The following is a 113326-nucleotide window of genomic DNA, read 5'->3' as shown; positions in this document are numbered from 1 at the left end:
CAAAATCTGCCTCATGATTTGGTAGCCTCTTTCCGGGCCACTTTGGAGGAGGCCAATGAGGCCCATCTCATTTTACATGTCGTGGACGCCTCTTCAGACATGCGTGACGAACAAATGAAAGTTGTAGAGTCAATCCTGCAACAGCTTGGGGCTGCGGACAAGCCTCAGATTGTACTGTTTAACAAAAAAGATGCTTGCACTCCTGAGCAATTGGAAATGCTTCCTTCCGGGGAAGGCTATTTGAAAATCAGTGCATTTGATGAAGCGGATTTGCTACGCATTCGCGAACTGGTTCAGGAGCATCTGAGCGGTGACACACTGAGATTCCGCATTCCTGCGGAACGTGGGGATTTAACATCTGTGCTTTATCGAATTGGAGATGTACTGCTGACAGAGTATGATGGCAATGATGTCATTTATGAGGTAGAAATTCAAAGAGGCGAATACGAAAAGTATGGTCATGCTCTCAGTGAGTTCACAGAAAGTTAACATCTAATGACGTTATTGGGTCAATAAGATGATAATGCTTATCGTTCAAAATTGAACAACAATATAACATGATTAGCCTAAGGCTGCGGAAGAGAGAGGGTCAAGAAGGTAAATGGTAGTTTTTAGTCCGGAAATTCAGCAAATTCAGGAAACGGTAGAACATAAGATACAAGAACGTATACAGCACATAGATCATATTGTAGATGCAAATCAGTGGAAGGTCATTCAGGCCTTCCAGCGCAAGCAAGTGAGCGATTTTCATTTTGCAGGTTCAACGGGATATGCTTACAATGACCGGGGGCGTGAAGTGCTGGAAGAAGTCTATGCAGATGTGTTCGGTGCGGAGGCAGCGTTGGTGCGTCCGCATTTTGCCTCGGGAACGCATACCATCGCCACGGCTTTATTTGGTGTGCTGCGACCAGGGGATGAGTTGTTATACATTACAGGGCGACCATATGATACCTTACACAAAGTGATTGGTAAGCCCGGCGACGGAACAGGATCATTGCAGGACTTTGGTGTAACTTATGGAGAGACAGCGCTGACAGCAGAAGGTAAAGTGGACTGGAAAGCGGTAGAGTCCGCAATCCATGACAATACCAAAGTGATTGGTATCCAGCGCTCACGCGGCTATGATTGGAGAGCTTCCTTTAGTGTGGCAGATATTGAAGAAATGACGGCACGAGTGAAAAAGATAAAGCCTGACGTTATTGTCTTTGTAGACAATTGCTACGGGGAATTTACTGAGAAGCTGGAACCTACTCAGGTCGGTGTTGATTTGGTGGCAGGTTCGTTGATTAAAAATCCCGGTGGTGGCATTGCAGAAACGGGTGGATATATCTGCGGAAAGCATCAATATGTAGAGCTGGCATCCTACCGATTAACAGCACCCGGTATTGGGGGAGAAGTAGGAGCGATGCTAGGTACTACACGAGGCATATACCAGGGACTATTCCTTGCTCCTACATTGGTGGGGCAAGCGGTTAAAGGAAGCATATTCGCAGCTGCGGTCTTTGAGGAAATAGGTTTTGAGACTAAACCTGCCTGGCATGAAGAGCGTACGGATTTGATTCAGGCCATTTCTTTTAGCGGAGCAGAACATCTAATTGCTTTTGTACAGGGCATTCAGCGCGCAGCCGCCGTGGATAGCCATGTGGTGCCAGAGCCGTGGGATATGCCGGGTTATGAGCATCCGGTTATTATGGCAGCAGGTACGTTCATACAAGGTGGAAGTTTGGAATTATCCGCAGATGCTCCGATTCGGGAGCCTTATATTGGTTACATGCAAGGGGGCTTAACCTACTCTCATGTCAAATATGGAGTACTTATGGCTTTGCAAACGATGAAAGAACGTAAATTATTGTGAGTTTTTCTAACATATCATTGACACTTTGCATCAGCTAAATGTACAATAAGGTGAATAATAGATCACTGGAAGGTTGATGACAAATGGGCGACGAAATTCGCAGAAATATGGCCTTGTTTCCAATAGGTATTGTCATGAAGCTAACGGACTTGTCAGCACGTCAGATTCGTTATTATGAGCAGCATAATTTGATAGTTCCTGCCCGTACATCAGGTAACCAACGTCTTTTTTCATTTAATGACGTAGAGCGTCTGCTCGAAATTAAGGCGTTGATCGAGAAGGGTGTAAACATTGCAGGAATTAAACAAGTCATGAATCCGGTTACCAAGGAATCGGAGGAAGCTACAGTTATTACTGCAGATACGGAAGTCAAACGCCGTGAAATGTCCGACACTCAGCTTCATCGTTTGTTGAAGCAACAACTTGTTGCAGGCAAAAGACCAGGACAGGTATCTTTGATCCAAGGCGAATTATCACGGTTTTTCAACAAAAGATAATGCTGTGGCTTACCTTTTGGCATAAGTTTATTCTACTTAAAAACGGTCTCATCATTTAAGTCATTTATGATACAGCCGATTTGCATATAGTCGTTACAGAAAGGGAGAGGTTAGTGTGAGTTATACCAGAGAAGATATCATTAGGATTGCGAAAGAAGAAAATGTTCGTTTTATTCGTTTGCAGTTTACCGATTTGCTGGGCACCATTAAGAACGTTGAAATTCCTGTTAGCCAGCTGGAAAAAGCATTGGATAACAAAATGATGTTTGACGGTTCTTCCATAGAAGGCTATGTACGTATCGAAGAATCTGACATGTACTTATATCCAGATTTGGACACTTGGGTTGTATTCCCATGGGTAACCTCAGATCGTGTAGCTCGTTTGATCTGCGATATTTACAAGCCAGACGGCTCCCCATTTGCAGGTGACCCGCGGGGGATCTTGAAACGTGTACTTAAGGAAGCCGAAGAAATGGGATACACTTCGATGAATGTCGGACCAGAACCTGAATTCTTCTTGTTCAAAACCGATGAGAAAGGCGATCCAACCACAGAACTGAATGACCAAGGCGGATATTTTGACCTGGCTCCAATGGATCTGGGTGAGAACTGCCGTCGTGAAATTGTTCTTAAGCTTGAAGAGATGGGCTTCGAAATTGAAGCATCCCACCATGAGGTTGCACCTGGTCAGCATGAGATTGACTTTAAATATGCAGATGCAGTTAAAGCTGCCGATCAGATTCAAACGTTCAAGCTCGTTGTTAAGACCATTGCTCGTCAGCATGGTTTGCATGCAACCTTTATGCCAAAACCTTTGTTCGGCGTGAATGGTTCCGGTATGCACTGCAACCAATCGTTGTTTAAGGACAATGAAAACGTATTTTATGATGAGACGGATGAACTCGGATTAAGCCAGACAGCTCGCCACTATATGGCAGGTATTCTTAAACATGCACGTGCAATGGCAGCGATCACGAATCCAACAGTAAATTCCTACAAACGTCTCGTACCAGGTTATGAAGCGCCTTGTTATGTTGCTTGGTCTGCAAGCAATCGGAGTCCGATGATTCGGATCCCCGCATCTCGTGGCCTGAGCACTCGCGTCGAAGTTCGGAACCCTGACCCGGCAGCGAATCCTTATCTAGCCTTGGCTGTAATGCTGAGAGCAGGTTTGGATGGTATTAAACGTCAGATGGCTTTGCCAGCCCCAATCGATCGCAACATCTACGTGATGTCCGAGGAAGAGCGAATTGAAGAAGGCATTCCTAGTCTGCCTGCAGACCTGAAAGAAGCTCTGTCTGAGCTTATTCGGAGCGAGGTGATCTCTGACGCACTGGGTGATCATGCGCTGGCTTACTTCTATGAGCTTAAGGAAATTGAATGGGATATGTATCGCACCCAAGTACATCAATGGGAACGTGATCAATATCTGACGCTTTATTAATAGATAAAAACCTGTGAGTATGCGGTTTTTTTGGGAGTTGTAATGGGGGACGGTTCAGAGGAGTTTATTAATTCTTCTGGGGTGTCCCCCAAACGTCCCCCGACTTAAAATTGTTTGAGCCGAGAATTTTGCTTGTGTATTCCTCATATCTGTCTATGTTACGTTTCTCTAACTTTTTAGAAATGTGTGCGTATACATCAGATGTAATCTGCACACTACCATGACCAAGCTGCTCCTGGACAAACTTTATATCGGCTCCAGCTTCAAGCATGAGCACTGCGTAAGTGTGACGAAGAGAATGGATACGTAAAACTCCATCGAGACTAGCGCGCTTCAAGATACGCTTAAATGCGTTAAATAGTGTTGACTTCGGCATAGGACGTCCGTCATTTCTACATAGAACGAGATTTAAATCATGTCGGTACATTGTTTCTCCGAGATTAATTTTATTCTGGTTCTGCCAACTAGCATGATACTTTAGATCGTTGATTAGAGATGTACTTACACTGATTGTTCGTTTTGATTTGAAGGTTTTTGTTTCCCCGAATAGCTCGTCCTCGTTATCAGGTTGGAAATCCAAAGTTTCATTAATGTGAATTTTTTTCTCCTTAAAATTAATATCAGACCACTTTAAAGCAGCGGCTTCACCTTTACGCATGCCAGTCTCCAACAGCACCTTGAAAAATATCCAGTATATATAACCATATCCTCTTGCTGTATAAAGAAAACGAGGAATATCCTCAGAATCAATGAAATCAATAGTTTTTTGTTTCCTCTCTCCCTTAATAATTGATCCTATGCAAGGATTACGTTCTAACTTTCCTTGAATTACTGCGAGTTCTAAAGCACTGTAAACTGTTGAGTTAATTATTTCGACTGTTCTTCGGCTTAAGCCTTTTTCTAAACAAGCATCTAAAAATTTTTGGTACATATCTGGTTTTAAATCTTTTATCATTAATTGTTTAAAATAAGGCTTAATGTGTGTTTTTAGATTGTTCATATGTTGTTTAAGTGTGTTTTTTCTAACATCTCCTTTTTTATAGTTGATGATCCAACTTTCTATATAATCGACGAGAGGCATGTCAATCTGTTCGTAACCTTGTTTTATTCTCTTTAAAAATTCTGCTGCAGCTAACTCTGCTTCCGGTTTTGTACGGAATCCCCGTTCTGACTTCTCCTTTTGTTGCTGCGTAAATGGATCGGTGTACTTTAACCGATACCGCCAACCACTCTTTAATCTTTTAAAGTTTGCCATGATTATTCCTCCAATAGAACAAATGTTCCGTTTTTTGTGTATGTGAAACCGCCTCGCAGCGGTGAAAGCGCAAAGTGAATATTTAGGAAAGCTATTTCATTCAAAACAATTAATCTTTTTTGTTCTTTTTAGCATCCCAGAACATAGCTTCCATGACCCGTTTAATTTTTTCTTTGTCGTCTTCTGAGATTGGTACGCCATCGAACATTACCGGCGCATCTTCTTCAAGTATTGTTTTAAAATCCCGAATGTCCTTTGACGTGGCCCACTCTGGATATTGGCGATCATCTTTTTCGGCTTCTGTACGGCCAAGAAGGTAATCTACGGTTACATCAAAATACTCGGCTAATTTTGAAGCCACCTCAGTATTTAAAGTTCGGCTTCCTTTTTCGATATTGTATAGAAATTGAGGGGTAATTCCTAAAAATTCAGCTACTTGTACTCCTGATTTCTTTTGTGATTTTCTAATCTCTCTTATCCGGTTAGGATAACTAGACATGTCCTGTGACCGCTCCTTTTAAACTAATTGATGAATTAATGATATCAACAAATAGATTAAAATACAAACAGCAAATAGATTAAAAAGAAGCAAATAGGCGAAAAATTGAGCATATATATTAAACTATATGGATAATAATCTAAAATGCTTCTATTTGAATCTATTTGATTAATTTTACATTTGATTTAATTAATCAAATAGATTAATATTATTTCAACGGAGGTGATGAAATGAAGGTTTCTGAACAAATGAGGCCACTTATAAATGAAAAAGGATTAAATCCTTCTGATTTAGCTCATTTAGTTGGATGTTCCCCGCAGTACATGCACAATTTGCTAAATGGAAGTCGTCGGTGGAACGAAACCACGCTTAGAAAAGCCTGCGATGCTTTGGGATTAGAGATCAAGCTGGTTCCTAAGAAATTAAAAGAAAACAACAATTAAGGAGGGATAAACATGTTGTCAGTCAGCGTTGACGAAAAAGAAGCCTTTCAACTGGTCAAATCGAAGATAGCGGAGGTTTTAAAAGAAGCTGATGTGGAGTACGTATTTTGGGATGCGGCTGAATTAAAGCGTCGTACATGTATGAGTTGGAACTTTATACAAGAACAATTTTTCTATCATCCAGGATTTCCGAAACGGAAAGTAGGGAGCAAATGGTATTTTCCTGCGAGAGAAACGCGTGAGTTCTTGGAAAATTGGTTATTGGAACAATCTTATTAAAGAAAGGAGAACAAAACTAAATGACTACACCCAATATTGAACAACTGGATAACTGACTGCATGATTTAAAGAATGTAAGCATTCTACTCTATTAAAAAATAGCGAGAGTATCTTTACAAGATAGCATCTCTTTTCTTTGATGAATTGATAAAGCTACAACAACTTACATTTTATCACAGAGGGGATGTAAAGAAAGGAGAATCAACTTGCAAATTGGTATCAGCAAAATCAAAGTCAGTGATCGTATTCGTAAGGACTTCGGTGGCATCGAAGAACTGGCACAGGATATAGAACAAAACGGACTTATTAACCCTATTGTAGTAACACCAGATTATCAGTTAATTGCTGGAGAGCGGCGCTTGAGAGCGCATCAGTTTCTAGGTTGGAAAGAAGTGACGGTAAGAGTTATGGAAATAAAGGATTTTGAACATCAACTACAGCTTGAGATCAGCGAAAACGAACATCGCAAGGAATTCACGTTTAGCGAGCGAGTCGAGTGGGCGCGGAGATTGGAGGAGGTTGAACGTCTAAAGGCCAGAGAACGGATGGTTGGCGGCAAGGAAAATTTACCTGACCAACCAACCGGACAAGTACGGGACATTGTAGCGGATCAAGCAGGCTTTGGTTCCGGTAGGCAGTATGACAAAGCGAAGTTTATTGCGGAAAATGCTACTCCTGAAATCATTCAACAGCTTGATGAAGGTTTGATCAGCACTCATAAGGCATTTGTAGAAACCAAAGCTCGGCTCGAAGCTGCTGTGCGTGAGGCAGAGGAAAGAGCAGAGCAGGCAGAGCGGGACAAGCTTGAGTTACAAAGACAGTACAAAGATGCCATTCCTGCTGATCAACTTGAAGATGCAGTATCTGCGGCTGTAGAGCGTCATGAGGAAGAAACAGGCATTTTCATTCGCCAAAAGGAAAAAGAGGCGGAAGCGCAGCTCAAACAACGCGATGAATATTGGAAAAACAAACTCAATGATGATTTGGAAAAAGAACGTTTAAAAGTTGAACAATTGAAGAGTGGCTACCAAAGAGCTAAAGAAGAACTTGAGAGTATCAAACTTCAGCAGCCAGACGACTTCAACGAACAGGGGGCCGCTGCTCAAATGAAGAAGCTTCGCTTTGAAGCGGACAGCAACACGATCCAAGTGAGTATCCATGTGAAACAGTTTCTGCAAAAGGTTGGAATTACTTCGTTCATGTTGGGGGCAATAGGCAGTGCAAGTAGTCCTGAAAAGAAACGGTTGTCTGAAAGTTTGGACATGTTGGAAGCCTTTATTGAACAGATTCGTCCAGCTGTAAACAGCAGAAAGGTGGTAGAAAAATGACACTAATTAATCCTAATCAACAGCCAGATTTCTTATCTGTAGTTGAAAAGCAAATGCAACTAACAGAGGCTCAAGGCATGGCGATTCGCGGTCTTGTAGACGGTATTAAGCAAATGCATTTGGATGTAACTGAAAAAGTGGAAGAAGTTCAGATGATGGTTCAAGAGGTTCGAGACAGTGTAACGCTGACGGATGCTGAATGCTATCAGTTACAGGATGCAGTAAGAATTAGGTCCATTACTCTCACAAGAGATCGTTACAAGGAGACAGATGGAAAATATAACGAAACGGTCGGAAAATATCGCCGCATGATTTGGAGTAAGTTGAAAGTTTTGTTCTCAGTCGCGAAGTACAGTCACATCCGGCGCATTGATTTTGATGATTCCATTTACTTCGTTAAAGACTTTCGTCCAGAAGACTATATCTAAGGGGTGAATGATTATGACTCTACCGGAATTGGCTCGTATCTGGTTCGAAAACGAATTACAGCATGCCATTATCGTTCGTAATATCCGGCGTAAGGAAAAGTCAAATGAATAGCAAAATGCAAACCATTTACTCTATTCCAATTGTGGATGATGAAGGCTTCAAATTTACATTGGATCAACCAGCAGACTCACTTATAGCCGCTGTATTACTTATGCATCGCTGGTTGAATTGTCAACATGCAGTAGATATTGAGATGTTACAGCTTACAGAGCGGGATAAGAAAAAGCTTTCTCTTCAAAAGGAAAAAGAATTAAATGAACAAAAGCTTCAGGCCATTTATAAAACTCAATATGCTATTACAGATAGTCCATGGCCTAATCACGTATGTATTCAGAAGATGAAACCTTTGAAGGAACAAGAAAGGCAATTGAAGGCTAAAATATCCGAACTTGAGGCGGAGATATGGAGCTGAGAGAGTTGGACGATCATAAACAATCTAGGGTGCTTAGAGCGCAATTACGTGAGTTATATGAGGACAGCATTGACGCTGTGAAATTTGGGCTACCTAATGACGAAATTCATGCCCAAATAGATGTACTAACTGCTCAATTAAGTAAGCTGGAGAAATTTAAAAATGAAGAATATGAAGGCCTTGAAGCTCCTGAACCATCGGGATACAAAATATCCGGTAAGGGGATAGGTATCTGCAAGCATTGTGAAAAAGAAGTCTTTGAAGGACAAAAAATTCCTAATCCAAAAGAAGAAGGACTTTTCTGTAATTACTATTGCCGTAAGTTATACCGCAAAAGAAAAGACAGAGAAGTCCAGAAAAACAATCGTGCTACCAACACGATCATTTAAGAAACAATTCAACGGAAGTATAACACAGGATTTTGAAAATGAAAACAGGGGGCCTGTCTTGTGAGAGGAGACAAGGATTTTAGCATCTGGAATACAAGCATAGCTGTAAGAGGAGATAAAGATATATCTCATCCTACCTTTTTACGGATGTTAGACATGATGAGAAAAAGAGGTTTTGTTGTTGGATCTGATCCACGAATTGACCGTGATTATTATATCCTTTCTAAGGATCACTTTGCTGGCAACAAGGGAGAACTTCTGTTTGTTGGTGAAAAATATAATTGTGGTGCAAAACTTGAGTTCTATCAAGAAATCAATGTAGAGAACCCAAACGGCGGTAGATATGACTTTAACAAATTTGAAAAGATGCCTTATCTACTCAAAAAGCGGTTTCTAGTTGAAGTCAGATATATGGAACAATTTTTACTGAAGGAAGGATTTACTTGTGACTCTGAACCAGTACTAAAAACGTCATACGATAAGGTATTTCATAAGATTAATTCGCCAAGCAGACACTGGAGTTCAGAAAATCTTCCTGATTATAACGCTCTGGACAAAGATGGGATACGGATTAATAACGGTGAAGTGAAGTATTTCAGAGGCAGAAAAGGCACGTTGATGCGTGGAACTGTCTACCACAATATCAATAACATGTGGTGGGTCATAGTTAATAAAGATTACTATACCAACTTAGCAAGTTTCGAATTGTTTGACCTTACTACAAAACCCGAAAACAGACTTAGAAAACTGACGAAGAGATCAGGTCATCACAACCAAAAATCCAGATTCATTCCTAGTGAGGCTAATTTAAAGGAATGGAGTACAACGGCTAAAAAAGTTGGGAAAGACGGAAGGATTAAGCTAGCGAATAGCGTGCTGGATTACTTATATGAAATCAACTGGACCTCTCGTAAATTCCAGTTTTTTAAAAAAGATAATGGCCGACTCGGTTTGATGGAAACCGAAGGGAACCCATATTTCTTTGGCCAAAGACTAGGTGAGAAAAAGTATGATCCACCACGGATTATGTCTCTCTACACTCGTTCACTGGATATGTCGGGTACAGAATCATCCTGGGTTAAAGGCTTACGGGATTATGTCACAGGTGGCAAGCCAACTATCTCAAAATGGTTCTGCCAGGATGGAAATGGAGAAGGTGGACAAGCATATCTTTGGCCTGAGGTTAGAGAACGATTACTCCACATAGGAGCACATGTTTAAAAAAAGGAGTGGCTGCATTGTCTCTACAAAAACAATATACGCTCGGAGAGCTTTATAGTCTTGCGGATCAATGCAGCCATGATTACCCTGCTACACTGGCACGTAAGATTGAATTGCTGACCGAAGTCCAGATTCTCCTGGGGCGTAAGGCAGCTGAGGCAGTAAGAGAATATAAGCGGATCTATGCCAAGAGGAAACGCGTTTATGCCGAAGCATATATAGCGGCAGAGAATCTGAGGGAGCAGCGAGCGGAATTAGCGGTAATTGAACTTCGCCTCCAAGAAGCAGACGCAGAAGCTGATAAGGTCCGCTGGAGTAATGCTGTAGAAAGTAATGACCAGGTAATAAACTCTTTAAAATACAGCCTTAAGGTGTTACTGGCGGAGTTTGGAAACAACGCTAGCGCAAACAGGTAGGTTTATGATTCAAAAGCTGAGAAGAGGTTGAAACATGACAGAAATAAAATGGATCAAGCTCAGTACTGGCATGTTTGACGACGAAAAAATTAAAATCATCGAAGATATGCCCGAAGCTGACACGATCATTGTTATATGGCTGAAGCTAATGACTATGACTGGCAGATCAAACATGGGCGGTTACATCATGCTGACCGAAACTATTCCATATACAGAGGATATGTTAATTTCAGTGATCAAGAGGCCGCTACCAGTTATAAAAATGGCTCTATCCATCTTTGAAAGATTCGGGATGCTGGAAGTTTCTGAGCAAGGAGCTTTCTTTCTATCTAACTGGGAGAAGCATCAAAATGTAGATGGAATGGATAAGGTCAGGGAACAAACAAAAAAGAGGGTTCGAAATTACCGGAACAAACAAAAACAACTTGCTTCAGGTGAAAATGATCCTCCTGTTACAGGAAACGCTACTGGTAACGTTACAGTAACGGTCGGTAACGAAACAGATAAAGAATTAGATTTAGAACTAGAAAAAGAAAGTAGTTGTTGTTTAACGCCCGAGACTGAAATCAAATCCGAAGATGAGGGGATACCGTTCACCCGACAGGATGCCGTTCCTGTCACTCCTGAAACAGATGCCGACTCTGGACAGGATGAAATATCATCTTCGGATATTGACTATCGCAACGCCATTGCCAACAAGTACTTACAGCGCAGGGGAAAAGGACTACACATTACAGCAGCCGACGAAACGAGCATTGATGAATTGCTAGCTGCTGGTGTACCGCTTCAAACCGCCTTGGACGGAATTGATCAATCCTTTGACAAATTTAAACCTAAGCATAAGCGCGATGGGATACGGAGTCTGAGTTATTGTGCGACTATTATTTTCTCCTTGCATGCATTGCGAGAAGTTGATAGCAAGAGCAAAGAGGATGAAACACCACTGGATGAGGTGGAACCGGAAATAGAAGTCCCAACAAGCGAATATACCCAAGTGGACATTCAGAACATGCTTGTAAAATTGAGAGCTAAACAGGGAGGTTGATGCCACATGGAGAGCTTCGGAAAAGAACTAAAGGCATTAATACCCGCTGGTTTTGCCAAGAGACAGGCTGCGGTGCTGGAACGTCTAGCAAACCATCCTGAGGTTCATCGGCTGAAAGCTGAGTTTCCAGACAGAACGGACGATTTGACAGAACCCAAACGATATAGAGATCTATCACAGCATATATCCTATTGCGATAATTGCAGCGAGTGTCCGGGTTTACTGGATTGCCAGAACGAACAGAAGGGGCATACAAGCGTTGCAGAACCTAGCCCGACCAAAGGTGATGAACTGGTCTTTCGACTTCGAAAATGCCCATTGTTGGCTGCTTACGAACGGGAACAAGGGATAGGTCAGAGGATCAAGAGCCACTACATCCCGGCTCACATCCTGAATGCCACCTTTGAAGACATTGAACCTGACCCGCAGCGGATATCTGCAATTGCGGCGGCAATAAACTTTTGTGATGAATTTGTACCAGGTGAAACAACAAAAGGTTTGTACTTTTACGGTCAAATGGGTGTAGGCAAAAGTCGGATTGTTGGAGCCATTGCCCAAGAGTTGGCTAAGCGTGACGTAAGTGTGCTGATGGTCTATGTTCCTGATTTCTTACTGGAGGTCAAGGATGCGATTGGCTCAAAGACAGAGACTGTTGAAAGCAAACTTGATGCTTTGAGAACAGTTCCTGTGTTGATATTGGATGATATTGGGGCCGAGTCATTGACGACTTGGACAAGGGATGAAGTCCTGGGGCCGATACTTCAGCGACGTATGGAACGTTTAACAACGATCTACACATCGAATTTAACCATGAGTGAGCTGAAACAGCATTTGGCGAATCCAAAAGACAGCAAGCCTAGTGAGCAGAAACAGAATGACAAAAAAGCGGCCCGGATCTTTGAGCGAATAGAACCATTTGTAAAAATACTGCCGGTGGGTGGTAGAAATAGACGGAGGGATTAAGGGTATGTGTAGAACTTGCAGCGGCAGTATGGTGGCATATCAGTTCAAAGGCTCCATCGTAATACTGGGACCTTGCCCAGAGTGCAATCCTAATACGAAAAAGGAGATCAAACCTTATGAATATAGTAGTGAACAGTTCTCTATTAGTTGAGGCTTTAGAAGATGCCAGTAAGGCGATTTCAACAAAAGTAATAATTCCTATATTGAGTTGCTTTTTGATCGAAGCAACGGAGGACAGGCTTACCGTTACTGGTACCGATGACCGAGCAACTATCCAATCCTTTGTCGAGGAAAACATAGACATCAAAGAGACTGGTTCAGCGGCGCTGCCCAAAGTTATTTTGGATATTCTCCAAAAGATCAATGGGAAAATAGAACTGCAAGTTAAAAATGGGAATCAAGTCACCATAAAGTCACGGAATAAGGAGATTGAGATTACTGGAATGCCTCCAGAAGAATATCCTGCTCCTCCAGAGATAAATGAAAATGAGTATGTTGAAATTAAGGGAAAAGACTTAAAAAATCTGATCAAAAAGACAGTTTTCGCGGCAGATATAGACGGAAAGTCATTGCCTATCATTACAGGGGTAAACGTTATCCTTCAGACCGGGAAAATTCAAATGGTGGCAACGAACCGACACCGACTGGCCCGTGCTGAGAGAGAATTTGATATTGGAAATATCGGCACGGCTGTTATTGAAGCTAGAGGAATAATTGAGTTACAGAAGATCGTAAATGACAACGATGAAGTAGAATTCGGTTTTTCCAAGTCTTCTGGCGGAGAAGTAATATATGCGTTCGCACGAACAGAAAGATTTATATTTTATTCTCGTGTTCTAGAAGGGATTTACCCTGATACAACCCATGCTATGGCTATTAAAGCAGTTACCGAAATACAAGTGAATCGGAAAGAACTGATTGAATCATTAGAGCTTATTTTTACATTGGCGAAAGAAGAAAAAAACAACGCTGTTACATTCTCAGTTACAGAAAAAGAAATTAACATTCGAGGTAAGGGAAAGGAAACGGGTAAGGCAACAGAAAGCATAACACCAATCAGTTTCAACGGAGAAAATTTCAACCTGACGTTGAATGCAAAATATGTGCTGGATGCATTGAAGGTCTTAGAAAACGATGTAATTACACTCGGGTACACTGGTTCTTTAAAGCCTCTCACTCTTCAGAGTGACGAGTCCAGTTTCTACATTGTTCTTCCTTATAGGGTGGCTGGATAAGATGAGTAAATATAATGCCAAAAAGGTCATTGTCACGGAGGACGGAACGTTATTTGAGGAATGGATTGTAAAAAGGTATGAACTAGATGTGATAGGTACTCTCTTTGATAGCAAAGCAGAGGGAGAGTATTGCCAAGAACTCCTTCATCAGCGCAAGTATGGAGAAATCAAAGACTTCAAGTGCCACCCTGTATTTATACTACAGGAGAAACCAAAAGTGACCTACATTGCTGATTTTCTGGTCACTAATTTGGACAATACTCAGCGAGTAATAGATATCAAGGGTGTAGAGACATCGACATTCCGTGTCAAATTGAAATTATTCCAAGCAAAATATCCGACTTTACCTATATATATACTCACTAAAAAACGAGGAGAATTCATTCCGATCAAGCAGTTCAAGAAAGAAAAAGCGGATCGGAAACGAGCTATCAATAAACTTTTAAAACAAGCAGAAGGAGAGAGGAAAAATGTCAGGACTAGCCGGAATGCAAGTGAAATTCACCGTATTAAAAAATGAGGATATCAATAAATACCTTGATGAGCGTGAGAAAAGTGATCTATCTCGTATTTTGTGGAAGGTTCAGGAGCTGCGGCTTCTGGATGGAAAGCCTCCACTTAATACGTATCTGGTAGTTAACACAGACGAACCATATGCCACTGATATTGTTCGTATCATGCAAACCAATAACCATTGGGGTCCGGTGAGTGATCCTAATCAGGCAGAGATGGAGTATTACGGTGGTACGCTTATTCTACCGAGAACGGAGGAGAAAATTAAATGAAGCGCTCTCAAAATGAAGTTAAACGTCCGGAAGTAACACAGCGGATCATAGAATTGCTGGACAAGCAAAATGAGAAAGGTCTTAAGAAATACGGAACAACTATAGACCAGGTATCAGATATGGCCTATGACTGGAAGCTTATGGCGCTGGAGGAGGCAATTGATCTTATTCAGTACCAGCAGAAAGAAATCATGCGGCTCGAAAGGCTTCTTAATCCGATCTAAGCGGGAAACAAAAAGGAGCATAGAGGTTATTTCTCCTCTTGCTCCGTCCTTAACTCTATTAATTGATTTGCATCCGTTAAACCGAAAGCATCTGCTATCTTCTCTAAGTGGTCACGATTTATAGAACGCCTCATATTATTGCATATTTCACTTATAGCAGCAGTTCGTAGATTTGTTTTCTCTGCTAAATATTTTTGAGTCCAACCACGTTCATCGAGTAACTCTTGGACTTTGATATAAATAGTAGACACTCGCACAGCACCTCCAATTAAGCCGATTTTAACATAAAGTGATAAATTACGCAATTTCGTATTTTGTATTGACATTACGAAGAAACGTAATTATAATCAGGATATAAAATAACGAAAAAGCGAAATAACGTAATTTATTTAAGACCGCCTGACGATTAGGGATAGCTACCCCCTAAGGAGGACATTCCACCTCGGCGGTGTGTATAGCGGTAACCGCATAATAAAAAATGGAGGTAATTATTTATGAGAAAGACGTTCAAACGATTGATGATTTGGGTGGATGGATGGTGTGTTTTTGAATTTTTGTTCATGCTTCTAACGGTATGGGTCAAAGAGTTAAAAACTCGTCTGAGCGAGTATAAACAGGTCATTAAGCTCAGAGCGTTCACCGGGATATCATCTGGTGAGGTTGGCACAAGCCAAGATCAGTTCAGGAAACTTTTCCTACGCTGAATGATTCGATTACGCAACACTGTACCCAAAAGAGAAACATTGTACTGGAACCAAAAACGTAATGGAGGCGTGGTGTATGACAGAACAAGAAATGGATGAGTTCACTACAGCATTGGTGGAACGTTACGTGGATATACAAAAGTTTGCTTCATGTAACAGTGAATTATTGAACATATGGGATGAGGTAATTGATACCTTACCGCCTAAAATAAAGGGTGATTTTCAAGAGAAATATAATCGCCGCATAAGGGAGGGGAGATTGTGAAAAGGCTCGACTTAAACAAGCTCGAAGATGAGCCGATTGAGGTTCAGCAGGCTGTAGCCTTCTACGCATCACATACGATAAATGAAGTGCGTGTAACAACGAAAGAAAGATATAAGTATTATTCCATTTTAGAGGAAGCTGGCTTGCTTGAACCTCTAAAATCCGTAGTGGAGCCGTAGTAGTTTAGGCTCAAAATATAAGCATAAGCAAAGGAGAAACGAATTTAAATTGTCGGAAAGGTGGCGAGGGGAATGTCCCATCAAACATTTTGGAAGCCGGAGAAAAAGCCAAAGCAAAAGAAGACTTACAGCAGCCTTGGACAACGGAAAAAGGATAAAAAAACTGTTCCTGAATGGAAGAAAGACATTCTCTCTCATCATCAGTCACGACCTAATACCAAGGAGCGCGGCGAATTCTCAAAGGATGTAATCGCGGAGTTGATTGCCGATTCAAATGGAATCTGCGAATGCTGTAAAACCGCCGAGGCTACGACCACCCATCATGTATATCCGCGCGGGAGAAAAGGACGAGGAGTCAAGACAAACGGACTGCGGCTCTGCTGGCCTTGCCATGATCGAATACAAATAAATGAAGAACTACTTCAATTTTGGATATCGGCATTCCGTGATAAATACGGCGATTACTTTTGGTTCGACGAACAGGATTGGGAAGAGCACAATCGTAAACTGGCGGCGCGGCAGCATGTGGAATTCGAGAAAAAAGAACGCTTGGAAAGCATAAAACCAGTCATGGAACTGATTACTTCAGCGGCAGACCGAACTTTGAAAGCCAGGGAAGTACGTTTGCTGGAAGCGATGGACGATAAAGAAATGCTTGTTTTTACAAATATGATATCCGATGCCTTAAACAATTTTAGCAAACCAGCTCCTTCATATGGTTATGGAGAACGATTTGAGGATTAAACAGCATGCCCCATAGGGGATAAGAAGGAGGGAACAGCCCTCCATAAGGGGGAGAGACATATGCGTAAATTAAGCCTGTTCAGCGGTATAGGCGGAATTGATTTGGCGGCTGAGTGGGCGCAAATGGAGACGGTAGCATTTTGCGAACGTGAGCCGTTTCCGCAGCAAGTGCTTCGCAAGCACTGGCCTGACGTACCAATCTACGACGATGTATGTACGCTGACAGCAGATAGATTAAGGGAGGATGGAATAATTGGAGACGGTAGAGCAATTGACCTTGTTTCCGCCGGATATCCTTGCCAAGGTGAAAGTTATGCCGGGGAGCGAAGAGGCGCGGCGGATGACCGATGGCTCTGGCCGGAAACTGCACGCCTCTTGGATGAACTCGAGCCCCCTTGGTTTGTTGGTGAAAACGTTAGTGGGCACATCACAATGGGGATCGACACGGTTTTTAATGACCTGGACCACTTGCAATACACCGCAAGGGCGTTCCATATACCAGCTCTCGCCGTTGATGCGGACCATGAACGATATAGGGTATTGGTTGTGGCCCACTCCAACAAAAAGTCAGGACTACAAGAGAATAAGACCGTTAGCACCATCAGAGCGAACTGGGAAGCATGGCAAGATGCTCGTCGGCGTAGTTGGCGACCGATACCCCGAGTTGATTGGGGCATATCTGGACCCCCGGTTTCAAGAAAGTCTAATGGGATTCCCAATAGGGTGGACAGATGTTACGCGCTCGGCAACGCAGTGAGTCCCTATCAGGTATACCCCATCTTAGCAGCTATAAAAGCCATAAATGACAGTCTATAAGGGGGATACACCATGCAAGGAGTACGCAGCCCATTAATCTGGTTTGGCGGTAAGAGTAAATATGCGAAGCACATCATAAGTCACTTCCCCAGCCATAGGAAATATGTTGAACCCTTTGGCGGCGCAGTTCATGTACTTGCTCAAAAGCCGAGAAAAACCCACGAGGTATACAACGATATTGACGGACTGGTTGTTAATTTTCTATTGGTTAACAGAACGGATCCAGAACGCCTTCGACAAGCTTGTGAATCTCTACCGTATAGCCGGCAGTTGTATGAACGTTGGAAGCGTGAAGCGATGCCGGAGGATGAATTTGAAAGAGCTGTACGTTTCTTTTATCTAAATCGGTCAGCCATAGGCAAAGGGAATGCGGAAGAGGTTCCGCAAACAGGCTGGCGGCACAGTACAGTTTCTGGCCAAAGCCCGGCGAACGGATACCTTAGCGCCTGTAAACTGCTGCCGGACTTCGCGGAGCGGATGAAAGGTGTGATGATTGAGCATACAGACTTTCGGACGATTATTGAGAAATACGATGATCCTCATACCCTGTTCTACGTGGATCCGCCTTACGTGGGCAGGGAGAAATATTACGCTGGAAACTTCACAGAGCGTGACCATCGCGACCTAGCGGACCTGCTGCACAATGTACGTGGAAAAGTCGTCTTGTCATACTACGACGATCCGCTTATAAAAGGGCTTTACCCCGACTTCACTCGAGATCCATTTGACGCACATAAACAGGTGGTAGGCGGCTCTGGTGCGGATATCGACACTGAGGAAATGCTGCTTATGAACTTCGATAATCGTCAATTAACCCTATTTTAAGGGGGATACACCCCCTACTACCTATACCAAAGGAGAGATATCAGATGGCAAATGATAAATTAGAAATTTTGAACAGTATTGTTGTAGAAGATTGGTCCTCTATGGGGGATACAATCGAATATATCTATGTTGGAAGTACCGAGGAAAACGTTAATAAGCTACTGCAAATTGGAGCAACCATGAATGATATTGAGCATAACACGGATTTTGAAAACCAACAGATTGATATTTCACCCTTTGCCTTCCGCTTGGTGGATGCTGACTGGTTTGATGATGATCATAGGTTCTGGAAAAAGCTCAGCTCCACAACGATAGAAAAGCACTTGCCCATAGCTATTAGCGAATTGGTACAAGCAGCTCATTCAAATGCGATGTCAAAAGGCTGGTGGGACGAAGAACGGAGTTTCGGGGAAATCATAGCCCTGATTCACAGCGAGGTGTCTGAGGCGCTGGAGGATTACCGAAATGGCCGTGATATTACGGAAGTTTGGTACGAGAATAAAGAATTAAAAACACGGCTTACTACTCCTATTACGCCAAACTGCAAGCCGTGTGGCATCCCTAGCGAGCTGGCTGACATCGTGATCCGGGTATTCGATGCAGCAGGCCGATACGGTATTGATTTGGAAGGGGCGATCACCGAAAAGATGGCTTACAATGCAACGCGGCCCCAGCGTCACGGCGGAAAGGTTCTGTAAATCACTAGCTCGTGGGGAGAGGCATAACAGCCTCTTACCCTATACCCCTAAAAGGAGACGATTATAAATGGAATTAGCAGTACAGTCATGGGCGTTTAACCCCAATTTACGTTGGATGCTGGCGCGTGTTACCGGGCACGACGAGGGCGGTGATGAAATAGATGAAACCGGAATTATAACTGACATCAAAGGAGAATATTTAGAGTTCAAGTTTATTCGTGAAGATAAAATAGTACGGACTCATTTTTATTTGGAGTACTTCCGCAACGGAGAATTGACCCTGGCTGTGTATGATCGACCGCCTGTAAGGGTTGAACTTCCTGACGCCTATCAAAGTAGTTCTGCTTCCCAAGGAGGCGGTAATGCACGGTTGCTATGAGACCCGTAAGGAGAAGTACAAGGATAAGGTATGGACAGTAGAATCAGAGTCTTGGGACTTGTGTGTTCAGAGGTTATGCGGCTTGAAGGGTACATCGGAGGATTTGCTACGGAATATTTGTGAGGAGGGTTGAGGCATAGCAGCTTGTACCCCCGTACTCTAAATCCCTTCAGATTTATAAAACTACTTGCAACTACCAATTCAATTATAACTGAGAGAGGTATTCTATACCTTCTGTAAATATAAAAAATCCGGTTAAAAGCTCGCCTCCAAGATGTTTATACAGTCTAGAAGGGCAGCGGAATATAAGCGATTCAGTAGGGCGTGACTCATGAATTACGCTTATACCTCTATACTAAGTGTTGCTCCAGTTATATGTTGTCCGTTTGCTTGGCTAAATATAACGTAAACTTCTATAATAAAGAGTGTTAACTTATCTTTATTCCACAAAAGGAAGATGAACTATGACATTGTCAAATGGACAAATTGAACGCTTAGCAGTAGGAGCTATCACGAACGTCGCAAATCAACCAGGGTGTTTTTTAGTTCCCAATATTCCTGTAGGCGACAAGGGAATATCCTTTGATGGCAACATTTCTGTTTTTATCGACGGTTCAGAGAAAAAAGAATCATTGCTTGGAATTGTTCCGGTACAAGTTAAAGGGACAGAAGTGGCTCATTTTCACAAAGGGGTAAGATCGTTTTCGTTGGATATGGGCCACTATAGAAATTACTTGAACAGTGATGGGGTGTTATTGCTAGTTGTGGAAGTAAAGTCAGATGGAGATAGCAAAATATTTTACAAGTCGCTATTAGGAATGGAACTCAATCAACTTATTCGTATCTATGGTCACCAAAAGACAAAGTCAGTTGAACTGCGGCCACTAGAAGAAACCAATCTCTATACGGTCTGTTATAAATTTCTGAGGGAGCAGAAACGTCAACCGAGAATGCTTGTCGAGAAACAAATTTTCTCCCCGGAAGCATTCCAAGAATACAGATTATCTAGTATGACTTTTGATACATCGAACCCAAAAACAAGTTCGATCTTCGAACACGATTTTAATATATATGGTGTTATAAATGAAACTCATTTTCCCTATAATGTTGGAAGAATTGAATCCATGGGTGCATCTAGTTTAACAAGATTAAATATTAATGGGGATTTATATTCTTTAACATCGAAAATATCCTTTGAACAGAATAAAATAACAGTTGTTATTGAAGAAGTAATTACCATTAATATTTATGAAAGGGAACAAAAATACAATCTCCATTTTATGGGATTTAGGTCTCTTACAACGCAATTGAAAGTTATTCCTTTAGTAATTGATTTATTGGCCGGTCATCCTGTAGAGTTTGAGGATTATGGATTTGTACTCAAACTAAATGTACAGAAGATATCAGGCGATCTTCAAGAGGTGCAGGTATACCAACAGAATCTCCTTGATATGACTGTTGCATTTGAACGTTTAGGCATCCCTGAAAATACATTTTTTGGTGGTTCCAATATTAGTGATGTTTACCCGCAATTACTAGCAATCACAAAGACTTTGAGCCAAAATTCATTGAATGGGATAAAAATAGAGAAGCCTGACAATACATCATTACTCAATATTAAGTTGGGAGATAAGTCGATTGTTGTGCTCCACAATCCAAAGGACGATAGACTGTTAATTAATGGCTTCTCCGAGGAGGTTCTGAAGATAGACTGTGTTATCCATACAAATCAAGAAGGAGAAGGTTTTCCTCATAGTGTCTACACTATACTTAGTGAAGAGGCTTTGGGGAAATCTATAAATTTTGACTATGATATTATTAGGAGATCTTTTGATAAGTTCGATCCATTTATCAACTTGGAAACTTTCAATTGGACGAATCAATTTTGCTTAAAATGCATACAAGCTTATGATCTGGGTAATAATTCGCAATTACTAGATTTAGCCAACTATATTTATGATAAATACCCAACTGACTTTGATGAGGGAGATTGTTCAGAGCAGGTAATATTCATAAATCGGCTCCAGATTCATAAACGGTTAAATAGAACATTAGAAGAAACTATGATTGAGAAATTGATCGAATTAAAACATGAGGCAATATCTCGTAGTGACAAAGATCTCCTATTTTGCATTAACGTTTTATTAGAAAATAAAATTGAAGCAAACATCGGGTTCAGACAATTTAAATTTGAAACACAGGAGTTTTACAGAGACCTACCCATCTACAAATTATATCTTGAATTATAATTTGAATGTCCCTGTTATTACCGAGGCTTTGTTCGTTCTTCGATCATTTTTTCTACGTCTGAGTTAGGTTGGAGTGCGCATCAGCATAGCGACTAAGGTTTGAATTTACATTTGAGAAATAGGAGAACACTCAAGCTCCTACATATATTTTACTTATCTTTTTTGAAAAATAATTCCCGTTTTTTGTTCTAAGATTTTTGGTTGCAGATTTAATCACTCTTAGATAGTTATACTTATTTTGGAGAAAATATAAAAAAATAATTTTCTTTCGAAAGGATACATGTTTATGGAACTAACTCAGTCTGTAGAATTAAGCGCTCAGTATAATGAAGATCCTTCTGGAACACAGAAAATAGTCCAAGTAAACTTCTTTGATGATGTAGATGCAGTAGATAGAAGAAAAACAAAATGGCTGCTAAACAAATATACTGATTTAATTGATGTAATCAAAAACTATGAACATTCACTTGAGCAGATTGAAAACGGAATGTCGGCGTATGACTTGCTTTCAGCCGAAGGCTCTGTAGCAAAAAGGGTAACAGGTCAAGAACTGAAGGCAGACGTGACGGCAAATGCTGTTTTGCTCAAGGATCAGCGACACATAAATTACAGGTTTTATCTCCTCATTACAAACAATATCCGTTTTGCAATCTCTAACATTAGAGATGCGCATGAAAGGCTTGCTGCGAAACTCTTGTTCCTAGATGGGATGAAGTATCTAAAAGCTCAACAGTATATGAACAGAGAGTATAAAAAAGGAATTCATGGTATATCAGCCACAACATTCGCTGACAAAAGACGCAAGGCCATAGAAAATTTATCAAAAAGTCTTAAAGTCAACCGAACATTGGATTTTGTGATCATCGACTATGGTCGGGGCCGTAACAAAGAAGGTGAAATTGGACTGAGGATGCCAGAAGTAAATTAGACCGTAAGGGCTTAAGCCTTTGCGGTCTTTGCTTGTTGTTAGAATCAAGGGAAATCCGTAGTAGGCCCGAAGTAGAAAGGATTTACACTTTATTCAGGAACAAATTAAATCCATTCTAGGAGGCAACAAACATGGCACAAAGTTATGCATTTTTAGACAACACGGGGATTTTACACCTTCATTCCTTGGAAAGTGAAGCAGCCAAGCATGGCAAGTATGTAGGTACAAATCTGGATTACGACGAAAGCGGCTTTCCGGTTATCGGCGGCGAAGGTGTAGTCTATTATGTAGACAAAGACACAGCTTATGTAAACGGAAATAAACATGATGGTAAACAAATTGCTGTACCAAGTGGCCTTAAAGCACTAGCTGGTCAACTTCTGTAATTTTTCCAAAACTAAAACTAAATCGGAGACAGGACTCAGAGGGTAATATAAACCCGGAGCAAGAAGGATGTCCATTTAAGGCCTATTCCAGGCATGGCGGATTAGCGGTAACCGCATGTTATAAATTACCGATCACTACAATAGGAGCAGCGTAAAATCGCTGCTCTTTTTAATTTTGGATTAAAGGCTGTATTGTTGTATAAAATTCTGCATCCTTAATGTCGATACAATCGTATGGAACAATATAGGAGATGAATTTGAGTGAATAAAAAATTTAAAGACTTTATAATTGTTTTTGTAATCATACCGCTATCATTATCATCACTCATTTGGGTACACTTTCTTACAAATTATATGGATTGGAAACATATTAAAGAAGAATACCATACTCAAGAGGGCTACTGGGAATTCTTTGGACGAAATTGGTATAAAAAAGGTTTCCAAATTGAAGTGGAATATCTAAGAGAATACGAAGAAAAACAAGAGAAAGCTGCTGAATAGTGGCTTTTTTATTTGTTCAGGAAACTTTTCCTTAGCTTCAGATACATTATCAAAAGGGGTGAATAATAAGATATGGGACGAAAGAGAGATCCGAAACGGGACGAAGCATTTGATTTATACAAAGCCAGTTCCGGCAACATACGTCTCACAGATATAGCCTCTCAACTTAGTGTATCTGAAGGTACGGTAAGAGGATGGAAGGCTAAAGATAAGTGGGAGAGTTTGATTGCTGGAGAAGCGGAACATACGGAACGTTCTGATGAAGATGAAACTGATCAAAAAAATGAACCTGCAAAGAAAGATGAAGATATAACATCATATCCTGACGATCTTTTTCTAAAAGCTGTCCAAATTGTAGCCGAGGCCAAACAAGCCTCGGTTTCTTTATTGCAGCGAAGAATGAGGATAGGTTATAGCAGAGCAGCCCGACTGATTGATGAAATGGAGCGGCGTAAATTCATTGGTACATATCAAGGTGATAAGCCAAGAGAGGTATATGCTACCCTGCTAACAGTTGATGCGCTCTCTAAAGAACTAAAAGTCGCTGCTCCAGAAATACGGAACGTTCCGAAAAAAATACCGGAACGCTCTAATGATATGGAGCGTTCCAAAACAAAAAAGAACGTTCCAGTAATTGAGGAGAAACCGGAGCCGGAAATTCCAGACGAAGAGGGGTTAACGCCGAAACAGCGGATATTCATAATGGAATACCTCAGAGATTTCAACGCGACAAGGGCGGCAATGGCTGCTGGATATAGTAAGAAAACAGCATATTCAATTGGATGGGAATTATTGAGGAAACCTGAAATTAAGGCTGCGATACAGAATTACAACGAATCCCTAATGGATGGGGTTGGTTTAAATGCTCAGCGCGTTCTTATGGAGTACATGAAAATTGCCTTTGCAGACATAACGGACTACGTGGAATTCGGTCAAAAGGAAGAGGATGTTCTTGGCTTAGAAGGAGATCCCGTGTTTGATCCTGACACTGGAGAAACGAAAAAGTACAGATACAATTATGTTTCTTTTAAAAATAGTGATGAAATTGATGGAACTCTGGTTTCAGAAGTCAAGCAGGGCAAGGATGGCGTAAGTGTTAAACTACACGATAAAACTAAGGCATTGGACGTGCTGACTAAATACATGGATCTGCTTCCAGACAAACATAAACGGATGCTTGAGGACGAAAAACTTAAGATGCAGCGTGAGAAACTTGAACTCGAAAGGGCAAAGGTCACGGGTGAAGGCAATACAGAAGACGATTTAATTGACGACTGGGTAGAGGCGGTGGTAGGTGATGAGGCAGAAGGACTCGCCGGAGACGAAACGGAGGCTTCAAGCATTCAAGATACGGATTCCTGAGTACCGTAAGAATCCTATATTGTTCTGTCAAGAAATGCTGAAGTTCTATCCTGATGATTGGCAGGCAAGCACTCTAATGGATTTAGCAAATAATCCGCGCGTTTCAGTACGTTCAGGTCAGGGTGTTGGGAAAACAGGACTAGAAGCGGCAACAGCATTATGGTTTTTGTCCTGTTTTCCTTATCCAAAGGTGATTTGTACAGCTCCTACAAGGCAGCAACTACATGACGTGTTATGGGCTGAGATTAATAAATGGCAATCTAAAAGTCCGGTATTAAAACGAATCCTTAAGTGGACAAAGACCAAAATATACATGAAGAACTATGAGGAACGCTGGTTTGCTACAGCTCGGACAGCTACTAAGCCTGAGAACATGCAAGGCTTTCACGAAGACTACATGTTGTTTATCGTTGATGAAGCATCGGGCGTTGCTGATCCAATCATGGAGGCTATCTTAGGTACATTGTCTGGTGAATTCAATAAAATACTGATGTGCGGCAACCCGACAAAAACGTCGGGTGTTTTTTATGATTCACACAATAAGGACAGAGCGGATTATAAAACACGTAAGGTGTCATGCTTAGATAGCCCAAGAACAAGCAAGGATAATATCGCTATGCTCAAGCGTAAGTATGGTGAAGGCAGCGATGTATGGAGAGTCCGGGTTGAAGGTGAATTTCCCCGTGGAGAATCAGATACATTTATTTCTTTGGAAGTGGCTGAATTTGCAGCTAAAGAAGTGAAACTGGAACCCACTGGAGATATGCTAACTATAGGAGTGGACGTCGCGCGGTTTGGGGATGATGAGACCTCAATATTTGCTGGCATAGGGCCAAAAATTGTAGGGGAACACCATCATTTCAAAAAGGACACAATGGTTACTGCCGGATGGGTGATTAACCTAGCTAAAGAGCTGCATGTTGCTCATCCATATTTAAACAGAATAAGAATAAGAGTTGATGATAGCGGCGTAGGCGGAGGAGTAACGGATCGACTAAATGAAATCGTAGCTGAAGAAGGGCTACCATATGAAATCATTCCAATTAACAATGGTTCTTCTTCATTAGATGAGCACTATGGAAACCTAGTTACTGAAATGTGGGCCTCTATTAAGGATCAATTGGAACAGAATATGAGTAATTTCATTAATGGAGATGTGAGCGTTCTTCAATTGCCTGATGACGATGTTCTTATAACCCAACTTACAGCACGTAAATGGATCATGACCAGCAAGGGTAAAATGCTGCTTGAAAGTAAGAAGGATATGAAAAAGCGTGGGCTCAAGTCACCAGACCGAGCTGACGCTTTTGTTTTGACATTTGGAGAATATTTGATGGAACCAGACACACATATTATGCTTCCTTCAATAGGTAGTGTGGCAGTAAAAAGATAATGTGGTAGAGCAGTTTTATAAGATAAAAGATAGCGGTTGCACATGCGTATTCATATAGAGAGCATCAATCCACTAGTGCGACAGCAAGCAGATGGAGAACAGCGCCGTGTACAATGTAGATAAGTAAGCAGAGCTTGAGGTAAAGAATTGTTGAAACTGGCATGACTAAGCTTTCTAGTATGCAAAGGTAAGCTATTCAGGCAATGAGAGTGAATTTGACTACATCAATTGTGGAGAAATGGGAATTAGTGAAAACTCACTTAAACGGATTAAGGCTGGCGCTATCGCCATATTGGTAAGAGGTTTGAATGTTATTGAGTCCACAGCTGAAAGAGGAAACGACATAATGTGACAATTATTTGCTTTTTTATTAAAAATTATGAGACTTTATAATTATGGACAAATATCATTAAATTTCTAATAATTAAAATAGTTACATTACATCATTTTACAAAAAAACATAGATGGAGGATTATGCGAATGATTTACATGAAAAAATTAGTGTGTTCGATTTTGTTAGCGGCTCTGGTTCTAGTTTTTCCTACTTACTCTTTTGCAGAGACGACACAATCTGAAGGAGAGCTGAACTCAGTTGCTTCATCATCAGGACAACGTGTTACAGTCAATATTCCATTAGAAGTCACTGATAACTCTGTAAGTAATGCAGTTTATGGAGACTTTTCTACTCAAAAAACTAAAGTTGTGTATGCAACATTAGATTTCTGGGTTGATGTGGACGGAAGTACTGCATTGGGTAATTGGACTATTACAATGGATGATAAAAAAAATAAAATAACTCGTGTTAATATTTCTTTAGTATGGTCTAATGGGCAAAAGGATACCTTTAATTATCCAACAAATGGAGTTCCTACACATGTATCAAATCAAGGAGAAACAGTATACAGCAACCCAGGACTCCATTCAGCAAAACTTTATGGCGGTGTTTCTGTAACTGGAGCTACTGGGTTTAACTTGCCAGCTAATGGAGCTAAAGTGACTTTTACAACTAAATAACCTAAAAAGAGAACACAATTACTCTTCAATCCTTGTGTTCTCTTTTTTGTCTTAGTACTAAGTATTTGTTATGGTGATATATATAGGAGGAATGAAGATGAGACTATTTGAAGAGATTTTAAATAATCAGGAAGAAGTAACTATCGAAATTAGAAACAAAACTACTATTCTTGATAGACCTAGCATAAAAAAAATAAAAACAAATGAGAGTATAGAAGAGAAACTATCAGTATTGGCTCAATTTTTTCTTTTGCCATTCGAAACAGGCGATTCAAATGCTGTTTTACATATTCCAGTTTTTGATAAAGACACTAGAGAGCAAATATTACAAGAGATTGGGTCGCATTTTGAAGAGTGTAAAATTGTTGAGTATAAGGATCATGCTCAAATTATGCTTAGTAAATTAAGGGCAATTTCGAAAGGTCTTATTGAAAGGTTGATCGACTCTGGAGAAATAAATCAAATTGCATATAGTTTGTACAAAAAAAAATCTGTGAGTATTGATTATTCAGAAGAGAAAGAATACAAAGTCAATATTGAGTTGATACAGAGGTCATCTGAAAGATCAATCATTGAGTTGTGGACATTCTTAAACAATACCTTTATAAGAGAGGCTGGAGAATTAATTTTAATGCCACACCAATGGTATTTAGGTGAAGCATTTAAGGATTATTTAGCAGTAAGGTGTTTTGCTAGCGTATGTAAATCAATGAGAGTAACTGTAAATCCTATTGATAAAGCAATTAAGTATATATCCATTAGTTAGAGTCCCTATAACAATGACCGTTTTTGATTGGAATTTGACTGATGTATGACCCGCCACTGAACTTTTTATACGGTAAATTTGTATCATGGATAATCAAATAAGGAACGAACCGCAGCTTTCGAGTCTCGGTGATCAGGTCGGCCAATGTGCCGGCCTTTTTGTTGCGGCTCGTACAGGCTGGAGGAAACTGCTAACCGGCGGAAACATCCTATCAGACCCGGTCTGAAACCTTTTTTCGGGGTTCGATTCCCTAGGTCGCTTAAGTATTAATTATTTACAACAAAATTCCGATGAATAATTTGATATCTAAAAATTGGGGGGATTTTGTGAAATACTTAAAAGCAATGCCTTTAATATTGTGTTTGTTTTTTTCGAGTATCGGAGCAGTTGCTTATTCAGAACAAGCGAAGGAAGAAGGGATCGCCTTTTCTATTCCGGCTAACTCATTTTGTGATAGGTCCCATCAAATCCAGCTTTCTATAAACATAACTAATTTAAGTGCCTCTGATGCTGCTGTTAATCTCAGTTTATACGATCGATTTGGTGTTCCTATAACAATAGCGGATGAGGAGTACAACGGGATTAAGTCGGACATAGAATTGGGAGTGAACAAATATGTCCCTTCTGTAAATACTGTCTTCTATCAGGTTAACTTTGGAGGCAATAATAACAGTTGTGATCATGTTCCTTACTATGGTGTTATCAAGGGTAATAGTGGTGCAAATGGTCAATTTATCGCGAGTGGATGGATAACTGCGACCAATGGGAATACTCCGATTATCATTAATTCAGGTAACCCATTTACGGTTGTAGGAAATGGAACAATTAAACCAGAGCCAACACCAGAGCCAGTACCAGATACAACACCAGTACCACTTCCATCAAAAGAAGTATGTACAAATCCAAACAGTTCAATAGTTTTGAGTGCTTCCAGTTCTTACGCGGCTGATTTTGTACCTTGCCAGGCATTTGATGGAGATATCTATACTAGTTGGGCAACCAAAGTGAATGTCACTACTGGGTGGTTAAAAGTTGATTTCTCTGAAATGTTCAGAGTCAATGAGTATACCATTACCGCTAGAACAAAGAGTATAGACGGTATCGGATATACACCTAAAGATTGGACTATTGAGGCCAGTAATGACGATCAAAATTGGGAAGTTCTTGATACTCAAACAAATCAAACAAATTGGTCTTACGGCGAATCAAGGACTTACACATTTAATAATGACAATAAATACCGCTATTATCGTCTGAATATTACCCAGAATAATGGGGTTCCTTATTATACGGCAATTGGCGAGATACGCTTTAGCAATAACATTATTGTTAAGGAGAAGTAGGATAATAACCCTAAAAGTGTGCACCAGATTTATAATACAAATTAAGTCGCTGAGGAGTGGCTTTTTTTGTTTGATGAGAACATCGCATCAGACCCAGTCCGAAAGATTTTGCGGGGTTCAATTCCCCGACACGTCATTATTATTACGAAAAAGTGAGGAAAGAGCAGCTTTTGTCCCGTTATTTCGCTATTTCTGCGCTGCATCGAAGTTTCGTGTTTTGACTTGAATTTCAGCAGCTCAGTAAAATAGTCTTGTTCTTCCTCTATAGTTACTAAGTACAAATGCTTTTATGTAACAGCGTAGCGTTTTGCATCCCGCTTTCGGGATAGAACCTATCGCTGTTTATTTTTTCGGGTTTTAAATAAGCGCCTGTGTTGCTTTGGTGCTGTAAATACATAGGCAGATACAAGTCACTCATTTGGGTGGCTTTTTTTATTGCCTTTTGAAAGGATTTTAGTCTTGAAGAAGAAGCAGAAGAAAGGAATTTTGCTCCCGTTGAAAGGACTACCAAACAGCCGAAGAAATGCAAAGGTTGTGTATGGGGCAGGTGGGATGGTGTTAGACAGTTTTGTTCCCGTACCGCATGTGTGAAAAAGGATAAACTTTCCTGAATGTCGAATCTTGGAATTAGGCGAAATTTTAAGGAGGTATACTATTTGAATGAATTACTATTATTCTTGGCTATGATAACAGCTTTGGTTCTAATGTTTAAAGTTTTCTTTGGACCTTTCAACAGAAAAAATTTAATTTCAGCTTTAGGAATTTTAGCCCTTATAGGCATATGGGTTACGTTTTTCCATGATTAAGAGGCATCCTTCGGGGTGCTTTTTCTTTTGTCCTCATATGACAATATGCAAGCTGTTTTGAGCCTCCTTCCTGTTACACGGACAAATGCCGGAAGAAGTACAGCAGGGAGCAGAGAGAAGGCATACACACGCTCTGACAGCCTGTTATCCCGCTACCCGAATAGTGGAAACCAACTCAACACAAATATAGGGCAAACCGTCATGGTCTGCCCTCTTTGTTTTATCCCAAGTTGTTGGCTTTTACTACAGCAGTTTTATAGATGTAGTAAGCAATTAGGACCTTACAGATAGATGGTATTGTTACACTCAACAGAATCGTAAGCATGTAACTTCCTCCCTTTTCTTGTTCTTCGCCGTAACTATCGTTCTTTCATAGCATTTAGTTGGGATCATGAGGAGATTTTTTTCGAAAGGAGATTTAACAGTGGAAATCAGAGCCCTACCGATAGAGCAAATCAACGCAGCAGCATACAACCCACGTGTTGACCTTCAGCCGGGCGATGCTGAATATGAAAATAAAACCGCTCCTAAATCAGGTAGCGGTTTTATTGGTAGGATGAATTGCAAAGCTAAGTGCAATGATACCGACAACCATCAATCGTTTGACTTGTTTCGTTTATCTAGTTCTTCTTCAATTATTAATAAATGGGCATCGAGAGGATTGAGAATGAAAGTTTCTGAGGTATAGTAAGTAAAAAAAATGAGACAAAATATCACTGCCAACATCCCAAAGTAAGGGACGGACTCCATTACCCCATTCTTTTGGTTACCTGCTCTAACAGAAAGTGAAAAGAGCGCTATCCCAACTGACATTACAGATAAACCTCCAGAAGTCATAAAGCTGGATGATTGTTTCTTTATCGTAAATCTTTGTTTCTTAATAAGAATATCCAGTCTCAATTTTTCTAAGGATTCTGTATCGTAATTTTTATAATACTCAACAAAGGTATTGGTCTTTTTATTCAATTGGTAATGGAATTGACCATCAGTCTTTACTGATTTTTTATATCTCCTAAAGGGGCTTTTTAAAAATTTATTTACCCATAAAAATTGTGGTACTTCAAGAATAACTAAAATCAAAACCATTATGAACAGAAACAAAATAATCCAGTTCATGTCTCTCAACTCCCTTTTATTATTAGGTAATCATTATCGGTTTCTTACTCTATTTTTTAAAGCGACATACTAGCATGATGTTGGGGGTGGTGATTGTGTAACATGGCAAGGGAACGCAGTGCCGAGAGCTACAAGGTAAAATGGTGGATGGATGAAAACATTAATGACTCCATCTTGAAGACGAAATGAAGACGTTAATTCGTAATTCAAGTCTTAAAGGAAAAAGAGCATAATTGTTTGTGAATGTATAAAAATTAACACTAGGAAGGGTACTCAACATAAAACACTTAGATTTCGTTTCTTGGGAACAGCAAATAAGACCAGAATAATTAGCTGAGAGATGTAAATAATATGAAATGAACAACTCAAAAAACTCTAAAGGAGATTAGAAAATGACTGTCTATTATGCTCAAGTTGAAATCGATCAAATTGATATTAAAGAAGAAAGAGAACATGGGGTTCTTAAACTCATTGGTTTTTTTGATTATGAATTTGGTATTCAAATTAACACCTTTGGAGGTAGACATTTTTCTTTTCATGATAAAATAACATTAACAAAAGATCCTAATAGAAATGATGGGTTTGGTACACTTACCATTACTTACGGAAATAGGTCTGCATACATTGATTCTAATCCCAAGATTCAATTCACGACTGTAATCTTGAGAAAGGACGAATTAGAACTTTTGCCAGACAAGAAGGTTTTCTTTAAAGAAGGATCAAACATAAACTGTCGTCTAATTAAGTTAGAAAATAAAATTGATTTGTAAGAAACAAAATATAGTAATTCTACTGTTTTCGATTAACAAAATATAACATTGGTTTTGTTCATTCTATCGGTATGGATTCCATCCACAAGGAGATGTTTTTTTTACAATACATCTCCTTAAAAAGATATACGTAATGTACGCAATAAAACCAATGATATTTTTTATATAGAGATTTGAACGCCAAGAAGGTCAGGAAACTTTTCCTAACCTTCTTTTTTATCAAAATTCAAGACGATGTTCGTTTCGGTGATCGTACTTTTTTTAGTAGAAAATCAGTAGTAAATCCGAATAAAACAAATGTTATTCTGTATTCATGAAAGTTTACAAAGAAAGGCGGTGAAATCTTGAAATGGTATCATAAAGCCATATATTCATTTGTGAACTCTGTTCTTCCGGCATCGGTAAAACGGCAGATGATGGGCGTGGGCAGGACGACAGTTCCAAAGAACTCCAATCCGTGGGGCATATTTAACTGGTTACCCAAAAAACATCAGCAGGCTCATAATATTGACCTTACCAAGTTGCAGAGTTATACAGCAGAGGAATTACTTGAGCTCCTTATATCTGTTCATCCAGACGTATCCTATGCTCTATACACATACTTACGTATGGGAGATACCGATTTAACATTTACAGCTAAGAAGCCGAACGGGAATGCAGATAAGGGCGGACAACGGGTGCTAGATGAACTCAAATCTATGCTAAACACACCGTTACCTTCGCCAGGATATCAGCATGGACGGTCGTTAAATAAACTGGACACGATCCAACGGATGATGATTATGGTTCGCGGTGCATGTGCCGGGGAAGTGGTACTAAATGAGCGATGTAACGATGTAATTGATATCGTTCCGATTGATCCGGCTTTAATTTGGTTCCGCAGGGAGCCGAATACGAATCGGCTTACACCATGGCAATACGTGAAGAATCCACGAAGGAGCGCGAATGAAGAGTGGTTCGGTAATTACAAGAAAATCGACACTCCAACGTTCATCTATGAAGAGTTTGATCCTATGGTAGATGATCCATATGGTCGAACGCCAATGTTGCCAGTGCTTCAGGTAGTGTTCTTTCACCTGCAGGTCCTGTCTGATTTAAAGGCTGTTGTCCATAACCAAGGCTATCCAAGGCTTGATATCTCCATGTTGGAAGAAATCATGCTGAAGAATATGCCAAACAACTTGAAGAGTAATCCCGATGGTCAACAGAAATGGCTCAAAGAGCGAATGGAAGAGATGATAAACCATTTCAACTCACTCAATCCAGACGATGCCCTTGTCCATTGGGATAGTGTAAAGGTCGAGTATCTCAAGGGTGGTAATTCGGGGCCGATGATTGATATTAAGAAGCTGATAGATATCATTGATACCCAAATGGCCACTTCACTCAAAACACTACTTACCATTCTTTCCAGGCATCAAGGCTCAACAGAAACATACAGTTCAATCGACACTCAAATATATATCAAAAATGTAGAGTCCGCGCGGAGCGTAACCAAACGTTTCTGGCAGCGGGCTTTTTCGTTGTCCGCAAGAGTAAAGGGAACTCAAACAAAAGTTGAAGTTGACTATCTTCCCATAGATCTACGCTCTGAAAATGAGATTGAACGTGATCGTCGTTCAAAGATCAATAACTACATTACAGCGGAGAAGAATTTCTACATCACGCCGCTGGAAGCTGCTGAGGAAATACGCTGGACTCTTGGTATTAATTCCAAAATTCCAGCCGAACTTATTCCTTTACTTGCACAGAAGCTTGAATCTGATTCAAATGAAGAAAATACTCCACCGGAGGGAGGTGAATAGAGAATATGGCCAAACCCACACCCGAACAATTAGCAAAGATCAATCAGTTGGCACGTGTTCCTCTTACTGAGGATGAAGCGTATGTTTTCCCTGCGAAGCTTGTGGGGGATCAAATCATACCTCGTCGGTTTTACCGTTTGACCCCTAATTTTCTAAGGAAGATGGCTGTCCAAGCAAGAGAAGGTGTATCCTTGCTGCTGGATCACTCATGGGCCAACATGGGTATCATGACAATACCACTCGGTAGAACCTTTGACAGCCGATTACAGATGGATGGCGATGAACTGGCACTTTATGCAGACCATTACATGAAACTGGGTCAAGAGGTCGGGGATATCAAGATTGACCAAATAGCTGAAGGTATTGATGCCGGAACTATATTTGATACATCAATCGGCTTTACGGTAACCAGTCAAACATGTTCCATCTGCGGACAGGAGTATTTTGGCGGCAATTGCCCTCACATTCGCGGAAGGGAGTATGATTCCAAACTCTGCACTGTGGACATTAATGACGGCGACCTGATGGAAAACTCTCTCGTCTTTGACGGAGCTTACCCAGGTGCCGGAGTAGTCGGAATGAGCAATACATCTGAGTTGCAATCAACTATAAAATGTGAAGCTCTATCTGAAGATGCGAAGTCACTACCAAGTGGCGGACGCGTCTTTTATTCTTTTAGTGGCAAATCAGGCTTAGATGGATTTGTAATACAGCAAGACAAAAACAATGAGGTCGAAATACAGGCCAAAGGAGATGACACTATGAATGAAGAACAAAAAGCTGCTTTGGCAGCAGCGCAAACCCAAGCAACTGCTCTGGCAGCGGCTAATGGTGTGCTTGGACAAATACGGGCTGTACTGGGCGTTGAAAGTGACGCAGAAATCCCAGCGAAGCTTACGGCGCTAAGTGTTCAAGCTGCTGATGGAGCAATGTACAAGGTGAAGGTCACTGAACAAGCATGTGGAGCTGGTGTCCGTGCTCTTGGTGAAGCCTTTAATGTAGAGACGATGAAAACTGCACTGTCTCATCTGCCGATATCTGAAATTGAAAAGATCGGTGCAACGTATGAAGCACAAGCACAAGCTGCCTTGGGCGGCGGTGGTCGTCATACACAAGGTGACGATGTAAACCTTCCGGAAGGAGCGCTGAACGGAGCGCCACCAGCTAATTCACAAAATAATGGCGGTGAGAAAACACCTGAACAACTCAAAGCATTAGCTCGTGAAGAGGCTCGGGCTGCGCTCAAAAATACAGGTAGAGGTAATCTGTTGAAGGAGGATAAATAATTATGATGCAATCTCAGTATAATGGTGCTCCTGGTCCAGGACAGGTTATTACTCAAGAGTTTACGGAGGTTCTAGCGTCTACTGACCTTCAGGCTAAACTACCAGGAGGGATTTTGCTGAAACAAGGACAAGGAATCCTGAAAAAAGGGACGGTTATCGGCAGGATCACAGCAGCAGGAGCGGACAAAGATAAAGCGGTGGCATACAGTGCTGCCGCGACAAACGGTTCTGAGGTTGCTTTGTGCATCCTTGACAACGATCATGACACTACACTTTCTGATGTTGGAGCTTCTGCATGGATTGCTGGTATTTTTGATTCATCCAAACTGACAGGGCTTGATGCTGCCGCTAAAACAGCGCTGAAGCTTTGCTACTTTGTATAAGGGGGATAAACACACATGGCAAACGTACTTGATCCATATTTCCTTACGGAAGTCGTTCAGAACATTCGGACGGATATTAACAGTTTTCGCGGGGCTCAACTGTTGACCAATGGCGTTGACTTCAAACCTGAACTTGGACTCACCATCGAATATGACATTACTTATGACGACACGGGGATGACACCTGCTACCGGGCTGAATGATCCTTCGCCAATTCATACGCCGCCTGTGGTGAAACATATGAACTTCACGAACCAAGAATGGAGAGAAAAGTCCATCATTGATCGTGAAAAGATTGCTACATTGAGAAAGCCAGGTAATAACTTGCAGCAACAATGGGCAGAGGAATATATGGTAGATCAACTGGTCAACTTGAATCTTCGGCTTGAGACACGTTTTGAGTGGATGCGTTGGCAGTCCCTGACTGGTAACCTTATTGTTCCGGCAACGGCAAACAAACCTACCAGAACGATTGATTACGGCGTCCCTGCCAAAAACAAGCCAACGGCAGATGTGCTCTGGAGCAATACGGCAACCGCTGATCCGCTGAAAAACTTGGATGAATGGCTCCTTCTATTCCGGGGAAGTGGGGCAAGAGGGGTTAAGATTTTGGCCAATAAAAAGGTAGACAGCTACATGAAGCAAAATGAGAAAATTCGCGATTTGATCAGATACACATATGGCAAGGATGTTGTAACTGATGGCTCACTTTCTGAAATTGTCAGTCAAAACTTGAGCGGGCTTCAGTATGAAGTTTACGATGGTGGCTACATTGACGATACCGGGACGTTCTATCCGTTTATCCCTGACAATGCCGTAATTATCATCGGTCAAGGCATGACAGGCTCCATTATGGACCTTGTTACAAGCCCAAATAACTATGAGGATATTTTCACAGGTCACACTGGTAAGTTTGCTCTCACCAAGCTGATTCAGGGTGACCCTGATCAATGGCAAGTTATTAACGGTGCGACTGTGCTGCCGCGTCTGAAATACGTCAACTGGCATATCTTCGCTACAGTGGCGTAAGGGAGGAGACCAATTTTATGACAACTGTAAAAGTATTGGTTGATGCTGTTGGACAATACAATGCCGGGGACATCGTAACAGATGCCCCTGATGGTCTTGTAGATATCGCGAAGAAAGAAATTCGTAATGCGGCAACCGGACAATTGCTTGCGGAGATTGTAGACGGTAATGGGGCTGTCGATGGCGCCAATTCAGAACGGGAGTTGCAACTTCAGACCGAATTAGAACAGTCCAAAGCGCGAGAAGCGGAATTGCTTGAGCAAATTGATATTCTTCAGTCCGAGGGAGAGTTGAAAGAATTAAAAGCCACGGCAAAAGAACTTAAAATCTCTGGCTACACCAAAATGGATGTTGAAGAATTGAAACAGGCTATTGGTGCCGCTGGCGGTGGAGCGGATGGCAAATAAAATCCTCACTACTGAAACGTATCACGAGGAAATTAGAGGGCGCCTGGGAGTTGGTGAGGATGTAATATCGGATGCTGACATAGACGCTCTTTCTGTTTTGTCTATTGGGGAATCAAGGATCGTAAAAGCTGTTCCTGATTATGCTGAGTTGATTGACGATGATCGGACCTATGTATATGCAGCAGCCGTTTGTATGGTTGCTGCTATACTAGCTCCATCCATGACAGCAAGAATCAAGAAATCTAAAAAGGATTTTGACTTCTCCTTTGAAAATCAGGTTGTTGATTGGAAAAAGTACGCTGTCCAGCTTGTTGATGAAGCCTATGAGTTTATCGAGTCCATATCAACAGTGCAGCAGGGGACAAATGTTCCGGTATTCGGTGTAGCGGGGCCAACACGGACGAAAGAAGGGCGGCGTTACTGATGTTTAAAGACTTTGCCCATCGGCACTCACCATGTACCGTAAACGGCGAACCAGACATTGTCATTCTGTCCCGAGATACCAAGGCGACAACGATCATAGGCAAAGAATACATGTACAATGGTCTATTTTCATCGAAATCACCTGTGAAGCAGGGAGATATAGTCCAGAATGACGTTCAATTTTTAGTTCAGACATTGCGTCCAACAACGGAGAAGGATAAATATTGCTCCTTGATTAAAACTAATGCCTTAATTGAGGTTCAGAGATACCAGCAAGCATACGATGCAAACGATAATCCGGTGGGCGATGCGGAATTTAAATCGGTCGCTGCTGATGTTGTTTGCTTTGCACAGTATGTTACAGCGCAACTTCGGCAGCAGGAACCGGGTTTACTGCCGAGTACCGTATTTGTTTTGCAGATGCAAACGACTGTTGATGTAAAAAGGCCAGAGGAGACAAGTACTGCTATTCCTGACCGAATCGTTATGGGCGAGAAGACATATCAGGTAGATGCAGTTGATAGGAAGAAGTATCCTAATCTGCTGCATGTCCAGCTTTCAGAGGACCGCCGATGATTGCAGGGTATGATTCAGCGAAAGCGGCGAAGGATCTGGAGAATAAGCTCGCTGTTGAAATTACTGGGCTAACGAAACTGGTCATGCTGACAGCCAAAAGCGGCATACGGTACTATCCAGCAGTTCGGGACCACTTAGAAATGCATATGTTCGTCTTAGCCAATCAGATGATTTCAGGTGATATAACTGCCGATTACTGGCAAGCATGGCTTGAACAATTCGGTAAAGGCTCCAAGATGGCAGACAGCAGTCAAAACCCCGGATTGGTGACCTATATGAACAGCGAGGCTTGGAACCGACTGAGGTCTAAAGGTGATCGTATCATTGTTGGTCGTTCGAGGGGGAAGTACAGGGCAATTGACGGCACCATGAAGGAATCAGGCGGCGGGTATGCAGGCGTTGACCTGGAGGAACTGGCAGAGCGTGGTGATATTGATGCGTCATTCAAAGCTACACCGCCGACCTACTTTCTGCGCATCGCAATCCAGTCCAACCGCAAACGTATCTTGGATGGTATTAGCCGTGTAATTACTGAGTTTCCGTATCACAGATACTTCAAGGAGGTACGGGAGTGAGCCTACAACTTATTGATGCTGTTCAGAATGCTTTGAAAGAAGATTCGGAACTTATGAGCATGCTGAAGCTTACTCCTTCATCATCCTCTGCTGATGTCGTAAAGCGATTTACGAAAGGCATGGAGCCTGAGATAACGGTTTCTAAGGATACAGTTCCACATATCTGCCAATATGTCATGCCGGGACGATATGCCGCTAATCCACTGGTGTTCGAAGGCAAGTTCTGTATCGACTTTTACGGTAAGACAGCATATGAAGCAAAGCTTCTATTTGAAAGAGCATTCAAAACCTTGCACGAAAAAAGGTTGTTTGCACAGGGGTTTATGTCCTATCTTTGTGTGCTGTCCTATGACTCAGATTTTGCTACTGGCATCCAAGGGGCTAAGGGGTACAAAGCAATTTTCGATGTTGATTACTTGAGAATGAATTGAGGTGAGCAGAATGGCAGAAGCAGCTGTATGGAAAGCAACCGGGAGATCCGGTGATCACAATGGTGTTAACCACGTTGAATATGAGTTGCTTGATTCAGCTCAAAAGCGAGTTCCCTTGGCTAAGACAAATGTGTCCAGCATAGAAAAAGATGGGGTTAAAATTGTACCCGATGATCAGGAGACTCTATGGTTTAGCGAAGCAAATGCAACCAAGAAGTACAAATTTAATGTTGTTACTCTTGCTGGTACGACTTATGAAGCCGAATTGAATTGGACTCAACCTAATCCTCCTAAACCAGAACCTACCGAGTGGGATACGCTGATTGCTGAAAAAATCACGCTTGCTAAAGGGTTAGGTATTATGGGGGTTTGGAATCCAAAAGAGGGCTACAAACTCACCAAAGAGTACGGACGAATTGCAGAAAATGATAAACGTTTATGGGAACTGGTCAAATAATCTGATCAGTTCTTTTTTATTGGACTAAAGGGAGGAATAAGTTCATGGAACCATTAGTATTTGATGGAGTCGGCACAGTTCAGGTATATGAGACTGGCGGAAAATTGAAGTTTTTAGATGATAAAATCACAAAAGTAACTTTGCAGCTCCAATTCGATTGGCAGAAGGTAATGGGCGGTGACAGTGGTTATGCTTTCCACTATACGGCCCAAGACCTGGCAGATAAAGCAAGCATTGAAATTCCACGTTATTCGGACATTCTCGCGGAGCTGTCTCAAGGTGCTGAGTCCGAAAAAGGTACAGTGAACTTTGATGAGACAGAACAAGGATTCTTAGACGCTACCAATGGTTATGCGTTAAAGGCTCCTGCCAAATTCGGAGGCACATTGGTTGCTGCCAGTGATAAAGTGTACTTGAAAGATAAAGGCACTGGAAAACTGACAGAACTTACCCGTGCTGCGGCTACTCCTACAGCAGAACAATATGTCATTACTGCGGATGGAAAAATCACATCTGATTCAGCTAATGATGATAAGCAAATCGTGGTAACGTTCAAATGGAAGAAAGAAAATGCCACTCGAAGTATGTTGAGCGGAAAACGCCGTCCTAAACCATTTAAACTGGTTCATCGCTTCTCGTTGGTAGATGATCGGGACGGTAAAGAGGTTCCTTGCCAGCTTACCATTTGGAAGGCACTCGGTGGCGGTACGTTGGACGTGTCTCAAGAGCGTAAAAAACCAACCAGCAATACATTGTCGCTGGAGATTATGGAGCCGGATATCACGCCAGAGAACCCTAATGGATATGCAGTAGAAATCATTTTTGGTATCTAATCAATTACTAACCCAACCCCCTACCTGAGCGATAGGGGGTTACATACATTGAGGAGGAAAATTTAATGACAGACAAACAGTTGGACAAAACGCTTAATATCGGTTCAGAAATTCGGTTAGCAGAGGGTATCAAAAAACACGTGAAGATCGGGACGATTGCATTGATCCGTCAGGTTCGTGAAGAGATGGACGGTGTAGCACACAAGTTTTCCTTTTCGATAGGCCGGAAAAAATGGGAGGCTACTGAAGACCGGGAAGCGGTTGACTGGCCTAAAGTAGAGGAAACGTACAAAAAGGCATTTAACCTTGTTCTGGTTGAGGAATAACGGAAAAAGAGTACGAACAGATTGACCAGGACGGTATTGCAGAACTGGACAACCTGTTAGACCGATTTCTATTCTGAGTCGTTTCCTCCAGATCAAGATTCAGATGATGATGAATCGGAGGGGCCTAGCGCCGCCGAGGATGATCATGAAACGGATTGGTTAGAACTTTGGGCTTTAAGCGTGAGTAATGGTATTTCAGATTCAGAATGGCCTAATATGACCATACCAAAGATTAGAGCGCTCATGAAAGCCAAGAACAGAAACCGGGAATTCGAAATCATTCTCCACGGTGGTAAGGTGGAAAATAAAAAGCCGAAGAAGGTCAAGTCATTATCTGATCTTGGCTTCTTCGCAAAGTAAAATATCATTATTTTAAGAGGCATCCGCAATTACGCAGGATGCCTCTTTTTCTATATTCAGGGCAGGAAAAGTTTCCTGAACTCCTATGAGAGGTGAACAAAGTGGCGGATTTAAGTAAAGATGTAGTAGGCGCACGGATAAGCTTGGATACAACCAAGATACTACCCGCTTTCAAGGTGATCGACAATGGAGCAAGGGCGAATGCTGAATCCTTCAAAGTATTGAATGCTGAGTTGGGTGCAAGTGAAAAGAATTTTAAGTCTCTTGCCAGTAGTGCGGATAAATTTGCTTTAAGTGCAGAGGACAGGAGAAAGAAGATACTCGCTGAATCCGAAGCGCTTGTAAAGCAGCGTACAGCACAGGCTGAATTAATTACTGCTCGGAAGAATCAATTGGATCAGTCCAATAAGATAACCGAAGAGAAGCTTAGAGCACAGCAGGCCATTGTAAAAAAGCGTGAAGACGCAATAGAACAACAGGAACGCGAACACCTGAAGCGTATGGAGGCTTTGCAGAATAAAGCTTCATTGACAGGTCAGAGATCGGCAAAGGCCTCAGGGGCTGGGACTGACGACAGGACGCGTGAACGTGTCTTAATGGAAGAACAGTCCATACGGATGAAGATATCTCAACTGGCAGAGAAAGAAGCACAGCAGGCACGTAAGAACGCACAAGATTACGAAAAGTTTTGGATGAATGCATTACGTGCCAGGGAGCAAAAAGAGGCACAAGTTCGTGAGAAAGTCCTTCAGGAAGAACAGAAGATCCGGCGCTCTTTAAGCCAAACTGAAGCGCAAATGAAGCAGACTTTTAATACAACTCCTAACTGGATTAGCCGAGTAGGTGATATGGCTACCCATGCCCTTGTATTTAATACAGCATATGCAGCTCTGCATAAAACACAGGAGGTCCTTAAAGAGGGATTAGTCGATATTGAATCCAATATGGCAGGGTACATCCAGACAAATGAGCATTACTTTTTAGAATATAACGAAGGCACCAAAGAAATGGTCATGAACACTGAAAAGTTACATGACCAGACAACCAAATTCATTCGCACGGCCCACGACCTGGGAAGTGAGATCATGGACGTTACCGAGTCTGCTCGTTTATGGGGACGGATGTATAAGGATGCAGGTGTGGTACAGGAAATGGTGCGTAAATCGACTATGTTATCAACTGTCGATTTGGTTTCTCTTGAAGGAGCGACCAAAAGCATGGAGTCCACATTTGCCCAATATGGGGTGCAGATTAAAAATAGTAATGACGCTATGGTGCTGGGTGGACGCGTATTGGATTCCTGGTCCAAGGTTGCCCATGACACGATGGCACCAGCGAAGGATTTGGGGGCTGCTTTCGAACGGACAGGTAAGATAGCGGCAGAAACAGGCGTAAGCTTCGATTTCATGAATGGTCTTATCTCAGCCGGTGTACGTAATACAGCGCTCTCTGGAGAAAATCTAGGCAACATGTGGAAGACCGTCCTGGGTACAATCCGTACAGATAAAGCCGTTGCAGAGATTGAACGATTGGGAGTTGCAACAAAGGAAGTCGTTAACGGACAGGAACAGTGGAGACGAGCAGAAGATATCCTACTGGACTTATCCACCAAAGTAATCGACAAAAACTATGACCTTACGAAATCATACGCTGATATTTCACGTGGTGTATATCAATATGCTAAATTAGCCGCTTCTCTAAATGCTGGAGACATTCTACTTGGTACAGCAGCCTCTATTGGTTCAACTGGATCTACAATGGAGTACCTCAAAGTCCAGATGGATACCATTCAGCGTAAAGCTGCTCAAACTAAGGCTTCTTTGCTTGAGATATTTAATAATGCAGGCGACGATGGCTTGAGAAGAACAATCAAGGATGTATTGGATGCAATTGACCAACTACTTATTGGGCTTACAAAAGTTCCTTCCGGCGTATTTGAGGGAACGGCAGCAATTGGTGGTCTACTGCTTGCCTATAAATCTCTGAGCGGACCAGTAATGAATGTAATTGCTGCTGTAAAAGTATTGACGGCTGCAAAGGCTGCGGAAACGGCCGCTATTGGCGCTAATACGGTAGCTAACAACGTTAATATCGTTTCCTCGCAAGGAGCAACTCTTTCGACAGTTCAAAGAGTTGCCGCTACCGAAGGAGCTACAGTAGCACAAGGAGCTTTAACGGTAGCAACCGAGGGAGCTACCGTTGCGACAAAGTCATTGTCTGTTGCTCAAGCCACAGCTACTGTGACAACAGCAGCCGCTACAGCAGGATTAAGTTTACTTGTTGGCGCAATTGCACTGGTTGCGATGAATAGTGGTAAAGAAGAGAAGGCTGCACGTGATAGAATACAGAGTTTAAAAGATGAGGACTCAGCATCGCAACAGATGGTTAGTCAGTATCAAAGACAAATCGAACTGTTACCTAAACTTGCAAGTGCACACCGTTCTCTCGAACAGTCGCTAAAGCTCAGTACTGGATCGGCAGAAAAGGAAACTCAAGTAAAGAAGCAACTCGAAGAAGTGTCCAAAGCTTTAGTCATCACTTTAGGAAAAGAAGGGGCAAAACAGCTTGAATCTGCGGGTTATACAGATGAAGCCGTACAGATACAAGTGAATGCTTTAAACGACCTCATAGATAAGCAGAATGAAGCTCGGAAAAACGTACTAAAAGATCAGCAATCACAATTACTCGACCAACAAAAACAGAAGATAAATGAGATTACAGAAGCTACTAAAGAACTAGAGCGAGTAAAGAATATTATCGCTAATCCAATCGGCAATTTTTTAGGGACAGGTGAATTCAAGGAAGATGCTGCAAAACTAGAAGAAAAGATTAAATCTTTAGAGCAAGAAAACAATAAGCTTACACTGGCTTTAACGGAAGTAGGAGTTTCATTAGGACAGGCAGCTGTAGAAACTGATCAATTTGCTGGTAAAGCAGGTACAGCAGCCGAAAGTGTTAAAGCTCAAGAAGAAGCTCTTGCTGATTTAAGAGAGCAAATTCAAGGGAATGGTACTGCTGTTTCAGAAATGAATAATATACTAAACGATCTTACAAAGGGGCAATCCATGAATGCTGCTGCCGCGGCAGATCTAATTTTAAAATATCCTCAACTGGCAGCGGAAATATATAAGACAAGTGATGGATGGAAATTTGAAAAAGACGCTGTGGAAGTTCTCCGAAAAGCAAAAATCCAGAAAGCAATCGACGATTTGAAATCCGAGAAAGCTTCAGCATTCAACACAAAAGTGTCTACTGATGAACGTTTAAAAGCTTATAGCATTGAAGCAGAAGCTATTAGAAATTTAGCTCAATTAAAAGCTGCTCTCAATGGTGTAATGGCTCAGAGTTCGTTGGAGGTTGCGAAAAGACAAACTGAACTTAATAGCATGACAGGCATTAGATCAGTCTTAAACGCTCCTTTTAAGAATCAACTTGATGTTGATAAGAAAAAACTGGATAACAAAAAAAAGCTTGATGAAATATACACTGAATATGAAAATCAAGCAAAATCCTTTGATACTCGGATTAACGCTTTATCGAAGCTATACAAAGACCCTAAATTTGGAGTTAGCGATTCATCAAGCAAAGAGAAAAAAGGAAGAAAAGGAAAGAGTGATGCAGAAAAATCGGCTGAAAAAGCTGCTAAAGAAGCTGCGGATGCTCGCAAGGATTCCTACAGCGATGATATGGACAACTTCAAATACATCGCAGAACGTAATGAATGGTCTATAGACCAGCAAATAGCTGGGTACAAACGACTGGCTCAACGACATAAGCAGTACCTATTGGAAGATAAGGATGCAATGAAGCAATGGAGCCGCGATGTTCAGAAACTAAATGACTCCAGGTTTCAGGAAGATGTTGAGAATCTTGAGCGAAGAACCGAGCGAATGCGGCAGGCTAATAAACAGGAAATTGAGATGGTTAAAACCAGCCTGGATTTCTACAAGAAGGAGCAAAGTATAAATTATCTGCTTCCTGCTAACCGTAGAGAGATTGCCAAACAAATCTATGATTTAACCACCAAATACAATGAGCTTCGCTATCAAAACAGTGAGAAGTGGATTGATAAAGAAACTTCCAAAATGGAAATGGCAGGGCAAACCCAAATTTCTATTCTGAAAATGGAATATGATGCTTATATGCGTATGAGTAAGGCAAAGGATCGTACTGCCGAACAAAGTTTTGAGTTGCAGCAGAAGATTTATGAGAAACGTAAAGCTCTGGAAGATGAATTCCTGTCCGACTTCCAAAAACGAATCAATTACCAAAAGAGTATGGAAGCCGTATCTGTTTCCGATCAGCTCAATTTATGGACAAAAATGCAGGCTCTTTATAAAGAAGGATCAGAACAACGGATGGAAATTGATGTACAGGTCCATGATTTGAAGAAGCAACTTTTGGAAGATCAGAAGAAGGCTGCTACCGAAGCTGCCAAAAAGGAAAAGGAAGTACTTGAAAAGACTCGGGATGAGGAAGTAAAGCGCATTGAGGCGGAACGGGATGCTTTTATCGAGGCTCAGGACGCTAAAATTAAGGCCATAGATGACTTGCTCGCCAAAATGCAAACAGCTAACGAAGACGAGGATTATGAACGTGCAATGGCGGAGAAACAAGCGCGCCTTGCCCTGCTACAATCTGCTGTCGGTCCCGAAGGTATTGCCGAACGGAAACAGACTGAAAAAGATATCGAAGATATGCAGCGGGAACATAACCGGACGCTTGCTAAGCGTGGACTGGAGGATCAGAAGAAGAAGCTCCAAGACGAGAAGGCTGAACGGGAAAAGGACTACAATGACCAGATTGAAGCTGCCAAACAGCATTATGATCAGCTTGCTGAGAAATACGATGAGTATTCAGACGGAGTTGAATCTAAAGCTGAAGATTTGAAAAATACCCAAATCTCAAAAGAAACCGAGAAGAACTCGGAGATTTTGCGTCAGTTGGACCAGTTTATTGCTGATTATCACGCTAAAATGGCTGAAATTAATGCTACCTCATTGTCTGCATCCTTTGATACAGGTTCCTCAATATCCGAAAAGGACAGCGATTTGGCGAGATACAATTCTAATATTGATAAATGGTATTCGGCAGGCGCTGCTGAGAAGGCCAAGCTGCACGAGGAAAATGCCGCTCTGCGGAATAAGTATGGCATTAAGAAGGATACAGGGAAACTTCAAAAATTCCATTCTGGCGGGATCGTTCAAGGCCAGAAGGGAGCAGAGGTACCCGTCATTGCTCGAGAAGGGGAAATGTATTTGAATGGTCAACAACAGAGTAACTTGTGGAAAATTATCAATTTTAAGATGCCGAAACTTAATTTCTCCATGCCAGACTTCTCTATGCCAATGGCTTCGGGCGGTTCAAATCCGCAGCAAATCAGCAACCAGTTCATAATAAAATCAGGCGATACTTATATTGAAGATGAATCTGCAGCAAAGGTTTTCTGGAGCGAACGAGATAACCTAGTGCGGAGGTTGCAAGCGAGGGGAGGTAAGTCTTCATGATCGACGCAACGGCAGATGGAAAGTCTTTTAAATCCATTGGTTTGGGGTTGAAAAAGCACAATATACCCGTGCTACCGCCTACGAAAGATCATTCTCTGGAAATAGCTGAGCGTGATGGGGAATTGGATTTTGGCAGCACTTACGGAGCGCGAACAATCAATCTTGAATGCGTCCTAATGGCTGATGATACAACCCTTGATTACCATAGGAGAGTCGCCCAAGTGGCGGCTCTTTTTAATGCCAAAAAAGGGGATATCGTATTCACGTTTTCGGACTTACCAGGAAGGCGATATATCGGACGATATGCCGGAACATTGGATATCGAAAAAATACTTTGGGATGGAGAACTGACTATCCCGATTAAGATGGGTGAGCATCCGTTTCCAGAGTCGGAGGAGAACATAAAAGAGATAATTATCACACAGTCTCCACAAACAGTGCCAGTTATTTCTACAGGGGATGAACGGGCGAGTCCTGTAATAGTTCTTACCAACATCGGAAACAACGACATACGGAATTTTCGTATTGCGAACGAGTATCAAGTAGAATAGGAGGTCTTTATATTGGCAGACATATTACTAAGTAAGTCGAACTGGTGGAAAACAGCCTGTATTAATGCGGCCTTGCGGGGGATTAACTTTGCTTCTCCTCAAACGCTTTACATTGCCCTATACACCAGTAGTCCAACCGATGCGGATACAGGGCAGGAGGTAAGCGGCGGAGGCTATACGCGCCGTGCTGTGACGTTCTCAGAACCAGTTATAGCGGATCGTAGGGCCGTTACTTCCAGCGTGGGGGATGTCTCTTTTCCTATCGCTGGAGCAGATTGGGGATTGATAACACACATAGGCATTCGGACAGCAGCAACCGGGGGCAATCTTGTCTATCACGGTGCAGTCAAAACACCGCGCACGGTCCAGACGAATGACACACTTCGGTTTCTGGCCGGGCAAATAAAAGTAGACGAAGGGTAGGTGTGAAGCGTGGAAAAAATGTATCCACCAGTGGTGAACTCTCCTAAAACAGAGTTGACTGAATTGATTACGGACAAACAAACAGAAATTACTGTTGCAAATGCGTCTGTACTGCTTCAAGGCGAAGGTATTGCCGTTTTAGGCAATGGAGATGCAGCAGAGACGATTACGTATACAAGTGTGGAAGATAACGTGTTGAAAGGCTGTGTACGCGGTTTTGAAGGTGTTGCCCGTGCGTGGCCTGTTGGTACACGCATCGCCCGTAATTTCACGGCAGCGGACTGGAGAGCAGCTATAAACAATATCCAGGCTTTGCATGAGGAAGCAAGTTCGGAATCTCGCAAACCCATTACATTACAACCAGGTGTCCAAATCGTAAAAACGGACAAACAGGCTGTATTTAATTTAGCAGGACTAACAGGTAAAACGGTAATCGACTATGAAGGTCAAAAAGGCCTATTAGGTGTTCGTAACCCCTATGTAGTTCGGTATGGAGAAAATCTAATCCCACCGTTTTACGAGTGGACACTTAGCCCTCGTGCTAAGGTGATTAACCCATACAAACTAGAAACGATAGCTACCGTATCAACGGATTTGTCGAGTATTGACGTTGCTGCTGTCGCAGGCAAGACATATACGTTTTCCGCTAGGGTGAATGGAAGGATTACTATAGTTGAATTGGATTCTGCTGGTGTTGAATCTAACGTGTACAGAACGGACGACAACGAAAATCGGGTTGTCACAGTAACATTCGCGACCAAGACAACAACTACGAGAGTTAGGGTTTACACCACAAACACAGGAGCAGGAACGTTCACGCTTGAAAATCCTATGCTCAATATCGGCAGCACAGCCAAGCCATTCAAACCGCGAGAGGACTCTATGTTGGCGCTACAAACAGACCTATACGCCGATCCAGTTACAGGGGCTAATGCAGATACAGTGTTTGAGCGTGACGGACAATACTTCAAAGCTAAAAAGTGGCAAGGGCTGATACTTGATGGTAACAGAGCGTGGGTGATCGGTGACGCAGCTGCTGGTGTTGGAGTCAGACAGGTAAAAGTGGTAGGTCTAGCGGCTGGCGCTGTGGCTGCAAGTGGTATTGCGACGAAGTTTGACGGTAAGATAGTACCTCAAGGGAGTACAGGAAATACAGCCGACACAAACGCAGTCACCGCAACCGGAGACGTTTATATAGCTATTCCTGTTGCAGACAGCGGATGGGGAGACAATTATTCACCTACTCAGGACGATATCAGAGCCTACTTTTTTGGGTATAAGGCGTATGATGCAAACACCATTACTCCTGCCACTGCTCAAGCAGCCACAACGGCGACATGGACAGGTACAGGAACTAAATATTGGGTACAACGAGTTGGAGCGGCTAATTTTACCCAATCCGCACCGCAAGCATCCTATGCAGGATACACGCCTTACAAACTCGTATACCAACTTGCAATGCCTACTGTTGAGCCTATCGTTAGCGAAGGGCTGTTATCTTTTATTGAGGGCGATAATCAGATTGAAGTAGGTACGGGGATTGTGTTGCGCGAGCGAATTGATCCGTATCAGGAACCCAATAAATACTGGAACATAAATAACGCAAACTACGCCGCCTCGAATTTGCTTAGGTATAAAACTTCCCGAATACTGGTGGTGTACAGAAACAACAAAAATGACAGTAGTTCGTGGAATATTACGAATAGTCAGGTTACAACTGCGGGGGCACTAGCTCAACAGAGTGATTCAAAACACGATATAACAGCCGCCTACAGCGTCACGTACATGATGCTTGATTCATCACCAGTCGTACCATTCACAGGCAGCTACGCAGCCAACGAAAAAATGCTACTTGCGGACTTGGTAGACAGTGTACAGCAGAATACAGCGCGTGTGAGCGTGCTGGAGAATAAGAAGGCGAATAAGGATGTTCCCGCATGGATTGCTCCAACTTTGTTAAACAGTACAACAAATACAAGCAGCGGTGAACAAGCCGTACAGTACGTCAAAACTTCAGACGGACAGGTCTTAATCCGAGGCGTAATGACGGTTACAGCGCTCAATTTGGAGGCGTTTAGATTACCTACAGGATACCGTCCAACAAAAGGTATGAGGTTTGTTGTGTCCGCTAATGGCGCATTTGGACAGGTCGTAATCGGGACAGATGGGGCAGTCAAACTTAGCGTTGGGTCGCTGTCCGTAATCGACCTAAGCGGTATTACATTCCAAGCCGAACTATAAAGGAGGGTAATGCATGAAAGCAGTACCGAGAATAAATACAGACGGCTTCTATATTGAGGACGAGCTAGTGGACGATGCCTTTTCGGGTGTCGTTCCTTTTTATGAACAGCCAGAGACGATTATATCTGATGGTGACGAGATCGAGAAGCCTGAGCCAGTTGTAGCAGGGTATATCGTTGGCGTTCCTTTCCCAGAAGGTTTTGGTGCATACGTGACAGATGGTAAGGCGTTCCGCTTTAACTTGGAAGCATTGCAATGGGAAGAAGGTCTTACAGTTGAAGAGATAGCGGAGCTTACCCAACCCATGGATCAAGAGCAAGATACATCGGTATTACTTGGTCAGCAGCTTGCAGAGTTGAAGATTCAAGCCATACAGCAGACGCAGTTTATTGCCAGTATGGGGGCGGAATTGGCAGCTACAAAATTGGAACTAATCAATTTGAAGGGAGCGGATAGCAAATGACTTTTTGGAAAACTGCTTTTGTACAGCGTTGGATAACGGCAGAGAAGTTAAAGGGTGCAGTCAAAACGGAGGACAATCCTTTCGGGGAGATCACACCGGAAGAATACAAGACCATTACAGGCTTGGACTTTGCGTAGGAAAAGTTTCCTTAGCAAGTTAGGAGGACGCTATGTTTAATGGTGGATTTAATAGCCTTGGTTTTAATACAGGAGATGTAGAAGGGAACATTATTGACCTTTCTGCATCTCTTTCTGGTTCCGGGCAAATGTACTCACGGAAGGTGGAGACAGCTGGAGCAGAAAACGATAATGCGTTTAATCTCATGTCGTTTAATGTTGACGAACCTGATACCGTAACGGAATACATTTTGGAATTTGTTTTGGATATGACTGCCGCTGCGGAGTTGTCCGGTGAAGGTAAGGCGCAGGCTGATTTTGTCCGTGAATATGCCTTGGAAGCCGTTCCTATGTCTGGCGAGGGACGCATAACTAACGCAGAATACGTTCGAGAAATTCTGATGCAAGCAGTACCCATGTCTGGGGAAGGAAGGATATCGGCGGAACTGTCAAAATTCCATACCGACTATATTGAATTCACAGATGTGTTCAGACCAGGAGAGGTAATTGTCATTGACTCAGGAAAATTCAAAATAACGAGAAACGGTCAGAATGTTTCCCATCTGTATAATGGAGACTTTTTCGATCTGAATCTCGGAAACAACAACCTGACCTGGACTGACCCAGAGACAGGCCGGACGGTTTTGTTCCGTATTACACACCGAGATAAATTCTTATATTAAGAGAGGTGGACTATGCCTACTCCAACTATGCAAGTATTTGATAAAAACATGAGACGCGTTGGTACGCTGGTGGACTCTTATGACATTCAGCGGCGGCGCAGGATTAACAGTGACTATGAATTAACCTTTATGGTTCCAATGACCTCAGAGGATTACCGTGAAAAGATAGCAATCAAGGGCCACGTTCGGGATGAGCGTGGCCAATTTTATGTCATTCAGTCTCGTAGTCGATCACGAGAAGGAAAAAAGCTGACTGCAAATATCTACTGTAATCACATTATGTTCAAGCTCAATGATTACAAGTTTCCGTATGCTTCATACATTGCTGAAGCCTATGGTATCCATATCAACCAGCTTACAGACCTGATTACAGCTGCAACAGGTGGGAGATTCAAATTCGTTATCCACGACACATTCGATTTGCATGATGTCAAAGACTTTGGGCGCGGGACGTGCTTGGAAGCTCTCAATAAGATCGTTCAAATGTATGAATGTGAAGTGGAGCCGGATAACTTTACGATCAACTTGAGAAAAAAGATCGGGACTGACAGCGGATTACAGTACCGGCTTAAAAAGAATATCGTATCTAGTTCCTTCAAAGACAAAGGTGAATCACTTGTGACACGTATGTTCGCTCAAATGAAGGATGGACGGACATTCATAGGTATGGATGCGTCCAAACTGACGGACGAGGAACGGAGCTTGCTTTCCGGTGTACCGGGAACGATTGTAAACGGGAAGCTGGCAGTTAACTATTTAATTTCTCCTTATGCTCAATATTGGACCAGTGATTCCGTACCATTCTATGATGGTGAAATCATAGAGCAGGATATTGAAGAACCTGAAGAGCTACTTAAGGCTACTCGGAAGGCTCTCAGGGAGCAAGAGAACGTAACGTTAGAAGTTACTGTATCGACAGCAGACCTATTTAAAATCGACAATACAGAGCCAGAACCACATTTAGGTGACACAGTAATGTGCATTGACCCGGCTATGGATATGAACAAACTCAAAGCTCGAATCACAGAGCTTACAGAGTATCCGTATAGCCGAGACAAACACAGTGAACCTACGATATCCAATGTCAATTTACGAGACTATGCGGATATCATCAGTGACTTGGAGAGAAGCAAGAATATTGTTAATAACTCATTTAGTAACGGAAAGATCCGTACAGAAGTTTTTGAAGCCTATGCCAAACAAGCTGTCATTGATATCAACAATAGTAAAACGGAATTGATTTATCCACCAGAAGGCGGGATCTTGGCTCAAGAAAAGACAAATCCATTGGAACAAGTACGTCTGACCTCAAAAGGGATAGGCATATCAACAGATGGATGGAAAACGATCCGTGCTGCTATAACCGCTCGTGGAGTATTGGCAGAACAGATTATTGGACAACTTGGTAGCTTCGTTTCTTTAGTTATTGGTAGTGGTAATAACGTAACCAAAATCAATACCGACGGAATTAGTGCCGGAAACGATGACTATACTATTGCACCGTTCAAAGTAGATATGCAGGGGAATGTTGTTGCCAGGTCAATCAAGCTTACGGGCCAAATTGACAACTCAGAAATGAAATCGAGCGAGATCAAGGCTAGCACAATAAGAACCAGTAAACTTTACGGGAATGAAATAGAAGGAGGTATTATTACAGGGGCCTTATTCCGTACAGCCAAGGAAGGCAGACGAATAGAGATAAACTCCAATGGCTTGACTGCTTATAACTCAAGAGGCGGAGAGTCTATTTCATTAGGTCAGTATAATGATGGTGGCGGGTTGCTGTTTATGGATAATGGAAGTCCGAGAGGAAGCATCTATGGAGATTCAGAAGGTTTTCGTATAGGCAACATGGGACCTATTATTATTAGATCAGTTGATGATGCTACTTTTTTAAAAGGCCCTGTAGATTTCTCTGAGGCATTCGTGAGTGGTCTTGACCTTAAGCCGGGGAATATCGAAGGACTTGAGGATACAATTAGCAGTTTCCGTAATGAAATAGCTGAAATTCGTGGAGATTTGTTTAATGGCTTAATTGTTAATGCGACATTTGATCCAAGTTCCAGGAATCTAAAACTGTTCAGTCGTGGTAGAACGGTTGCAACAGTCAATATACCTGCTGGCGGAAGTACAAGTAGCTTGACAACATAATGTTTACTGCACCTTCTATGGATGGTAATATTAGGACATATATACTACATAGGAGGTTATAATGATGAAAAAATGGTCATATTTGCTCATTGGTCTGTTGATCGGTGTGGTTTTTGCTACGACTGGAAACGCATTTGCGGATCAAATTAAATCTATGGTTGGGCAGACAGTGGCAGGAGAGTATAGTGTAAAGGTTAATGGTAATTCCCTGTCTGAAAACGCGATAGTCGTTGATGGAAAAGCACATGTTCCGCTTCGCGCTGTCACCGACTCTTTAGGGGCGAGTTTAAAAGTGGATGGTAAAACAATTCAAATTGAATCGTCGGATAATTCTTCTTTAAAACAAACTGATAATATGGCACAGTCTGTTTCGAATAAATACCAAGGGTGGCCTATTTCTAAGTTAGAAGATAGAAAATCAGAGCTTGAAAAATTTGTGACTGATAGCGAAAAGGATAAAGAGAGCATGCTAAAATCTCTCGAAAAATATAGTAAAATTAAGACTGAATATTCAGGAAATGAAAAGCTGATGGAAAAGCTAGATTCCGAAACAAAAGATACTGAAGAACGCATAAAGGCAGCAGAAAACAATATAGCTAAATACAAATCTGACTTAGCCGAAGTAAATGCTGCCCTCACGAAGTAATTCATGAACAAAAAGATAAAACAGGCATGGATTATTTTGACGGTTGTTGTTGGGCTTTTTATTGTAGTATGCGTTTCATCTTTTCTATCGGATAACAAGGAACAGGATGAAGCATCTGTACCTGTAATTAATAATCATTGGTACTACGAATTTACAGATGATCAAATACAAGCGGCAATAAATAAAGGGCTAGAGAGTGATCGTAGTGATATGTTTCAAGAGGAATCTAGCAGAATAATCAAGGTTCATGAAAACAATTTGTTAGAAATGAAAGAAAATCCACCATTAGTATATTTCTACACACCAACATATCAAATCATAAGAAGAGCATATGAGGACTCTCAAAAGATGGATATGCCTTCAGTCAGTGATGTAAGACGAGATAACATAAACGAAAATTTCTTGTACTTCTCTATTGATGTAGGTATGGATAGGGAAGACGCTTACCAGAATTTCCATGCTGTCTTAAGACAGGGAGATGTCACATTACAGCCTGTAGGTGGTAAATTAGCCAGATTAGACAGTCCATCTACAAAGATTTTTTCTCCTGGTGAGGGCCAAGCGAAATACACTAAGGAAGTTATTGCTCCTTTTATGATTGACGATAAGATTAATCTAAAAGAGCCGTTATATTTAACATTCATCTATTCAGGTAAGAATGATACTGCAACTTATGAAATCATCCCTTCACAACAAAGATGAAGAAAACGGTTAATCCGTAGTAAATAAGTAATCAAATACAAATACAATACAAGTATGAAAGCCTCTGATAAATCAGGGGCTTATTTTGCGTCTTGAGGGGGTGACGAAACCCATGGCAAAGATAAAATCTACTTTAGATATACAACTGGATCTAACCAGACCTGTTGAGGATTTGACTGAGGTTATTTCTGCTGTAATTGCTTCACAGCCAGCACGACGGAAAGAAATACTTATAGGTTTGGATATGGCAGTAGGAAATGCATTAGCAGAGATTCAGACCCAAGAAGAATACGAGAAAGTAGACGAAGATAGCTCAGGAAAAGTTTCCTGAATAGAGAGACGGGGGAGACCGATGGACGACAGATTAACACAAATCATAAAAGGGGCGGCGGCGGGGTTTGGGGCGGTTGCTGGCTACCTGTTTGGAGGCTGGAACATCATGATACATTTGCTTTTTATGTTCGTAATTGTGGACTGGTTAACTGGGTGGATAGCTGCATGGATTCGCGGAGAGTTGCGAAGCCGGATAGGTTATCACGGCATAGCAAGAAAGGTCGTAATTTTCTTGATTGTGGTGATAGCGCACTTCATAGATGTGGCGTTGGGGAACTTACACTATTTTCAAGATGCGGTCATTTTCTTTTATTTGGCTAACGAATTGCTATCAGTCATTGAAAATGTAGGTCGCATGGGTGTACCGATGCCGGATGTACTCAGGAATGCGGTCAAGATTTTTGAGTCACGTTCACAAGTGCCACCTAATCCAAATATGCCAGAGCAAAATCCGGAAGACAAAGACCAGCAGAAGCCTGCTGTATAAGGGGAGAACAAGAATGCAAGCGAGGAAAAAGGGTAATGCAAAGGGGATCGACGTATCCCGTTATCAAGGAAAGATTGACTGGAAGGCGGTCAAGGCTGGCGATATTTCATTTGCCTTCATCAAAGCCAGCCAGGGGCAACGTTACGTTGATCCTACATTTACCGCGAATGCAAAAGGAGCCAGAGCAGCCGGGGTATTGCTGGGCGCATACCATTTTGTAGACGCAACCAGCGTTGATGCAGCCAAAGCAGAAGCGCGGCATTTTGCCGAGGTATTGGAACAGGTAGGCGGAGGGAAAACGCTAGACTTGCCGCCTGTAATGGACTATGAAAACAATCCCAGCAAGCTGTCTAAAACACTTATTAGTGCTGTAGCGTTAGCCTTTCTTTTGGAATTGGAACGCCTGACTGGACGAAAGCCGATCATTTACACGGGTAATGCCTTTGCCGGCAATTTTAATGCCTCATTAGGCGGTTACCCACTATGGATAGCCCGGTATAGTGAAACGCGCGTACCGAGCGATACAGTGACGTGGAAACGCTGGGATATTTGGCAGTACAGCGATAGCGGTAAGGTAGCTGGGATAATAGGGAACGTGGATATGAATGAGTATGATGGTACAGCGGACGAACTGCACGAACGGTTCACAAAAGGGTCTGAGCAGCCGGAGACAGTCGCGTTCGGTTCATTAGTCGTAAATGGCAAACAGACAGGGAAGATGCTGCTCTTTGATGGCAGGACATATGTACCGCTGAGGGTGCTTGCTAATGTCTTGGGTCTGTCGTGTCATTGGGATACCAGTCTCAAGGTCGCTTATTTAAATGGAGCCAAGCTGCAATTTATCCAACTGGTCGAAGGAGTGGCATACGTGCAGCTCAGACCCGTTGCGAAGGCATACGGCGCTGTAGTGTCCTGGGATTCAAAAAATAAAATCGCATCGTTGAAAACGAAAGGGGATAAATAATCATGCAAACAATTATCGAAACTGTGCAGCCTTATGTAAATACCATTGTCACAGCCGCTGCGGGTGTGCTTACAGCGTTTATATTAGGAGGTCTGAACAAACTCAAGACTAAAGTTAACGTGTGGTTAGAGGCGCGTACAACGGCAGCACAGAGGGAAGTAATTCATAAGATCGCTGGGGAAGGATTTGCTTTTGCTCAGACAGCTTTTAAGCAGGCAGGGGGAGAACGTAAGCTTCAGGAGGCTTTGCAATATACTACATTGCAATTGGCAGAACAGGGCATTACTGTATCGGCAGTAGAGATTCGATCCGCGATAGAAAAGGCATATTTGGAGTACAACTCCAAAACGAAGGCAATCGTTACAGAATCACAACCAAACGAAGAAGCTACTCAAGCGGCTGCTAAGGAGGCAGTATCTTCTCTTGCTGCTAAGGTGTCAGAGATACTTACACAGGCTACTGGCTTGGAAGTTACAACAAAAGTGGAGTCGGTAACAGTGCAAGATACATCTCCAGCAGAACGGGCAACCGTAGCGGGTTTAGCAATGGAATAAATGACTAGATTTATATAGAGATATTGTATATAATTATGTATGGGGAACAAATGTTCTCTATAAAGAACATTTGTTCCAATTGCCAAACGTTCCATAATCAGGGATCATAGAACTATATTTTAGTTGAATTTGACCTTGAATATAGGAATGGAGAATCAATTATGGAAATAAAGTTCGATTTTTTTAAGATATCACATGAAGAAAAGGACAAAACCTTAGATTCTGTTTTAAATGAAATCAGTGAATTAAGCTTAGAAGCAAGAATAAGAAATATATATAAGATCCCCAATCGAGTTCATGATTTAATGAAGAGTTCTGACAGATGGTTTGGATCATTCATGAAGATCCGCATGAGTAACGAGACATTGCCTGAAAAAGCGAAGTTGAATGGAGATATTGAACCCATTAATTTTGAAGAGGATCAAGGTCTGGGGGAAAAAGTTGGATTCCTATATGATCCAGACCATAAAATCCTTGTTTTACAAAGAAGTCGCTACAGTATAGGAGCTGGAGGAGCAAAATATTATTTTGAAAGAATTGGAAAATTCACTTTCCATATGGAACCAATAATCCAAGAAAACGCACTCCAAAGACTAAAACACAAGGATAATATCAGGAGATTTGAATTGAAAATGGTTCGACCACCTGGGAAGATTCAAAAGGAAATAAAAGGAGTGAGCGCGTCTAAAGCGCTTGATTTAATTGATGAGTTTGATTCTTACTATATAGATATTAAGTTTGGTTTCGATAATACTAAACTTAATAAGGGAAAGGTGCTTAATAAACAAGCAATTGTTAATTTGGCAAATAAAATTATTGGAGCTGAAGTAGAAGATGTAGAAAAATTTCGAGTTTATGGCGATGAAAGGGATGTAGAAAAATATAACTTTGTTGATTTAATTAAAGACCGAATAGTTGAAATAGCCCAGGCGAATGTACAAAGAGACAACAGGATGACATTCACTTGGATGAACGATCTTTTAAACACAGCTTATGAAACGAGAAGAAGGGAAATAATATTACAATACTTTGAGGAGGAATGATTGGAATGTTCCTCGAAAAAAACATACATTACATCATTGCTGGTTTAATGACTGGGCTAGTTTGCTTTTTAGGAATTGAACCTAATAGGTTTTTAAATTTCAAAGATATTTTGGCTTCTTCCATTAACGTTTCGGCAATTACAGCTGGATTTCTAGCTACTGCAATGTCACTGTTGATCACTCTAACAAACGAAACTGTAATCCAGAGATTGAGGGACTTTGGTCTTTATATTCACCTTATTAATTACTTGAAATCTGCAATAGGCTGGACATTTTTCATAGCAATTGTTTCTGCTGCTTGCTTGTTTATTGATGGTAATGGAAATACTAAATATATTTTTTTTCTTATTTGGATTTTTTTCTGTGTCGCTGGAGCTGTGTCAGTAATAAGAGTAGTTAATATTCTTTCGAAAATTTTAGATAAAATGAGTGGTTGATGAAGTGTCTGTGTTTATTTTTTTATTCCTCCTGTTTAACTGTATGATCATCAAATATAACAGTAACACCTTTGTGTATTGAAATTTTTAATTCTATTTTAGAATGATTAACCGTAACACTTGATGTAAAAGCTCTAATAACCTTAATTGGTTGGTAGGGCTTTTTGACATTTTTTCTTAGTTTGCTTTATAATTATTATTGTCGACCAAAACTATGCTCCTATAAGCTTGGAAAAGGAGCAAACAATGGACAAACGTTTGTATAAATTATCTTTGTTTTTAATTAGTAGCGGAGTAGCAGTTATACTTATGATAATTGCTGCATTCAGCTTTATATTGTATTTATTGGTGTAGGATTAAAAGATTTGGTGCAACCAGTAGTTATTTATACCTTAAGTTAGTTGAGTTTGGATTAAAGAAAATAATTAAATAATAAGATTAGACTTTTAGGGGTGTTTTGGTCGGCTCCCTAATGGGGGCTGATCATGGCACCTTATAAACAAATATAATTAACTAATCGATTAGATAGTTGCAAAAAGAACTCTACTGGCCTTAATAGGTCGTTAGAGTTCTTTTTGTTTAAGGAATTATCAAGTCAAACACCGAATAGCTAATTAAGGGGATCAGCATAATCTATATATAGTATTTACAGAATCACCCAAACCAATTATACTGATAACAACACATACGGAAGCACCGTTGTGCAATCCGAAAGCATCGGTGATACCCTGCTGGCATAGGCTGGTGGGGTATTTTTCTTTTTTTAGTCGAATAGTAGTGGTTCTTATTGACTAATTCATTTAACGCTGTAATACTACTTTGTAGGGAATATAAGTAAATAGTAGGGGTGGTTTTTCGGGTGGCTGACTTATCTCAAGAGGACTTATTAGGACAAATTAAAGAAATAAGACTGGAACTTGAAAAAAAAGAGAAAAAAGTAACGTGTTATTTAAGAAGATCTTATAAAATCGAGAAGATGCTCATTCAGGATGGGCTTAACCCGGAGAATTTATTAAAATTACAATACAAAATAATTAAATTGAAAAGAGCATTTAATGATACGGACGGTCATAAAAAGAGAGTGTTGATTTATTCATTAATTGGCCTAATCTTCCTTTACGGCTTCGTGGCTGCTGGATTAAATCATGTTCCGATTCAACCAAACAAATCCCAAGCAATCAAGATAAACGAATTAACAGGAGTTTTGATTAATCTGCTATTATTTATCACAGTCGGTGCTATAGGCGGAATCACTTATTCATTGGTGAACGAATTCTATAAGCATTATAAAACAGTTTATGATGCAGCCTTTAGGATGTTACTAGCTATAATGTTTCCTGTGGTCTTCATTTGTTTGTTCAAATTTGATCAGAATGGAATTGCTAGCGTGTATGCACTGAATATGCTCTTTTTTGCATGTGGATTTAGTACGGAATTTTTATTGCTATTATTCAATAAAATAGTAAACACTGCCAAAAAAGCAGTTGGTATTGATCCTGAGAAGGACCAAGAAGCATTCGTTAAACTTCAATCAATAAACCAAAATCTTTCTTCATTAAATTACAAATTAGACTACAACCAAAATACTAATCAAAAAAATAATATCTCGGAAGTATGAGGTGATAATATTTGTATAAGATATTACATACAGATACTGAGTTTTTAACGGCAGCCTTGGTAGGCTCCCGAGTATATGTAGTATCCTCATTAGATAATAATACGGTAGAAATTATAGACTACGGTGGTCCAGTTGAGAGATATACACCGGAGTCGGTTAAGATTAACGGATCTTATTTCTTCCGTAATCAGTTTGAATTTAGAGTAGATGTGAAAAAGGACTCCGCTGGTATGTAACCAGTATGGAGTCCTTTGTTGTCTTTTATTTAGTTGAATACTCACTTACTTCAAACGTGAGTATTTTGTTGAATATTACATAGTCATTGCGACTGCTAAAAGGACCTATGTTATTCTTATGTTTATTGATTGCGTAGGAAGCTGTACCTGTACCCGCTTGTTTAGCCTCATACCAGGCAATAAAATCGTTGACTTCATTCATACTCAGGTCGAACTCTTTTTCAAGACCAGTATCCATAGTGACAACTAAGATTGCGCGTTCACCGGTTGGCTGTTCTGGGCCCGGAGTAGGTGTGGGGTCGGGTGTAGGTGTAGGATCTGGAGTTGACCCTGGATCTTTACTATAAAAGAAGTCGAGTTCGCTAATATTAATGTCTTCGCCACTAAGCGTATACAAAGTGACGAATCTAACACGTTCTAACAATTTTTCATTTGGAAGCTTCGTCAGTTCTCCATTACCAACGTTGGTTTCTAATTGGTCTATATAGCCCGTGTCTCGGTCGTAGAAACTAATTCTTAAACTTTTATAATCACTTTTAAGCTTATATGAATCAATAGTTCTATCTGTACCTAAATCAATCATAATCATCTTGTCTTTAGGAAGTAAGTAGCTTGTTTCTTCATTGTTATCTGTTATAAGCGTTGTATTTGCTTTGCTTACATGTGGTCTTCCTATAAAATAAGTATTAGGTACCATTGCAACTACATTTTTTCCGTTGGCATACCCTCCAGTATAGGCACTCACTGAGGAGAGTGGGATAAATATAGTGATAAGTAAGGTGAAGCACAAAATTAGATTGAGTTTTCTTTTCATGATGAATCCCCTTTTTGTATTATTTGCTTAGTAAGCATACAAAAGTGAAATAGGAATGTCTAAACATTTATGTCTATATATTCAAAATAAAGTTTAATAGTGGATTTTAATTTCTAGTCTCACTAGTTTACTTTAAGTGAAAGTTCTTTTTTGTTTTGCGACAAGCTATGCGATACTTCGACATGTCTCCCAATATAGTATTGAGAAGATTTAAATACTATGGAGGTGTCTTATGATAAAAGTGATCGCAAAAGGATTAATCGTATTTTTATTAGCTGCTATTTTTTCCGTTCAGGGTGTTTATGCTGAACCGGCAGTAATCAACCAACAAGCAGCTGGGTATACGTTGGAGTTCCCAAGTTCACGTTACCCTGAAACCGGGGCGCATATTAGAGATGCAATAGCAGCAGGACATTCTGCGGTATGTACGATTGATCGGGATGGGGCAGAGGAGAATAGAAAGGAATCTTTAAAGGGTTATCCGACTAAAAAAGGATATGACCGTGATGAATGGCCAATGGCAATGTGTGCTGAAGGCGGGGCAGGTGCCGATATTCGATACATAACTCCTAGTGATAATAGGGGAGCAGGATCATGGGTAAGTCATCAGTTAGATAAGTATGCTGATGGTACAAAGGTAAGATTCATAGTGAAATAAAGACAAGGACTCAACTAGTGTGGAAGCTGGTATGAGTCCTTTTTAATGTCCAATAAAAAATAAATATGCAAATATTTAGATTATATTTATAGATAAGCAAGTTTATGTTTAGACAGACTTTTAAGAATGACTTATCTTCGTAATAGTTCAATATATTGCAGGAGGAGATCAAGTGATAAGTAAAATTAAAGTATTATGGAGTATTTTATTTGCAGTGATAGTGTTCATGAATATGTCAGCTATAGAGGTAAAAGCAGAAGCTGTAAGCGATGAATGGTCGATTAAAACGACTATAGAAAATCCTAAGGCGGTAAGTGCTGTTTCTGAATTGAATGGTAAGATATATATGTTCGGTGGTTCTTCAGGATCAAACCCTTATAAGGATGTACAAATTTATGATCCGAAAAATAATACATTGGCCTCAGGAAGTAGCATGCCTACGGCTCGTGCTGCAGCAACTTCCGTTGTTTATGGAAATGATATTTATGTTATTGGTGGCTACACAGGTAATGCTTTTAGCTGGACAGGAGGCTCCTCAGTAAATAATGTTGAAGTTTACAATACCCAGACAGATACATGGAGCGTTAAAAAAGCTATGCCGCAAGCTTTAGGTTCGTTGACAAGTGTTTTGTATAAGGGAAAGATTTATGTGTTTGGTGGGATGACAACAAATACACTTTCAGTTGCTACTGTCCAAGTATACGATCCAGCTTCCGACAGCTGGTCAACTAAGAAACCTATACCGAATACAATTCATGGGTCCTCTGCAGTTGTACATAAGGACAAAATCTATCTTGTAGCAGGTAGACATATTGATAATAGTTCGAATGTTTCACTAAACACATTTCTTGAATATGATGCCGATAACGATAACTGGTCAACTAAGCCCAATCTTCTGACAGCACGTGGAGGGGCCCAAGCTGTCATTTATTCCAATAAAGTATTTGCTGTTGCTGGAAAAACTGAAGCAGGTGGACGTAGTTATGAACTTAATACAGTAGAATCCTTTGATTTTGAACAGAATAAATGGTCTCCTGAAGCTAGTTTAAAGCAAGCCAGAAGCGGGGCAGGGGCTATAACATTAGGTGGGCAGATTTACGTTATCGGAGGAAGTCAGAGCACATTATCTAATTCTCCGGTTAATACTATAGAAGTATTCGGAAAGATTGATAGTTCCACACCAGCTCCCGAACCAACCGATCCATCTCAACCAACTGGGGACCGTGCAATCCTTGTAGTCACTATGACAACTGGTTTGGAAAAGGAATTTGACCTAAGCATGAAAGAGGTCAATGACTTTATTGGATGGTACGAAGGTAAGCAGGCTGGTTCCGGAACGGCTTCATATGCAATTAATAAGCACGATAATAATAAAGGTCCATTTAGCAGCCGAAAGGATTATATGCTATATGATCGTATTCTAACGTTTGAAGTAAGTGAATATTCTAAATAAAGCAATCCCCGCCGACCAATAAAGGTTAGCGGGGATTTTCTTTTAGACAATAAACTCGGTGAACACCGGACTCCGCAGAAGCCCTGCCTTAGTCCAGTTACGCATCTTTACGCGAGCTCTTATGCGCGGCTCCATGTAAACATACTCTCGGTCTTCGCCGGTTATCAGAGCTTTAGACACACCAGAAAACGCCTTTTTATGAGTTGGGCTGGCGCCAAACTCGATAATACCAGCTGGACGTATCTTATCACCATTTGACGTTGGAACACCTGCGAGCCATCCGAATTCCCCTTTTCGATAACCTGTTATAAATACGTCAACGTAGGACCAGTTAATGACCTTCTGCCATGCGCTATGTCGACGGTTATAGTACTTGCTGTCCTTCTTTTTCCCCACCATACCTTCCAAACTCAAATCCTGCATTTGTTTGAACAAGGCTTCCCCTGCGCCCTCTATAAAAGGGATCAAACCAAAACGATCACTCGGTAAAGTTAAACCAGCCAAAAGTTCTTTACGCTGTATTAACGGTAATTGCTGGAGGTCTTGTCCTTTATAGTGGAGTACGTCGAAAATAACAAAAGTAACGGGGAGTGTGCCAGTTAACTGCTGGATTTTGTCTGGTTTCTTGGCCTTGAAACGTGTCATGATTGATTCGAAATCAACTAACCCTGTGGCCGGATCGTAAAAGGCCACCTCGCCATCCAGGATAATGTCGTCATCAAAGGAAAGTAACAGCTCTGGGTATTGGTGTGTGCAGTCGTTGTTATGGCGTGTGAATAAGCGTACAGTGCCGTTTTGTTGGGAATATATTAAGCGATGGCCGTCTATTTTCGGTTCGAATATATAGCGCGAATCCGAAAAGGGGGCAGCCGCTGTTTCAAGTAACATTGGAGAAATAAACAAATAGACCACCTCAGATTAATTATAACGCTCATTTGCGCAGTAGTGAGGCGGTAAGTATTGGAGAGGAAAAACTCAGCTAACCTTAATTGTTTGGTTGAGCTTTTTTCTTTGATCAGTTTGAATTTAGATTAGATGTAATAGATTATAGTGTTGTGTGAAATCAATCACAGTTGAATCATGAAATGATCTATATTATGGAAATGTATTGAATATAATACCAAAAAAAATGGAGGATCAAAATGCTTAAAAAAATTATGATTCCCGCTTTGCTTGGTTCTGTTGTTGTAGGTTTACTTCCTGAAAACGCTGCCTTTGCTGATCAGGTAACCACTGTTACGGACTCTACTTATTCCACTCAATCTATTACTCCAGATATTACTCCAGATATTACTCAAGTTATTACCCCAAGTATTATTGGAATGAAAAGAATTTCAGACGTGCCCGACTTCGATTGGGGAAGAGGATGTACTATATCATCGGCAGCCATGATTATCAAGTATTGGGAGAGTCATGGATATCCATTATTAATTGACCGGGGGGTATCAGACGATGAGCTACAAGATATTATAGCAGACAAATACCTCCACCCTGATCCTGATGGTAGCGTTTCTACTGGCAGAGCAGCGATTGGGTTTGAAAACTATCTGAAAGACCGAGGATATATTTATAGTTTTAAAGCTGACAGTTTTTATTCGAGCTCTTCATATGAAAGAATATGGAAAATGATAACAGAGGAAATTAATGCGGGTAGACCTCTTTGGCTATTCATGAATAGGTACCAAGATGGTAGAAGATCAGTGGAAGGCGGACATGCTGTAGTTATCGTTGGATATAAGCAAAATGCCTCCGGCCAGGAAAGAAAACTCATACTTCATACAACATGGAAAGATGGAAATGTTGATTATGAATGGAGACCGTCAGATTTTAGCTTAGTTTATAAAATAAAGTTGGGAAGTAAATAGTTCTATAGTAAAGTCTAATAAACAAAGCTCTGCTAACCTTAATTGGTCGGCAGAGCTTTTGTTATTTGAACAATTTTGTAAGCAGCTTGAATATATCAAACGTGCTGCGATTATACACCTTATTGTAAGCCGCTTTACTTGGGTTTCTGAGCCATCCCCAGCCCCGTGGCATCTTCAATCCAGCACAGTGTACAGGTTTATGGCCATTAGACCATGTTTGCGATGTTAATCAAATATGGACTTAAGCAGGTCATCAAATGTATCATTACTCATGCTTTGTCCCTCAACACCTTTACAGTCACGTATACCGATACGAGGACCGCAGCTACACTGACCACCATGCTCAACGTTGCCATACGGTTACCTCCTTTTAGAAAATTGGATTGGAATATATCTCAGACGGATACTAACTACATTGAATTGCAGGAGTCTTACAGTTATTTAGAGCCCATTCAAACCAAAATTCATACCAAGTCAACTTGGCCAAAATATCGTCCTCGTTCTCGCGCCATCCCGCAATACTTTTAGGGTGATCCGTAATCCATTGTTCCTTCGCTCGCCGGATTATCTCCAGGTCATCTTCTTTAATTAAAGTTGTGGCCGTGCTGTCGAAGTTGAAAAGAACATCTTTCAGACCAGTCGCATTCGCGAACCTCGCAAGCCCCGAATTGCTTGGATACGTGAAATTGCCTTTCCCAACTAAGTCGGGAAACGGATCATTTTCTGGAAGTTCCCACACTGGTGCTTCAGCAACCTCCACACGTTCAATTTCGACAGTTATTTGTCCGTCATTCTTATCTACATGTAATATCGCTTCGCCAATCCCAATATTGTATCCCATCTATAGTACTCTCCTTTTAAAGTTATCATCTAATTTTACCACATCTAAAGTATTCAGAAATCAGTCCTCGCACCTTCTTGTATAGAGGGGCCGAAGCCCCTTGATGATTAATTGTGAGCAGCCTCCAGTTCTTGCATTTTTGAATTAACCGTGTTGTGAAACATGATGTGCCAGTTACTATACTTAAATTCCTTGTAATCTTTTGCGGCGCTTATCTTTTCAATGGGATAGCCCAACTCCATCATGGCGCTTTCCAACAAAATTACATTTTCCTTTGTTGCTCTGTACTTTTTGAACATTTTCACTACCTCCAGCGTAAGGCCGTCGCCAATTGTATATGTCAAACCGTTATGTTATGATTGGGTGGAGATAGCGCTATACTAGCCGCCACCTCTAAAGGAATCCTTAACGTCTGCGCCCACCGCGTCGTTTGGTTCCTTTTTTTTGTCTTCTTACGGCTGGCGTTGTGTACATGGAGTACAGCCAATGCTGTAGCTAGTTGGATGATTGCCGTAATAAGGTTTACCCAATCTTTCATATGCTTTGTTCACCTCCTTACACATTCTATTTTACAGCATTTAAAATGCTTTGTAAATAGTTTTATTGAGTGTTGCAAAAATATTTTAAATGCTTTAAAATTCGCATAACAGGAGTGTGATTTTATGGCTGGAAGACCACCGAAAAAAGATAAGAAGATTAGAGAGGCTATCTATTTTGAGCCGGAATTGTTGGAATGGCTCCAAGAGAAGGCAGAGCAAGAGAAATGTACAGTAAGCGTGTTGGTAAATAGGATGACTGCACAAGCAAAAGAGCAGGAGGGATAAGGCCTCACTGCTCTTTTAAATAAAAACAAGCCCTCGACATGAGGACTTGTGGTATAATCTGGATTGTGCGACAAAACGGCTATAAAGGGCGGTCGGCTAGTCTCCTGTAAAGGAGGTGATGCCTGTGGAGGTTAAGGATGCTCTGACATTAATGATGATGTTCGGTACGCTATTAGTAGCGCTGATCGGATTAATCGTTACGATTGTTATTGCGTTGAACCAAAACAAAAAGAAATAGACCGCCCCGTGGAAAGGTAAACGGTCTATTTCGTTGAACCAAAACACTGCCGACCGCTCTTATAGCGGTTAGTCGTGCAGTCGGGATCGGTTGTGGCCGATCCCTTTTTCTATTCTTATGTTAGCATATCCATTTTATTCAGGCAATGGGATTGCCTTTGTTGACTATATGAATTATAGAGCATGAGGGATGACCCTTCGTGCTCTTTTTTTGCCTTGAATTACGAACTTGTGTTTGCATATAATAGTTGCAGAGGTGATCAGCATGTTACAAGACATCGAACGTAAGTTATTAAGGATACTTTATAATTTTTCTGCACAACAGCGGCGTATGCCTAAAATGCAGGAATTGGAGATCAAGACAGGAAGGCGTACAGAGGACATACGTGCCGGACTGCTGGTCCTTGAGAAGGATAATTATATTCTGTGGGATGATAAATCCTCTTTGAGAGATATCGTAATTCTAGAGGGTTGGGAGCGTGGACAGATCAGACCTATGTCGCGGGTGATGCGAATAGATATTTTACGGAATATTAAGTCTCGGATAATCTGAGGCTTATTTTTTATACACTGGAAATGATATCCCTTGTAAGGAACAGGCGTTCGCTATATAATTTTTACATAATACATCAGGAGGCTACATAAATGTCTAAAAAACTCGAAGAGAACGGCTTATGGGAAAGTTCACGCATTATCATACCGGAACACAAGGAAGCATACCTGAAGCTTATGAAGGATCGCCAGCGGCGCGGTAAACCGGAGTTGGACGACCAAGAGGTACAGTTAATTGAGCAGGCTCTAATAGATTCCTACAACTCACGTCAGCCTGTCAGCGTGACGGTATTTAGCCCGTTTGACGATACGGACATGACTGGTGTAGTAACGTCAATTAACACCGCTAGACGCGAAGTAAAACTGTTTCGTGGGGAAGATGACTTTAGTTGGATTAGGCTAGAGGATATTATATCGGCAGGCTGAAAATAATTACCTCACATAATACATAAATACTTCCATTTAACATGGTAATTGGATTGCCTCTAACAAGTAACAAATATAGAATTAAAGCATATTTGTTACCAATTATGAGAAGGGGTTATGTGTTATGTGGGAGCCTGTACGGTTCTTGCTTTTCTCGACTGTAGAAACATTTGCGGCGTTTGTTTTAATGTTAACTATTTTTAGAGTTAGAGCCTTAGACTATATATGGCCTGCATTGTTTATTGGATTGATAATGAATTTGCAGAGCTTTATCTTGAGAGAAGAGACATCTTTATCTTTCTTTGCTCCAACCATAAACATTATATTGTTCACGTTATTAATAACCACTGTTGTTAGGATGCCGATTATTTGGGCAGCCATCATATCCATTACAGGAACATTTTTGTACACATTATTCCAAGCGGCGGTTATATTAATGCTTTTTGGTACCTTGACAACAGAAATGCAGACCTCAGCAGAAGGATCGTTAGCGCAAGCGGTAACTAGTGCATGGGTGTTAGCTATTTCGTGGTTCCTGTATAAATTTAAAATAGGCTTTACGGCAGATTATGAAAATCTACGTTTTAAGTGGGAGTATGTACTCGTTATTATCTTAATAATAGGAGTATTGGCAGCTTGTGCATTTATGTTTTACGTCAATAATTTCTTTTTGAGTATTCTATTTATTGCCTTAGCATCTGCCATGTTTTTATATTATGCATTAAAAACGGAGCGTGATTACTATAAAAAGCCTTGACACCATCGCTCTTAATATTGCGACTCACATCAAAACAGTTGTCCCTGATCATCCTTCATCTATAGATGTTCTAAAACACGGGATATCCGTTGCGATCAATACAGTCTCAATTATTTTACTGACTATAGGTATCTCATTTTTTACGGACAGAATGCAGGAAGCTTTGCTAGCTATGATATCTTTTTCAATGTTGCGCCAAATTGTAGGAGGAATACATTTAAAGAGCAATATAGTGTGTATTGTTGTATCTACAGTTCTACTTACTGCTTTATCTTTCGCAAATTTTAATTACAATTGGATCGTTATTACGTCGATAATAAGTATTGTGCTTATCTTGATTTACGCGCCATCGAGGGTGGAGGGGAAGACGCGTATATCAAAGAAGCACTATCCGTTGCTAAAGTTTATGGGAGTTGCAATTGTTGCTCTAAATCTGTGGTTGGCTTTTCCAGTGGTAGCTGCCAGTTTTTTTGTTCAAAGTTTAACACTAATAGAAGGAGGTGTGAAAAATGAAGAAAACCAAACCGAGTAAGGTGAAGGCTAGTATGTATTACAATATTGCTGCAATGTTGACAACACTTGCAGTTGCATCAGTGAGCACGGCAAGTCTGTCATGGATTCACAGTCCCGAACCACCGAAAGAATTGTTAAAGTAAGCGGGGAATGTTAAATGCTAAGTTTAACCGTATCGGCAGATCCTGGAGGTATAGAAAGAGGAGAAAATGTTTTAGTAGACAAAGTCCTTTTCATCTCTAAGGGGAGAAAGCGAGACCAGATACTGGTTCATACATTTGATAAAACATACTATATGGTAGGAACCTTGAGACATTGGGAGAATTTTTTGAATAGTAACGGATATCGTTTTTTAAATGTGGATAGAAGCAACACTCTTAATGTAGAAAAAGTAAAGATTGTTAATGGTATCTTTAAAGATGCTTACTTTGAAGATGAAGTAACAAAAACATCGAAAAGGTGTCCAATTGCTTACCATCGATTTGATGAGGTTGTTGAAGAAATGGGTTTTATTAATTCGAAAATAATCTTCACTGGAGTTGCTACAAAATAGCGACTCTTTTTTTGTCGAAAATAAGTGTCTTATAATGTCGAATATTAAGAGACATTCAGCGCCCGAATTTTTGTTGCCAAGCCCCTAATTTTGGGATTTAATAGTAGTATAGTTATGTCAAAAATAGATATGTTCGATTATAGACATAATTGACTTGGAAAATAAAAAAGGGAGGGGAGTACAGTTGTCTGTAAAAAGTATGGTTCAACCATACTTTTATCCGAGGGAGAGCCAACAGGCTCACTCAAAGATCAGTTCGTATAAGTCTTCCATTTTACAATCGAGGGCATAAGCTATGTTAATCATAACATCAGCAGACATTTTATCCTGATTGTTGGCCCAATTAGAAATCAAATGTCTGCTGTAGCCGGTGCGTCTAGCAAGGTCGATTTGTTTTATACGACGTTCTTCGAGTAGCTCCTTAAGTCGGCATCTCCCACGGGAGATTTTCAATCAGAGATCCTCCAGTAGACATCTATTCGTTGCAAATTATATCACTGAGAGGCACTCTAGTAAATACGACAAAGGACGTGCATCAATGCAAATACACAGATTAAAGATTAAATGGGACATTAAAAAAGAGAATGCTGAAATTTATACCTTATCTATGCTTCAGGTATTTGGGACTACTCTGCCGGTCGTTGTAATAGTAGAAGCTCCTTCATGGATTCATGAATTCACTTTCGTAAAGTAGTATGTAAAACGGGGTAGAATGGTTCATTCCCTTCTGCCCTACATTGGTCTTAAAATCGTCCCCCTAAGTGTCCCCCAAACGTCCCCCAATTCATGAAAAGTTATGATAGATTGTGAACAACGTTTCTGATGAAATGTTCTATAAATCGCTATCCTAATAAAGGAAAAGATGAAGTGATAAATTCGTACATAAATCGCACCCAAGTACATCAATGGGAACGTGATCAATATCTGACGCTTTACTAAAATGTGGAATCCCTTGGCGCTCTAAGCGTTGAGGGATTTTTTGTTTGAGGATAATGCTTCATTTTCTTGGACTACGCAGTACTCCCCACAATTTCCCCACAAAAAATTATTGAATTAGGTTTTAAATAGTTAGAAGCGGACACGGTGTAAAGATAAATGCCTTGGCATGTTCGATCCATGCCATGAGCAGATACATACAAATCAATGAAGGAACTTCTTCAATTCTTTATAGAGACCTATAGGGATAGCTACGGAAAATACTTTTGGTTTCATGAAGTAGACTGGGAAGAATACAAACGCCAGCAGGGCGCGAAGAAGTGTTTAGAAACAAAAAAAGAAAAGTATGAAATCTATGAAGCTAGTTATGGAACTGCTACTACATTCGCTGGTCGAGCTTTGAAGTTTAAGGAAGTGCGCTTACAGGAAGATAACCAAAAGTCCACATGCTAAGAAGAAGAACCCAAAGAGAATAGATACAGAGCCCCTAAATTTCATGTCATCAATGTAAGCGTCGCTTGGTTCTGAGTCACCTTTGATTTTCCAGGCTTCGTTTGCACGCCATCCCCAAGTGGGTTTCCGTTTACTTAAAATACCAAGCGCGAAAAAAATAATAGCAATAAGAATAAGCATAATTCCCATTTGATCACCCCCTTTAAGTAAATTATACCAAAAAATGAACGACAGATAGAAATTATTGTCTCCAAGAGCAGATGAAACAAAAATAAGAGGGCTTTGTTCTCCATGTTACGGTGAATTTTAATCCGAGTAGGCAACAGCATTAAAACTTTCTATTCCTATTCGGGTAGCATCTGCTGTGCAAAACATATATAAGGTATATACCAATTCATTTGATGGTGGTAGAGGGATATTGTAATCAGAAGCATTGATGGTGACGACTTGTACAGCGTTTGGGTTTGTTTCGGAGACACTCACAGAGTAAAGGGCATTCCGTTACATCTAAACCAAGCTCCGCGATGGCACCAGCAGTATTGGCTGGCAAGGGAATTGAGATCGTATTACCGTAACTTGCGTTTTGAGATGTTCGAGCATCTAACAATCTAGTCATGTTCTCATCTCCTTTTTGATATTTTATGCAGAACATATTCATTGTTGAGGGCAGTAAGGATATATCATATTTTAGCTCATAGGGAATAAAGAAAGAGAAAACAGCCTTATACAATGTCTGTCGAAGCATCGTTGTAATGATGCCAGATGTAGAGGTTTCTTCCTCATTGAAAATGTTGATTTCGATTTTAAAAATACTCCTACGGATGAAAGAAGAGGCGTGTACGCATTCGAACAGTGTACTTACAGTAATGCGGAAAGGGATTTTTAATTGTATATGACTGTAAAATGCCTTTTGATGCTGCAAAGAGTGGATGGAGCCGAGACGGCGGATGAGTGTGGAAAAACATATAAATGAGATGTGGAGCAACAACCATTCTGTAGTGGAAGGATTGATCCAGACCCACCACAGCAGCCAGATATATAAATGGGGTATAGAGATTTCAACAAGTGGCTAAGGGCTAGAACGATGATTTAATCGCCGTTGAAACCCTTATGCAACAAAAGGATAACGAGATAGCCAGGCTCAAGAAGTCTGTTGAATGTCTACGGTTATCACGACAATAAAAGGTCAAAGTGTGTGCAACCTGAACATGAGCTCAGCTATTACAGCCTAAAAGAACAGAAGAGTATAAGCGATTTCGTGGAGCGTGGCCGCTCATGACCATAAGCTGATTGGATGATGGCTCACCCTTGGGTGGCATTCTGGATGTGGATAGCTCTAAAGAGTAACAGGTCATTACAAGTTCTATCTCCTCATTACAAACAATATCCGTTTTGCAATCTCTAACATTAGAGATGCGCATGAAAGGCTTGCTGCAAAGCTTTTGTATCTAAAAGCTCAACAGTATATGAGCAGAGTATAAAAAAGGTATTCATGGTATATCAGCCACAACATTCGCTGACAAAAGACGCAAGGTCATAGAAAATTTAGCAAAAAGTCTGTCAACCGAACATTGGATTTTGTGATGATCGACTATGGTCGGGGGCGAAACCAAGAAGGAGAAATTGGACTTAGAATGCCAGAAGCAAAGGGCTAAGCCTTTGCGGTCTTTATTATAGGTGTCAGAGGAAAATAAAGTTCTAGACTGAAAAATAAAGTAATATTCTGACGATGCTCTATTTAGCTAATGGGCAGGATAGTTAAATAACATATCGAATTTTTTAAGAGTGGAAAGGTATACGAGGTGAGGCGTTGCTTAACTGAAGCGTGAAGTAGAGGTAATCAAAAAGGAGATACCCAGATGCAAACAAATAAAAATATTCGTTTAGCAATCGAAGAATCTATACAGTTCCTTGAATCTACTCAGCATTTGGGGATGACTCACGGCGAGTGCAGCCGTCGAAAATGGGATGGAGCTTGGTGGCATATGGCTGCTCTTTATGAAATGGGAGAGGTGAAACTAATTCCCGAGTCTGCTATTACTGGAGCAAAATATTTACTCGAAACTCAGGTTTGGCCGACCTTCATCATATCCCCCGATGACCATCCAACAAGTGAAAGCGATAAGATGCAGATGGATTGCTGCCATTGTGAACTTGCCGTATACTATATGACTCTAATGGCGTATGGCTGTGATTTGGACAAGGAACTGCCTTGGATTCGTGAATGGCTCTTAAAGCATCAGTTACCTGATGGCGGGCTGAACTGCGACCCTGAAGCTTATATTCATTCAAAAAAGAGCTCTATTGTTTCAACACTTCCTCCGCTTGAAGCTATCTTATGGCATACTGACCGTGAATTTACTGAACAGGAAGCCGTTTTCTTAGATGAAGGCGCACGTTATTTAATTGAGCATCGTCTTGTATGTTCTAAACAAAATAAAAGCGTCATCGATATGGAATGGCTGAAGCCTTGTTTTCCGAGGTTTTTTGAATATGATATATTACGTGGCATGTCCTTCTTGGCAGAATGGTCCCGACGTAGGAACAAAACGCTGCCGGTCGGGCTGCTTATTGAAGGATTGGAACGATTGAACATCTTCAGGGAAACAGAAGGCTTGCGAATCGGTAGACAAGTCTTTGATCCACAAGGCCCGTGGGGTGGGCAATCCTTTCCCTTGTTAGAAGCAGTGTCTGGCATTGGTGACGTTTCGCCTTATCTAACCAGACAGTTAGATCGAGTTATAGAACGATTGGGACCGGAGTATACCTATGCATAAAGACTTCCTTTAGAAGGGAGCTCATGGTGGAAGAGGAAGGGACCAGGATGAGGAAGGTTTAGAGGGGAAAGTTGCAAATTTCAAATATGTAAAATGATTGTCTAAACACTGATTGAAGGCGTAATACGGGAAGGATAGTTATAAATATGTTAAAATAAGGGCGAATAAATTCAGAGGTGATTTAATGTTCAATCCGAAGATTTTCTTCTATTAGTTGTGTCTAAGGTCATGGCTTCAAATGCCAAAATCTAACCCGGCACAACGGGGATGAAGATGTTTACACGGGAAGAGATTCAATCCTGGGAAGATGAGAAACAGCGTAGTCTGGAGATCAATAATAAGCCCAAAGATCCAAGAAAAGAGAAGCTTAAGGATTTCCGTAAAGGAATCAAGAGTGTTCATTACAACAAAGAATGTAAAGTAGCAAGAAAAGATGATTATCGGCTGTATAGAACAAAAATGAAACGACTGATGCGTAGTGAGGAATACGAGATCCTACACAGTTACAAACGAACGAGCGGTTGGATTACTTGGTAAATGGGGGAGCCCTTGAATGAACTCATCCTATTGTTGAAGTGATTAGCAGTAGGGCAGTTCATGAGGGGCTGCTTTTTTTCATTGAAGTAACGGGCAGGTTAGTTTAACTCCGAAAATAAGAATAGGGAACAAGTGTTCTTTACATATATTATATATGCGTATATAATCAAAACGAAACGGAAAGGAGTCTGGTCTGCTTGATAAAACATGTAGATTCTTCTTTAGTGTAAGAATATTATAATAATAACTCAATTTTGGAGGAGTCTGTATGCCATATTGTAAAGTCAAGAATGCCAATATATATTACGAGGAAATTGGTAAAGGCAAACCAATTATAATGATCCATGGTTTTACACCAGACCATCGGTTAATGAGCGGGTGCATGGAACCGATATTTGAAGATAATTCCAATTGGCGTCGTATCTATCTTGACCTGCCTGGAATGGGACAAACAAAGGATTACGATCAAATATGTAATTCAGATGATATGCTAGAAACAGTTATAAATTTTATTGAAACTCTTGTCCCAAACCAAGATTATCTCATAGCAGGCGAATCATACGGTGGATATATTACAAGAGGAATAATTAATAGACATAAAGATCGTATTGGTGGGGCTGCACTGATTTGTCCATTAATTATTCCTGAACACAAAAGAAGAATACTTCCCGAGCATTTTGTTGTTCATTGTGATCGCGAGTTTATGGACACCTTAAGTGAAGAGCAAATAAGCGATTTTAGCGCAAATCAAGTCGTTCTCAATGAATATAATTGGAAAAGGTATTCAGAAGAGATCGTGTCAGGTTGTAAGATCGCTGACTTTGATTTTCTTAACAAGATTCAAAGAAACTATGGATTTTCCACCAATATAGATGAATTAGTTTTCGATAAACCAACAGTATTTACTCTTGGGCGACAAGATGCAGTTGTTGGTTACATAGATGCTTTTAGAATTTTAGACAATTATCCTAGAGCAACCTTTGCCGTTCTAGATCGAGCAGGCCATAATCTTCAGATTGAACAGACTCTATTATTTGAGTCACTTATGCGTGAGTGGCTTGAAAGAGTAACAGAGTTTGGATTTTAGTTGTATATTAATCCATTGAACTAACGGGATACGTTAGTTCAATGAAATAGCGACAGTCAAGGACCCTATTTCCTCGTCTTAGTTGTCGCTGTTTCAATTTCTAAGGTCAGTCTAATACTTTGGCTTCTTCTGACATTAGGAACTATGATTTTTATCCTGAAATTTGTTACTTTATTCATAGTGTTGAGGCATCCTTTTCAATGGGGGTGTCGTTTTCCACACGGTGAGTTACGGAAATTGCCGGGGCTGTTTCGCGACTGGACCTGCATGGCAAGCGCAACGTTTTTGCGGATTATTCTAAAGTAATCATGAATTGTACAGAGGGGAATGTGCTTAATGAAAATAGGATATGAGCGATGGACGGTGATTTAAAGAAAGCTCTGGATGAGCTTGAAGCCTTACGTGGTACAGTTTCAGGGTCTTGTCTCTTTGAGAGTGATCTGATATAGGCTGTATCAAAAAACAAGCGCAATTGCTTGTGTTTTTTTATTGTTTCTTATCTGTTGGGAGGGGGATGAGCAATATCTAGAAAGTGAGCAAAAGCAGCATTAAAGAGAGTTCTGCCCACCTAATACAAATAACGAAATTTTCTTAGCTATTTCTTCCTTGTTTAATTTTACTTTTCCGGAAGCCCATAAATAACCAGCCTCATGGATTACGTTCGCATAAATAGATACGAATAAATCTTTCTCCATATCTGTATATAAGTTTTCTACACTCTTAAGCAGAGATAAATTCAACTCACTCAATATTTTTTCTTTCAATTGGGGGATTACCAAACTTATATTACTTTGGCGACATTGTAATCTCGGTTGCTGGTAAAAATCACAAACAGCTAAAACAAGTTGGCTTATACTTTCTTGATCAAATTTTATTGATCCAGTTGTCCGTTTTGCAATAGCATTTGAAGCGGAATTTCCCATAATGTAATCCAATAAGTCGTACTTATCGTTAAAATGTGCGTAAAAAGTAGCTCGATTTACTTGCGCTTTCTCTGTTAAATCTGCAACTGTTATTTTTTCGAAATCCTTCTTATTTGCTAAACTAAAAAAAGCGTTAACTAAAGATTCTTTAGTATAAGTTGTTCGTAAATTCCTTACTTTTGTTCCCAATTGCTTCACTCCTAACCCAATAATTCTTTAATGTTGTTGCTATAGCAACATTGGTAACTATATTGTTGGTTGTTCGTTTCGTGGATTGAATTTAAGATGTTAAAACAACACGTGTTGATATATGTATACCACAAAAAAAGGAGTTTGTATAAAATGAAGACTATTGCAATTATTGGTGCAGGACCTGGATTAGGATTGTCCCTTGCAAAAAAGTTTGGGGAGAAGGGATTTAGGGTTGCTGTCATTTCGCGTAATCCTAAGAAATTGGCCATTATCGTGAGTGAATTAAACAATTTAAACATTGAAGCGAAATCTTATGTAGCGGATGTCAGGGATTTGACTGCACTAAAACAAGCATTAGATGCTATCAAACAAGACTTTGGTCATATTGATGTTTTGGAATTCAGCCCCTATGCAGGACCAACGCATTTCAAGCATGTGTTAAAAACAACACCAGAAGATGTGTTAGAACAGGTAAAAGGTTACTTACTCCCTGTCGTTTTTTCTGTGAATGAAGTAATACCAGATATGATAAATAATGCTTCGGGTGCAATTCTATTGACCACAGGAATATCTGCCATGGTTTCCTACCCTTCTGTTGGAAATGTGGGTATGGTAATGAGTGGTGTTCGTAATTATGCTACAAATTTGCATTCTGAGTTGAAAGAAAAAGGCATATATGTAGGTCATCTTTCAATTGGCACTGTCATACAAGCAGGTACGGCTGGAGATCCAGACCTTATTGCTGAGGCTTGGTACAATTTATATGAGAAAAAGGATTGCTTTGAAGATACTTTCCCACAAGAGATTAACCCAACCAAACTGTCAAACTAATATAATAAAAGCGAAAAGTGGACGTTTTAACGATCTTATAGAATTGGCAGTGAGAGTAGAGTAGAAGAAGCAAAACCCACTGTAAAATAATATAAGCTTCTTAGTCTTAGTGAGATAACTATTAAACTGTCTTCAATAAAAACATCGGCAGCCATGGACGAAAAAATAAAATCCTAGACTGCCGATGTTCGATTGAACTATCGTGTGCCTTTAGTTCAATCTTTTTCCTTTTCATAAAAGTTGTTGAACAAAGCATTCTATCGTTGAAATCATGTCTTAACCCAATTCAATTTGTAAAATTCTAATCCCCACCGAGTTCAATCGTTTTCGTGGCGACCCGGTCATGAAATTCCCGATCATGCTCTACGAATACAATGGTGGGCGTGTATTCAAGCAGCAGATCCTCAATTTGCATCCGGGAAATCACGTCGACAAAGTTGAGCGGTTCGTCCCAAATATGCAGATGAGCCTCCTCACATAGGCTTCTCGCGATCAGAACTTTCTTCTTCTGCCCGCCGCTAAACGCCGATATATCCTTCTCAAACTGGATGCGGGCGAAATCTAGCTTACGCAACACGGCTTTAAATAAGCTTTCGTCAATTTTGTGCTCTGCTGCATAATCGGAAAGCGTACCTCGCAAATGAGAAGTATTCTGGGATACATAGGAAACGCGAAGCTGCGGATCCCGTTGAAACGTACCTGTATAGTATAGCTCCTCAGCGTTGAGCAGGTGAAGCAAGCTAGACTTACCTGAACCATTTGGACCTGAGATTGCAATCCGATCCCCTGGTTCAATCGTCAGACTAACGTTCTTGCATACTGCTCTTTCCCCGTAGTAAATCGTAACATGATCCAGTATCGCCAATTCCGATTTGGGATACACGAGCTGAGAGATCGCAAGGCTTTCTGACTGTTCGATATTTCGGAGCAGTTTCGATTTTTCCTCTAAAGCAGTGTGTTGCCGCTGTTCGATGGATTTTGAGCGTTTCATCATTTTGGCTGCCTTATGTCCGACGTACCCCTTGTCAAGTTTGGAACCGGAATTTCGTGTGCCGTTTTTCGATTTTTCGGTCTCGAAAGACCAGCTACTAGTACGTTTAGCGGAAGCTGATAAACGCTGTATGTCTTTGTACAGCTTTTCGTTTTGTGCTATTTCGAATGTATCCTGGCGAGTTTTGTTCGTCCACCAGCTGGAGAAGTTGCCTTTTTGGATTTCAATATTCGTTTTGTTGATCGACAGAATATGATCCACGCAGCGGTCGAGAAAAGCACGGTCGTGTGAAACAAGAATAAAACCACGCTTCGTATTCAGATAATCGGCGACAAGCTTGCGTGCGTGCAAATCGAGATGATTGGTCGGCTCGTCAATGAGCAGAAATCGATTGTCTTGGATGAATAGCACAGCCAGCAATACCTTCGTCTGTTCTCCTTGGGACAGCGATTCGAATGGTCGGTACAACACGTCTTCTGAAACCTTAAGCAGGTTCAGTTCACGCATCAGCTTCCAGTTCTCATAGCTTGGCACGATCTCTTCGACGACATCTAAAGTCAAATACTCCGGATGTTCGACGGGAAACGGAAAATAATCAAAGGCGACTGGTGTGGAGATCGTACCGCTGTATTCGTACTTCCCCTGCAGCAGGTTTAAGAACGTCGTTTTACCCCGACCGTTTCGTCCTGTAAAGCCCAACTTCCAGTCTGTATCAATTTGAAAATGAACATTTTCGAATATAGGGTCATAGCTGCCTGGATAGGCAAAAGTAAGATTGGTTACCTGAATGGCGGGCATGGCAATCATCCTTTCGTTTGGAAATAAAAAAGAGCCGCAAGAAAGGTGCTTTCTTGCGGCTCTAATCCATACGAGAAAATAAGACCCCATTACAAGGGGGCCATATGACTGTCCGGAGAGGGAGCGCAAACGAAACGCAGACCTTTCTTGCAGAGACGAAATAAAACGACCCTAGCCAATCGCTGAGTCTGTTCTTTTCATGATCTCGAAGCAAGAAAGTTCTACATGTATCCGTTCAACTCCCATCATCAAATTACATCCAGTTTATCACAATAGTAATTTAACTACAACCTGCGTTAGTTTCATTTAGGATGAAGCCTTGCGCAGGTCGACATGCTCCTTAGATTGATTACTGTTATTCAACTATCTTCTGCTATCATTGCTTCGCAACCAGCACGCCGGAAAGAAATACTTAAAGGTTTGGATATAGGATAGGAAATGCATTAGCAGCGATACGGGCCCAAGATGATTATTAGAGCCAGTAAGTTAATTGGTAATGAGATAGAGGGCGGTATTATTACAGGTGCCTTATTCTGTACAGCAAAAGAGGACAGGCGTATTTTTGGGGACTTGAATTCATTTCATGTAGATAATATGGGTGGGGGATATATTAAATCTACGGATGATATGGTTTATTTTCAAAATGAGGTTAATTTTACTGAAGCTACTGTAAGTGGGCTTAAGCTGGGAGTTGAAGATTTTATTGAAAATCTCGGGGAAACAATCAGAGAGTTGAGAAACGATGTTGCTTCACTAAGAGGTGATATGTACGATGATGTAATTGTGAACGCTACATTTGATCTATTATCAAAAAATTTTCACTAGTTGGAAAGAGGGTTTTAGGGGAATACAATGTGAGCGTAAATGGAACAACAATGTTTGAAAACGCTATTGCCGTCGATGGTACAGCGTATGTACCTTTGCGCCCGATTTCAGAATCTTTGGGGGCGAACCTAGCGATGAAGGGGAAAACCATTGAAATTGCAACAAGAACCCCTTCTTCAAATGTGGTTTTTGAAGAGCAGCTACAAGCAATGGCTTTGAAGGATAACCCATATGCCAATTGGTCCAAGGAACTAATTGTAAAGCACATTGGGACTGTGGAGGAATTGATCGAAATACTTAATAATAATATTAAAAAATATGAAAAGTCATTGACTGACATCGATAGAAGAATAGGTGCGGCAGGCGACGATCAAAAACTTATTGAGCGCATTGAAAAAAGCGTCACCGTGACAAAAAGCCCTCTTAAACAGAGGGCTTTTACTTTTATGAGAGGGATTAGTATTAGACTACCTTTAATAATAGGTATCTTAACACGTTTATTGAATCGGAACGCAAATTTCGCAACGATGATTATTAATAAGTTCAATTGTATAGCGCTCCAAGATAGGTTTGGTTTCATCTAATCTGAACTTTTGGTTTTCCAACTCTAGAAATATTTCACCCCAAGCCTTTTGAATAGCTTCTGCTGTATGATTTATCTTAAAAACAGCATATCTTCCTCCGCTAATGTTGCTTAGACTTACTTCATCAGTATTAACACAGTAACCATCAGGAATAACCAAACATGCATCGTAGCGACAATTTTCCGGCTTCACAAATGCAGGATTATCTTGGGCAATGCCGAGGATAATAGACTTATTATTAAATAATTTATTCGATTCAACCCAGTATTTAAATTTCTCCATTAGTTGTGAATTTGCAATTCCATACGGACCAATCTGTCTCATGTATGCAATTCTACAAGACGGTATTTTTTCAATTTCAGCCTTCATATTTTCTTCTCTTTCTTTTTAAAGTACATCGATGTCTGAAACCATCTTATAATGCTTTAAAATGATAAACAACTCCATTTTAAAAATAATCAAATTAGTGTCTAATACCCAAAGAGCAGACTTATGTGCCTGCTCAACGATGTGTGATATTAAACTGCTGTGTCCCGATAGCTTAAACAAGTCTTACTTATAGAGACTCGATTCCCCATTCTTCTCTTTTGATTAAATTAAATTCTACTTGGTTTGCTTCCATATTATAGATTTTTCTTATTTCATCTTTTTCTCCTTGATACTCACGTTCAAAATTCGAATAGACTGTTTCCGTCCATCTTATGTCCGCATAGATATGGGCAAAATACCCTAGTATGTAATCTGTCCAGTTAGTCTCAACATTAAGGTTTAAATAATACTGGCATCTTTCCTTAAGTACCTCACTACTAGGGAATCTATCTTCACAAACAAAATGTGTAATACCCTTTTCGCTTCTTGTCACATCTCCCCTTACATGGACAGCATCTGGAGCAATACTCCCAATTAAGAAACTAGAAGATGGAGTACGCGAGCAAAGTTCTAAAGCTATGGCAAAATGGACCATTGGATAAGGCATTCTTTAGAACCTCCTAAGTTAAGACAGTCGAATAGTTATAATGTAGCTATAAGCCAATATATTACAAAATATTGAAACTGGGCATATTTGAAAATAGCTAGTCATTTTCTTTACCTTTATATTCTATAATTCGTTGAAGAGAAATATGAATTGCCCTGAGATAACTTACTATGGTTATAAAACCGATCACTAAAATAATTATGAGTAGATCCATAGGTAACTCGCTCCTAACTCAAACAGAAGATTTGGTCATCCTCCATATTACCATAATTGGAACTTTACTTCCTGTTAGCTTAAAGATGTATAGTCACTCTACAACCTTATTTTTGCTGAGCAATATTTCTGTTTAAAATCCGCACCGTTATAGTAATAAAACCAATTTAAGATATAAGTATGATAGCCTCTGATAAATCAGGGGCTTATTTTGCGTCTTGTGGGGGTGACGAAACCCATGGCAAAGATAAAATTCACATTGGACATACAACTGGATCTAACCAGACCTGTTGAGGATTTAACTGAGATCATTTCTGCTGTAATTGCTTCACAGCCACATAAACGTAAAGAAATACTTGAGGGGTTGGATATAGCAGTAGGAAATGCATTAGCAGAGATACAGGCCCAGGAAGAAAAGGAACACAAAGTAGACGATGATAGTTCAGGAAAAGTTTCCTGAACGGAGAGACGGGGGAAGCAAGGTGGATAAGTGGGAGGTTTTTAAGTTCAGTACTGCTTTAGGAAGCAGCGCTATAACGTATTTTTACGGTGGGTGGTCGGGAGTATTGGGGGTGTTACTTGCTCTGGTCATTATTGATTATGTGACCGGATTATTTGCCGCTGGCGCAGAAGGAAAGAAGGGTACTGGGCCAGGGTTAAAAAGCAAGATTGGTCTTATTGGTATCGCTCGAAAGGTATTTATTTTTGCAATGGTAGCAGTATCCCATCTAATAGATGGAGTATTAGGCGATTCGCACCTATTCAGGGATGCGGTCGCCTATTTTTATATGGCAAATGAACTGCTGTCAATTTTGGAGAATAGCGGTAGGCTCGGCGCACCTATCCCACCAGTGATCCGACAGGCGGTAGAAGTTTTGAAAAGTAAAAGTGGTAATCAGGAAGGAGAGAAAGAGGATGCAACAACGAAACAGCCGTAATGCTCAAGGAATTGACGTATCCCGTTATCAAGGAAAGATTAATTGGAAGGCAGTCAAGGCAGATGGTATTTCATTAGCCTTCGTTAAAGCAAGTCAGGGACAACGTTATGTTGATCGGACATTCATTGCAAATGTAAAAAGGGCCAGGGCAGCAGGCTTGTTGTTGGGCGCCTATCATTTTTTAGATGCCACCAGTGTTGACGCAGCGAAAGCGGAAGCGCGGCATTTTGCTGATGTGTTGGATCAGGTTGGAGGTGCCAAAGTGCTGGAGCTTCCTGCGGTAATGGATTATGAAAACAATCCCGGCAAGCTCTCTAAGACACTTATCAGTGCAGTAGCATTAGCCTTTCTTTTGGAGTTGGAGCGCCTGACTGGACGAAAGCCGATCATTTACACGGGTAATGCTTTTGCCACCAATTTTAACGCCTCATTGGGTGGTTACCCACTATGGATAGCCCGGTACAGTGATACTCGCGTCCCAAGTGACACAGTGACGTGGAAACGTTGGGATATTTGGCAATACAGCGACAGCGGCAAGGTAGCTGGGATAAAAGGGAACGTGGATATGAATGAGTATGATGGTATGGCGAACGAGCTGCGTAAGCGATTCGGGGCTGTCGTCCCTGCACAAGAGACAGAATCCGTTACACCTTGCATATTCGGCGTCAATGGCAAAGAATCAGGAAAAGCGCTTCTGTATGGCTCCAGAACCTATGTACCGCTGCGGTCTTTGGCAAATGCCTTGGGCTTATCCTATCACTGGGATAACGCCCGTAAGGAAGCGCATTTAAACGGAGCCAAGCTGCAAACTGTCCAACTTGTTGAGGGTACAGCGTATGTGCAGCTTAGACCAATTGCTGATGCTTATGGGGCGGTAGTGTCTTGGGATTCAAAGAATAAAATCGCATCGTTGAAAACGAAAGGGGAAAAGTAATCATGCAAACAATTATCGAAACTGTACAGCCTTATGTTAATACCATTGTCACAGCCGCTGCGGGTGTGCTTACAGCGTTTGTTTTAGGAGGTCTGAATTAAACTCAAAACTAAGGTTAACGTGTGGCTAGAAGCGCGTACCACGGCGGCACAGAGGGAAGTAATCCATAAAATTGCTGGGGAGGGCTTTGCTTTTGCTCAAACAGCATTTAAAGAAGCTGGAGGAGAACGTAAGCTTCAGGAGGCTTTGCAGTATGCTTCACTTACTCTTTCCAGCCAAGGTATCGTAGTATCCAAAGTAGAGCTAAAATCCGCGATTGAGAAGGCATATCTGGAGTATAAGGCCAAAACAAAAGCGGTACTGGCTACTGAAGCGCAGCCAAACGAGCATGCGGCACAGGCCGCAGCTAAGGAAGCTGTATCGGGGCTTGCTGCAAAGCTTAATGATTTCTTGGCACAGGCTACGGCAGAGGTAACGTCTGTTGCTCCAGTTCAACCTGAACCAGCCCCTACTCCTGCACCAGTAGATTCCGCACAAATTCCAGTTACTACGGTGTAAACCTAAAAAGTTAATGCCCTGCTGGCTTCGGCTGGTGGGGCTTTTTTTATTGCTCATATGGGATTTACACCAAAAGATTTAGTGTTGAAATATAAAAGCCCTCCATTTAAGGAAGGCCCTTGTTAGACGCTGAGCATGGAAATCATAAATCAATGTGATTTTCTACGTCTTTTTAAAAAATTTACAAAAAGCATAACAAGCAGTATACAGAAAAATACTGCAAAAGCAATCACGATCCACCACTGAGGGTCAATTATATACAACACGACTCCGATAAGCAGGACTGTTGTTATTATTGCAATTCTCACTTTCAACATTGTGCTTTTACTTATCCGAGGCTCCAATTTTCGTATTATAATTTGAATTATTATAGCAAGTACAACGAAAAATATTGAAGTGAATGAATTATAGATAATATCAGCTCCCTTTACTCATTATGCCTATCTTATGCTCCGATGGGGGCTGTTAAAGATGGGAATTAAGAGTTGTTTGTGATGGAATATCCTGTCCACATTAAGTTAATAGTAATTCCTTTGCCCTTATCTTGGATTTTAAGAATTTGTGCAAGAAGTTGCTCCTGCCCCTATTACTGCGCTAACAACACCCGATCAAACGACTGTTACTACAGAATAGACTAATACGGATACAGTTTCAGATTAAACACTAAATGCTCTACTGGCTAAGCTAGTAAGAGAGGAGCGCTCAAAGGTGCGACTGTGGGAGAGGTTACGCAATAGGTTTAGTGATTGGAATCAGATAAAGAAAGCCGGAGAGAGAATCTTCTTTTCCGGCTCTTTGGCATGGCAACCATCAGAACGATTACTTATTCAGCAGCATGAAGTTATTGATAAAACCCTCTTTCTGTATAAAGATCGGGGTTTGCATTTTCGATGTGAAATCATAATAATATACGCCTCGTCCGTCCTCCTCATTTTTCTCAGAGGCGCTACCCAAATAATAGACACCCCTGCCGTCAGAGGACATATAAACAAATTGGCGGGATAAAAAGGGCAACTTTATTTTGGTGCGTTTACCTGTTGCAATCTCAATCAGACTATACTCTGGATTGCTACCATTAATGAAACGAGTGGTTATAAGGAGCAGCTTATCATTACTGCTGGACATTGATGATACTTCTTCATTTTTCAGTGTAATAACAGAACGCTCTTGCTTAGTGACGCTATTGATTTCTGTAACCTTGTTGTCCGGTGGGACCATAATGTCCTGTGTTCGGTTTGAGATTTCTCTTTGTTCATCTTGCTCCTTAGCTGAATAATGTGAACTGTAAATTGCTTTTTTGGCTGGATTATAGGTTATAGACCAAGTTTGTTCATCATGGTTTTTATCTTGGTTTTCATCATGCATAAATTTCATGGCATGCGTTGTTTTATTGTAGAAAATAGTTTTAAGTATACGCTCTCCTTTTTTGACCGCAACCAGAACGAGGGGCCCATCTGGAGTAGTTGGTACGATACGATTGATGGCAAACAAATTATCGGTAAGTTGTTCGGTTTTTTTGGTATTCAAGTCATACGAAAATAATTGGTCTCCCTTATCACCAACATCGGCAGAGTAATAAATTTTGTGATCAGGTAAGGACACCACAGAAAGCGGGTATTGAGAAGTGTACGGAACATCAGCCAGCTTGGTCAATTTTTTACTGTTTAAGTCGTATGTCATAACTCGCATAACCATGCCTTGATCTTCGTTCTTCCCATTCACATATTCTGTATAAGTCATGGATAGATATTGGCCTTTTTTGGCCGACGCTACTTTTTCATTCGATTGGCTTTTTTGGGTTACAGATGATTCTGCTGGTGGGGTAGAAGAGGGAGAGCAGGATGACAATAAAGCTGGAACGAGGAGGGTAAGTATAAAGAATCTAAAGAATTTGTAGCTGTTTGTTCTCAAAACGAAGCATCCTTTCTGAAATAAGTGATGAATCAAACTGAATATGATAACAAAAAGGGAAAGGATAGGATCACGCGTCCTATCCTTTTTTGGTATAAAAATGATTAAAAATCATAGGAATATCTTGCTGAAAATGAGACGAACGAATGCCATTCTAAACCTAGATCCTCTACACCCGTTTTCCAAATATCAATGACTGCATCTGGAAGACTCCCATTATCAGCTTTATAAAAATTAGCTACGATATCATTATCATAATTCCTTACTCGAATTTTTGTCCCAAACTCAGGATTATCAATGGCTCCTTTTGTTGCACAGTCACCTCTTTGGAGTCTATTGGAATTTTCCCCATACGTGTCTGTGAAGTTGGTTCCTCTCCCTGTGCCTCGAACATAGCCATCAGATGTTCCGCGAATTTTAATTTCATTATCATGTGCTCCATATGTATAAGTCCCAGGTGATTTGCGTGTGCCGCGTGGTAATGCTTGAAGTGAAACATTATTAGTAATCGCATTGTCTTTTTGTTCAGGCAAGATAATATCTTTGATAAAAACTTCGCCGTCATAAATTACTTTTAAACCTGGCTGAGGGTCAGGGTTATCAATATGATATACCGGCAGTGATTTGGTTGCTTCTTCGATCTCTTTATCCTGTTGTTTTTCTTTTTCTAGCTCAACCTGTTGTTCAGCAGTAAGTGGGGCGATAGCAGCATTAGATTTTTGCTGTTCAGGTACCGTAGTTCCTTTTTCCAATACAACCATGTTATTGTTCTCATCATATTGGATGATTGTACCCGCTAACATTTGGTCAGGGATTTTTCCCCCTTTCTCAGCAATGGGAGATTGCTGGACTGACGACTCCCCAAGAGATGAGTAACGATGCAGCTAGAAAAGCTTGTGGGAGAAATTTTACTTTCATACAAAGTACCTCCTTGAAAAATTTGTAAATACAAAACCAGCGTAAAGGAATCTACTAATATTGTCAACCTTTTTATGGTATTTATGAATATATTTAATATTTTTTTAGATGGGTATAGGCTGCGGAGAGTGTTCTTTACGTCATTTCATGCCACCGATTATGCCGAAGTTCTTTAATAAAATGCAAAAGAAATGAAGGTTATTGACAACTGTTAAATTATGGACAACAATAGAATGCAATAATATAAAAGTTTTGGAATTTCTGTATGAAAGGTGGATATGACATGAAGCATACACCTACGATTCGAGCAGAATTAGACAGATACCTACAACAAGAGGGTTTGAGCTTAGCGCAATTTGGACAACTTGCAGGCATGAATAGGGGAATAATAAGTGCTATTGTGACGGGGAATAAGTCTATGTCTGTTAACCAGCTTGACTTAATCACTGAGGCTATGGATTTACCAGAGGGTCACTTTTATGATCTATTTATAGAAAACTACATCATCGACCATCCTCCGAATATGAGGCGAATCGAGCCCTTTTTGTTTCGCTGTGCGGAGTTGGACAAGTTGGATGCAATCCGTCGAGTGGTGGGAGCCATCATGGATAATCTGCTGTATTCACCCAAGCTATTTGAAATTGCAGAAAGATTGTTGGCGCAGGGACGACATGAGGCTGCACTACTGCTCTATGCAGGTGTGGCTGAAGCGGAGAGATATCAACATTCTGAACGTTTGGCAGTCTGCCAATACCGTATATTCACCATTCAAATCGGAGACGATCAAAGCCGAAATGTTAGGGTAGCAGCCGTTTTTGAGGCTTTTGTCGAACGCCTAGATGAAATAGATCAGCTTGATGCATTGAAGGATTTAGCTAACGTGTACAGGTCTTTGCGTAAATGGGACAAGGTAGACGAAATGGCAAGGCAAATGAGAGCTAAAGCTGAAATCCAATATTCGTTTGTCCATAACGAGAAACACAAAGTTGGAACGCCAGAAAAGAAAACAAGAGGACCATTATTTGGATACATTGCTTATGCTGACCTGTTATGTGCTAGTGTTTGTGAAGCCCGGGGCGATTACCAGCAAGCTCTACAATATACATACGCCTATGCGGATTTAGAATGGGTTAAAGAGGATGACGAGGATACTAAGCACTGGATAAACTTGTTCAGTCAGTGGGCAGAAGGTAATACTTACGTATATAAGCTTTTATCTGGAGATATAAATGTGCTGCATGATTATGTTGAATATATTGTAGCGACATCAGAGACTAACGAAAACGAAAAGATTACAAAACTGCTTAATGTTATAATTGCCGCAAACCAATATAGCATAGATGTAGACGATATACTCAAACGATTTGAAACTCTTATTGGGACTTTTTCACAACAACCATCATCAGATGATATGTATACCCGACAAGTGATACCGGATTATATCGCGTGGTTTGGTTACGAGTTAGGTTTTTATTATTTACATCGAGGAAAGTACATTGATGGCTTTAAATACTTGATGAATGCAATGGTAAAGTCACATATAATAAATAATGAAACTTACTTTATAAACTGTATGGGGTTGTTTGTTCGTTTTCAAGCCCATGCGGTTCCTGAAACTAAAGCTGAGTATTTCAATCTTATTGAAAGGGTGTGGGAAAACAATGTTCAAAAAAATGGTGCTTCTAATCATTGCGGCTAGCTTTTTGTTGATTGTTACTGTGCCGGATCAAGCCTTTAACCACCACCATAGTATTCAGCCTAATGTTACCATTGGAGGATTTTAAAGCTAAAGCTCTACCAACCTTATAGTTGGTAGGGCTTTCTTTAGTGCAGGAATTACCACACATACGGCAGAATAACTATCTGAGGTGATCAGCATGAACCATACATATAAAATGTTAAAGTCGGATATAGAACTATTTACAAGCTGCATAAAGACAGTAAGAGTATATGTAGTACAGTCGTTGGGTGGGGATTTGATAGATATTGTGGATTACGGTGGAGTAGTGGAGAAGATTACACCAGAGTCGATCAAGATTAACGGATCTTACTTCTTTCGTAGGTAGTTTGAATTTAGAGTAGAAGTGAAAGAACCTATCAGATTGTAGACGGTGTCCCTTAAAGGTAGACCATATCAAAAAATAGGAGGGAAAATGATGAAGAAAAGAATATTTCTGTTCTTGATTTTATCTTTATCTATAGCAACTACGATAGGTGCAGCTTCAGCTTCACCCAGTAAAACTAGTGGAAACAACATAATTTCTCAAAGATCGGGCGGAAGCGCAACTGTAAAAGAAGCCTTTAGTGTTCCTAAAGGATGGGGGCATGTTAAACTTTGTATGAAGAATCACTCTGATCATCCAGTAAGAGTAAGTTTAACTCACAGCGGTTCAAACAAACTATATATTGAAGCATTAGTAATCGCTCCTCATGATACAGTGACTTGGAAATCTACTGACCAAGGTTTTAGCGACGGTTTGCGTTCTGGAGACTACATACTTCAGTGGAGAGGCAGCGATTATAAAGTTGACGGAGAAACATGGGGAGTAGCTGATTCACAGCCTGGAAACCTCTAAATTCCCTAGGAATACAACTTGTCTTCTAGGAAGGTTAACTATGTGTTTGTTCAAGTCAGCAAGTGAATTAATCCCCTTAATTGGTCGGGAGAGCTTTTTTCGTTGATTAATTTGAATTTAGAGTAGATGTGAAAAAGGACTCTGCTGGTATGTATGAACTGTGACCCGTAAGATGGACACTTTGAAAAAAGTGACCCACTTACGGGTCACAGTTCATTTAGCCGATAGAGTCCTTTTCTTTTTTATGTGAGTCGGATGTATATGAAGCCACTTAGTAATTTCTGTACATTAATTAGAATTGTCTTGCGCTTATATTGAGGTCCATTTGGGAACCGTCCTGGGTGTAAATGTATACACTATATGAATTTTTACTTTGAGAATAAATTTGCAAGGTCTTTTGACTACCAGGTGAAACTGAAGTGTCTATAGAGGTGCTAGAACCTAATTTCTTAATCTCTACATAAACTGTTGAACTTCCATTATTTTTAACGAACACATTGGCGTCTTCTCCATTCTCAGGGATCATGGTGAAGGTTTTCTCAAATGCTCCTTTTCCAGTGTGATGTATCGGATTAATCAATTGAACATCAAAAGGAATAATAACATGCCCGTCCTGATTCTCAGTGTTTTCAACCACTTTAATGAAACCATTATCAGTTTGATTTGCTGAAATTGAATCCTGCGCAAAAGCAGCAGGGCTTAGTGACAGAAGCAATGATGCGGCGATACCAAAACTCATTAATCTTTTCAAATTAAATCTCTTCTTTCTATAATTTAACTACAAAAATAATTATATATAATCTGTATATCTGTGTACATAGTTACTAAGTACCATAAAATTTAGTTGTTATGAGAATTGATAAAAGGCAGTCTTATTTGCGATATATAATAGAAAGCTCTGCTAACTTAATTGGTCGGCAGCGCTTTTTTTCTTGACTAGTTTGAATTTAGAGTAGAGGTAAAGGATTCAACTGGGGAACTGGTGTAAGACCTGTTTCATACCCAATAAAAAATAAATATGCAAATATTTAGATTATATTTATAAATCAGCAAGTTTATGTTTAGACATGTTTTGAGGAATATATTACCTTAGTATCTGTTCATTAAATTACTAGGGGGAAATAATAGTGAAAATACGATTTATCAAAAAAATAGGAGTATTATTCGGGGCTTTTTTACTTGCAACGGTCAGTCTATTAAATTCAAATATTTATGCTGCGTCTGTTGGGGACAGGCTTACAGAACCAGAAGTAGGTTGGAAGAGATTTGATGATACTTATAAGACAATCTTGAGAGAAAATGGAGTGTTTGCTTTCGTACCATCCGATGAGCCAGACCAAGCATATAAAGGGGGATATTATTATAGTAAAGACAAAGGCGCGACAATTTCATTTGCTTTCACTGGCGAAAAGCTTAGAGTTCTAGCCCCAGTCTGGACTTTACAATCTAATAACATTGAAGTGAACATTGACGGTGTGAAAATAATGAATTATTCAGCGTATGGCTCACCAGTAAAACATCGAGTTATTTTGTTTGAAAAACTAAATTTAGACAAAGGTAAGCATATTGTTAAATTGACAAATAATCAAGCAGGTAAGGAATTTGAAGTTGATGCTATAGATATAGCAGAAGACGGAGAATTATTACCTATCAATGCTCCATTCAATTTAGATGCTTCTGCAGGCGACAGTAAAGTTACTTTAAAATGGGATCAAATCGAGAATGCAGAAAGCTATACAGTAAAATACGGAACAGAATCCGGCAAATATACTGAAACCGCAACAGCAACAAAAGATGCCTATGGAAACTTCATCATTCCAGATCTGACCAACGGAACAAAATACTACTTTGTTGTGAGTGCTAAAGTAAATGGTGTGGATTCAGAATACTCCAATGAAGCTTCAGCAGCTCCCCAAGGTGGAGGCGGTCAAACTGATCCTGAGCAACCAACAGGAAACCGCGCAATTCTGGTAGTCACCATGACAACTGGTCTAGAGAAAGAATTCGATCTAAGCATGAAAGAGGTAAATGACTTTATCGCTTGGTACGAAGGTAAGCAGGCTGGTTCTGGATCGGCTTCATATGCCATTAATAAGCACGATAACAATAAAGGCCCGTTCAGTAGCCGTAAGGACTACATGCTGTATGATCGTATCCTAACATTTGAAGTAAGTGAATATTCTAAATAAATTTAAAAGCTCTGCTAACCTTTATTGGTCGGCAGAGCATTTCTCATTAATCAGTTTGATTTGTAGATGATGTAAAGAAGGGATTACTGGTGAAAGCGAGAGTATTCTAATATCCAATAAAAAATAAATATGAAAATATTTAGATTATATTTATAGATAAGCAAGTTTATGTTTAGACAATATGAGAGTGTTAATCTATCTTTATGGATATAGAAGAAATTCATAGGGGGCTAATAATCATGTCAAAGAAATTTATGGCTACGGTTTTAACTTTTTTACTAGTTAGCATTATGGTACTACCGTCAGCTACACATGCAGCAACATTAAACACAGTTGAAGGAATGTTGGGATTCTCACCTCCAGAAGGAACTACTGTAAAAGGCAGCAGTATTTATAGCAACTATGTAGAGGAAAATTCAATAGATGGAGACATCGGAACGTTTTGGAATGCAGGTACATACAAAGGAAATATTGAACTGAATTTTCCTAGCGCTATTGAATTTAATTTTGTTCATATAACCACTGCGGCACTGCCCGTAAGGACGGTTTCATACACCATTTATGGACTAGAAGGTGGGAAGTGGGTACAAATAAGCGAAAACACAACTCATTCTCTGAAAGCTACATACACAACAGCACCCCCTATTAAGGTGAAGCAAGGTGCATATAATGGTATAAGAATTGAAGCAGATGGTGGTTCATCTTGGTTAGCATTTAACGAGATCACTTTGGGAACGTTTGAAACCATAGATCTTACAGGTCAGCCACAGAATTCATCTGCTAAGTTGAACTGGAATGCAATTAAAGAAGCTACAAACTACAAAATTAATTATGGAACTCAACCCAATAAATATTCTGACTCAATCTCTGTAGAAAAAGATACAGAAGGTAACCTTGTCGTTCCAAATTTGACGAACGGGACGACTTACTACTTTCAAGTAGTAGCTATTTTTAATGGAGTTGAGACGGTTATATCCAATGAAGTGGCTGTTACACCAAATGAGGCTGGTACAACAAATCCTGATGAACCATCGACTGGTGAGCCTTCTAATCCTCAATCACCATCAGGTAACCGTGCAATCCTGGTAGTCACTATGACTACCGGTTTGGAAAAGGAATTTGATCTGAGCATGAAAGAGGTTAATGACTTTATCTCATGGTACGAAAGCAAGCAGGCTGGATCTGGATCTGCTTCGCATGCAATCAATAAGCACGACAACAACAAAGGTCCATTCAGCAGTCGCAAGGATTACATGCTGTTTGATCGTATCCTAACGTTTGAAGTGAGTGAATACTAAATATGCAAATTAGATTATATTTATAGATCAGCAAATTTATGTTTAGAAACAATCACTAGATTAAATTATTTTTATTCTATTAAGCATATTGGAGGATTACCTTAATGAAAAAAGCATGTATAACAATTTTATTTTTAGTTCTTTTATCCCTTCCCCTATCGAATGCTTTTGCGGCCGAGACGGAGTATTCAGAAAATTTAATTCCAAATATGACATCTAACACTTTGCCATCTGGTGTGGCAAGCGCAAGTAATGAATTTTCATCCGCAAATAGAGCTTTCGACGGAGATTTTGCTACTATTTCTAGTGCATGGGGTTCAAATGTAAATACAGCATGGTTAAGATATGATTTTCCTACTCCTGTGGTTATAAGTCAGTATGTTATATATCCACAGACAACGGCAACTGACCGTGCCCCTAAAGATTGGACTTTCGAAGGCTCAAATGATGGGGTTACTTGGAATGTGCTAGACACTCAGTCAAATATCACTGGATGGGTAGATAGCACTCCCAAAAAATTCACTTTCTCTAACCCTAATTCATACAAAAATTATAGAATTAATATTACAGGCAATAATGGAAGTCAGTATCTAGCTCTTAGCGAATTAGAGATGATGTCTAAAGTATCGAGTTCCACTCCTAATCCAGGAACAGAGGACCCGGACCAAACTTCAAACGGGGATCGTGCTATTCTAGTAGTCACCATGACAACTGGCTTGGAGAAAGAATTCGATCTGAGCATGAAAGAGGTAAATGACTTTATCGCTTGGTACGAAGGTAAGCAGGCTGGTTCTGGATCGGCTTCATATGCCATTAATAAGCACGATAACAATAAAGGCCCGTTCAGTAGCCGTAAGGACTACATGCTGTATGATCGTATCCTAACATTTGAAGTAAGTGAATATTCTAAATAAATTTAAAAGCTCTGCTAACCTTAATTGGTCGGTAGAGCTTTTAACTGTTCACGCCTCTTATAGTGTATCAAGGTATTCTTTCTGGAATTTGATAAAATCTTGCACACTATCGTGATAGGTAAATCTACCGCCATTTTTATCAATAATCCAGTTGATCTTCTCGTCATTTAACAAGACTCCATACATGCAGTGATGAAGCAGTTCAATTTGCTTTTCATCCCTAATTCGGATCAAGTATTTTTCTTGTTCGTCAATGAGATACCATTTCGTTTCTGCTTCATCCACATCCGCATCCACATACAGTATTGATACCGACAAGGGGAATGGCCAGTCAAACCAATGTTCTCGCTTGTCTTCTCCATAACCTTCAAATGCCATGGTTATTTCCTCCTACTTGGATAATTTCCTGATTAGTTTAAATGTATCAACGTGCTGTGATTGTACGCTTTATTGATAACTGTTTTTTTGGAACTCGCAGTTAGCCTTTAGCATCTTGGCACCAATGCGGTGAATGACTTGCCGTTTGAGGTTGGCACGAACTGCGATGCGTCTGTTTAGACTGGGGTAATAGGGGGGACGAACTTTATTGTAAATCCCTCATTTGCTCAATTTGTAAAGGCAATGCTGGTTCAAGGGAGAATTTTCGGTAGCCCCTTTTGGCAATGGACGACGTAGGCTTTTAGGAATACACACATTAAATTTACTGCTGTTCTTGTCTTATCCTACTGGCTCAGGAATATCGCCCCCATAATCTTTCCATGGCTTCACGTGCACCATCGTAAACTTCTGCAAAAGTTTAGGGTAACTTTGGTAACGTCTATTCCGTAATTGTTGCATAATAGTTGTGTCCGCTTTCGTCGTTCATTGTTTTGATCTGTATAGATACAGAAACGCCGGGTAACAAAGAAGTTAAATGCTTTGTTACCTGATATCGAACGCTACTACCAATACCCTACAATTATTCTGCTGAGCGAAGACGGATACGCTCTATATTGTAATCATAGAGGGCTGGGATGGTGCCAAATGATCATTACATTTCCTCGTCTGGAAATAGGCATTATACGGTATTAAACCTCCAATGATCTGAAGTTTATTTTTCTGTACTCAGAATATAATTTGTCCATAACACATCAGGAGGCTGCATACATGTCATGTCAATAAGACTCGAAGGTAATGGATTAGGGGAAAGCAGCCGCATCATACCGGAATATAAGGAAGCGTATCTAAAACTCATGAACGACAGTTAACGGCGCGGCAAGCCAGAATTGGATAATCAGAAAGTGCAGCTAATCAAGCAAGCGCTAATAAATTCCTACAACTCACGTACGGCTGCCACACGGTGAAGGTGATTTTAGCTGGGTTAAGTTGGAGAATATTATTTCTGCAGTACATAAAAGGCCCTAGGTAACCGGGGCTTTTTTTACGTCCTTTAGCACGTTGAAAATATGTTTACTATTTAATGTTTTTCATATATATTAATATTTGGAAATTAGATTTTTTTACAAATTTTTCCTAAAAAAACTAGATTGAATTAACAGAGGAGATTATTACAATGAGCATTTCATTAAGAATAGAACGCAAGTCCGGTGGTGAACCAATCGAGTTTGTAAATGGTGAGATCATTGGCTTTACTTATAATAATAATAGTTCCATAAAACTTTCAGCTAAGTCTCCAAACTTGGCTCATTCGCTACATATTCAAAGCAAAATTCCGCTTCATTCGCTTCCTTCAGTTATAGACAATGCGGATAATTCCAACATGCTGTATACATGGGCAACCACAGAATATAAACCTGATAGTGAGGATTACTATCGCAAATGTAATGTCCAAATCGTTAGAAATGAAAATACAATCCGAGATATTACGTTTACACACGCTTATGTAGATAAGTATCAAGAACAGATTGATACTAGCAAAGAGATCCTTAAGTTTGAACTTGTTTTAAAACAAAAAGAAGATCAATTGGGAAAAATAAGAATATGTTAGTGTATGCAGGAAATCATACTTTTCCGTTTGAAAATCCGATGGTAGAAATAGAAAAGACTTGGGTGCGAGGCGTAGAGAAGGTAAAAGATTCAACAGATACTGTAATATATTATCCTGATCGTAAAGCATTTGCATTAGTAGCTGTTCCTATAGCTCGAAAGAAGTACGGGGACATCACAGCCAATTTACTTCAACATTCACTTGACTACAAACCAGGAAATTTACACTTTAACGGGTGGTCGTATGAGGCACAGCAAATTAAAAAATCTAAAGAGCACATCGCAATAGTTAATGAAGAAGTCAAAAAAGCTAACGCTAATAAAGTTAAAAGTTTTTCATATAATGGTTCTAAGGGATTAGAAAGTGATAAAGATTTATATAATGCTTTTCATAATATGTATTATGAAATAAGTGGAAATTACATCGACGGAGAATGGAGAATTAATACAAAATATTATGATATATATAATTTCGAGTATAATTTTAAACAAATGTTTACTGGGCACAACAAACTCGGTTGGGCTGCGGCCAATCTAACAAATTTAATGGAATCATGGGGAACGATCAATGAGTATACATCTTATGTTACAGTAACTGATACAAGAAAAGCCTGGAAGTGAGGTGTGAATTGCAAATGAAGCGTAGATATATCTTTATTTTGATCTTGCTCTCTCTACTAGTTATAACTACTACTATAATTTTTTTAGTGAATTTGGGGGATAATACGAAGTATAAATACCCATCAGGCAAAGATACCGTAGAATATTTTGGTGACGGGACTTTTCAAATTTATAGAGGGGGGCCGCACGACCCATTAATTCTTTATAATCATCTTGCTGATCCGCTGGAAAATACTGTTGATAATATTGTGTCATATAAGATAAAAAAAATATCGTATACGTGGTTGGTGAAAATAGCTTCATTAAATTGGATTCAAGTACCAACACGTACGAGCAAAAGAAACGGATTTCCGACTTTACTTCCAAAGATAGAGAGATATTCAATAAATTAATGGAAAAGTAGAGGATACCATAAGCAAATATGGTGGCAAGGGGGTTCTAGCTTGTTCACAAGTCCTATATGCACACAAGAAGAACTTTATCAAAAGTTATACAAGCCAAAATGTTGACTCTTAATATTAGAGATTTACCTAATATATTTTGTCGACTTCATAATTTTGATCAATTGCGTTTTGAAGATGACACTGAGGTTGGTTTCTGCAATTTCAGTTCTAAACTCTCGTAGAATTTTATTTCAACGGCAGCCTTGGAAGAGGAAATATAATCCTAGACTGCCGTAGCTTCATTAAAATTAACATTCATCGTTAGCTTGCTCAGGAAACGAACTTTAGAGCTGCATCAATATATATTTTTAACTAGCTAGTTTCAGCCCCACAGCAGAGCTAAGGACCAACCCTATACACAAAATGCGCATTAAACCGCGGGGCTCACTATAAAAGATCATGCCGAGGATAGCGCCTCCAGAAGCGCCAATTCCAGTCCATACAGCGTAAGCTGTTCCCATCGGGAGTGTTTGCATTGCCAACGATAAAAATATAAAACTTAGGCCAAAACCAGTAATCAAAAGAGTCAGCGATTTCCAACCGCTAATGAACGAGCCGCCTTGATCATCAAATAAAAGCTGATGTAAATTGCAATTACTGTACCACTCCATTCCAAAAAACTATCCGCATGCTTTAACCCACTGACCCAAGCAACCTCGAATATAGCCGCCACAATGACTGAAAACCACGTTTTGTTCATAACACGCTCCTCCTTAAACTTCTTATTAAAAATTGGGCAAAAAAGAAAAAGATAAAAGCCCGGAAAATAAACCGCACAATGCGGTTATCTCCCAGGCTTTTATCCCTCCGTGTCACAGCCACTTGGCTGTGCGTTTTCTCTTGGACCAGACCAATCTTGCGATTGCGGAACCCTAGAAAACGTTTTTATTCAGTTATTGGCTAAAATCATACTAACACGCGATGTAACGTGAGTCAATTTACACTCCACCACTAACCTGCCAGTTACTTTAACGCCGATGCTTAGTCAACAACTGCATTTTCACTGGATTCGCCTGGTTGGGTGTATTTTCTATTTAACTGAATGCCGGGTCACGGAGTCGTAGCTATACATATATTAAGGTGAAAACAATTAAAGGAGGGCTACAGCTATGAGTGGATGTGCAGGCGTGTGGACTTCTACAGCGGCAATTTTGGTGCTTTATATCCTTTTGGTTATCATCCTTAAATCGTGTTGGGTTTAATTTTGTGAAGAAAATTGTATAGTGCTCCATCAACAAGTTCAATACCCTTATTTCTTTGGTAATCTGTCCGAAATCAGATTAGATAACAAGCTCTGCCGACCGATTAAGGTTAGTAGAGCTTGTTTTATTTGAGCATTTTCTTGATTAGCTTTAATAACTCAGAAGCGCTATGATCCACTTTCATGCATCAATGGTATTTTTATCAATGGTGCCTGTTTCTGTGGTGTTTTTTAATTACCAGCATGCCCTATCACAGAATATATTCTTACATATATTAAAGTGACGACAGATAAAGGAGGTTAAAAGGCATGGGTGCATATGAAGGTAATGGCGGCGGCGGTGTATGGACTTCTACAGCGGCAATTTTAGTGCTCTTTATTCTCTTAGTTATCATCACTAAATCACTTTGGGTTTAATTTGTGAAAAGAACTGTTGGATAATATCACTTCACTCATGGATTGTAAAAGGTTGATTCCAGTAAGCGCATAAGCTATTTGGCAATAGCCACAGCATTCGCTGTTCTTTTGGTGGGTGCTTGCTGAATTTCTGCCATAATAGTTTTGCGCTTATTGGGTTTCGTCGGAAAGGGGAACGTCTCATTGAAGGGTTTATTAGCCTATACCGAATGCCTTTTCTTCAAGATCTTCTATAATTTCTAACGCAACAAAATATCCAAAAAATAATGTTAAAATATCCTCATATCGTTTTCCTGATCCTCTTGCGCTACTCAATATTATGTTTTGACTTTCTTGTATTTCTCTTTTATGGAGTGATAGAGAAACCACAGATGAATCAGAAGCGATCAGATCCACCATTAGAGTTGACAACTTTTTCTGAAACTCTTCAATTGGAAAGTCATTATTTTCTTTTGAGTACAGTTGCATAGGTTCAAGTGGATCTTTAAATGTAATCGGGTATTGAGTATTGAAGACACCTTCATTAGCTATTTTGTCAGCAATTAATTTACCGAAAACGATACCCGCTGCAAATGCTTGCCCGGGGATTCTTCCCATACCAAGATCACCATTAAATTGAGCTTCTCCAGTAGCAAAAACACGATTCAAGTTTATAACTTCAGCATTAGCATTGATTTCGATTCCTCCTGAAGAATAGTGCATTGTTGGTGTGATTTTGATTCTTTTATTTTTAACCACCTTAGTGCTAAACCCATATTTTTTAAATCTTTCATTCAATATATTTTCATCAGCATGGCTCATATCCAAGTACATATCCTTTTTTTGCTTGATGCAATCTAGTTCAAAATGTAAAATCTCGTCAATCATTTCGTGGTAATCATCTCGAGCAATAGCATCACAAATATACTCATCTTTTAATAGTTGAATTCCTTTCTCATCTACTATTTTCCCTTGACTTAAAGATACAACTCCGCCCAATAAAATTTGTCTTCCATTATATATTGACCAAGGATGAGACATTACAGTAGACATTCCCTTTAATCTTGCACCTATTTTTTTAGCTAGGATAAGCGTTTCTCCAGTCGAACCCGGTGAATTATCATTGTAATTAAATTGTCCCGCATATCCTCCTGTAGCTAATACCAAATAATTAGTATATATCCTGATAAATTGATCTAATTGTATGTCATAAAATAATGCTATAATTCCATCATTATACTTTTCCAAATTAATCAAAATTTTATTACATAGCGGTTGTTCAATATGTTGTAACAAACAATTAATTAATTTTTTTCCTCCCTGTGATTTAATCAAACATTCAGGCATGATACCAAAAGATGTTTTCTCATAAGAGATTCCTAATTCCTCGAAAAAATTTATAACCATGTTGGAGTTTCTATATAGCGTTTCAATAACCGTTCGATCTGCTCCACATTTATTAATCGTAAGATTAATAATATTGTTAATATCATTCTCCGATGGAACACGTGTATTTGCGGCTGCAAGAAAGGAGTTGCTTTGTTTGGGCGCACTCTTTTTTGTTGTAATGGTATACTTGATATTGTTTTTCGATAAATAATAAGCGACAGCAAGCCCCGAGATACCCGTACCGACAATCAAAATTGGAGTGTAGTGTTCTACGAATGTTACATTTCGTTCCATCATTCTATCTCCCTTTTTAAGATGCAGATATGATCTTCGGCTGAATCTCACAGTCCGTTTTCCACTTAGATATAGATATACAGTAGTATATGGAGCCGTGATATCTAACTAATCTCCTTACGTTAAATTGAATACGAGCACATTTGCAAAAGGAGAGGCAAAAAAGAGCCATTATACCCATATTTAAGAAAATATTCCTTCTCTTTAAAATGTGTTTATTACCGATGAAGAATGGAATCAAAGTAAAATATTTTTCCTAATTGTACAAATTTATTACTTATTTTGTCAATGTTATCTTAGAAGTAAATAACTCGACTTTGAGGCTTGAATATTCAAACCAATCAATCTTTGATGGCACTAGCGAATCTTTTTCTGTTAATTAATTATAGGGAGGTGTCTTTTGATAAGAGGATTGGCTTTCTAGGAGTGGAAAGCTTCTAAATTTTCAAAAGGGCATATTATATTACCGGGAAGCCGCTTCGAAATATATTTCAGAACATATCTTAGAACATAAGAATATAGAAGGAACAGCTATCAAAAATAGGGGAGCTGCTTTGTGATTTTATTACTGCTTCTATTTTTAAAATATGAAAGGGAGGGAATATTGTGCCACGAGCTTCGGTCATACTGCCAGTTTACAATAATGCGGCTTTTGTCTTGGAAGCAATACACAGTATTTTAGCTCAAACTTATTCGGATTTTGAATTAATTGTTATTGATGATGGTTCGACAGATGGATCTACCTTTCTTATTTCACAAATATCAGACCCTAGAGTGATAAAAATCTTCCATAATACCAATCGAGGGTTAATCGCTTCTTTAAACGAAGGATTAAAAAGGGCCAATGGTGAATATATCGCTCGTATGGATAGCGATGATATTTCTACGCCAGATCGACTAGCTATTCAAATCGCATTTATGGATCAAAATCCATTGATTGATGTATGCGGTGCTGCTTTTACTTCATCTAGTGGAGGATCAATAAAGGTAAATCCGGCCAGTCATGACGAAATAAAAACATGGTTGCTATTTCATTGTTGTATCTGCCATCCGGCTATAATCATGCGCAATAGCATGATCCGTCGGCTTGGCATTCAATATGATAGTAATTATCCCCATGCCGAAGACTACGAATTGTGGAACCGACTAGCTTTCCAAGTACAAATGGCGAACCTCCCCATAAACGTATTGTATTATCGTCAACATAATGGACAAGTGTCCAATCAGCACAAAGCTATACAAGATGCTACTGCTCGGAGAATTCGTCAAAGACAGTTTAGTAAGTTGGGCTTGGAATTATCAGATGAAGAGAACCAGATTATGCTGGATATTCTTGAGTTTAAAATTAATCCCTACGATTATGGTAGCTACACCAGAGCTTTAGGTTTTGCCAACTGGGTGCTGGACCAAAACAATAAGTATTTAGTTTATAACCAGGAACTATTAAACATGGCGTTTTCACGGTGCATATCCCATATTCCTTATTGACAGAGAGCTAAGCAAGTGATCCGATTGGATCGGAGATACTCTAGTGGCACAAGCTTGTAATGCTTTTACAAAAAGATGATTAGGCTCAGCCGGTTTAGCTGGTTGAGCCTTTGTTTTGTTTGTCTGTATGCCCTGTCACAAAACGTATCTATACATATATTAGAAGTACAACAATTAAAGGAGGTTAAAACCATGGGTGCATGTGAAGGTGGCTACGGTATGTGGACTTCTACAGCGGCAATTTTGGTGCTTTTTATCCTCTTGGTTATAATTACTAAAGCATTTTGGATTTAATTTTGTGAAAAATTATAATGTAACACACTTCACTTTTTTTAAGATGGTAAAAGTTGAACCCAATGGCGCATAGGTTATTTGGCAGTAACCATAGTATTCTCCCTTTTGGTTAACTAAGTTTTTACAGCCTATTTGGGGAACCCTGCCATAATAGGTTGTTGCGCTTATTGGGTTCTACTGTCAGTGATCAGCATAAACCTTACTTACCGAAGTTTTTTTATTTCATTTTATGTTAAAAATGAAATCTCACATTATTCGAATAATATATTGACATATGGTCAATTTTAGAGAAAAATAGATAACAATAATATAAAAATTTTGGAATTTTTATGTGAAGGGTGGATATGACATGAAGCATACACCTACGATTCGGGCGGAATTAGATAGATACCTAAAACAAGAGGGTCTGAACCTAACGCAATTCGGGCATATCGCAGGCATTAATAGGGGGATAGTAAGTGGCATTGTAACAGGAAATAGTTCTATGTCTGTTAACCAAATTGATAGAATCACTGAGGCTATGGGTTTACCAGAAGGCTATTTTTACGACTTATATGTAGAAAACTATATTATCGACATTCCCCCTAATATGAGGCGAATCGAACCATTTTTGTATCGCTGTGCAGAGTTGGACAAGTTGGATGCGATCCGTCGAGTGGTGGGAGCTATCATGGACAATCTACTCTACTCACCCAAGCTATTTGACATTGCAGAAGAATTGTTAGCGCAGGGACGATATGATGCTGCACTATTGCTCTATGAAAGTGTAGCAGAAGTGGAAAAATATCAACATTCTGAACGCTTGGCCATCTGTCAATATCGTATTTTCACGATTCAGATTGATGACGATCAAAGCCGCAATCTTAGGGCAGCCATACTTTTCGAGCCTTATGTCGAGCGCCTAGATGAAATAGAACAACTTGATGCATTGAAGGACTTAGCTAATGTGTACAGGTCTTTGCGTAAATGGGATAAGGTTGAGGAAATGGCGATAAAAATGAGAGCTAAAGCGGAAATCCAATACACTTTGAAACATCAACAGAACAGCCGAGAACGCACTGAATCTACTAAGAAGCTAACTCGCCCTATGTTTGTGTATATTACCTATGCTGACCTGTTGTGTGCAAGTGCCTGTGAAGCCCGAGGCGACTATCAACAAGCTTTACAATATACATACGCCTACACAGACTTGGATTGGGTCAAAGAGACTGATGAAGATACCCAATACTGGATTAGCTTGTTTCAGCATTGGGCGGAAGGTAACACTTATGTTAATAAACTTATGTCCGGAGATACTAGTGTGCTGCTAGACTATGTTGAATATATAGGAACAACCTCCAATGAAAGTGAGAAGCTCTCAAAGTTGTTGAACATTATAATAGTAGCTAACCGATACAATTTGGATGTAGATGGTGTACTTACAAGGTTTAAAATAGACATTGATGCCTCTACTCAACTCCCGACATCTACTGATATGTACACCCAACAAGTGGTACCTGACTATATTGCATTGTTTTGTTATGAAATGGCCTATTATAATTTAAATAGGAAGAAGTACAGTGATGGTTTTAAACAATTATTATGTGCAATGGTAAAAGCACATATACTAAACAATGAAACATACTTTATAAACTGTACGGGTCTCTTTGCACATTTCCAAGCATATGCGTCTTTAGAGATCAAAGAAGAGTATTTCAAACTATTAGAAAAGGTGTGGTTAGACAATGTTGAAAAAAATGACACTATTAATCGTTGCGAGTAGCTTTTTATTTTTTCCCGTCCTGACGCAACATATTCAGATCCTTGTACAAATTGGAGGTGCTTAAGCACAAAGCTCTGCTAACCTTATGGTTGGTAGAGCTTTTTGGTTAAAGGAATTGTTACACTATGCCCCGAATGAGTCACTGAGTGTTCAGTTTTAAAGTATACATATAAATATTTTGATGGCACAAAGTTATGACAAATTGTATCTTCCCATGAAATGAGGTTGTTTAATGATTTTTGATCTAAGAGGGTCTGAATCTATGACACCGCAGGTGGGCATCTTTTATTCAATGGTGGAGGGTAATTACAACCGATTAAAATCCATCGTTCAAGATATGCAGCAAAGCGCTCTTAGCGGATTATAATTTTGTGATTAATTTATTGGAATCTGGCACATATCTGATCATAGCCGATATCACCAAGCAAATATAAATTAACTTCGGAAATGGTATAGCCAACAACAATAATTTCTCTATTGAGAGTAACTCCAATCGTTGATTAACGGTCTCTATTTCTTTCGTAAGCAGCCGGAGAGTTTTTTATCTACAACAAGTTTCCCCTTACTTCGACACACTTAGAATAGTAGATTTATTATGTAATCATACCATATTCTGAGAGGGGATACTCAATGAAGAAGTTCAAACCGATGTTCCTAGTCATGATTGCTGCTTTTTTAATGTTTGCTACAAGCGTTTCAGCTTCCAGCTACGTAACCACAACTAAGTGGAAAAACGAAACCTACGCTCAAAGTGACATTATTCATACAAATGGTGGAAAAGTTAGATTACGTGGTGGTTATACTGGTCCAGGTAAAGCTACAATAATGTTTATGTACTCTGTTGACGGCACATCTAGGTATGGCCCAATAGGTACATATAGTTTTGATACTTTTATGAGTGGGAGATCATTTACTGATTATGTCGACGTACCTAGTGGGGGGTATTTCTACGTAGTTATTACTGGTGATGAAACTGCAGAAGCATACGGGAGAATAGATGACAAAAAATAAATTACTATAGAGGAATATAATATTTTGTATGAAATGACAAGAGTGACACAAGGCATATCGCAATTACAGTAAGCTTGGGTCGTGACCCAAAGGATCGTGTTACGTCGCCTGAAGTGTAAATAGATACTATATGGAACTCTGAGCCTCAGATTAAACTGAGGCTTATTTTTTATGTACTAAAAAAGATAACTCTTGTAAGGAAGAAGGTCAGGAAACTTTTTCTTCTTTTTTGATTGTGTTAGAAAGGAAATGAATACTTGGTGTATGACAATGGCTAAAAAACTGGCTAGCAGTAGGGAGACCAAAGATCGAACCAGATCGACAGACAAAAGGTTATTTGTTCCGTTCGATATTATGCTGAGTAAGGGGAGTCACCAACCCGGCCCAATGCGAACGCTGACCAATTTACGAACTTATCAGAGTCACCGATAACGTGTGGGCTATCAACGTTATATTGCCGTCTTATTCCTTCATCAATCAGTTCTTATGAAAGGAATCCCTTCTGTTCCAGCAAATCCTCTGTGGCCTTCCACAGTTTTTGCTGCATCTTGGGATCTTCTCCAGGTGAGACCGGATCAATAGGTTTCCCGGTTCCGACGTTAAAGTATCCACCTGTTTTTTTATGATATTCCGGCTCTACAATCAATCGGGTGATGATATCTGCTCCTCTTCGCGGATCTCCAAGACGAAGAAACTTCAACAATCGTTCTAATAGAGGGGCAAACCAAAGTTCTCGTCCCAATCCGGTAACATTGAATCCTGGATTTAGTGCATTTACACTGATTCCTGTATCCGACCATCGTCTTGCCAGTTCAGCAGTGAACATAATATTCAATAATTTGGTTTTTCCATAAATGGGCGATGAGCCACGAGCGGTAAAGGCAGTTGTATCCGTTAAATCCTCGGGGAGCTTCAAAACTCCATGACGGCGTGAAGCTTCGGAGGCAACATTGACAACTCTAGCCTTGTCTACGTTCTGCAGGCACGGTTTTAGTGTATGTGTTAACAGCCACGGCGATAAATAATTTATGGCAATCATTTCAGGAAACCCCTCGGGAGTGATACGTTGCTCAAAAGCATGGATACCCGCATTGTTTAACAGCACATCAATTTTAGGGTACGCGGCGGATATCTCACCCCCGACCCGTTTAACATCCTTCAATACCGATAAATCTCCATAAAAAAAGTCAACCTTCGCTGATGGGCTAAACACCTCAATCTGTTTTCTTGTAGCTTCAGCACGTTCCTTACTCCTGGCAGTCAAAACAAGGTCAAAGCAGCCGCGTCTTCCCAATTCAATTGCGACTAGCTGTCCAAGACCACTGGTGGCACCTGTTATGACAATAGTAGTATTTTTAGGCATCGTCATTTCTCCTTCATGTGTTACAATTTTATTGGAGTTCCAATCCGGCGATTTAGCGCCTTTGATTGACATATGTCCACTATAATAATTTGGTTGATATATGTCAATCAAATTCGATTTATTATGGGTTTTTGATCGAGAGAAAGGTGATTGAGGATGAAATATAATGAAGTCAAAAATGGACCAAGGGAAAAATTGGAGATTGAGTTGGGCGAGCAGCTTAACGCACTTATCAGTGCTTCACACGCCTTGAATGTCAGAGCTGCTGCCAAATTTGACTCCTCCTTACAACCTGCGGCCTTCCACATTGTTCGTTGGCTGTATTCTTATGGACCAACTAATGCCGCCACTTTAGCAGAATCAACTGCGATGGATCGAAGTTCAGTAAGTCGTCTTGTCAAACAGCTCCAGTCTTTGGGGTATTTGAACAGAGAGGCCTCCCAAAGTGATGGACGGGGAATAGTATTATCTCTTACCGAGCATGGACAACAACAATTAATTGATGCGCTAAAGGAAAAGGAGTCCGTTTTTTATGAACGAATTTTGAACTGGAAAGATACAGAGCTTCATGATTTCATCCAAATGCTCAGGCAATTTAATGGACTCAATTGACACGGAACGCAACCTTAAGAAGTGACCCGAATGTAAAGACTTGCAAACAATATCGTCACTTTCCAAAGAATGTATTGAGCTAATGGAGAACGTTAGCTCAATATGACTGTAAAAATATATTTAGCAAAAAAAAGCCAAATATATTGTCTGTTTCATTAAACTGTTTTACCAGTTAACTTAATGGTATTGCACAGAACCAATTTAAGATACGAGCCAGTAGCAAGTGTTACCCATGACACCTATACAAACTCTTTTAATCAAGAATTAGTTTCATCTCAATTAGTAATTTATAAAGATGACACAGCATATACAGATGTAGCTATTGTCGGGAAAAGAGTGAAATTTTCGATTAGTGGTTTAGAAAACCCATTTAACGCTAATTATTATAATCGATTAGTCTGGACTAGTACTGATGAAGAACCAAATATAAAAAATATACTGACAGTAAAAGTTGCGCCAAAAACAGGGTCGCTTTACAGTTCCAGCAACTATGAAAACCTTTCACTGATAAAACAAAAAATCAACTCTGACTCACCAGTATATGGATGGATTCAATTAGAATCCAAAGAGTGGGCTAAAGCAGGATCAGCTATAATCAAATATTAGAAAATTCCTAATGTGTAGTGTAAGTGAATATTCTAAATAAGCGAAATCCCCACCCGACCAGCTAAGGTAGTGGGGATTTCTCAAAAAAAAAAGACTCCATCAAATATTGACAGAGTCTTTTAGAGAAATTGTAATTGTTGAAAGTGATGTTCTTAAGAAGGGAAAAGTGTTTCGGAATCTGGAGAACCGCCATCGCCAAGCCAACGGTTAGGGCCTGCAAATGAAAAAGTTTTCCCGTTTCCAGTAATTTTTATATTAGCGATTTTCCAACCTGGTTTATGTCCAGATCCATCAGTTCTGATCGTAATTTTTCTGATGTCACCAAGGTTGCTGGTGCTAATTCTTGTTGTATCCGAATCTCCTTGTTCAAAACTTCCATTGAGTGTAGCGGTAGCGTAATCTCCATTTGAACCATACAAAGTAATAGAGATATTAGAATCAGTTCCAGCATCTTTAAGTTTGACTGTATTTACAGTCACCTTTCTAGTATTTGTATTTAATGTTATACATGTGTAATGGGTTTGTACATAGTTCATTGGTTGTGAAGAATATTGCTTTACTTGACTTTTTTTTGTTGGATTTTATCTGTATATGTCAGATATTCTTATTTTTAATTAATTTCAGAATGATATGTTCATAAAAAGTTCACTTACATGAAAATTTTGTTGCAGCTAAAATAATCACATCAAAAATGAAAGGTTGAATTTAATGCCAACAACTAAAAAGGAAAGCTTTTACTTTGGGGTTATTATGTGTTTTGGAATGGTCATTATTATGACCTTCTATAATCTTTTGATTAACGGATTGATTGGAAAAATTAGCTTGATTACCATTGCTGTTGAATTTCTAATTGGATTTATTATAGCGCTCGTATTAGATCTATATATCGTGGGTCCTATAGCCAAAAAAGTTGCTTTGAGTCTACCTTTTGATAAATCCAAAAAAATATTTTTAGTTATCACGATTTCAACATGTATGGTGTTCGGAATGGCCTGTTCTATGTCTTTTTACGGTTTATTAACTTCAATTCTTAGCCATGCTATTAGCGATCATTCATTATTTGAAGCATATTTAGAAATTTTTATAAAGAACTTTGTTGTGGCCTATCCATTACAATTATTGGTTATGGGTCCAGCTGTTCGAGCCTTGTTTATAAAATTTATAAAGAAAAGCGGGCAAGCAGGACCAAAGCTGATATAAGTTTGAAGAAGCTATAACTGGCGGGATTGGTAGTTTGGTGATCATTTAACACAAAAAAAGCAGGAAGAATTCTTCCTGCTTTTTGCTTGAAAATAATTATTAACGTCTGCGTTGTCCATCATTCACGCTAAACAGATTGACAGCCAGTGCGTTACCTCTTGCACGCGCAGTGGCTCTTTGGTTGGAACGGATGTTTAATCTTCTTCTTCTCAATTCACGGTTGCTGTGTCTTCTGCTCATAATATCACCTCCCTTCAAAGAAATGAAGGTACGGTTAAATCTTAATGATGTTTATGCTTACGCTTGGAAATTTTGATATTTAATGCGTTAGTTGCGAGTGCATTTCCGCTTCCTGTTTTAGCAGCTGCGGCTTGAAAGACTTTAACGACCAGATATCTGTTTTTCCCGATGCGATGCTTATACGTTTTAACTCTATTTCTGATCATCTGCATAACTCCTTTACTTTAGGTCTGCTATATACATATGTCAATTGTGCTAGTAATGTATCAGCATAAATCTACTAAAGACAAAAAGAAGCTAGTACCTATGTTCCTAAATGTTTTAAAAAAAAGCTTATGCTAGCCTGCGTTCGCCTTCCCAACTTTACGTTATAGGGGAAGGCTACAGTGGGTTCACATAAGTCAAATTTCCATTTATTTAGCTAATAAAAGTAAACAGTTCAAGATCAGAGGGGACTATTTCGGATAATGGGGGGGATATAATAGTAGAGACAATATAGGTTTCTGAAAAGGAAAGAATAGTTGTGAGACACACATAGTAAACATAATAACAATATAAAACCGGCTCGCCTAGGCGGCCGGTTTTATATTCGTGGTAGTATAGCGGGGAAGAAAGCACGATAAATCAGTGGAAGTCCCGGAAGAGTCCAACAACCTTGCCCAATATGCTGACGTGTGTCAGGCGAAGCGGTTCAAAGGCTGGATTTTCAGGTTGAAGCCGGATATGATCTTTTTCTTTGTAAAAGGTTTTAACTGTAGCCTCGTCTTCATCTGTCATAGCTACTACAATGTCTCCGTTATCAGCGGTCTGCTGCTGACGTACGATTACATAGTCTCCGTTAGCAATACCAGCTTCAATCATGCTTTCGCCTACAACAGATAACATGAATATTTTATCCTCACCAACAAAGTGTTGGGGAAGAGGAAAGTAATCTTCAATATTTTCTGTCGCCGTAATAGGAAGACCAGCGGTTACTTTGCCGACGACGGGAACACGACTAATGGAGTAATTAATCAAGTTGCTGTTATCCGATTCGTCTTGACCAAGTAATTCAATAGCCCGTGGTTTCGTAGGATCGCGGCGAATGAGTCCTTTTTTCTCCAAACGATCCAAATGACCGTGAACCGTAGAACTGGAGGCCAATCCGACTGCCTCGCCTATTTCGCGCACAGAAGGGGGGTATCCCTTTAGACGCACTTCATTGCGGATAAATTCAAGAATGGCCTGCTGGCGGCTCGAAATCTTAGACATACCGTATCAACCCCATTTAGTAACGTTTGGGAAAATTATAGCATAGAACCTCCGTTCGTACAAACATAAGTTCTAAATAATCCCTAAAAATATTTACGAACTTTTGTTCTGTTTTCTATTGAATAAAACAAATGTTCGTGTTATATTGTGAAAAAAACATAAGAACAAATGTTTGGAGGACGCGGCCAATTATGAAATATAGCACTTATCAAAGTATTTTCCCGATGAACTTAGAGAATTTACAGGAGACCCGAAAAGAGAGTAAGGTGCGTTTGTTACAGGTTATTACCAATACTCTTTTACTCAAGCTTCTTATTCTAGTAATTATCGTTTGGGTTGCAGGGGCAGGTGTACTTACGGTTTTCGCAGCACCTTCAGTTTCTAATAAAGAGGTGATTAAGCTGACCGTACAACCTGGAGATACGTTATGGAAGATTGCTGTGAATCATAAACCGGAACGAATGGATACACGGGTATATATTGAAGGAATTATGCGTATTAACGCTTTGGAGGATCGGGGAGTGCAGGCAGGTCAGGTGCTTAAGCTTCCACACTTCTGATCTATAAGACTATAGAGCTTGTCAAGGAGCGCATTGCGGGAGCCTTGACAAGCTCTTTTCTACATGTCAAAGTGTATTATATCTTTGCTTTTATGGAGGGGACACAATTTGGATATAGACAGCTTGGTACAGCGCATTAATGAATTAGCGCGCAAAGCAAAAGCCGAAGGATTGACAGAAGAGGAAACCACAGAGCGCGCCAACCTTCGGGAAATTTATTTAGGCAACATTCGCCGTAATTTTCGGCAGCAGCTTGAAACCATTGAATTTGTGGACGATGATACGTCGAAGGGAAATGGCGGGCTGAAGCATTAATGTCTAAAGCCTGCATCATTTGCCTTGTTTTAGGTATCTTTCCTGGTATCTATATAGATCAGCTTTAAGGCAGTTGTTTTAATGTAATATTTATTGGGAAGGGAATTGAGAGATGGCCCGATCATTTGAAAGAAAAGTACGTAAAAACACAGCGCATTTAAATAAAACGCGCAAGAAACAAGGCATTCAAACCATTAACGGCGCAGGTTCAGCAATGGACATTTTCCGTGGCCGTAATATTACTGTGCCAATCATGCTGGCTGGTCTTGCTGTATTGTACATGCTTATGAGTTACTTTTTGACTAAGACGGGCATGCGGGGAATGGACTGGCTGGTATTTGGCTTGTACTTGATGCTGGCTGTAATCTTCTTCATTCGCCGTCCTTATTTAAAAGTGGGAAAAGATACCCTCTATATGTTAAAAGGTGGCAGAGAACGGCCGATGACGGCAGGGGACATGAAAGCCATCAAAATTGAAAAGGGTTACGTTACCGTTGAAAGAAAAGGGAAGGGCGGTAATTTTATTTTTACAAAATCACTGGGACGCTACGATACGGATGCCATCGCAGAGCGTCTTGAAAAGTTTGCACTATCCAATCAGATACAGGTAGATAAAAAATAACCGATTTAGCCTGTAGCTCTGTAAGTAAGGCCGTATGATGTTATTTTTTAATATAACATGGTGCGGCCACTTGCTTAATATGGGCACACATAACGATCTGATTCGTGACCAAACAGACAATCTTACATATACAGTGGAAAGAGAGTGGATAATTCATATGACGATTCAGGCGATAATGTTTGATCTTGATGATACCCTTCTGTGGGATGAACGTAGTGTAGAAGAGGCATTTGATGCAGCGTGTCAAACAGGCTCTCGAGAAACAGGCGCTGATCCGAAAACGCTGGAAGAAGCCGTACGCAAGGAAGCGCGCGCTTTGTATGAGTCCTATGAAACCTTTAGTTTTACTCAAATGATTGGCATTAATCCGTTTGAAGGACTGTGGGCGAATTTTACAGCAGGTGAGCAACCTGAATTCCGCCAATTGGAACAGTTGGCTCCTGCTTATCGTAAGGAATCATGGCGCAGAGGGCTTCAGCAACTGGGGATAGATAATGAGGAGTTGGCGGAAAAGCTAGCTGCCCAATTTGCTTCGGAAAGACGTGCACGTCCACATGTATATGAAGAAACGTTTGAGATTCTGGAACAATTGAAGGGGCAATACAAGCTGTTATTGCTGACAAATGGTTCTCCTGATCTACAACAGGAGAAGCTGGATGGAGTTCCTCAATTGGCTCCTTTTTTTGATCATGTTGTCATTTCAGGTTCTTTTGGTCGGGGCAAGCCTGACCCTTCTATATTCCAGCATGCTTTGGGACTTCTAGGAATTGAACCTGGACAAGCTTTAATGGTAGGAGATAAGCTGACGACTGATATTCAAGGGGCTTTGGCAGCTGGTGTACATTCGGTGTGGGTGAATCGGAACGCTAAAACCAATACTACAGAAATCAAGCCGAAGTTCCAAATCAAGCATTTATCTGAGTTGCATGGAATTATTCAATCTTTAAAGTGAGTAATCTACAGTTTTCTAAAACAAGTATCAAGAAAACTCCCTTCGCTCGATATGCTACAGAGCGGAGGGAGTTTTCTTATTGACACCATAGATCTTAATTATGCTGTAGTGAATGTTGGATCTTCGAACGGTTCGGCAATCCAGCCATTTTCTTCGATGAACAAGCGGACTGCGACGATCTTTTGATTTTCCATTAAAGTGAAGAAGTGAGGTGTATTTTCAGGTACGGAAATAACGTCACCTGGTGAAAGCTCTACATTAAAATAGCCTATCTCTTCAGAGCCTTTAATGATGAAAATGCCTTTACCAGCAACAATGGCACGGATCTCATCCTCGGTATGGGTGTGAATTTGCTCGAACTTGGCCAGCAGCTCCTCCAGATTCGGCGTTGCTTCAGATAAAGTGATGACGTCCCATATTTTATATCCACGACGTGCGGCTAAATCCTTGATTTCAGGTTCAAATGTTTTAAGAACAGCGGCTTTTTGATCATCTGTCAGAGTAAAGTTTTCTTGCAGCTCCCCTGGCAGCTTGGAAGCATCCCAGTGTTCATACAATACCTGGTGGCTCTCCAAAAATTCACGTACTTGTTCTTCACCACTAATTCGCTCATTCGTATTGCGTATAAAAATTTCTGCCATGTATAAATCCCCCTTTTCCACTTGGATTAATGTTGTATAAAGAATACCATGTCTTAACCAGTTGTACAATACAGGCTGAAACATTTATATGGGAACGACTATAGCTAAACGATACAGTTTAAAGACGTTCGTCTATAACGATGCATACTACAAAAATA

General features: G+C 40.3%; 140 protein-coding genes and 1 riboswitch (1 of these 141 running past the window's edge). Of the genes, 111 read left to right on the top strand and 29 right to left on the bottom strand.

Annotated elements, in window-relative coordinates:
- The 4 genes from hflX to glnA all read left to right on the top strand — a co-directional run.
- On the top strand, window positions 1–489 hold the 3' portion of the coding sequence (gene hflX / locus OIU26_RS00915) for a GTPase HflX (RefSeq protein WP_013371541.1). Its footprint begins 798 nt before the window's first position; only the last 489 of its 1287 coding nucleotides appear in the window; its start codon lies off the left edge, out of view; it ends in the stop codon at window positions 487–489.
- A gap of 112 nt (window positions 490–601) precedes the next feature.
- Entirely contained in the window at window positions 602–1855 is a 1254-nt protein-coding gene (locus OIU26_RS00910) for a methionine gamma-lyase family protein (protein ID WP_264215712.1), read from the top strand.
- Window positions 1856–1938: 83 nt separating this feature from the next.
- Window positions 1939–2352 carry a MerR family transcriptional regulator gene (locus OIU26_RS00905; protein WP_007430683.1) on the top strand — a complete coding sequence of 138 codons (414 nt, stop codon included), beginning with the start codon at window positions 1939–1941 and terminating at the stop codon, window positions 2350–2352.
- A 115-nt stretch (window positions 2353–2467) separates the two neighbouring features.
- The gene (gene glnA, locus OIU26_RS00900; protein WP_013371539.1) at window positions 2468–3796 is read left to right on the top strand and encodes a type I glutamate--ammonia ligase; all 1329 of its coding nucleotides are present in this window, start codon (window positions 2468–2470) and stop codon (window positions 3794–3796) included.
- A gap of 67 nt (window positions 3797–3863) precedes the next feature.
- Here the strand turns inward: glnA and OIU26_RS00895 are convergent, their stop codons facing one another.
- Both OIU26_RS00895 and OIU26_RS00890 read right to left on the bottom strand, forming a co-directional pair.
- Window positions 3864–5051 (bottom strand): site-specific integrase, encoded by a 1188-nt coding sequence (locus tag OIU26_RS00895; protein WP_016822090.1) that lies wholly within the window; start codon window positions 5049–5051, stop codon window positions 3864–3866.
- A gap of 109 nt (window positions 5052–5160) precedes the next feature.
- Window positions 5161–5550, bottom strand: coding sequence for a helix-turn-helix domain-containing protein (locus tag OIU26_RS00890; RefSeq protein WP_014599962.1), 390 nt, complete (start codon window positions 5548–5550; stop codon window positions 5161–5163).
- A gap of 230 nt (window positions 5551–5780) precedes the next feature.
- Here OIU26_RS00890 and OIU26_RS00885 point away from each other — a divergent pair, with 230 nt between their 5' ends.
- From OIU26_RS00885 to OIU26_RS00820, 14 genes are all read left to right on the top strand, one after another.
- A complete protein-coding gene (locus OIU26_RS00885) occupies window positions 5781–5993 on the top strand; it encodes a helix-turn-helix domain-containing protein (RefSeq protein ID WP_017427617.1) in 213 nt (70 codons plus the stop codon).
- Window positions 5994–6005: 12 nt separating this feature from the next.
- Entirely contained in the window at window positions 6006–6272 is a 267-nt protein-coding gene (locus tag OIU26_RS00880; protein ID WP_014599961.1) for a hypothetical protein, read from the top strand.
- 206 nt (window positions 6273–6478) lie between these two features.
- Entirely contained in the window at window positions 6479–7600 is a 1122-nt protein-coding gene (locus tag OIU26_RS00875; protein ID WP_264215711.1) for a ParB N-terminal domain-containing protein, read from the top strand.
- Entirely contained in the window at window positions 7597–8028 is a 432-nt protein-coding gene (locus tag OIU26_RS00870; protein ID WP_264215710.1) for an ORF6C domain-containing protein, read from the top strand. Before OIU26_RS00875 ends, OIU26_RS00870 begins: the two co-directional genes overlap by 4 nt.
- Before the next feature lie 104 nt (window positions 8029–8132).
- Window positions 8133–8501, top strand: coding sequence for a hypothetical protein (locus OIU26_RS00865; RefSeq protein WP_264215709.1), 369 nt, complete (start codon window positions 8133–8135; stop codon window positions 8499–8501).
- On the top strand, window positions 8492–8890 hold the full coding sequence (locus OIU26_RS00860; RefSeq protein ID WP_264215708.1) for a hypothetical protein: 399 nt from the start codon (window positions 8492–8494) through the stop codon (window positions 8888–8890). Before OIU26_RS00865 ends, OIU26_RS00860 begins: the two co-directional genes overlap by 10 nt.
- Window positions 8891–8950: 60 nt before the next feature.
- Window positions 8951–10111: a hypothetical protein gene (locus tag OIU26_RS00855; protein WP_264215707.1), complete on the top strand. Its 1161-nt coding sequence runs from the start codon at window positions 8951–8953 to the stop codon at window positions 10109–10111.
- Between the two features lie 8 nt (window positions 10112–10119).
- On the top strand, window positions 10120–10527 hold the full coding sequence (locus OIU26_RS00850; RefSeq protein WP_264215706.1) for a hypothetical protein: 408 nt from the start codon (window positions 10120–10122) through the stop codon (window positions 10525–10527).
- 34 nt (window positions 10528–10561) lie between these two features.
- On the top strand, window positions 10562–11572 hold the full coding sequence (locus tag OIU26_RS00845) for a phage replisome organizer N-terminal domain-containing protein (protein WP_264215705.1): 1011 nt from the start codon (window positions 10562–10564) through the stop codon (window positions 11570–11572).
- 6 nt (window positions 11573–11578) lie between these two features.
- Complete coding sequence (gene dnaI, locus OIU26_RS00840; protein ID WP_264215704.1) at window positions 11579–12535, top strand: primosomal protein DnaI; 957 nt, start codon at window positions 11579–11581, stop codon at window positions 12533–12535.
- A 116-nt stretch (window positions 12536–12651) separates the two neighbouring features.
- Window positions 12652–13770 (top strand): DNA polymerase III subunit beta, encoded by a 1119-nt coding sequence (dnaN, locus tag OIU26_RS00835; protein ID WP_264215703.1) that lies wholly within the window; start codon window positions 12652–12654, stop codon window positions 13768–13770.
- Window position 13771: 1 nt separating this feature from the next.
- Window positions 13772–14290: a DUF1064 domain-containing protein gene (locus OIU26_RS00830; RefSeq protein WP_264215702.1), complete on the top strand. Its 519-nt coding sequence runs from the start codon at window positions 13772–13774 to the stop codon at window positions 14288–14290.
- Complete coding sequence (locus OIU26_RS00825) at window positions 14241–14555, top strand: hypothetical protein (protein ID WP_264215701.1); 315 nt, start codon at window positions 14241–14243, stop codon at window positions 14553–14555. The genes OIU26_RS00830 and OIU26_RS00825 overlap by 50 nt, the downstream gene beginning before the upstream one ends.
- Complete coding sequence (locus tag OIU26_RS00820; protein WP_016822075.1) at window positions 14552–14779, top strand: hypothetical protein; 228 nt, start codon at window positions 14552–14554, stop codon at window positions 14777–14779. Before OIU26_RS00825 ends, OIU26_RS00820 begins: the two co-directional genes overlap by 4 nt.
- 26 nt (window positions 14780–14805) lie before the next feature.
- Here the strand turns inward: OIU26_RS00820 and OIU26_RS00815 are convergent, their stop codons facing one another.
- Entirely contained in the window at window positions 14806–15030 is a 225-nt protein-coding gene (locus OIU26_RS00815; RefSeq protein WP_137078698.1) for a helix-turn-helix domain-containing protein, read from the bottom strand.
- A gap of 243 nt (window positions 15031–15273) precedes the next feature.
- Here OIU26_RS00815 and OIU26_RS00810 point away from each other — a divergent pair, with 243 nt between their 5' ends.
- The 18 genes from OIU26_RS00810 (at window position 15274) to OIU26_RS00725 (ending at window position 30137) form a co-directional block, all read left to right on the top strand.
- A complete protein-coding gene (locus tag OIU26_RS00810) occupies window positions 15274–15483 on the top strand; it encodes a hypothetical protein (RefSeq protein WP_264215700.1) in 210 nt (69 codons plus the stop codon).
- 76 nt (window positions 15484–15559) lie between these two features.
- Window positions 15560–15748: a hypothetical protein gene (locus OIU26_RS00805; protein WP_264215699.1), complete on the top strand. Its 189-nt coding sequence runs from the start codon at window positions 15560–15562 to the stop codon at window positions 15746–15748.
- Complete coding sequence (locus tag OIU26_RS00800) at window positions 15745–15927, top strand: hypothetical protein (RefSeq protein ID WP_123797309.1); 183 nt, start codon at window positions 15745–15747, stop codon at window positions 15925–15927. Before OIU26_RS00805 ends, OIU26_RS00800 begins: the two co-directional genes overlap by 4 nt.
- A 72-nt stretch (window positions 15928–15999) precedes the next feature.
- A complete protein-coding gene (locus tag OIU26_RS00795; RefSeq protein ID WP_264215698.1) occupies window positions 16000–16671 on the top strand; it encodes an HNH endonuclease signature motif containing protein in 672 nt (223 codons plus the stop codon).
- A 60-nt stretch (window positions 16672–16731) separates the two neighbouring features.
- On the top strand, window positions 16732–17487 hold the full coding sequence (locus OIU26_RS00790; protein WP_264215697.1) for a DNA cytosine methyltransferase: 756 nt from the start codon (window positions 16732–16734) through the stop codon (window positions 17485–17487).
- A 12-nt stretch (window positions 17488–17499) separates the two neighbouring features.
- A complete protein-coding gene (locus tag OIU26_RS00785) occupies window positions 17500–18312 on the top strand; it encodes a DNA adenine methylase (RefSeq protein ID WP_264215696.1) in 813 nt (270 codons plus the stop codon).
- Window positions 18313–18356: 44 nt separating this feature from the next.
- Entirely contained in the window at window positions 18357–19010 is a 654-nt protein-coding gene (locus OIU26_RS00780; protein ID WP_264215695.1) for a hypothetical protein, read from the top strand.
- Window positions 19011–19077: 67 nt separating this feature from the next.
- Window positions 19078–19389: a hypothetical protein gene (locus tag OIU26_RS00775; protein WP_193191550.1), complete on the top strand. Its 312-nt coding sequence runs from the start codon at window positions 19078–19080 to the stop codon at window positions 19387–19389.
- 464 nt (window positions 19390–19853) lie between these two features.
- Window positions 19854–21638, top strand: coding sequence for a DUF4365 domain-containing protein (locus OIU26_RS00770; protein WP_264215694.1), 1785 nt, complete (start codon window positions 19854–19856; stop codon window positions 21636–21638).
- Between the two features lie 286 nt (window positions 21639–21924).
- Entirely contained in the window at window positions 21925–22566 is a 642-nt protein-coding gene (locus tag OIU26_RS00765; protein ID WP_193191553.1) for a hypothetical protein, read from the top strand.
- A 131-nt stretch (window positions 22567–22697) separates the two neighbouring features.
- Window positions 22698–22952 carry a hypothetical protein gene (locus OIU26_RS00760; RefSeq protein WP_264215693.1) on the top strand — a complete coding sequence of 85 codons (255 nt, stop codon included), beginning with the start codon at window positions 22698–22700 and terminating at the stop codon, window positions 22950–22952.
- Between the two features lie 261 nt (window positions 22953–23213).
- On the top strand, window positions 23214–23453 hold the full coding sequence (locus OIU26_RS00755; protein WP_264215692.1) for a hypothetical protein: 240 nt from the start codon (window positions 23214–23216) through the stop codon (window positions 23451–23453).
- Window positions 23454–23525: 72 nt separating this feature from the next.
- Complete coding sequence (locus OIU26_RS00750) at window positions 23526–24815, top strand: terminase small subunit (RefSeq protein ID WP_264215691.1); 1290 nt, start codon at window positions 23526–23528, stop codon at window positions 24813–24815.
- A complete protein-coding gene (locus OIU26_RS00745; protein WP_264215690.1) occupies window positions 24751–26208 on the top strand; it encodes a DEAD/DEAH box helicase family protein in 1458 nt (485 codons plus the stop codon). The genes OIU26_RS00750 and OIU26_RS00745 overlap by 65 nt, the downstream gene beginning before the upstream one ends.
- A gap of 489 nt (window positions 26209–26697) precedes the next feature.
- Window positions 26698–27222 (top strand): hypothetical protein, encoded by a 525-nt coding sequence (locus OIU26_RS00740; RefSeq protein ID WP_264215689.1) that lies wholly within the window; start codon window positions 26698–26700, stop codon window positions 27220–27222.
- 97 nt (window positions 27223–27319) lie between these two features.
- Complete coding sequence (locus OIU26_RS00735) at window positions 27320–27988, top strand: hypothetical protein (RefSeq protein WP_264215688.1); 669 nt, start codon at window positions 27320–27322, stop codon at window positions 27986–27988.
- Window positions 27989–28314: 326 nt separating this feature from the next.
- Window positions 28315–29331, top strand: a complete 1017-nt coding sequence (locus OIU26_RS00730) for a discoidin domain-containing protein (RefSeq protein WP_264215687.1) — start codon at window positions 28315–28317, stop codon at window positions 29329–29331.
- 656 nt (window positions 29332–29987) lie between these two features.
- Entirely contained in the window at window positions 29988–30137 is a 150-nt protein-coding gene (locus tag OIU26_RS00725; RefSeq protein ID WP_264215686.1) for a hypothetical protein, read from the top strand.
- Between the two features lie 594 nt (window positions 30138–30731).
- Here OIU26_RS00725 and OIU26_RS00720 read toward each other — a convergent pair.
- Window positions 30732–31253: a hypothetical protein gene (locus OIU26_RS00720; RefSeq protein WP_264216273.1), complete on the bottom strand. Its 522-nt coding sequence runs from the start codon at window positions 31251–31253 to the stop codon at window positions 30732–30734.
- A 392-nt stretch (window positions 31254–31645) separates the two neighbouring features.
- On the opposite strand from OIU26_RS00720, the gene OIU26_RS00715 reads away from it, so the two are divergent.
- From OIU26_RS00715 to OIU26_RS00565, 31 genes are all read left to right on the top strand, one after another.
- Window positions 31646–32023, top strand: coding sequence for a hypothetical protein (locus OIU26_RS00715; RefSeq protein WP_264215685.1), 378 nt, complete (start codon window positions 31646–31648; stop codon window positions 32021–32023).
- Between the two features lie 344 nt (window positions 32024–32367).
- Window positions 32368–33828, top strand: a complete 1461-nt coding sequence (locus OIU26_RS00710; RefSeq protein ID WP_264215684.1) for a hypothetical protein — start codon at window positions 32368–32370, stop codon at window positions 33826–33828.
- Window positions 33829–33833: 5 nt separating this feature from the next.
- Window positions 33834–35114, top strand: a complete 1281-nt coding sequence (locus tag OIU26_RS00705; protein ID WP_264215683.1) for a hypothetical protein — start codon at window positions 33834–33836, stop codon at window positions 35112–35114.
- Between the two features lie 2 nt (window positions 35115–35116).
- Window positions 35117–35497 (top strand): head decoration protein, encoded by a 381-nt coding sequence (locus OIU26_RS00700; protein WP_264215682.1) that lies wholly within the window; start codon window positions 35117–35119, stop codon window positions 35495–35497.
- Window positions 35498–35512: 15 nt separating this feature from the next.
- On the top strand, window positions 35513–36526 hold the full coding sequence (locus OIU26_RS00695; RefSeq protein WP_264215681.1) for a major capsid protein: 1014 nt from the start codon (window positions 35513–35515) through the stop codon (window positions 36524–36526).
- Window positions 36527–36543: 17 nt separating this feature from the next.
- Window positions 36544–36933 (top strand): hypothetical protein, encoded by a 390-nt coding sequence (locus OIU26_RS00690; RefSeq protein ID WP_264215680.1) that lies wholly within the window; start codon window positions 36544–36546, stop codon window positions 36931–36933.
- Window positions 36923–37357, top strand: coding sequence for a hypothetical protein (locus OIU26_RS00685; protein WP_264215679.1), 435 nt, complete (start codon window positions 36923–36925; stop codon window positions 37355–37357). Before OIU26_RS00690 ends, OIU26_RS00685 begins: the two co-directional genes overlap by 11 nt.
- The gene (locus tag OIU26_RS00680) at window positions 37357–37932 is read left to right on the top strand and encodes a hypothetical protein (RefSeq protein WP_264215678.1); all 576 of its coding nucleotides are present in this window, start codon (window positions 37357–37359) and stop codon (window positions 37930–37932) included. The genes OIU26_RS00685 and OIU26_RS00680 overlap by 1 nt, the downstream gene beginning before the upstream one ends.
- Window positions 37929–38507 (top strand): hypothetical protein, encoded by a 579-nt coding sequence (locus OIU26_RS00675; RefSeq protein ID WP_264215677.1) that lies wholly within the window; start codon window positions 37929–37931, stop codon window positions 38505–38507. The genes OIU26_RS00680 and OIU26_RS00675 overlap by 4 nt, the downstream gene beginning before the upstream one ends.
- Window positions 38504–38938, top strand: coding sequence for a hypothetical protein (locus OIU26_RS00670; protein ID WP_264215676.1), 435 nt, complete (start codon window positions 38504–38506; stop codon window positions 38936–38938). The genes OIU26_RS00675 and OIU26_RS00670 overlap by 4 nt, the downstream gene beginning before the upstream one ends.
- Before the next feature lie 10 nt (window positions 38939–38948).
- Window positions 38949–39395 (top strand): hypothetical protein, encoded by a 447-nt coding sequence (locus tag OIU26_RS00665; protein WP_264215675.1) that lies wholly within the window; start codon window positions 38949–38951, stop codon window positions 39393–39395.
- Between the two features lie 44 nt (window positions 39396–39439).
- Window positions 39440–40228: a hypothetical protein gene (locus tag OIU26_RS00660; protein ID WP_264215674.1), complete on the top strand. Its 789-nt coding sequence runs from the start codon at window positions 39440–39442 to the stop codon at window positions 40226–40228.
- 65 nt (window positions 40229–40293) lie between these two features.
- A complete protein-coding gene (locus OIU26_RS00655; protein ID WP_264215673.1) occupies window positions 40294–40554 on the top strand; it encodes a hypothetical protein in 261 nt (86 codons plus the stop codon).
- A 452-nt stretch (window positions 40555–41006) separates the two neighbouring features.
- On the top strand, window positions 41007–46421 hold the full coding sequence (locus tag OIU26_RS00650) for a phage tail tape measure protein (RefSeq protein ID WP_264215672.1): 5415 nt from the start codon (window positions 41007–41009) through the stop codon (window positions 46419–46421).
- Entirely contained in the window at window positions 46418–46972 is a 555-nt protein-coding gene (locus OIU26_RS00645; protein ID WP_264215671.1) for a phage tail family protein, read from the top strand. Before OIU26_RS00650 ends, OIU26_RS00645 begins: the two co-directional genes overlap by 4 nt.
- A gap of 12 nt (window positions 46973–46984) precedes the next feature.
- Window positions 46985–47395: a phage tail fiber protein gene (locus OIU26_RS00640; RefSeq protein ID WP_137078672.1), complete on the top strand. Its 411-nt coding sequence runs from the start codon at window positions 46985–46987 to the stop codon at window positions 47393–47395.
- 18 nt (window positions 47396–47413) lie between these two features.
- Complete coding sequence (locus tag OIU26_RS00635; RefSeq protein ID WP_264216245.1) at window positions 47414–49636, top strand: hypothetical protein; 2223 nt, start codon at window positions 47414–47416, stop codon at window positions 49634–49636.
- A 13-nt stretch (window positions 49637–49649) separates the two neighbouring features.
- Complete coding sequence (locus OIU26_RS00630) at window positions 49650–50099, top strand: hypothetical protein (protein ID WP_264215670.1); 450 nt, start codon at window positions 49650–49652, stop codon at window positions 50097–50099.
- Window positions 50096–50236, top strand: a complete 141-nt coding sequence (locus OIU26_RS00625) for an XkdX family protein (protein WP_264215669.1) — start codon at window positions 50096–50098, stop codon at window positions 50234–50236. Before OIU26_RS00630 ends, OIU26_RS00625 begins: the two co-directional genes overlap by 4 nt.
- Before the next feature lie 32 nt (window positions 50237–50268).
- Window positions 50269–50898, top strand: coding sequence for a phage distal tail protein (locus OIU26_RS00620; protein WP_264215668.1), 630 nt, complete (start codon window positions 50269–50271; stop codon window positions 50896–50898).
- A 12-nt stretch (window positions 50899–50910) separates the two neighbouring features.
- Complete coding sequence (locus OIU26_RS00615) at window positions 50911–53049, top strand: phage tail protein (protein WP_436449009.1); 2139 nt, start codon at window positions 50911–50913, stop codon at window positions 53047–53049.
- 61 nt (window positions 53050–53110) lie between these two features.
- Window positions 53111–53695: a 2,' 3'-cyclic nucleotide 2'-phosphodiesterase gene (locus OIU26_RS00610; RefSeq protein WP_264215666.1), complete on the top strand. Its 585-nt coding sequence runs from the start codon at window positions 53111–53113 to the stop codon at window positions 53693–53695.
- A 3-nt stretch (window positions 53696–53698) separates the two neighbouring features.
- The gene (locus tag OIU26_RS00605) at window positions 53699–54397 is read left to right on the top strand and encodes a hypothetical protein (RefSeq protein ID WP_264215665.1); all 699 of its coding nucleotides are present in this window, start codon (window positions 53699–53701) and stop codon (window positions 54395–54397) included.
- A 112-nt stretch (window positions 54398–54509) separates the two neighbouring features.
- Window positions 54510–54728, top strand: a complete 219-nt coding sequence (locus OIU26_RS00600) for a hypothetical protein (protein ID WP_264215664.1) — start codon at window positions 54510–54512, stop codon at window positions 54726–54728.
- A 21-nt stretch (window positions 54729–54749) separates the two neighbouring features.
- Window positions 54750–55217, top strand: a complete 468-nt coding sequence (locus tag OIU26_RS00595; protein ID WP_264215663.1) for a phage holin family protein — start codon at window positions 54750–54752, stop codon at window positions 55215–55217.
- 13 nt (window positions 55218–55230) lie between these two features.
- The gene (locus OIU26_RS00590; RefSeq protein ID WP_264215662.1) at window positions 55231–56181 is read left to right on the top strand and encodes a GH25 family lysozyme; all 951 of its coding nucleotides are present in this window, start codon (window positions 55231–55233) and stop codon (window positions 56179–56181) included.
- A gap of 2 nt (window positions 56182–56183) precedes the next feature.
- Window positions 56184–56735 carry a phage holin, LLH family gene (locus tag OIU26_RS00585; protein ID WP_264215661.1) on the top strand — a complete coding sequence of 184 codons (552 nt, stop codon included), beginning with the start codon at window positions 56184–56186 and terminating at the stop codon, window positions 56733–56735.
- Between the two features lie 161 nt (window positions 56736–56896).
- Complete coding sequence (locus OIU26_RS00580; protein WP_264215660.1) at window positions 56897–57778, top strand: DUF6731 family protein; 882 nt, start codon at window positions 56897–56899, stop codon at window positions 57776–57778.
- A 5-nt stretch (window positions 57779–57783) separates the two neighbouring features.
- Window positions 57784–58215 carry a hypothetical protein gene (locus tag OIU26_RS00575; protein WP_264215659.1) on the top strand — a complete coding sequence of 144 codons (432 nt, stop codon included), beginning with the start codon at window positions 57784–57786 and terminating at the stop codon, window positions 58213–58215.
- An 859-nt stretch (window positions 58216–59074) separates the two neighbouring features.
- The gene (locus OIU26_RS00570) at window positions 59075–59833 is read left to right on the top strand and encodes a hypothetical protein (RefSeq protein ID WP_264215658.1); all 759 of its coding nucleotides are present in this window, start codon (window positions 59075–59077) and stop codon (window positions 59831–59833) included.
- An 11-nt stretch (window positions 59834–59844) separates the two neighbouring features.
- Window positions 59845–60069 (top strand): hypothetical protein, encoded by a 225-nt coding sequence (locus OIU26_RS00565; RefSeq protein WP_264215657.1) that lies wholly within the window; start codon window positions 59845–59847, stop codon window positions 60067–60069.
- Between the two features lie 25 nt (window positions 60070–60094).
- On the opposite strand, the gene OIU26_RS00560 is transcribed toward OIU26_RS00565, so the two are convergent.
- Complete coding sequence (locus OIU26_RS00560) at window positions 60095–60883, bottom strand: hypothetical protein (RefSeq protein WP_264215656.1); 789 nt, start codon at window positions 60881–60883, stop codon at window positions 60095–60097.
- 232 nt (window positions 60884–61115) lie between these two features.
- Here OIU26_RS00560 and OIU26_RS00555 point away from each other — a divergent pair, with 232 nt between their 5' ends.
- Window positions 61116–61541, top strand: coding sequence for a NucA/NucB deoxyribonuclease domain-containing protein (locus tag OIU26_RS00555; RefSeq protein ID WP_436449008.1), 426 nt, complete (start codon window positions 61116–61118; stop codon window positions 61539–61541).
- A 172-nt stretch (window positions 61542–61713) separates the two neighbouring features.
- Complete coding sequence (locus tag OIU26_RS00550) at window positions 61714–62994, top strand: kelch-like protein (RefSeq protein WP_264215655.1); 1281 nt, start codon at window positions 61714–61716, stop codon at window positions 62992–62994.
- Between the two features lie 42 nt (window positions 62995–63036).
- Here OIU26_RS00550 and OIU26_RS00545 read toward each other — a convergent pair whose 3' ends face one another.
- A complete protein-coding gene (locus tag OIU26_RS00545) occupies window positions 63037–63897 on the bottom strand; it encodes an ATP-dependent DNA ligase (protein ID WP_264215654.1) in 861 nt (286 codons plus the stop codon).
- A 239-nt stretch (window positions 63898–64136) separates the two neighbouring features.
- Between OIU26_RS00545 and OIU26_RS00540 the strand changes: the two genes are divergently transcribed.
- Window positions 64137–64859, top strand: coding sequence for a C39 family peptidase (locus OIU26_RS00540; RefSeq protein WP_264215653.1), 723 nt, complete (start codon window positions 64137–64139; stop codon window positions 64857–64859).
- 406 nt (window positions 64860–65265) lie between these two features.
- On the opposite strand, the gene OIU26_RS00535 is transcribed toward OIU26_RS00540, so the two are convergent.
- From OIU26_RS00535 to OIU26_RS00525, 3 genes are all read right to left on the bottom strand, one after another.
- A complete protein-coding gene (locus OIU26_RS00535; protein WP_264215652.1) occupies window positions 65266–65700 on the bottom strand; it encodes a hypothetical protein in 435 nt (144 codons plus the stop codon).
- Between the two features lie 107 nt (window positions 65701–65807).
- On the bottom strand, window positions 65808–65999 hold the full coding sequence (locus OIU26_RS00530; RefSeq protein ID WP_264215651.1) for a hypothetical protein: 192 nt from the start codon (window positions 65997–65999) through the stop codon (window positions 65808–65810).
- A gap of 41 nt (window positions 66000–66040) precedes the next feature.
- Window positions 66041–66238 carry a hypothetical protein gene (locus OIU26_RS00525; protein ID WP_264215650.1) on the bottom strand — a complete coding sequence of 66 codons (198 nt, stop codon included), beginning with the start codon at window positions 66236–66238 and terminating at the stop codon, window positions 66041–66043.
- A 124-nt stretch (window positions 66239–66362) separates the two neighbouring features.
- Here OIU26_RS00525 and OIU26_RS00520 point away from each other — a divergent pair, with 124 nt between their 5' ends.
- The 8 genes from OIU26_RS00520 (at window position 66363) to OIU26_RS00485 (ending at window position 69562) form a co-directional block, all read left to right on the top strand.
- Window positions 66363–66524 carry a hypothetical protein gene (locus OIU26_RS00520; protein WP_167438774.1) on the top strand — a complete coding sequence of 54 codons (162 nt, stop codon included), beginning with the start codon at window positions 66363–66365 and terminating at the stop codon, window positions 66522–66524.
- A gap of 124 nt (window positions 66525–66648) precedes the next feature.
- On the top strand, window positions 66649–66762 hold the full coding sequence (locus OIU26_RS00515; protein ID WP_010347020.1) for a putative holin-like toxin: 114 nt from the start codon (window positions 66649–66651) through the stop codon (window positions 66760–66762).
- Between the two features lie 264 nt (window positions 66763–67026).
- Window positions 67027–67314, top strand: a complete 288-nt coding sequence (locus OIU26_RS00510; protein ID WP_264215649.1) for a hypothetical protein — start codon at window positions 67027–67029, stop codon at window positions 67312–67314.
- Window positions 67315–67406: 92 nt separating this feature from the next.
- Entirely contained in the window at window positions 67407–67739 is a 333-nt protein-coding gene (locus OIU26_RS00505) for a YolD-like family protein (RefSeq protein ID WP_264215648.1), read from the top strand.
- 124 nt (window positions 67740–67863) lie between these two features.
- Entirely contained in the window at window positions 67864–68496 is a 633-nt protein-coding gene (locus OIU26_RS00500; protein WP_014599897.1) for a hypothetical protein, read from the top strand.
- On the top strand, window positions 68474–69028 hold the full coding sequence (locus OIU26_RS00495; RefSeq protein ID WP_264215647.1) for an accessory gene regulator B family protein: 555 nt from the start codon (window positions 68474–68476) through the stop codon (window positions 69026–69028). Before OIU26_RS00500 ends, OIU26_RS00495 begins: the two co-directional genes overlap by 23 nt.
- Window positions 69006–69152, top strand: a complete 147-nt coding sequence (locus OIU26_RS00490; RefSeq protein ID WP_016821994.1) for a cyclic lactone autoinducer peptide — start codon at window positions 69006–69008, stop codon at window positions 69150–69152. The genes OIU26_RS00495 and OIU26_RS00490 overlap by 23 nt, the downstream gene beginning before the upstream one ends.
- Window positions 69153–69166: 14 nt before the next feature.
- Window positions 69167–69562 (top strand): LytTR family transcriptional regulator DNA-binding domain-containing protein, encoded by a 396-nt coding sequence (locus OIU26_RS00485; protein WP_014599896.1) that lies wholly within the window; start codon window positions 69167–69169, stop codon window positions 69560–69562.
- A 240-nt stretch (window positions 69563–69802) separates the two neighbouring features.
- On the opposite strand, the gene OIU26_RS00480 is transcribed toward OIU26_RS00485, so the two are convergent.
- The 3 genes from OIU26_RS00480 to OIU26_RS00470 all read right to left on the bottom strand — a co-directional run bounded on the left by OIU26_RS00480 (window position 69803) and on the right by OIU26_RS00470 (window position 71567).
- Window positions 69803–70015: a helix-turn-helix domain-containing protein gene (locus tag OIU26_RS00480; RefSeq protein ID WP_043921417.1), complete on the bottom strand. Its 213-nt coding sequence runs from the start codon at window positions 70013–70015 to the stop codon at window positions 69803–69805.
- A gap of 903 nt (window positions 70016–70918) precedes the next feature.
- Complete coding sequence (locus OIU26_RS00475) at window positions 70919–71140, bottom strand: DUF6199 family natural product biosynthesis protein (RefSeq protein ID WP_064964227.1); 222 nt, start codon at window positions 71138–71140, stop codon at window positions 70919–70921.
- Between the two features lie 235 nt (window positions 71141–71375).
- Window positions 71376–71567, bottom strand: coding sequence for a hypothetical protein (locus tag OIU26_RS00470; protein WP_228392861.1), 192 nt, complete (start codon window positions 71565–71567; stop codon window positions 71376–71378).
- Window positions 71568–72810: 1243 nt separating this feature from the next.
- Between OIU26_RS00470 and OIU26_RS00465 the strand changes: the two genes are divergently transcribed.
- The 3 genes from OIU26_RS00465 to OIU26_RS00455 all read left to right on the top strand — a co-directional run bounded on the left by OIU26_RS00465 (window position 72811) and on the right by OIU26_RS00455 (window position 75352).
- Window positions 72811–73728: a hypothetical protein gene (locus OIU26_RS00465; RefSeq protein WP_264215646.1), complete on the top strand. Its 918-nt coding sequence runs from the start codon at window positions 72811–72813 to the stop codon at window positions 73726–73728.
- Window positions 73729–74001: 273 nt separating this feature from the next.
- Complete coding sequence (locus OIU26_RS00460; RefSeq protein ID WP_013371533.1) at window positions 74002–74265, top strand: hypothetical protein; 264 nt, start codon at window positions 74002–74004, stop codon at window positions 74263–74265.
- A gap of 268 nt (window positions 74266–74533) precedes the next feature.
- Window positions 74534–75352 (top strand): alpha/beta fold hydrolase, encoded by an 819-nt coding sequence (locus OIU26_RS00455; RefSeq protein ID WP_058829666.1) that lies wholly within the window; start codon window positions 74534–74536, stop codon window positions 75350–75352.
- 548 nt (window positions 75353–75900) lie between these two features.
- Here OIU26_RS00455 and OIU26_RS00450 read toward each other — a convergent pair.
- Window positions 75901–76473: a TetR/AcrR family transcriptional regulator gene (locus tag OIU26_RS00450; RefSeq protein WP_264215645.1), complete on the bottom strand. Its 573-nt coding sequence runs from the start codon at window positions 76471–76473 to the stop codon at window positions 75901–75903.
- Window positions 76474–76617: 144 nt separating this feature from the next.
- Here OIU26_RS00450 and OIU26_RS00445 point away from each other — a divergent pair, with 144 nt between their 5' ends.
- Window positions 76618–77298 carry an SDR family NAD(P)-dependent oxidoreductase gene (locus OIU26_RS00445; protein WP_264215644.1) on the top strand — a complete coding sequence of 227 codons (681 nt, stop codon included), beginning with the start codon at window positions 76618–76620 and terminating at the stop codon, window positions 77296–77298.
- Window positions 77299–77599: 301 nt separating this feature from the next.
- Here OIU26_RS00445 and abc-f read toward each other — a convergent pair whose 3' ends face one another.
- On the bottom strand, window positions 77600–79087 hold the full coding sequence (gene abc-f / locus OIU26_RS00440) for a ribosomal protection-like ABC-F family protein (protein ID WP_264215643.1): 1488 nt from the start codon (window positions 79085–79087) through the stop codon (window positions 77600–77602).
- Between the two features lie 465 nt (window positions 79088–79552).
- On the opposite strand from abc-f, the gene OIU26_RS00435 reads away from it, so the two are divergent.
- Window positions 79553–79912, top strand: coding sequence for a hypothetical protein (locus tag OIU26_RS00435; RefSeq protein ID WP_264215642.1), 360 nt, complete (start codon window positions 79553–79555; stop codon window positions 79910–79912).
- A gap of 29 nt (window positions 79913–79941) precedes the next feature.
- Window positions 79942–80496, top strand: a complete 555-nt coding sequence (locus OIU26_RS00430) for a hypothetical protein (RefSeq protein WP_264215641.1) — start codon at window positions 79942–79944, stop codon at window positions 80494–80496.
- Here OIU26_RS00430 and OIU26_RS00425 read toward each other — a convergent pair.
- Complete coding sequence (locus OIU26_RS00425) at window positions 80410–80865, bottom strand: AraC family transcriptional regulator (protein ID WP_264215640.1); 456 nt, start codon at window positions 80863–80865, stop codon at window positions 80410–80412. The two genes, OIU26_RS00430 and OIU26_RS00425, sit on opposite strands and share 87 nt — an antisense overlap.
- A 187-nt stretch (window positions 80866–81052) precedes the next feature.
- Window positions 81053–81472, bottom strand: a complete 420-nt coding sequence (locus OIU26_RS00420) for a zinc dependent phospholipase C family protein (protein WP_264215639.1) — start codon at window positions 81470–81472, stop codon at window positions 81053–81055.
- Between the two features lie 451 nt (window positions 81473–81923).
- Here OIU26_RS00420 and OIU26_RS00415 point away from each other — a divergent pair, with 451 nt between their 5' ends.
- The 4 genes from OIU26_RS00415 to OIU26_RS00400 all read left to right on the top strand — a co-directional run bounded on the left by OIU26_RS00415 (window position 81924) and on the right by OIU26_RS00400 (window position 84115).
- Entirely contained in the window at window positions 81924–82145 is a 222-nt protein-coding gene (locus OIU26_RS00415; RefSeq protein WP_264215638.1) for a hypothetical protein, read from the top strand.
- A complete protein-coding gene (locus tag OIU26_RS00410; RefSeq protein WP_264215637.1) occupies window positions 82120–82623 on the top strand; it encodes a phage holin family protein in 504 nt (167 codons plus the stop codon). The genes OIU26_RS00415 and OIU26_RS00410 overlap by 26 nt, the downstream gene beginning before the upstream one ends.
- Window positions 82601–83557, top strand: a complete 957-nt coding sequence (locus OIU26_RS00405; RefSeq protein ID WP_264215636.1) for a GH25 family lysozyme — start codon at window positions 82601–82603, stop codon at window positions 83555–83557. The genes OIU26_RS00410 and OIU26_RS00405 overlap by 23 nt, the downstream gene beginning before the upstream one ends.
- Window positions 83558–83677: 120 nt before the next feature.
- Window positions 83678–84115, top strand: coding sequence for a phage holin family protein (locus tag OIU26_RS00400; protein ID WP_264215635.1), 438 nt, complete (start codon window positions 83678–83680; stop codon window positions 84113–84115).
- 819 nt (window positions 84116–84934) lie between these two features.
- On the opposite strand, the gene OIU26_RS00395 is transcribed toward OIU26_RS00400, so the two are convergent.
- Window positions 84935–86026 carry a hypothetical protein gene (locus OIU26_RS00395; protein ID WP_264215634.1) on the bottom strand — a complete coding sequence of 364 codons (1092 nt, stop codon included), beginning with the start codon at window positions 86024–86026 and terminating at the stop codon, window positions 84935–84937.
- A 104-nt stretch (window positions 86027–86130) separates the two neighbouring features.
- Window positions 86131–86787 carry a hypothetical protein gene (locus tag OIU26_RS00390; protein ID WP_264215633.1) on the bottom strand — a complete coding sequence of 219 codons (657 nt, stop codon included), beginning with the start codon at window positions 86785–86787 and terminating at the stop codon, window positions 86131–86133.
- Window positions 86788–87227: 440 nt separating this feature from the next.
- Here OIU26_RS00390 and OIU26_RS00385 point away from each other — a divergent pair, with 440 nt between their 5' ends.
- The 3 genes from OIU26_RS00385 (at window position 87228) to OIU26_RS00375 (ending at window position 89520) form a co-directional block, all read left to right on the top strand.
- Window positions 87228–88643 carry a helix-turn-helix domain-containing protein gene (locus OIU26_RS00385; protein ID WP_264215632.1) on the top strand — a complete coding sequence of 472 codons (1416 nt, stop codon included), beginning with the start codon at window positions 87228–87230 and terminating at the stop codon, window positions 88641–88643.
- Between the two features lie 196 nt (window positions 88644–88839).
- The gene (locus OIU26_RS00380) at window positions 88840–89010 is read left to right on the top strand and encodes a hypothetical protein (RefSeq protein ID WP_436449007.1); all 171 of its coding nucleotides are present in this window, start codon (window positions 88840–88842) and stop codon (window positions 89008–89010) included.
- An 87-nt stretch (window positions 89011–89097) separates the two neighbouring features.
- Window positions 89098–89520, top strand: a complete 423-nt coding sequence (locus tag OIU26_RS00375; protein ID WP_043885989.1) for a hypothetical protein — start codon at window positions 89098–89100, stop codon at window positions 89518–89520.
- A gap of 292 nt (window positions 89521–89812) precedes the next feature.
- On the opposite strand, the gene OIU26_RS00370 is transcribed toward OIU26_RS00375, so the two are convergent.
- Window positions 89813–90259 carry a hypothetical protein gene (locus tag OIU26_RS00370; protein ID WP_264215630.1) on the bottom strand — a complete coding sequence of 149 codons (447 nt, stop codon included), beginning with the start codon at window positions 90257–90259 and terminating at the stop codon, window positions 89813–89815.
- A gap of 388 nt (window positions 90260–90647) precedes the next feature.
- Here OIU26_RS00370 and OIU26_RS00365 point away from each other — a divergent pair, with 388 nt between their 5' ends.
- From OIU26_RS00365 to OIU26_RS00355, 3 genes are all read left to right on the top strand, one after another.
- The gene (locus tag OIU26_RS00365) at window positions 90648–91709 is read left to right on the top strand and encodes a fibronectin type III domain-containing protein (RefSeq protein WP_264215629.1); all 1062 of its coding nucleotides are present in this window, start codon (window positions 90648–90650) and stop codon (window positions 91707–91709) included.
- Window positions 91710–91948: 239 nt separating this feature from the next.
- Window positions 91949–93007 carry a fibronectin type III domain-containing protein gene (locus OIU26_RS00360; RefSeq protein WP_264215628.1) on the top strand — a complete coding sequence of 353 codons (1059 nt, stop codon included), beginning with the start codon at window positions 91949–91951 and terminating at the stop codon, window positions 93005–93007.
- 104 nt (window positions 93008–93111) lie between these two features.
- Complete coding sequence (locus tag OIU26_RS00355; RefSeq protein WP_264215627.1) at window positions 93112–93921, top strand: discoidin domain-containing protein; 810 nt, start codon at window positions 93112–93114, stop codon at window positions 93919–93921.
- Window positions 93922–93978: 57 nt separating this feature from the next.
- Here OIU26_RS00355 and OIU26_RS00350 read toward each other — a convergent pair whose 3' ends face one another.
- Complete coding sequence (locus tag OIU26_RS00350; RefSeq protein ID WP_264215626.1) at window positions 93979–94299, bottom strand: hypothetical protein; 321 nt, start codon at window positions 94297–94299, stop codon at window positions 93979–93981.
- A 1174-nt stretch (window positions 94300–95473) separates the two neighbouring features.
- On the opposite strand from OIU26_RS00350, the gene OIU26_RS00345 reads away from it, so the two are divergent.
- Entirely contained in the window at window positions 95474–95908 is a 435-nt protein-coding gene (locus OIU26_RS00345) for a hypothetical protein (protein WP_264215625.1), read from the top strand.
- Complete coding sequence (locus OIU26_RS00340; protein WP_264215624.1) at window positions 95902–96528, top strand: hypothetical protein; 627 nt, start codon at window positions 95902–95904, stop codon at window positions 96526–96528. The genes OIU26_RS00345 and OIU26_RS00340 overlap by 7 nt, the downstream gene beginning before the upstream one ends.
- Before the next feature lie 751 nt (window positions 96529–97279).
- On the opposite strand, the gene OIU26_RS00335 is transcribed toward OIU26_RS00340, so the two are convergent.
- Together OIU26_RS00335 and OIU26_RS00330 are read right to left on the bottom strand one after the other, a co-directional pair.
- Window positions 97280–97519 carry an SMR family transporter gene (locus OIU26_RS00335; RefSeq protein ID WP_264216243.1) on the bottom strand — a complete coding sequence of 80 codons (240 nt, stop codon included), beginning with the start codon at window positions 97517–97519 and terminating at the stop codon, window positions 97280–97282.
- Entirely contained in the window at window positions 97498–97671 is a 174-nt protein-coding gene (locus OIU26_RS00330; protein WP_436449006.1) for a DMT family transporter, read from the bottom strand. The genes OIU26_RS00335 and OIU26_RS00330 overlap by 22 nt, the downstream gene beginning before the upstream one ends.
- An 86-nt stretch (window positions 97672–97757) precedes the next feature.
- Window positions 97758–97858: riboswitch (guanidine-I (ykkC/yxkD leader) on the bottom strand.
- Between the two features lie 222 nt (window positions 97859–98080).
- Here OIU26_RS00330 and OIU26_RS00325 point away from each other — a divergent pair.
- Window positions 98081–98173, top strand: coding sequence for a YjcZ family sporulation protein (locus tag OIU26_RS00325; protein ID WP_225683653.1), 93 nt, complete (start codon window positions 98081–98083; stop codon window positions 98171–98173).
- A gap of 308 nt (window positions 98174–98481) precedes the next feature.
- A complete protein-coding gene (locus OIU26_RS00320; RefSeq protein ID WP_016821960.1) occupies window positions 98482–98589 on the top strand; it encodes a hypothetical protein in 108 nt (35 codons plus the stop codon).
- A 195-nt stretch (window positions 98590–98784) separates the two neighbouring features.
- On the opposite strand, the gene OIU26_RS00315 is transcribed toward OIU26_RS00320, so the two are convergent.
- The gene (locus tag OIU26_RS00315) at window positions 98785–100254 is read right to left on the bottom strand and encodes an FAD-binding protein (protein ID WP_264215623.1); all 1470 of its coding nucleotides are present in this window, start codon (window positions 100252–100254) and stop codon (window positions 98785–98787) included.
- A gap of 603 nt (window positions 100255–100857) precedes the next feature.
- Here OIU26_RS00315 and OIU26_RS00310 point away from each other — a divergent pair.
- The 6 genes from OIU26_RS00310 to OIU26_RS00285 all read left to right on the top strand — a co-directional run bounded on the left by OIU26_RS00310 (window position 100858) and on the right by OIU26_RS00285 (window position 105238).
- Window positions 100858–101739, top strand: coding sequence for a glycosyltransferase (locus OIU26_RS00310; protein ID WP_264215622.1), 882 nt, complete (start codon window positions 100858–100860; stop codon window positions 101737–101739).
- 192 nt (window positions 101740–101931) lie between these two features.
- A complete protein-coding gene (locus OIU26_RS00305) occupies window positions 101932–102033 on the top strand; it encodes a YjcZ family sporulation protein (RefSeq protein WP_264215621.1) in 102 nt (33 codons plus the stop codon).
- A gap of 349 nt (window positions 102034–102382) precedes the next feature.
- Window positions 102383–103795 carry a transcriptional regulator gene (locus OIU26_RS00300; RefSeq protein WP_264215620.1) on the top strand — a complete coding sequence of 471 codons (1413 nt, stop codon included), beginning with the start codon at window positions 102383–102385 and terminating at the stop codon, window positions 103793–103795.
- Window positions 103796–104027: 232 nt separating this feature from the next.
- Window positions 104028–104162, top strand: a complete 135-nt coding sequence (locus OIU26_RS00295) for a hypothetical protein (protein ID WP_264215619.1) — start codon at window positions 104028–104030, stop codon at window positions 104160–104162.
- Between the two features lie 263 nt (window positions 104163–104425).
- The gene (locus tag OIU26_RS00290; protein WP_264215618.1) at window positions 104426–104806 is read left to right on the top strand and encodes a hypothetical protein; all 381 of its coding nucleotides are present in this window, start codon (window positions 104426–104428) and stop codon (window positions 104804–104806) included.
- A gap of 270 nt (window positions 104807–105076) precedes the next feature.
- Complete coding sequence (locus OIU26_RS00285) at window positions 105077–105238, top strand: hypothetical protein (protein WP_264215617.1); 162 nt, start codon at window positions 105077–105079, stop codon at window positions 105236–105238.
- 52 nt (window positions 105239–105290) lie between these two features.
- On the opposite strand, the gene OIU26_RS00280 is transcribed toward OIU26_RS00285, so the two are convergent.
- A complete protein-coding gene (locus OIU26_RS00280; RefSeq protein WP_264215616.1) occupies window positions 105291–106169 on the bottom strand; it encodes an SDR family NAD(P)-dependent oxidoreductase in 879 nt (292 codons plus the stop codon).
- Between the two features lie 156 nt (window positions 106170–106325).
- On the opposite strand from OIU26_RS00280, the gene OIU26_RS00275 reads away from it, so the two are divergent.
- On the top strand, window positions 106326–106781 hold the full coding sequence (locus OIU26_RS00275) for a MarR family winged helix-turn-helix transcriptional regulator (protein WP_137078646.1): 456 nt from the start codon (window positions 106326–106328) through the stop codon (window positions 106779–106781).
- Window positions 106782–106967: 186 nt separating this feature from the next.
- Window positions 106968–107387, top strand: coding sequence for a hypothetical protein (locus OIU26_RS00270; protein ID WP_264215615.1), 420 nt, complete (start codon window positions 106968–106970; stop codon window positions 107385–107387).
- Between the two features lie 152 nt (window positions 107388–107539).
- Here the strand turns inward: OIU26_RS00270 and OIU26_RS00265 are convergent, their stop codons facing one another.
- Entirely contained in the window at window positions 107540–107923 is a 384-nt protein-coding gene (locus tag OIU26_RS00265; protein ID WP_264215614.1) for a PLAT/LH2 domain-containing protein, read from the bottom strand.
- A 172-nt stretch (window positions 107924–108095) separates the two neighbouring features.
- Between OIU26_RS00265 and OIU26_RS00260 the strand changes: the two genes are divergently transcribed.
- Window positions 108096–108587 carry a DUF2798 domain-containing protein gene (locus tag OIU26_RS00260; RefSeq protein WP_264215613.1) on the top strand — a complete coding sequence of 164 codons (492 nt, stop codon included), beginning with the start codon at window positions 108096–108098 and terminating at the stop codon, window positions 108585–108587.
- Window positions 108588–108686: 99 nt separating this feature from the next.
- On the opposite strand, the gene OIU26_RS00255 is transcribed toward OIU26_RS00260, so the two are convergent.
- The 3 genes from OIU26_RS00255 to lexA form a co-directional block, all read right to left on the bottom strand.
- The gene (locus tag OIU26_RS00255) at window positions 108687–108827 is read right to left on the bottom strand and encodes a hypothetical protein (protein WP_013371496.1); all 141 of its coding nucleotides are present in this window, start codon (window positions 108825–108827) and stop codon (window positions 108687–108689) included.
- 41 nt (window positions 108828–108868) lie between these two features.
- Window positions 108869–109033 (bottom strand): hypothetical protein, encoded by a 165-nt coding sequence (locus OIU26_RS00250; protein WP_016821950.1) that lies wholly within the window; start codon window positions 109031–109033, stop codon window positions 108869–108871.
- 418 nt (window positions 109034–109451) lie between these two features.
- A complete protein-coding gene (gene lexA, locus OIU26_RS00245) occupies window positions 109452–110078 on the bottom strand; it encodes a transcriptional repressor LexA (protein WP_013310545.1) in 627 nt (208 codons plus the stop codon).
- A gap of 191 nt (window positions 110079–110269) precedes the next feature.
- On the opposite strand from lexA, the gene OIU26_RS00240 reads away from it, so the two are divergent.
- The 4 genes from OIU26_RS00240 (at window position 110270) to OIU26_RS00225 (ending at window position 112527) form a co-directional block, all read left to right on the top strand.
- A complete protein-coding gene (locus tag OIU26_RS00240; RefSeq protein ID WP_264215612.1) occupies window positions 110270–110638 on the top strand; it encodes a LysM peptidoglycan-binding domain-containing protein in 369 nt (122 codons plus the stop codon).
- Window positions 110639–110746: 108 nt separating this feature from the next.
- Entirely contained in the window at window positions 110747–110953 is a 207-nt protein-coding gene (locus OIU26_RS00235; protein ID WP_016821948.1) for a DUF896 domain-containing protein, read from the top strand.
- Between the two features lie 112 nt (window positions 110954–111065).
- The gene (locus OIU26_RS00230) at window positions 111066–111575 is read left to right on the top strand and encodes a hypothetical protein (protein WP_013371492.1); all 510 of its coding nucleotides are present in this window, start codon (window positions 111066–111068) and stop codon (window positions 111573–111575) included.
- A 157-nt stretch (window positions 111576–111732) separates the two neighbouring features.
- Entirely contained in the window at window positions 111733–112527 is a 795-nt protein-coding gene (locus tag OIU26_RS00225; protein ID WP_173364600.1) for an HAD family hydrolase, read from the top strand.
- A gap of 98 nt (window positions 112528–112625) precedes the next feature.
- On the opposite strand, the gene OIU26_RS00220 is transcribed toward OIU26_RS00225, so the two are convergent.
- Window positions 112626–113168, bottom strand: coding sequence for a 1,2-dihydroxy-3-keto-5-methylthiopentene dioxygenase (locus OIU26_RS00220; protein WP_040103576.1), 543 nt, complete (start codon window positions 113166–113168; stop codon window positions 112626–112628).
- Between the last annotated feature and the right edge of the window lie 158 nt (window positions 113169–113326).

It is taken from the genome of Paenibacillus sp. BT-177 (genome assembly GCF_025846815.2).
In the GTDB taxonomy this organism is placed as follows: Bacteria; Bacillota; Bacilli; order Paenibacillales; family Paenibacillaceae; genus Paenibacillus; species Paenibacillus polymyxa_C.
This window is presented reverse-complemented; position numbering and strand designations above follow the sequence as displayed.

Excerpts from the sequence above, each read along its gene's own strand:
- OIU26_RS00345 (WP_264215625.1), top strand. The coding sequence starts at position 95,474 with ATGAGCATTTCATTAAGAATAGAACGCAAGTCCGGTGGTGAACCAATC.
- OIU26_RS00255 (WP_013371496.1), bottom strand. The coding sequence starts at position 108,827 with ATGAGCAGAAGACACAGCAACCGTGAATTGAGAAGAAGAAGATTAAAC.
- OIU26_RS00370 (WP_264215630.1), bottom strand. The coding sequence starts at position 90,259 with ATGAGTTTTGGTATCGCCGCATCATTGCTTCTGTCACTAAGCCCTGCT.
- OIU26_RS00305 (WP_264215621.1), top strand. The coding sequence starts at position 101,932 with ATGGGTGCATGTGAAGGTGGCTACGGTATGTGGACTTCTACAGCGGCA.
- OIU26_RS00865 (WP_264215709.1), top strand. The coding sequence starts at position 8,133 with ATGAATAGCAAAATGCAAACCATTTACTCTATTCCAATTGTGGATGAT.
- OIU26_RS00890 (WP_014599962.1), bottom strand. The coding sequence starts at position 5,550 with ATGTCTAGTTATCCTAACCGGATAAGAGAGATTAGAAAATCACAAAAG.
- OIU26_RS00325 (WP_225683653.1), top strand. The coding sequence starts at position 98,081 with ATGAGTGGATGTGCAGGCGTGTGGACTTCTACAGCGGCAATTTTGGTG.
- OIU26_RS00625 (WP_264215669.1), top strand. The coding sequence starts at position 50,096 with ATGACTTTTTGGAAAACTGCTTTTGTACAGCGTTGGATAACGGCAGAG.
- OIU26_RS00260 (WP_264215613.1), top strand. The coding sequence starts at position 108,096 with ATGCCAACAACTAAAAAGGAAAGCTTTTACTTTGGGGTTATTATGTGT.
- OIU26_RS00805 (WP_264215699.1), top strand. The coding sequence starts at position 15,560 with ATGACAGAACAAGAAATGGATGAGTTCACTACAGCATTGGTGGAACGT.
- OIU26_RS00825 (WP_264215701.1), top strand. The coding sequence starts at position 14,241 with ATGTCAGGACTAGCCGGAATGCAAGTGAAATTCACCGTATTAAAAAAT.
- OIU26_RS00610 (WP_264215666.1), top strand. The coding sequence starts at position 53,111 with ATGATGAAAAAATGGTCATATTTGCTCATTGGTCTGTTGATCGGTGTG.
- OIU26_RS00910 (WP_264215712.1), top strand. The coding sequence starts at position 602 with ATGGTAGTTTTTAGTCCGGAAATTCAGCAAATTCAGGAAACGGTAGAA.
- OIU26_RS00285 (WP_264215617.1), top strand. The coding sequence starts at position 105,077 with ATGGCTAAAAAACTGGCTAGCAGTAGGGAGACCAAAGATCGAACCAGA.
- OIU26_RS00330 (WP_436449006.1), bottom strand. The coding sequence starts at position 97,671 with ATGAACAAAACGTGGTTTTCAGTCATTGTGGCGGCTATATTCGAGGTT.
- OIU26_RS00445 (WP_264215644.1), top strand. The coding sequence starts at position 76,618 with ATGAAGACTATTGCAATTATTGGTGCAGGACCTGGATTAGGATTGTCC.
- OIU26_RS00845 (WP_264215705.1), top strand. The coding sequence starts at position 10,562 with ATGACAGAAATAAAATGGATCAAGCTCAGTACTGGCATGTTTGACGAC.
- OIU26_RS00665 (WP_264215675.1), top strand. The coding sequence starts at position 38,949 with ATGGCAGAAGCAGCTGTATGGAAAGCAACCGGGAGATCCGGTGATCAC.
- dnaN (WP_264215703.1), top strand. The coding sequence starts at position 12,652 with ATGAATATAGTAGTGAACAGTTCTCTATTAGTTGAGGCTTTAGAAGAT.
- OIU26_RS00645 (WP_264215671.1), top strand. The coding sequence starts at position 46,418 with ATGATCGACGCAACGGCAGATGGAAAGTCTTTTAAATCCATTGGTTTG.
- OIU26_RS00490 (WP_016821994.1), top strand. The coding sequence starts at position 69,006 with ATGAAGAAAACCAAACCGAGTAAGGTGAAGGCTAGTATGTATTACAAT.
- OIU26_RS00860 (WP_264215708.1), top strand. The coding sequence starts at position 8,492 with ATGGAGCTGAGAGAGTTGGACGATCATAAACAATCTAGGGTGCTTAGA.
- OIU26_RS00535 (WP_264215652.1), bottom strand. The coding sequence starts at position 65,700 with ATGGGATACAATATTGGGATTGGCGAAGCGATATTACATGTAGATAAG.
- OIU26_RS00615 (WP_436449009.1), top strand. The coding sequence starts at position 50,911 with ATGCCTACTCCAACTATGCAAGTATTTGATAAAAACATGAGACGCGTT.
- OIU26_RS00630 (WP_264215670.1), top strand. The coding sequence starts at position 49,650 with ATGAAAGCAGTACCGAGAATAAATACAGACGGCTTCTATATTGAGGAC.
- OIU26_RS00780 (WP_264215695.1), top strand. The coding sequence starts at position 18,357 with ATGGCAAATGATAAATTAGAAATTTTGAACAGTATTGTTGTAGAAGAT.
- OIU26_RS00905 (WP_007430683.1), top strand. The coding sequence starts at position 1,939 with ATGGGCGACGAAATTCGCAGAAATATGGCCTTGTTTCCAATAGGTATT.
- OIU26_RS00700 (WP_264215682.1), top strand. The coding sequence starts at position 35,117 with ATGATGCAATCTCAGTATAATGGTGCTCCTGGTCCAGGACAGGTTATT.
- OIU26_RS00415 (WP_264215638.1), top strand. The coding sequence starts at position 81,924 with ATGGCAAAGATAAAATTCACATTGGACATACAACTGGATCTAACCAGA.
- OIU26_RS00555 (WP_436449008.1), top strand. The coding sequence starts at position 61,116 with ATGATAAAAGTGATCGCAAAAGGATTAATCGTATTTTTATTAGCTGCT.
- dnaI (WP_264215704.1), top strand. The coding sequence starts at position 11,579 with ATGGAGAGCTTCGGAAAAGAACTAAAGGCATTAATACCCGCTGGTTTT.
- OIU26_RS00460 (WP_013371533.1), top strand. The coding sequence starts at position 74,002 with ATGTTTACACGGGAAGAGATTCAATCCTGGGAAGATGAGAAACAGCGT.
- OIU26_RS00230 (WP_013371492.1), top strand. The coding sequence starts at position 111,066 with ATGGCCCGATCATTTGAAAGAAAAGTACGTAAAAACACAGCGCATTTA.
- OIU26_RS00740 (WP_264215689.1), top strand. The coding sequence starts at position 26,698 with ATGAAAAAATTAGTGTGTTCGATTTTGTTAGCGGCTCTGGTTCTAGTT.
- OIU26_RS00280 (WP_264215616.1), bottom strand. The coding sequence starts at position 106,169 with ATGCCTAAAAATACTACTATTGTCATAACAGGTGCCACCAGTGGTCTT.
- OIU26_RS00360 (WP_264215628.1), top strand. The coding sequence starts at position 91,949 with ATGTCAAAGAAATTTATGGCTACGGTTTTAACTTTTTTACTAGTTAGC.
- OIU26_RS00300 (WP_264215620.1), top strand. The coding sequence starts at position 102,383 with ATGAAGCATACACCTACGATTCGGGCGGAATTAGATAGATACCTAAAA.
- OIU26_RS00580 (WP_264215660.1), top strand. The coding sequence starts at position 56,897 with ATGGAAATAAAGTTCGATTTTTTTAAGATATCACATGAAGAAAAGGAC.
- OIU26_RS00785 (WP_264215696.1), top strand. The coding sequence starts at position 17,500 with ATGCAAGGAGTACGCAGCCCATTAATCTGGTTTGGCGGTAAGAGTAAA.
- OIU26_RS00705 (WP_264215683.1), top strand. The coding sequence starts at position 33,834 with ATGGCCAAACCCACACCCGAACAATTAGCAAAGATCAATCAGTTGGCA.
- OIU26_RS00525 (WP_264215650.1), bottom strand. The coding sequence starts at position 66,238 with ATGAAAGATTGGGTAAACCTTATTACGGCAATCATCCAACTAGCTACA.
- OIU26_RS00425 (WP_264215640.1), bottom strand. The coding sequence starts at position 80,865 with ATGAAGGCTGAAATTGAAAAAATACCGTCTTGTAGAATTGCATACATG.
- OIU26_RS00520 (WP_167438774.1), top strand. The coding sequence starts at position 66,363 with ATGGCTGGAAGACCACCGAAAAAAGATAAGAAGATTAGAGAGGCTATC.
- abc-f (WP_264215643.1), bottom strand. The coding sequence starts at position 79,087 with ATGCCCGCCATTCAGGTAACCAATCTTACTTTTGCCTATCCAGGCAGC.
- OIU26_RS00390 (WP_264215633.1), bottom strand. The coding sequence starts at position 86,787 with ATGGTTGTATTGGAAAAAGGAACTACGGTACCTGAACAGCAAAAATCT.
- OIU26_RS00465 (WP_264215646.1), top strand. The coding sequence starts at position 72,811 with ATGCAAACAAATAAAAATATTCGTTTAGCAATCGAAGAATCTATACAG.
- OIU26_RS00385 (WP_264215632.1), top strand. The coding sequence starts at position 87,228 with ATGAAGCATACACCTACGATTCGAGCAGAATTAGACAGATACCTACAA.
- OIU26_RS00605 (WP_264215665.1), top strand. The coding sequence starts at position 53,699 with ATGAACAAAAAGATAAAACAGGCATGGATTATTTTGACGGTTGTTGTT.
- OIU26_RS00770 (WP_264215694.1), top strand. The coding sequence starts at position 19,854 with ATGACATTGTCAAATGGACAAATTGAACGCTTAGCAGTAGGAGCTATC.
- OIU26_RS00240 (WP_264215612.1), top strand. The coding sequence starts at position 110,270 with ATGAAATATAGCACTTATCAAAGTATTTTCCCGATGAACTTAGAGAAT.
- OIU26_RS00375 (WP_043885989.1), top strand. The coding sequence starts at position 89,098 with ATGATGAAGAAAAGAATATTTCTGTTCTTGATTTTATCTTTATCTATA.
- OIU26_RS00315 (WP_264215623.1), bottom strand. The coding sequence starts at position 100,254 with ATGATGGAACGAAATGTAACATTCGTAGAACACTACACTCCAATTTTG.
- OIU26_RS00410 (WP_264215637.1), top strand. The coding sequence starts at position 82,120 with ATGATAGTTCAGGAAAAGTTTCCTGAACGGAGAGACGGGGGAAGCAAG.
- OIU26_RS00355 (WP_264215627.1), top strand. The coding sequence starts at position 93,112 with ATGAAAAAAGCATGTATAACAATTTTATTTTTAGTTCTTTTATCCCTT.
- OIU26_RS00620 (WP_264215668.1), top strand. The coding sequence starts at position 50,269 with ATGTTTAATGGTGGATTTAATAGCCTTGGTTTTAATACAGGAGATGTA.
- OIU26_RS00895 (WP_016822090.1), bottom strand. The coding sequence starts at position 5,051 with ATGGCAAACTTTAAAAGATTAAAGAGTGGTTGGCGGTATCGGTTAAAG.
- OIU26_RS00885 (WP_017427617.1), top strand. The coding sequence starts at position 5,781 with ATGAAGGTTTCTGAACAAATGAGGCCACTTATAAATGAAAAAGGATTA.
- OIU26_RS00795 (WP_264215698.1), top strand. The coding sequence starts at position 16,000 with ATGTCCCATCAAACATTTTGGAAGCCGGAGAAAAAGCCAAAGCAAAAG.
- OIU26_RS00530 (WP_264215651.1), bottom strand. The coding sequence starts at position 65,999 with ATGTTCAAAAAGTACAGAGCAACAAAGGAAAATGTAATTTTGTTGGAA.
- OIU26_RS00350 (WP_264215626.1), bottom strand. The coding sequence starts at position 94,299 with ATGGCATTTGAAGGTTATGGAGAAGACAAGCGAGAACATTGGTTTGAC.
- OIU26_RS00225 (WP_173364600.1), top strand. The coding sequence starts at position 111,733 with ATGACGATTCAGGCGATAATGTTTGATCTTGATGATACCCTTCTGTGG.
- OIU26_RS00265 (WP_264215614.1), bottom strand. The coding sequence starts at position 107,923 with ATGAACTATGTACAAACCCATTACACATGTATAACATTAAATACAAAT.
- OIU26_RS00680 (WP_264215678.1), top strand. The coding sequence starts at position 37,357 with ATGTTTAAAGACTTTGCCCATCGGCACTCACCATGTACCGTAAACGGC.
- OIU26_RS00220 (WP_040103576.1), bottom strand. The coding sequence starts at position 113,168 with ATGGCAGAAATTTTTATACGCAATACGAATGAGCGAATTAGTGGTGAA.
- OIU26_RS00575 (WP_264215659.1), top strand. The coding sequence starts at position 57,784 with ATGTTCCTCGAAAAAAACATACATTACATCATTGCTGGTTTAATGACT.
- OIU26_RS00500 (WP_014599897.1), top strand. The coding sequence starts at position 67,864 with ATGTGGGAGCCTGTACGGTTCTTGCTTTTCTCGACTGTAGAAACATTT.
- OIU26_RS00290 (WP_264215618.1), top strand. The coding sequence starts at position 104,426 with ATGAAGAAGTTCAAACCGATGTTCCTAGTCATGATTGCTGCTTTTTTA.
- OIU26_RS00485 (WP_014599896.1), top strand. The coding sequence starts at position 69,167 with ATGCTAAGTTTAACCGTATCGGCAGATCCTGGAGGTATAGAAAGAGGA.
- OIU26_RS00635 (WP_264216245.1), top strand. The coding sequence starts at position 47,414 with ATGTATCCACCAGTGGTGAACTCTCCTAAAACAGAGTTGACTGAATTG.
- OIU26_RS00790 (WP_264215697.1), top strand. The coding sequence starts at position 16,732 with ATGCGTAAATTAAGCCTGTTCAGCGGTATAGGCGGAATTGATTTGGCG.
- OIU26_RS00585 (WP_264215661.1), top strand. The coding sequence starts at position 56,184 with ATGCAAACAATTATCGAAACTGTGCAGCCTTATGTAAATACCATTGTC.
- OIU26_RS00435 (WP_264215642.1), top strand. The coding sequence starts at position 79,553 with ATGATTATTAGAGCCAGTAAGTTAATTGGTAATGAGATAGAGGGCGGT.
- OIU26_RS00760 (WP_264215693.1), top strand. The coding sequence starts at position 22,698 with ATGGCACAAAGTTATGCATTTTTAGACAACACGGGGATTTTACACCTT.
- OIU26_RS00715 (WP_264215685.1), top strand. The coding sequence starts at position 31,646 with ATGACTGTCTATTATGCTCAAGTTGAAATCGATCAAATTGATATTAAA.
- OIU26_RS00775 (WP_193191550.1), top strand. The coding sequence starts at position 19,078 with ATGGAATTAGCAGTACAGTCATGGGCGTTTAACCCCAATTTACGTTGG.
- OIU26_RS00470 (WP_228392861.1), bottom strand. The coding sequence starts at position 71,567 with ATGACTAGATTGTTAGATGCTCGAACATCTCAAAACGCAAGTTACGGT.
- OIU26_RS00720 (WP_264216273.1), bottom strand. The coding sequence starts at position 31,253 with ATGAACTGGATTATTTTGTTTCTGTTCATAATGGTTTTGATTTTAGTT.
- OIU26_RS00690 (WP_264215680.1), top strand. The coding sequence starts at position 36,544 with ATGACAACTGTAAAAGTATTGGTTGATGCTGTTGGACAATACAATGCC.
- OIU26_RS00380 (WP_436449007.1), top strand. The coding sequence starts at position 88,840 with ATGTTAAAGTCGGATATAGAACTATTTACAAGCTGCATAAAGACAGTA.
- OIU26_RS00405 (WP_264215636.1), top strand. The coding sequence starts at position 82,601 with ATGCAACAACGAAACAGCCGTAATGCTCAAGGAATTGACGTATCCCGT.
- OIU26_RS00735 (WP_264215688.1), top strand. The coding sequence starts at position 27,320 with ATGAGACTATTTGAAGAGATTTTAAATAATCAGGAAGAAGTAACTATC.
- OIU26_RS00505 (WP_264215648.1), top strand. The coding sequence starts at position 67,407 with ATGTCTAAAAAACTCGAAGAGAACGGCTTATGGGAAAGTTCACGCATT.
- lexA (WP_013310545.1), bottom strand. The coding sequence starts at position 110,078 with ATGTCTAAGATTTCGAGCCGCCAGCAGGCCATTCTTGAATTTATCCGC.
- OIU26_RS00590 (WP_264215662.1), top strand. The coding sequence starts at position 55,231 with ATGCAAGCGAGGAAAAAGGGTAATGCAAAGGGGATCGACGTATCCCGT.
- OIU26_RS00685 (WP_264215679.1), top strand. The coding sequence starts at position 36,923 with ATGGCAAATAAAATCCTCACTACTGAAACGTATCACGAGGAAATTAGA.
- OIU26_RS00655 (WP_264215673.1), top strand. The coding sequence starts at position 40,294 with ATGACAGACAAACAGTTGGACAAAACGCTTAATATCGGTTCAGAAATT.
- OIU26_RS00695 (WP_264215681.1), top strand. The coding sequence starts at position 35,513 with ATGGCAAACGTACTTGATCCATATTTCCTTACGGAAGTCGTTCAGAAC.
- OIU26_RS00275 (WP_137078646.1), top strand. The coding sequence starts at position 106,326 with ATGAAATATAATGAAGTCAAAAATGGACCAAGGGAAAAATTGGAGATT.
- OIU26_RS00600 (WP_264215664.1), top strand. The coding sequence starts at position 54,510 with ATGGCAAAGATAAAATCTACTTTAGATATACAACTGGATCTAACCAGA.
- OIU26_RS00880 (WP_014599961.1), top strand. The coding sequence starts at position 6,006 with ATGTTGTCAGTCAGCGTTGACGAAAAAGAAGCCTTTCAACTGGTCAAA.
- OIU26_RS00295 (WP_264215619.1), top strand. The coding sequence starts at position 104,028 with ATGATTTTTGATCTAAGAGGGTCTGAATCTATGACACCGCAGGTGGGC.
- OIU26_RS00820 (WP_016822075.1), top strand. The coding sequence starts at position 14,552 with ATGAAGCGCTCTCAAAATGAAGTTAAACGTCCGGAAGTAACACAGCGG.
- OIU26_RS00830 (WP_264215702.1), top strand. The coding sequence starts at position 13,772 with ATGAGTAAATATAATGCCAAAAAGGTCATTGTCACGGAGGACGGAACG.
- OIU26_RS00870 (WP_264215710.1), top strand. The coding sequence starts at position 7,597 with ATGACACTAATTAATCCTAATCAACAGCCAGATTTCTTATCTGTAGTT.
- OIU26_RS00250 (WP_016821950.1), bottom strand. The coding sequence starts at position 109,033 with ATGATCAGAAATAGAGTTAAAACGTATAAGCATCGCATCGGGAAAAAC.
- OIU26_RS00765 (WP_193191553.1), top strand. The coding sequence starts at position 21,925 with ATGGAACTAACTCAGTCTGTAGAATTAAGCGCTCAGTATAATGAAGAT.
- OIU26_RS00510 (WP_264215649.1), top strand. The coding sequence starts at position 67,027 with ATGTTACAAGACATCGAACGTAAGTTATTAAGGATACTTTATAATTTT.
- OIU26_RS00660 (WP_264215674.1), top strand. The coding sequence starts at position 39,440 with ATGGAACCATTAGTATTTGATGGAGTCGGCACAGTTCAGGTATATGAG.
- OIU26_RS00420 (WP_264215639.1), bottom strand. The coding sequence starts at position 81,472 with ATGCCTTATCCAATGGTCCATTTTGCCATAGCTTTAGAACTTTGCTCG.
- OIU26_RS00750 (WP_264215691.1), top strand. The coding sequence starts at position 23,526 with ATGGGACGAAAGAGAGATCCGAAACGGGACGAAGCATTTGATTTATAC.
- OIU26_RS00745 (WP_264215690.1), top strand. The coding sequence starts at position 24,751 with ATGAGGCAGAAGGACTCGCCGGAGACGAAACGGAGGCTTCAAGCATTC.
- OIU26_RS00340 (WP_264215624.1), top strand. The coding sequence starts at position 95,902 with ATGTTAGTGTATGCAGGAAATCATACTTTTCCGTTTGAAAATCCGATG.
- OIU26_RS00320 (WP_016821960.1), top strand. The coding sequence starts at position 98,482 with ATGGGTGCATATGAAGGTAATGGCGGCGGCGGTGTATGGACTTCTACA.
- OIU26_RS00595 (WP_264215663.1), top strand. The coding sequence starts at position 54,750 with ATGGACGACAGATTAACACAAATCATAAAAGGGGCGGCGGCGGGGTTT.
- OIU26_RS00455 (WP_058829666.1), top strand. The coding sequence starts at position 74,534 with ATGCCATATTGTAAAGTCAAGAATGCCAATATATATTACGAGGAAATT.
- OIU26_RS00540 (WP_264215653.1), top strand. The coding sequence starts at position 64,137 with ATGCTTAAAAAAATTATGATTCCCGCTTTGCTTGGTTCTGTTGTTGTA.
- OIU26_RS00675 (WP_264215677.1), top strand. The coding sequence starts at position 37,929 with ATGATTGCAGGGTATGATTCAGCGAAAGCGGCGAAGGATCTGGAGAAT.
- OIU26_RS00810 (WP_264215700.1), top strand. The coding sequence starts at position 15,274 with ATGAGAAAGACGTTCAAACGATTGATGATTTGGGTGGATGGATGGTGT.
- OIU26_RS00560 (WP_264215656.1), bottom strand. The coding sequence starts at position 60,883 with ATGAAAAGAAAACTCAATCTAATTTTGTGCTTCACCTTACTTATCACT.
- OIU26_RS00475 (WP_064964227.1), bottom strand. The coding sequence starts at position 71,140 with ATGGGAATTATGCTTATTCTTATTGCTATTATTTTTTTCGCGCTTGGT.